The sequence below is a fragment of the Bradyrhizobium cytisi genome, from assembly GCF_008123515.1.
GTDB lineage: Bacteria > Pseudomonadota > Alphaproteobacteria > Rhizobiales > Xanthobacteraceae > Bradyrhizobium > Bradyrhizobium cytisi.
Genome location: NZ_VSSR01000042.1, coordinates 54,059 through 168,155, shown reverse-complemented (window position 1 = coordinate 168,155; position 114,097 = coordinate 54,059). Strand labels below are relative to the sequence as shown.

Below are 114,097 nucleotides of genomic sequence, written 5' to 3'. Positions count from 1 at the left end.
GCCATCAGGAGGTTCGCCAGCACCGCGCCGACGTCAAAACCCATCGGGCCGTAGAATGCGAATTCCGGGTCGATCACCCGCGTCTCGCCCTCGGTCACCATGATCGAGCCGGTGTGGAGATCGCCATGGAGCAGGCCTTCCGGGCTTGCCATGAACTTCAGCTTCAGCCGGGAGATCGCGACATGCAGCTCCATGTCGTCGCGCAAGGATGCGGCCAGGCCGTCGAGGTACGGCGCGGTCCAGCGGTTCTGCGCGGCCACGCGGTAGGGATCGGTAAAGATCAGATCCTCGGTGATCTTGCACAGCGCATGGTTGCCGGCGAAGGCCGCGATCGCGTCCTTCTTCTCGGCGGCTGTGAGCGCGAGGTCGGAGGTGAAGAACAGCGTCCGCGCCATGAAGGTGGTGATGTCCTCGACGAAGCGCGGGTAGCGCGTCCCAGCCACCAGCCCCTTGCGCATGATGACGTGGGGCTCGAGCAGCTCCATCACGGTGAGTGCCAGCGTCTCGTTGTGGTGCAGCAGCGCCGGCACGAGGCCGGGCGCGAGCTCGGCCTGCCGGGACAACGCGAGATATTCGTAATGGGCCCGCGACAGCGGCAGCGGCCAGCTCTCGCCGACCAGGCGGACGTAAGGCAGCGCCTGCTTCACGGCGATGCCGCCGCGGTTGCCCTTGACGATGAAGACGAGGTTGAGATTGCCGTCGCCGACCTCGGTGATGGCCCAGCCGGCCGGCGCGCCGCCGAGCAGTGCCGCGATCTCAGGCAAGCCTGCGAGATAGTCCCGCAAGGCCGCTTCCTGCAGAATCCGATAGTCCCCCACCCGGCTCCCGGTCATGACGATCCCATCCCATGCTTGGCAAGGCCGGATCGTTACTCCCGCTCCAGGAAGCTCGAGCCGATCTCGGCCTTTCTTTTGATGGGATCGTAATCACAATAAACGCTGTCCGCCACCAGCGTGTAGCTGGCGCTGACGGCGTATTTGTCCAGCTTGACCGAGTTCAGGCCGATGACCGAGGTGCTCTTGCCGCCGTTCCATTTGAACGGCGTCGAGCTCTTGGCCTGCTCGCAGGCCATCACGGCCTCGTTGAAGACGTAGCCCTCGACGAACGCCTTAAGGGTTCGCGCCTGCACGGCCGTCCTCCATTCAAGATAGCCGATGGCACTGATCCCGGCAACGATCAGCACCAGAAGCGCGACGACGATCCTCTGAAAAGTCATTCGTTATTCCCCAACTTATCGAACTATCTCGGGCGTCATTGCGAGCGAAGCGAAGCAATCCAGAATCTTTCCGCGGTGGGATACTGGATTGCTTCGCTGCGCTCGCAATGACGACCTTGGTTTGTCTCTCGTCGGCTCACCTCTAAAACGGCATTCCCATCAATTTGGAGAGGCGTTCGATCGAGAGATAGCCGGCCTCATAGGCGGCCATGCCGAGGCCATAGATGATCGCCGAGATGATCGTGGTCCAGATCAGCTTGCGCTTCATGCCGGTCAGGACCGGGGCGCCGGGGTCGGTGCCGGGCGCGCCGACGCCATCCTCGTGCTGACTGCGCACGCCGAACGGCAGGGTCAGAAACAGTGCGATCCACCAGATGACGAAGTAGATCGCGAGCGCGGTTGAGATCTGGGCGGCCATGATCCCGGCCTTACGCCTGCTCGATTTCGACCAGCGCCCCGGAAAAGTCCTTCGGGTGCAGGAACAGCACCGGCTTGCCGTGGGCGCCGATCTTCGGCACGCCGTCGCCGAGGATGCGCGCGCCCTCCTTCACCAGGGTGTCGCGCGAGGCGATGATGTCGACGACCTCGTAGCAGACGTGGTGGATGCCGCCATCGGCATTGCGCTCGAGAAACTTTGCGATCGGCGAGGTCTCGCCGAGCGGCTCGATGAACTCGATCTTGGTGTTGGGGAGCGTCGCGAACACGGTGGTGACGCCATGCTCGGGCAGCGCGACGGCCTCGGAAATCTGCGCCCCGAACGCCGCGCCGTAGATCCTGGCAGCCTTGATCGCGTCCTTTGTGGCGATCGCCACATGGTTGAGCCGGCCCAGCATGTGCTTCTCCCTTAGACTGTCAGGATGTGTACCAGACAGGGGGGCTTTTTGCCCCAATGTTCGTTGATGACCGCCCGGACTGCGCGCCGCACCGATTCAGCCAGCGCGTCCGGATCCCGGCGCCGCGCCTTCGGCAGGCCCTCGATCGTGGACATCACGGCATCGAAGACGATGTCATCGAACGGCTCGCCCGCCCGGTTCTTCTCGGGGATGCCGACCAGATCGACCTCGGGCTCGTCGGCGAGCTCGCCCTGTGCGGTCATGGCGATGGCGACGAAGGCACAGCCGGAGAACGCCATGCGGCGGCGCTCGACCACCGCGCGGGACTTGGAATCCTCCAGAATAGTCCCGTCCTTGTAGAGCCGGCCCGACGGCACCTCGCCGATGATGCCGGGATCGCCGGGACCGAGCTTGACGAGGTCGCCGTTGCGAATGACCAGCACACGCGGCACGCCGGCAGCGCGCGCGAGCTTGGCGTGCTCGTTCAGGTGCAGGGCCTCGCCATGGACGGGGATGAGGAGCTGCGGCTTCACCCAGGAGATCATGTCGCGCAGCTCGTCGCGGCGCGGATGGCCGGAGACGTGAACCAGATGGTCGCGGTCGGTGAGGACCTCGACGCCTTGCAGCACCAGATTGTTGATGATCGAGCCGACTGCCTTCTCGTTGCCCGGGATCGTGCGCGAGGAGAAGATCACGCTGTCGCCGCGGTTGAGCGTGATCTCGGGATGGTCGTCATTGGCGATGCGGGCCAATGCGGCGCGGGGCTCGCCCTGGCTGCCGGTGCAGAGCGCCAGCACCTTGTCCTGCGGCAGATGGCCGTAGACCTCGGGCGAACGGAAATTCTGGACGCCGTCGAGATAGCCGGTCTCGCGCGCGACCTGCACCACGCGCTCCATGGCGCGGCCCACCACGACGACCTCGCGGTCGGCGGCTTTCGCCGCGTCGGCGACGGCCTTGATGCGGGCGACGTTGGAGGCGAAGGTCGTGACCGCGACGCGGCCCTTGGCTGATTTGACGAGGTCGATGATGGTGCGGGCGACTTCGGCTTCGGAAGGCGAACGGCCGTCGCGCACGGCGTTGGTGGAATCGCCGATCAGGGCGAGCACGCCCTCCTCGCCGAGCTCGCGCAGCCGCTTCTCGTCGGTCGGACGTCCCAGCGTCGGGGTCGGGTCGATCTTCCAGTCGCCGGTGTGCAGCACCGTGCCGGCCTCGGTGTGGATCGCCAGCGCATGCGCTTCCGGAATCGAGTGCGCGACCGGGATGAACTCGACGTTGAAGGGGCCGACGTCGATACGGCCGCCGGAGGGGACCACGGTGACGGGAATTTTCGGCGCATTACGCTCGGCAGCGCATTTGGCCTCGAACAGCGCCGCGCTGAATTGCGTGGCGTAGATCGGGCATTTCAGCCTGGGCCAGAGGTCGATGATGGCGCCAAAATGGTCCTCATGGGCGTGGGTCAGCACCAGGCCCATCAGGTTCTTGCGCTCCTTCTCCAGGAAGCTGATGTCCGGCATGATCAGGTCGATGCCGGGCAGATGCTCCTCGTCGCCGAAGGAGACGCCGAGATCGACCGCCAGCCAGGACCGCTGCTGGCGGTTACCAAGGCCGTAGATCGACAGGTTCATGCCGATCTCGCCGACGCCGCCGAGCGGCGCAAATACCAGTTCGTCGGGCCTCGCCATCACGCAGCTCCTACCGAACGAACCGGGCCAAAGAACACCTCGCCCGCGGCCACCGGCACACGACGGCCCTCCGCGGTGCGGACGATCAGGCAGCCGGTGTCGTCGATCGTGTCAAAAATGCCTTCCAGCGTCGTCGTTCCCGTATTGATCGCGATCGGCTCGCCAAGGCGGGCGGCGCGCTCCAGCCAGAGTTTTCGGATCTCGGCAAAGCCGCGACCATTGTCCCAGATGCCGCGAAACTCGACCCAGGTATCCGTCAGCGCCGAGAACAGCTCCTCTGCGCTGATCTGGACGCCGAGAGCTGCGAGCGATACCGCCGGCGTCGGCGTGCCCTCGGGCGCCGACACGATATTGGTGCCGATGCCGACCACAATGGCGAGGCGATCGCCGACGGCTTCGGCCTCCAGCCCGATGCCGACCAGCTTCTTGCCATTGGCGAGGACGTCGTTCGGCCATTTCAGGGTGTAGCGCGGCCGGTCGGGCCCGAGCCGTAGCGCGGCTTCGATACTGACTTTCTCCAGGGCGGCTTCCTGCGCCAGCCCGGCGGCGAAACCTATCGTCGCGGCGACCGCAGGGGCCAAGTTCACGACTTCGAGGACACTGGCAGCGAGATTGCCCTTTGGCGAGACCCAGGCACGCTGGCGGCGACCGCGGCCCGCCGTCTGCTCCGCTGTCACGAACCAGATCGGGCCGCGTTCGCCGGAACGCGCGCTTTCGATCGCATCCGTGTTGGTCGAGCCGGTCCGCTCAGAAGCTGCGAGCCTGTAGCCCGCCGCGATCGCACGAGGACCGAGCGCGAAGCCCATCCTAGAACAGCGACTTGGCGGCTGCGGAGGCGACGCTCACCACCGGACCCGCGAACAACGCGAACAGGATATTGAACAGGCCCGCGACCGCCAGCACCGTCTTGACCTCGACGCGCACCGGATCGACCTGGCCGGCCGGCTCATCGAAATACATCGTCTTGACGATGGTGAGATAGTAGTAGGCGCCAACCACACTGGAGAGCACGCCGATCACGGCGAGCGTGAACAAATTCGCCTTGATGGCGGCCACGAAGACGTACCATTTGGCGAAGAAGCCGGCGAGCGGCGGAATGCCGGCGAGCGAGAATAGCAGCATCGCGAACATGAAGGCGAGCAGCGGGTTGGTGCGCGAGAGACCGGCGAAATCGCTGATCTGCTCGACGGCCTGGCCGTTACGCTTCATGGCAAGGATGATCGAGAACGAGCCGAGCGTCATCGCGACGTAGATCACGATGTACATCAGCACGCCCTGGGCGCCCTCGACGGTGCCGGCGGCAAGGCCGACCAGCGCAAAGCCCATATGGCCGATCGAGGAGTACGCCATCAGGCGCTTGATGTTGCTCTGGCCGATCGCGGCGAACGAACCCAGCGCCATCGAGGCGATCGCCACGAACACCAGGATCTGCTGCCACTGCGAGACGATGCCGGGGAATGCGGTGAGCGTGACGCGGGTGAAGACAGCGAGCGCGGCCACCTTCGGCGCAGACGCGAAGAACGCGGTGACCGGGGTCGGGGCGCCTTCGTACACGTCGGGCGTCCACATGTGGAACGGCACGGCCGAGACCTTGAAGCAGAGACCCGCGAGCAGGAACACCAGGCCGAACACGAGGCCGATATTCGCGGCGGTCGCAGCCGAGGCGATGCCGGCGAAGCTGACGGTGCCGGTGAAGCCGTAGATCAGCGAGGCGCCGTAGAGAAGCATGCCCGAGGACAATGCACCCAGCACGAAGTACTTCAGGCCGGCTTCGGTCGACTTGGCGTTGTCACGGTTCGAGGTCGCCACGACGTAGAGCGCGAGCGACATCAATTCGAGGCCGAGATAGAGCGAGATCAGGTCGCCGGCCGAGATCAGCACCATCATGCCGAGCGTCGAGAGCAGCACCAGGATCGCGTACTCGAAAATGCGCCGCGACGGGTCCGACAGGAACTCGGTCGACAGCACCAGCGTCACCGCCGAGCCGATCAGGGCCAGGATCTTCATGAAGCGGGCGAAATCGTCGACGATGAAGCTGCCGCCGAAGGTCACCTGCTTGCCTGCGGGCAGCATGTATTCGAGCACGCCGACCACGATCAGCAGCAGCACCGCAAGCGTGTTCACCGCGCCGGTGGTCCCCTGCCCGCGATAGGCGCCGAGCATCAGAAGCGCCATGGCGCCGACCGCGAGCACGAGCTCGGGCAGCACCGGCGCCAGTTGATAACCTGCAGTCGTAAAGCTCATGGCGATATCCTGACCTGCCCGATCAATGGAGCAGTGCGGCGGCCTTCACGGCCGTCACAGCGGTGTTGTAATTGTTGACGAGTTGCTGGACCGAGGCGGCCGAGATGTCGAGCACCGGCTTCGGATAGATTCCGAACAGGATCGTCAGCGCGATCAGCGGGAACAGAGTCACGCACTCACGCAAAGTGAGATCCTTCATGCTCGCCAGCGACGGCTTGACCAGCGCCCCGAACACGACCTTGCGGTAGAGCCACAGCGCGTAGCATGCCGACAAGATCACGCCGGTCGTCGCGAAGAACGCGGTCGGGATCGAGACCTTGAAGGTGCCGAGCAGCGTCATGAACTCGCCGACGAAGCCGGACGTGCCGGGCAGACCGACATTGGCCATGGTGAACACCATGAAGGTCAGCGCATAGAGCGGCATCCGGTTGACGAGGCCGCCATAGGCCGTGATCTCGCGGGTGTGCATGCGGTCATAGACGATGCCGACGCAGAGGAACAGCGCGCCGGAGACGATGCCGTGCGAGATCATCTGGAACACGCCGCCGGCGACGCCCTGCATGGTGCCGGCGAAGATGCCCATGGTGACGAAGCCCATATGCGCAACCGACGAGTACGCGATCAGCTTCTTCATGTCCTCCTGCATCAGGGCCACCAGCGAGGTGTAGATGATGGCAATCACGGACATGGTGAAGATCAGCGGCGCGAAGTCATGCGAGGCCAGCGGGAACATCGGCAGCGAGAAGCGTAGGAAGCCGTACCCGCCCATCTTCAGCAGGATCGCCGCCAGCACCACGGAGCCGGCGGTCGGTGCCTCGACGTGCGCGTCGGGGAGCCAGGTGTGCACCGGCCACATCGGCATCTTCACTGCAAACGAGGCGAAGAAGGCGAGCCACGCCCAGGTTTGCAGCGACCTCGGCACGGCGGTGTGCATCAGGGTCGGGATGTCGGTGGTGCTGGCGTTCCAGTACAGCGCCATAATGGCGAGCAGCATCAAGACCGAGCCGAGCAGCGTGTAGAGGAAGAACTTGAAGGACGCATAGACCCGGCGCGGGCCGCCCCAGACGCCGATGATCAGGAACATCGGGATCAGGCCGCCTTCGAAGAACAGGTAAAACAGCACGAGGTCGAGCGCCGAGAAGGTGCCGATCATCAGCGTTTCCAGGATCAGGAACGCCATCATGTATTCACGCACCCGGCTCGTGACCGACTTCCAGCTCGCAATGATGCAGAACGGCATCAAGGCGGTGGTCAGGATCACGAAGGGCAGCGAAATGCCGTCGACACCCATGTGGTAGGTGATGCCGGTGGCGAGCCAGTTCGCCTTCTCGACGAACTGGAAGTCCGCATTCGACGGGTCGAAGCGCATGACCAGCAGCACCGACACCGCGAAGGTGATCAGCGTGGTCCACAGCGCGATCCAGCGCGAATTGCGCCTGGCCGCCTCGTCATCGCCGCGGCTGAGATAGACGATCAGCGCGCCGACCACCGGCAGGAACGTCGTGACCGATAGGATGGGCCAGGTTGTCATTTACTGGCCTCCAAGGCCGAACATGAACCAGGTGATCAGGCCGGCGGCACCGATCAGCATGGCGAATGCGTAGTGATAGAGATAGCCGGTCTGGATCTTCACGACGTTGCGGGTGATGTCCAGCACGCGGGCCGAGATACCGTCGGGGCCGAGGCCGTCGATGATGGAGCCGTCGCCCTTCTTCCAGAGCTGGTAGCCGATCCACTTCGCCGGACGGACGAAGATGAAGTCGTAGAGCTCGTCGAAGTACCATTTGTTGAGCAAGAATTGGTACAGCATCGGCTGCGTGTTCGCGAGCTCGACCGGGAGGTAGGGCTTGCGGATATAGAAGGTGTAGGACACCAGGAAGCCGCCGACCATCATCACGAAGGGCAGCCAGCCGAGCAGCGGCGGCATGTGCTCCATATCCTCGAGGATATGCGGGTTCATCTTCACGGACTCACGGAAGAACTCTTCCACGCCGTGAGGCCCGGTGAACAGCTCCTTGAACGGGAAGCCGGCGAGGACCGAGCCAACCGCCAGCACGCCGATCGGGATCAGCATCCAGATCGGGCTCTCGTGCGCGGCCTCGTAGTGCTCCTGGTCGTGCGGCTCGCCGAAGAAGGTCTTGAACACCAGCCGCCAGGAGTAGAACGAGGTCAGGCCGGCGGCTGCGATCGTCAACAGATAGGCATATATCGAGAACGGATTGTGCGAGGCGTAGGCGGACTCGATGATCGCATCCTTGGAGAAGTAGCCGGCGAATAGCGGGAAGCCAGTCAGCGCCAGCGTGCCGACGGTCATCACCGCGAACGTGTACGGGATCTTCTTCCAGAGGCCGCCCATGTTGCGGATGTCCTGCTCGTGGTGCATCGCGTAAATCACCGAGCCGGAGCCCAAGAACAGCAGCGCCTTGAAGAAGGCGTGCGTGAACAGATGGAACATGCCGACCGAATAGGCCCCCGCTCCCATCGCCACGAACATGTAGCCGAGCTGCGAACAGGTCGAGTACGCGACGATGCGCTTGATGTCGTTCTGGACGAGACCGATGGTCGCCGCGAAAAACGCCGTGGTCGCACCAAAGAACATCACGACGGCCTGGGCGTTCGGGGCGAGCTCGAACAGCGGCGACAGGCGCGCCACCATGAACACACCGGCGGTGACCATGGTCGCGGCGTGGATCAGCGCCGACACTGGCGTCGGGCCTTCCATCGCGTCCGGCAACCAGGTGTGCAGCAGGAACTGGGCCGATTTGCCCATCGCGCCCATGAACAGCAGCACGCAGGTCAGCGTCAGGGCGTCGGCGTGCCAGCCGAGGAAGTCGATGGTCTTGCCAGTCAGGCCGGGCGCCGCATGGAAGATAGTCTCGAAATCGGTCGAGCTGGTGAGGTAGAAGATCGCGAAAATGCCAAGCGCGAAGCCGAAATCGCCGACGCGGTTGACCACGAAGGCCTTGATGGCGGCGGCGTTCGCCGACGGCTTCTGGTACCAGAAGCCGATCAGCAGATAGCTCGCCAGACCCACGCCTTCCCAGCCGAAGAACATCTGCACGAGGTTGTCCGCCGTCACCAGCATCAGCATGGCGAAGGTGAACAGCGAGAGATAGCCGAAGAAGCGCGGCCGGTACGGATCCTCGTCCATGTAGCCGATGGAATAGAGATGCACGAGCGAGGACACGGTCGTCACCACCACCAGCATCACGGCGGTGAGCGTATCGACACGCAGCGTCCACCAGACCTCGAGCTCGCCGGAGAATATCCAGGGCAGAAGCTGGATCCGGGCGTCGTGGCCATTGAAGCCGACATCGACCAGCGTCATCCAGGACAGCGCCGCCGCCACGAACAGCAGCGCCGTGGTGATCAGCTCGGCACCGCGCGAGCCGGCGGCCGCCGGCTCGACCGGGCCGTGGCCGTGGTCGTCGTGGCCGTCACCGAGCTCGTGATGGCTCTCGTGGATGACCGAGGCATCCTCGTTGATCGTATCGGAGGCATGGGCTTGCGCACCGTGCCCGTGGTCGTCGTGATGCTCGACCGTGTCACCTGAGGGGTTGCGGGCATGCGCGCCGAACAGCGCGATCACGCCGGCCAGAATGGCGCCCAGCAGCGGCAGAAAGACGATTGCCTGGACCATAGCCGGGTTAACCCTTCATCAGATTGACGTCCTCAACCGCGATCGAGCCGCGGTTGCGGAAATAGACCACCAGGATGGCGAGACCGATCGCGGCTTCGGCAGCCGCAACGGTCAAGACCAGCAGCGCGAAGACCTGGCCGACGATGTCGCCGAGGAAGGTCGAGAATGCCACCAAATTGATGTTGACCGAGAGCAGGATCAGCTCGATCGACATCAGGATGACGATGATGTTCTTGCGGTTCAGGAAGATGCCGAGGATTCCAAGGGTGAACAGGATCGCGCCGACCGCCAGATAGTGCCCGAGCCCGACCGTCATTTCACCCACTCCGCCGCGTCGCTGTCCTGGAGCCCCTGCCCCGGTACCACCTTGCGCATCGCCATCGCCATTTCGGGCGTGCGTGCGTTCTGAACATTGATGTCCTGCCGCTTCACGTTCGCCTTGTGGCGCAGCGTCAGCACGATGGCGCCGATCATGGCGACCAGCAGCACCATGCCCGAGAGCTGGAAGTAGTGGACGTACTTCGTATAGAGCACGAGGCCCAGCGCCTCGGTGTTCGAGACGTTGGTCGGGATCGGCGACGTGATGGTCTTGCTCACGGTCGGATTGATGACCCAGGCGCCGACGGTCAGGAGCAGCTCGAACAGGAAGATGCCGCCGATCACGACTCCGACCGGCAGGTACTGGATGAAGCCCTCGCGCAGCTCGAGGAAGTCGACATCGAGCATCATGATCACGAACAGGAACAGCACCGCGACGGCGCCGACATAGACGACGATCAGGATCATTGCGAGGAATTCGGCGCCCAGCAGCACGAACAGGCCGGAGGCGTTGACGAAGGCCAGGATCAGGTACAGCACGGAGTGGACGGGATTGCGCGACACAATCACCATCACCGCCGAGGCGACGCAGACGCCGGCGAAGAGATAGAAGAACAGCGCGGGAAGGATCATGCTCTCATCTCACCGGTACGGCGCGTCGAGCTCGATCGCTTTTGCGATCTCGCGTTCCCAGCGGTCGCCGTTGGCGAGCAGCTTGGCCTTGTCATAGAACAGTTCCTCGCGGGTCTCGGTCGCGAACTCGAAGTTCGGACCTTCGACGATGGCGTCGACCGGGCAGGCCTCCTGGCAGAGGCCGCAATAGATGCACTTCACCATGTCGATGTCGTAGCGCACGGTGCGGCGGGTGCCGTCGTTGCGGCGCGGTCCGGCCTCGATGGTGATGGCCTGCGCCGGGCAGATCGCTTCGCACAGCTTGCACGCGATGCAGCGCTCCTCGCCGTTGGGATAGCGGCGCAGCGCGTGCTCGCCGCGGAAGCGCGGCGAGATCGGGCCCTTCTCGAACGGATAGTTCAGCGTCGGCTTCGGCTGGAAGAAATAGCGCATGGCGAGGAAGAACGCCGAGACGAATTCCGACAGCAGAAGCGAGCGTGCAGTGGCGTTGATGTTGATACCCATGACAGCCCTCACTTCGGCGCGATGCCGGCGAATTGCAGCACGCCGGCCACCACGACCACCATCGCCAGCGACAGCGGCAGGAACACCTTCCAGCCGAGGCGCATCAGTTGGTCGTAGCGGTAGCGCGGCACGATCGCCTTTGCCATCGCGAACAGGAAGAACATGAAGAACACTTTGATCGAGAACCAAATGATCCCCGGCACCCAGTTGAAGGGCGGCAGATCCACCGGCGGCAGCCAGCCTCCCAGGAACAGGATCGTTGCCAGCGCGCACATCGTGACGATCGCGACATACTCGCCGAGCATGAACAGCAAATACGGCGTCGAGCCATATTCGACCATGAAGCCGGCGACGAGCTCGGATTCCGCTTCGACCAGGTCGAAGGGCGGACGGTTGGTTTCCGCCAGCGCCGAGACGTAAAACACCACGAACATCGGGAACAGCGGCCAGACGTACCAGTTCAGGACGGTGAGCTGCGGCAGCCCGATCAGGCTGGCGAGGCCCCGCGCATGCTGGGCCTCGACGACGGCCGAGAGGTTCAGCGTACCGGCGCAGAGCAGCACCGTGATGATGACGAAGCCGATCGAGACCTCATAGGACACCATCTGCGCCGCGGAGCGCAGCGCGGCCAGAAACGGATATTTCGAGTTCGACGACCAGCCGGCCATGATGATGCCGTAGATCGACAGCGACGAGATCGCGAAGATGAAAAGGACGCCGACATTGATGTCGGAGATCACCCAGCCGAGATTGGTCGGGATCACCGCCCAGGCCGCGAGCGCGAGCACGCAGGACACCAGCGGCGCCAGCAGGAAAACGCCCTTGTTGGCACCAGACGGAATGATCGGCTCCTTGAGCACGAACTTCAGCAGGTCGGCGAAGGACTGGAACAGGCCCCAGGGCCCGACCACGTTCGGGCCGCGGCGGATCTGCACCGCCGCCCAGATCTTGCGATCGGCGAGCAGGATGTAGGCGATCGCGACCAAGAGAACGACGAGCACCAGCACGCTCTCCGCGATCATGATGATCAGCGGCCAGAGGAAGCCGGTCCAGAATGCGCTTGCGAAAAATTCCATCGGCTCACTCCGCTGCGGTCAGCATCTGCCCGGAGGCAAGCCGCGAGCATTCCGCCATCACGTCGGACGCACGCGCGATCGGGTTGGTCAAATAGAAGTCCTCGACGACAGCCTTGAATGGCGCCTTCTCCATCGAGCCGCCCTTCCCCGCCAGCTTCTTGATCTGGTCGGCTGCACCCGCTTCGATCTGATCGAGACGGATCAGATGCGGCACGGCCTTGAACAGCGCCTGGCGCAGCGCGGCAAGCGAGTCGTAGCCGAGCTTCTTGCCGAGCGCTTCCGAGAGCGCGCGGACGATCGCCCAGTCCTCGCGGGCTTCACCCGGCGGGAACGCGGCGCGACCGGTCATCTGCACGCGGCCTTCGGTATTGACGTAGATCGCGGACTTCTCGGTGTAGGCGGCCGCCGGCAGGATCACGTCGGCGCGGTGCGCGCCGCGGTCGCCATGGGTGCCGATGTAGACCACAAAGGTGCCGTCCGGCGCCTTGATCTCGTCGGCGCCGAGCAGGAACAGCAGGTCGAGCGTGCCGAAGGTCGTCATCTGCGCGGCGTTCAGCCCGCCGGGACCGGCGACAAAGCCGATGTCGAGCGCGCCGACGCGCGAAGCGGTCTCGTGCAGCACGCCAAAGCCGTTCCAGCCGTCCTTCACCGCGCCGACATCGAGCGCGAGCTTGGCGGCGCCGGCCAGAATGGCGGCGCCGTCGTGACGCGAGGCTGCGCCCGCGCCGACCAGGATGATCGGGTTTTTGGCGTTCTTCAGCACGTCCATGAAGGAGTGCTTGCCGGCCGCGAGCTCGCCGAGCGTCTCAGTGCCCGCGCCGAGATGGTCGTAGTCGTAAGTGAGATCGGCCTTGGCGCCGATCACGCCGACCTTGAAGCCGCCGGCACGCCAGCGCTTGCGGATGCGGGCGTTGAACACGGCCGCTTCCTTGCGTGGATTGGCGCCGATGATGAGCAGCGCATCCGCCTGCTCGACGCCCGCGAGCGTCGGATTGAAGATGTAGGAGCCGCGGCCGAGTGCGGGATCGAAGGCGTCGCCGCCCTGCACCGCCAGATTGGCCGAACCGAATTTAGCAAGCAGATCCTTCATCGCGAACATCTCTTCGACGCCGGCGAGGTCGCCAGCGATCGCGCCGATGCGCTTGCCGTCGGTACGCGCCGCCTTCGCGGCGATCACCGCGAAGGCCTCGGGCCAGCTTGCCGCACGCAGCTTGCCGGCCTCGCGGATATAGGGCCGGTCGAGCCGCTGGGTGCGCAGGCCGTCGACGACGTGGCGGGTCTTGTCCGAGATCCACTCCTCGTTCACGGCCTCGTTGATGCGCGGCAGCACGCGCATCACCTCACGGCCGCGGGTATCGACGCGGATCGCGGAACCGACGCCGTCCATGACGTCGATCGACTGGGTCTTGCCGAGCTCCCACGGACGCGCCGCGAAGGCATAGGGTTTCGAGGTCAGCGCGCCGACCGGACAGATGTCGACGAGGTTGCCCTGCAATTCCGACGTCAGCGCGTGCTCGAGATAGGTCGTGATCTCCATGTCCTCGCCGCGCCCCGTCGCGCCCATCTCTGGGGCGCCTGCGACTTCCGCCGAGAAGCGGACGCAGCGCGTGCACTGGATGCAGCGGTTCATCGAGGTCTTGACCAGCGCGCCGAGATATTTGTCCTCGACCGCGCGCTTGTTCTCGGCGAAGCGGCTGGTGTCGACACCATAGCCCATCGCCTGGTCCTGCAGGTCGCACTCGCCGCCCTGGTCGCAGATCGGGCAATCCAGCGGATGGTTGATCAGAAGGAACTCCATCACGCCTTCGCGTGCCTTCTTCACCATCGGCGAACGCGTCGAGATTTCCGGCGGCTCGCCCTTCGGACCCGGACGGCAGTCGCGCACGCCCCAGGCGCAGCTTGCGACCGGCTTCGGGCCGCCCTTCACCTCGACGAGGCACATCCGGCAATTGCCGGCGATCGACAGCCGCTCGTGATAGCAGAAGCGTGGAATCTCGGCGCCGGCCGCCTCGCACGCCTGAAGCAGCGTGTACTCGGCGGGGACATCGATCTCTTTGCCGTCGATGATGAGTTTGGTCATTGCGGTCTCAAGTCTTTCCCAGCTTGCAATCTGGCGGTGTAATGCTGGCCGCCTTCAGCGAGGCCTTGATCCATTGCTGGGTCTCGGTGCCGTAGGTGGCCAGATAGGCCGGCTGCGCGGCGCTCTTCTCGCACAGGAACGGCAGATGCGGCTTCAGGTCATAGTCGCAGGACGCCAGCCACTCGCCCTTTCCGGAGAACGCGCTGATCGCTTCCTCGCAGGCGTAAAGCAAGTAAGTGACGAAGCTCTCGTACTGAACCTGCTCGTCGCGGTCGCTGGCCTTGATTTTCTCGTAGTCCGGTTGCGCAAACTTCGGATTCTTGAACGCCAGGTCGGTGTAACCAAGAAAAGCCTGACGCGCGCTGGCGGCGCGGTTGCCGGTGCGGATCTCGTTGATCTGGAACAGGATCGCAACGAAGCCGAGCAGCGCGACGCTCGCCTGCGCCATCTGCGCCAGCGTTCCGTATCTCTGCCACCAGGAGCTCGGTTGCGACATCGATATTACTCCGCCGCGACCATGTTCTCGGGATCGCGGACGCCGGCATCGTCGATGTCGGCCTTGTGCGAATACTGGTCGATGCGCGCTTCGATCTCATGACGGAAATGCGCGATCAGGCCCTGGATCGGCCAGGCGGCTGCGTCGCCGAGCGCGCAGATGGTGTGGCCTTCGACCTGCTTGGTCACCTCGAGCAGCATGTCGATCTCGCGCTTGTGGGCGCGGCCCTCGGCCATGCGGGTGAGCACGCGCCACATCCAGCCGGTGCCCTCGCGGCACGGCGTGCACTGGCCGCAGCTCTCGTGCTTGTAGAAATAGGAGATGCGGGCAATGGCGCGGATCAAATCAGTCGACTTGTCCATCACGATCACGGCCGCGGTGCCGAGGCCCGAGCGCAGCTTGCTTAAGGAATCGAAATCCATCGGCGTGTCGATGATCTGCTCCGCCGGCACCATGCGCACCGACGAGCCGCCGGGGATCACGGCCTTGAGGTTGTCCCAGCCGCCGCGAATGCCGCCGCAGTGCTTGTCGATCAGCTCACGGAACGGAATCCCCATGGCCTCTTCGACGTTGCAGGGCCGCTCGACATGACCGGAGATGCAGAACAGCTTGGTGCCGACATTGTTCGGACGGCCGATGCCGGCGAACCAGGCGGCGCCACGGCGCAGGATGTCGGGCGCGACAGCGATCGATTCGACGTTGTTGACGGTGGTCGGGCAGCCGAACAGGCCGACATTGGCCGGGAACGGCGGCTTCAGCCGCGGCTGGCCCTTCTTGCCCTCGAGGCTTTCGAGCAGTGCGGTCTCTTCGCCGCAGATGTAAGCACCGGCGCCGTGCGCGACATAGATGTCGAACGGCCAGCCGTTGATGTTGTCCTTGCCGACCAGCTTGGCCTCATAGGCCTGGTCGATCGCGGCCTGGAGATGCTCGCGCTCGCGGATGAACTCGCCGCGGACATAGATGTAGCAGGCATGCGCGTTCATCGCGCAGCTCGCGATTAGGCAGCCCTCGACCAGCAGATGCGGATCGTGCCGCATGATCTCGCGATCCTTGCAGGTGCCGGGCTCGGACTCGTCGGCGTTGACGACGAGGTAGCTGGGACGACCGTCGGTCGATTCCTTCGGCATGAAGGACCACTTCAGACCGGTCGGGAAGCCGGCGCCGCCGCGGCCGCGCAGGCCCGACGCCTTCATCTCGTTGATGATCCAGTCGCGGCCCTTGTCGATGATATTCTTCGTGCCATCCCAGGCGCCGCGGCGCCGCGCACCCTCGAGCCCCCAATCGTGGAGGCCGTAGAGGTTCTTGAAGATGCGGTCCTTGTCCTCGAGCATATCAGTGCTTTCCGATCAACGATTGGCCTGCTTGTAGGCAAGCCCGGCGGCGCAGACGGCGAAGGCCAGCGCCCAGAGCAGACTGGTTTCCTGCGTCGCGTTCATCACGAAGCGCTGCAGCAGGAACATGAAGGCGGCCGCAAGCGCGGCATGCATGGCGACGAAGCCCCATTTCTTCACGGCTTCGCTCCCCCGGTTCGCCTGAGACGGAAGATCCATCAGGTGGTCTCCTTCAGCGTGGTCGGCCCACCCGCCGGCGCGGAGAACTGGCGGCCGTTCTGCGGACCGGGCTTCGGCGGATTGCCCGAGGCGAAGCCGTCGAGCACCTTGCCGAAGGTTTCCTTGGTCAGGTCCTCATAGGTGTCTTTGCCGATCAGCACCATCGGCGCATTCACGCAGGCGCCCAGGCACTCCACCTCTTCCCAGCTGAAATTGCCGTCCTTGGAGAGATGGAAGGGATCGTGATGGATCCGGCTCTCGCAGACGTGGATCAGGTCTTCGGCGCCGCGCAGGCGGCACGGCGTGGTGCCGCAGACCTGGACGTGGGCCTTCTTGCCGACCGGAGCGAGCTGGAACATCGTGTAGAAGGTCGCGACCTCGAGCACGCGGATATAGGGCATGTCGAGCAGATCGGCGACGGCGCGGATCGCGGCTTCCGAGACCCAGCCCTCATGCTGCTCCTGGACGCGCCAGAGGATGGCGATGACGGCGGAGGCTTGCCGGCCGGCCGGATATTTCGCGATCTGCTGCTTGGCGAAGGCAAGGTTCTCGTCCGTGAACGCAAAGCTCGCGGGCTGGACTTCCTTCGGTGCTAATCGGCGAACGGACATCTCTTATCTCTCACTGCATGCGGCGCGCGGGTTTCGCATTCAGGACATTGATCCTGTCCTGCCAGAATGCGCTTGCGGTGCCGAAAACGTTGTAGCCGACGTGGGTCGAGACCTTGATGCGGTCGAGGATCGACAGATCGCTCACCGTCTCAAGCCGGTTGGTGCGCGGATCGAGCACGATCAGCTTCAGCGGGGTCTGCTCGAGGATGTAGCGCGACACCGCATGAGAGCGGTCGCTGCCGTGCTCCTCGCACATGATGACGCTGTCGGTCTGGAGCAGCCGCGCGCCGCCCCTGATCGCCTCGATCTCGACGCCCTCGACGTCGAGCTTGATCAGATATTTGCCGCTGGCTGCGACCTTGCCGTCGTCGATGAGATTGTCGAGCGCGAGAACGGGCACGTCCTCGCCGCCATCCGAGGGAGCGCCGGCGATGCTGAAGGCCTCGTGCTTGGTGCCCGACAGCCGCGCGGTGCCGCGTGTCGCGCCGATCGCGCATTTCATGGTCTCGAAGCGATTGCCGTTGATGCGGGCGTTATTCGCGAGCTTCGGGTAGTTCTGGCCCGACGGCTCGATCGCGATCGCCTTGTGCGAGCCGAACGGCTTGCTCGAGACCAGAACCGACCAGTAGCCGTAATTGGCGCCGCAATCGAGCAGCGTGTAGTCGACGTCGATGGAGTCGGCGAACAACAGCTCCAGCTCGTCCTCGTAGCAATAGGAGCGGTTGAGCAGCTTGCTCCAGTAGCCGTCGCCGTAAGGGAACTCGAACACGGCGTCCGGGTTGAGCTTGATCGCGATGTTGCGCTCGGGCAGCGTTTTCCGCAGCAGATTGGCGCAGGCGATGTAGCCCATATGGGAGAAGTGCGACGAGATCTTCGATCCCGTCACCAGCGCCAAGGCAGCCGTCCGCTCCCACAGGTTGGCCCCTTCAAGGGCCCCCGAGGCACGGTCATACTGGATTGGCGCCTGCGCCATCACCGATCGACCTCTCCGAACACGATGTCGAGCGAACCGAGAATGGCCGAGACGTCGGCGAGCAGATGGCCGCGGCAGATGTGATCCATCGCTTGCAGATGCGCAAAGCCCGGTGCGCGGATCTTGCACTTGTAGGGCTTGTTGCTACCGTCGGAGACCAGATAGACGCCGAACTCGCCCTTGGGCGCCTCGACCGCGGCGTAGACTTCGCCTTCCGGCACGCGAACGCCTTCGGTGTAGAGCTTGAAGTGGTGGATCAGCGCTTCCATCGAGCGCTTCATCTCGCCACGGCGCGGCGGCGCGACCTTGTTGTCTTCGACGACGACGGGGCCCTGCCCGTCGGCTGCATTCAGCTTCTGGATGCACTGCTTCATGATGCGCACCGACTGGCGCATCTCTTCCATGCGGATCAGATAGCGGTCGTAGCAGTCGCCGTTTTTGCCGATCGGAATGTCGAAATCCATCTCGGCATAGCACTCATAGGGCTGCGACTTGCGCAGGTCCCAGGCCGCGCCCGAGCCGCGCACCATGACGCCCGAAAAGCCCCACTCCCAGGCTTCCTTCAGCGACACCACGCCGATGTCGACGTTGCGCTGCTTGAAGATGCGGTTGGCGGTGAGCAGGCGGTCGAGGTCCTCGACCACTTTCAGGAACGGATCGCACCAGGCCTCGATATCGTCGACCAGCTTCTGGGGCAGGTCCTGATGCACGCCGCCGACGCGGAAGAAGGCTGCGTGCATACGGCTGCCCGAGGCGCGCTCGTAGAACACCATCAGCTTCTCGCGCTCTTCAAAGCCCCACAGCGGCGGGGTCAGCGCGCCGACGTCCATCGCCTGCGTAGTGACGTTGAGCAGATGCGACAGGATGCGGCCGATCTCGCAATAGAGCACTCGGATCAGCTGGCCGCGGCGCGGCACCTCGATGCCAAGCAGCTTTTCGGCCGCCATGCAGAAGGCGTGCTCCTGGTTCATCGGCGCGACGTAATCGAGCCGGTCGAAATACGGGATCGCCTGGAGATAGGTCTTCTGCTCGATCAGCTTTTCGGTGCCGCGGTGAAGCAGGCCGATATGGGGATCGACGCGGGCGACGACTTCGCCGTCGAGCTCCAGCACCAGACGCAACACGCCGTGCGCCGCCGGATGCTGCGGACCAAAATTAATGGTGAAGTTGCGAAGGACTTCTGGTTGCTCGTTCATGATCAGCTCTTCGGCCCCGCCTTCTCATCCCCCGGAAGGACCGGATAGTCGCCCCCTTCCCACGGCGACAAAAAGTCGAACTTGCGGAATTCCTGGTTGAGGCGCACCGGCTCGTACACCACGCGCTTCTCCTGGTCGTCGTAGCGGACCTCGAGGAAGCCGGTCAGCGGGAAATCCTTGCGCAGCGGATGGCCCTCGAAACCGTAATCGGTAAGCAGCCGGCGCATGTCAGGATGGCCGACGAAGAACACGCCGTAGAGGTCATAGGCCTCGCGCTCGAACCAGTCGGCACCGGGGAACACCTCGATCAGCGACGGCACCTGCGTGGTCTCGTCGGCCTGGGCCTTGAGGCGGATCCGCGTATTCAGGGTCGGTGACAGGAAGTGATAAATCACGTCGAAACGTTTCTCGCGATCCGGATAGTCCGCCGCCGTGATGTCGGTGAAGTTGACGAAACGGCAGTTCGGATCGTCGCGGAGGTACGTGACCACCTCGACGATCTTGCTGGCCTCGACATCAACCGTGAGCTGGTTGAACGCGACCGAGTGACCGAGCGCGGCGCCCGGAAGCGCGCTCACGATCGTCTGCCCCAGGGCGTCGAGCTTGGCGTCGTCCATGATGTAAAACCTTAGCGTTCGATGGTGCCGGTGCGGCGGATCTTCTTCTGCAGCAGCAGCACGCCGTAGAGCAGCGCTTCCGCCGTGGGCGGGCAGCCCGGCACGTAGATGTCGATCGGCACGATGCGGTCGCAGCCGCGCACGACCGAGTAGGAATAGTGATAATAGCCGCCGCCATTGGCGCAGGAGCCCATCGAGATGACGTAGCGCGGCTCGGGCATCTGGTCGTAGACCTTGCGCAGCGCCGGCGCCATCTTGTTGGTCAGCGTGCCGGCGACGATCATCACGTCGGACTGGCGCGGCGAGGCACGCGGGGCGAAGCCGAAACGCTCGACGTCGTAGCGCGGCATCGACACCTGCATCATCTCGACCGCGCAGCAGGCGAGACCGAAGGTCATCCACATCAGCGAGCCGGTACGGGCCCAGGTGATGAGGTCGTCGGTCGCGGCCACGAAGAAGCCTTTGTCGGACAGCTCGTGATTGACCTCGAGGAAGAACGGATCATTGGCCCCGACCGGCTTGCCGGTCGACGGATCCAGGATGCCCTTGGGGGCCGGCGTCACGATCGGGCCAGCTGATGGTGCAGGGTTCAATCCCATTCGAGTGCGCCTTTCTTCCATTCATAGGCGAAGCCGACCGTCAGCACGGCGAGGAACACCAGCATGGACCAGAAGCCGGTCGCACCAAGCTTGCCGAACGCCACCGCCCAGGGAAACAGAAACGCCACCTCGAGGTCGAAGATGATGAAGAGGATCGCGACCAGATAGAAGCGGACGTCGAACTTCATGCGGGCGTCGTCGAAGGCGTTGAAACCGCACTCATACGCCGACAGCTTTTCCGGGTCCGGCTGCTGGAACGCCACGATGAAGGGCGCGATCAGCAGCACCAGGCCGATGACAGCAGCTACCCCTATAAAGACGACGAGTGGAAGATAGTTCTGTAGAATGCCGCTCATGGCGAGCCCTTTTTCCCGCAGCCTCGGGACAGCCACGGATTCGTCCGATTTGGAATTGTTCTGAGCCTTAGCGCAGTGCACCAATTGGCGCAAGACACGCTCTTTTCAGGCCCTTTGCCGCCCCCGGCACGGTAGAAATCCCGGAATCACCCCACGCTGGTATGGAGCAGATCGGCAAACCCAGCAAGGGCGGCCACAGTTTTGCAGGGCAGCCGTTCTAAGATTGCGGCGCACAGGCGGCGCCGGCTATTTGCCGCGCATCGTCGGCGAAAATGGCCCGGTTTTTTGGGGCCGCCGGCGCACCCAAACCCAGGCAACGACCGCGACCGGCGCTCCGACTGTCACCCAGGCGACATACTGGCCGACCGTTCCCCACAGCAATGCAGCCAGGAGACCGGTGATGGTCGCGGCCGCGAGCAGGCCAGGTGCAGCAAGGACACGTGTCCACAGGCGCGCGCGGTCAGAGAAGCCATGCATCACGACGGGACCCGGGCTCGTCTGGCGAATGTTTCGGCTTTGGCAGGGGCACGCTTGCGCCGCCGTGCCACCCAGAGATAGAGGCCGCTGCCGATCACAACGATGGTGAGCGCGTCGAGCGCGGCCCAGATCACCTTGAGCGGCATCCCGCCATAATCGCCGAAATGCAGCGGCTGGGAGATCAGCAGCGCCTGAAGGTAAAGTGGCAGCGCCCTGATATCCGCGACCTCCCCGGTTTCGCCGTCGAGCAGCACCGGCTTGAGCAGGCGCGCGGTCAAAGCGGTGTCGCCACGCATAAAAGCGGCGAAATGGTGCGAGGACGTGAACGGCGCGCCCGGGAAGGCGATGAAGGCGACCTCCATGCCGGGCGCAGCCTGCCTGGCGCGCACGACGACATCATCGAGCGAGGCGAGACGTACCGGCGGCGGCTTGCCGGCATAGGGCGCGACCATGCTGGCGAGCTCGGTCGCCTTCCACTGGTTGAGCATCAGCTCGGCCCAGGTGTTGACGACGCCGGTCAAGCCCACGACCAGCGCCCAGGCCACCGTCACCACGCCGATCAGATTGTGCCAGTCGAGCCAGCGGACGCGGCGCGCGGCGCTGTCACGGATGGTGGCAAAGCGCAGGCGGCGGGTGAACGGCCAGTACAGCACCACGCCGGAGACAATCGCCACAGCGAACAGCAGCCCCATCGCGCCGAGGAACAACTTTCCGGCCTGGCCGGCGAACATGTCGGTGTGCAGCTTGAGCACGATCAGCATCGGCCCGACGCCGACCGGCCCGAGCAGCTTGGTCGAGACCGCGTCGAAGGCACGCACGGTCGCGTTGTCAGGCGCACCATCGGGCGCGCTGTTGGTGAAGGCCGTTACGATCCCGGGCTCGTCCTTGTCCCAGGAAACATATTGCAGGACGCGGCCGGGATCGGCGGCGAGCGCGGCGTCGGCGACGACTTGGGGCGTCGCGCGCGCCGCGCTCGCATGAGCTTCGGGCTGGGGGGCGTAGCCCAGGAGCTCATCGATCTCGTGATGGAAGATCAGCGGCAGGCCGGTCAGGCAGAGCAAAAGCAGGAACAGGGTCGAGATCAGGCTGGTCCAGGTGTGAACCATGGACCAGAGCCGGACCGTGCGCGCCTTCACGATGCCCTCCCCTCGCCTACGCTCACCATTTGTAGGCGAGGCTCGCGGTGATGCGGCGACGGTCACCGTAGAAGCAGGACGATGCCGACGCGCAGCTGGCGACGTAAATCTTGTCGGTCAGGTTGACCACGTTGATGGCCGTACGCCAGTTCTGCCATTCGTAATGGACCGCGAGATCTCCAAGCACCACCGCGGGAACTTCCAGAGTGTTGGCGGTGTCGGCCCAGGACGCGCCGACATAACGCACACCGCCGCCGAAACCAAATCCCTCGAGCGGTCCGTCCTTGAAGGTGTAGTCCGCCCAGCCCGAGATCAGCATCTCCGGCGTGTTGGTCGGCGTCTTGCCGATCAGGGTCGGATCGAGGTCCTTGCTGGTGAAGAGATGATAGGCGGTGAACGCGCCGATGAACTTCAGTTCCTTGGTGGCGTTGGCCACCGCTTCGAGCTCGATGCCGCGCGACGTCACCTCACCGGTCTGGTTTTGCAGCAGGACATTCGACGGATCGGTGGTCGCTACATTCTGGCGCTTCAGGTCGAACAGCGACGCGGTGAAATAGCCGTCAAATCCCTTGGGCGCGACCTTCACGCCGATCTCGGCCTGCTTGGCGGTCTCCGGCAGAAACAGCTGGTTCTGCGCGTTGAGCCCGATGATCGGATTGTAGCTCGTCGAATAGGAGACGTAGGGCGCGATGCCGTTGTCGAAGTTGTAGATCAGCCCGGCGCGCCCGCTGAACCTGCTGTCGTCGCGTTGGGCAATGTTTGCGCCGGTGTCGCGGGCGGCCTGCGTCGTCTCGACCCAGTCATTGCGGCCGCTCAGCACCAGCGCGAAATTGCCGAGCTTCATCTGGTCCTGGACGTAGGTGCCGGCCTGCTTCTGCGTCAACAGGAAGTTGCGGAACGGCGCGCCCGTGAGCGGAATGTCGAGACCATAGGAGGGACTGAAGACGTTGATGGACGGCACCGTGCCGAAGTTGAACGCCTGGTAGTCGTCGATCTGATAGCCCTTCAGATCGACCCCGAACAGCATCGTGTGCTTCACCGGGCCGGTGTTGAAGCGGTACTCGAGCTGATTGTCGAGATCGGCCTGGTTGGCGGTGTTCTTCGCAAACCAATTGTAACGGGCCATTGTGGCCGTGTTGATATTGTCCCAGCCATTGCCGACGAAGCCGCGATAGGTCAAGTCGATATGCGCAAACCGCGCGTTCTGCCGGAACGTCAGATCGTCGGTGAGATTGCGCTCGAACTGGTAGCCGAGCATCTCCTGCTCGCGCGTGAACTTGTCGACGTTGGGATCGCCCGCGAAGAAGCTGGTCGGAATCTTGCCGAACGGCGCGTTGGTCACCGTGCCCTGATAGGGCAGGAAGTTGATGCCGCGGGTGTCCTGCTTCGAGGCCGAGGCCAGCACCGTGAAGGTGGTGTCGCCATCCGGCTTCCAGGTGAAGGACGGCGCGATGAAGTAGTTGTTGTCGGGCGTGAAGTTGACCTGCGTATTGCCGTTCTGGACCTGGCCGACGACGCGGTAGAACAGCTTGCCGTCCTGCTGCGTCGCAACGGGACCACCGACATCGAAGCCGACATAGGCGTTGCCGAAATTGTTGACGCCGGTCTCGATGTAGCGAACCGGCTCGGCCGGCGGCATCTTGCTGACGACGTTGACGATGCCGCTCGGGCTCGATCCACCATAGAGCACGGCCGACGGGCCGCGCAGCACCTCGACGCGCTCCATGTTCGGCGGCTGCAGCTTCCAGCTCGCATAGGACGTGTAGAACAGCTGCATGCCGTCTAGGAACAGCCCGACGTCGTCGGATTTGAAGCCGCGGATCAGCCACCAGTCGTTGCGGGTGTCGGCGCCAAAGGTGCCGGCGCGCACGCCGGCGGTGTAGCGCAGGACTTCGTCGAGCTTGTTCGGCTTCTGGTCGCGGATCTGCTCGGCGCCGATCACCGAAACCGACTGCGGCGTCTCCATGATCGGCGTGTTGGTCTTGGTGCCGGATGAGCTGCGATGAGCAACGTAACCTTGCACCGGTCCACGTGGCGTCTCGGCGATTCCGACGTTGCGCTGCGGCTGCGGTTTCCGGCTGTCGGCCGTCTGCACCGGGCCTTGGGTCCGGCGCGGTGCGCGGACGGCAGCGCGGCGGCGCTGCTCCGGTGCAGCCACGTTCACCGGCGGCAGGCTCTGCGCGCCACTCTGCGCCGGCGATTGTGCAAGCGATACCTGCGGCATCAAAACCCAAACGGACGCGGTCGCCAATACGGCCGACCGCAGCATTCCAAGACTGTTCAACGCGCCACCCCAATGTGCATCTGATGCGTCATGCCGCCTGTCCCGGGACGGCATGCGATTGGGTGACGCTTAGGAGAGCGCGCGCGATATCGCTAATTGAAAGGCTCTTAGAACGACTCTTAGAGAGTCTCTTAGAAGCACTCGAATATTTCCGGAGATTGCTGCGCGATCAACGCGAAACCTTCTCGGCTTCGAGCATCGCTTCCGCCGTCGCGGTGAGACGATCGATTTGCGCAAGCAACGTCTCCAACTCGTCATTGCTCAATTGCGCGAGCAGCATCCGGTTGCGTTCCTGTGCGCCTTGGACGATCGCGTCATGCGCGGCGAGCCCGGCCGGCGTCAGCGACACCAGCACCTCGCGGCTGTCTTTGGGATTCTCGGACTTCGCGATCAGCTTGCGCGAGACCAGCTCGGCCAGCGCACGGCTGATCTGGCCCTTGTCCTGACCGACGGCCTCGGCGAGCCGCGCCACGCTCATCGGCGGCCGCCGGCCGAGCGAGGCAACCAGACCGAACTCGACCGAGGACAATCCGGCGAGACGCTTGTAGCGCAGGATCGCACCGCGCTTGAGCAGGTTGGCCAGCACCATCAGCCGTGATGACAGCATCACGGTGATCGGCGCCGGCGAGTGATTGTCGTCCGTATCGGACGATGCGCGTCCGTCCCTGCTCGATGTCTGGCTCATGGTCCACCTCTGCCAAGAAAGCCGGGACGTGCCAAGCCTTGGTAGCGCAACCTCCCCAGCCTGATCCAAATGCAATTAAGAGGCATCCAGGAATATCGTTGACATTATCATCGAATTATTTTTCACTGGGGTCAACAAACAAAAACGACCCCGGCCACCAAGGCCTGCGGCGGGAGGAACAAGCATGACGATGACCCAGCAGGATCGCGATCTCGGCACCGCCTATGCGATGAAGCCGGCGCAGACGCGCACCGAGCTCACCTCGGTCGTGCGCGGCACGCCGATGGGCGAATTGCTTCGCCGCTACTGGCATCCGGTCGGGCTCACCAGCGACGCCACCGACACGCCGAAGAAGGTGCGCGCGCTCGGCGAGGATCTGATCCTGTTTCGCGACAAGCACGACCGCGTCGGCCTCCTCCATGCCCGCTGCTGCCATCGCGGCACCACGCTCTATTACGGCAAGGTCGAAGAGGACGGCATCCGCTGCTGCTATCACGGCTGGAAGTTCGACACCGAGGGCCATTGCCTGGAGCAGCCCTGTGAGCCCGACGGCGGCCAGTTCAAGGACAAGGTGCGCCAGCCCTGGTACCCGGTCGAGGAGCGCTACGGGTTGATCTTTGCTTATATGGGCCCGGCCGAGAAACGCCCGGTGCTGCCGCGCTACGAGTGCCTCGAAAACATGGACGACGGAGAGTTCGTCGAGGCCGACGATACCTCGATCGGCGGCGGGGGGCCTGCGGTCATCCCCTGCAACTGGCTGCAGCATTTCGAGAACGTGGTCGATCCCTACCACGTGCCGGTGCTGCACGGCTCGTTCTCGGGGCCGCAATTCACCACCATGATGGCCTCGATGCCGGAGGTGAAGTTCGACAAGACACCGCGCGGCATCGCCGTGCGCTCGATCCGCAAGCAGGACGACGGCCGTGTGTTTTACCGCGTCACCGAAGCCGCCCTCCCGACCTTGCGCGTCGTGCCGAACCCGCGCGTGGCGCAATTCGCCCGCGTGGAATCGATCGGCTGGACGCTGCCGATCGACGACACCTCGTTCCGCATCTACGTCGCCGGCCGCGTCAAAACTTCCGGCGACATCGGCCGCATGCGCTCGAAGTTCAACGGAAAATTCTGGTGGGACATGACGGAGCAAGAGCACCAGCAATTCCCCGGCGATTACGAGGCGCAGGTCGGCCAGGGCCCGGTGACGGTGCATTCCGACGAGCATTCCGGCCAGAGCGACCGCGGCATTCTGATGATCCGGCGCATGCTGGGCGACCAGCTCGAGGCGATGGAAGCGGGCCGCGACCCCGTCGGTGTCTCATTCGACGCAAGCGCGCCGCTGGTCGAGTTCGAAGCGGGGAACTACATTCGCGAAGGGTAGAGCCCCGTCCGATACGATCGGACGAGGCTCTGTTTCTTGTTTGACGCGTTTTCTTCACGCGAACCGGTAGCCACTTCGCTCGAAAACGCTCTCACGCAACCAGCTCCAATAAGGGCTGGACCCATAAAGATAACAAAGACAAATTGGGGGGAAGCGATGGTCGATGTCACGTCACAGGTGCCGGTGCAAACGGCCGCCGCGGCAACGCCGTCGGCGCGGCGCTACTATGTGCTGGGGCTGCTTACCGTCATCTACGCGCTGAACTTTCTCGACCGCACGATCTTCAACGTCCTGATCGAGCCGATCAAGAAAGAGTTTCAGCTCAGCGACACCATGATGGGCTTGCTCGCAGGCTTCGGCTTCGCGCTGTTCTACTCCCTGCTCGGAATCCCCATCGCGCGCGTCGCCGACCGGCTCAACCGCCGCAACATCGTGGCGCTGGCGCTCGCGTTCTGGAGCGCGATGACGGCGCTGTGCGGCATGGCCTCGAGCGTGACCGCGCTGGCCTTTGCCAGGATCGGCGTCGGCATCGGCGAATCCGCCGGCTCCCCCGCCTCGCAATCGATCGTCGCCGATCTCTTTGCCAAGAACGAGCGCCCGCGCGCGCTCGGCATCTACGCCATCGGCACCTATCTCGGCGTCTTCCTCGGTTATTTCATCGGCGGCTATGTCAACCAGCACTATGGCTGGCGGATGGCCTTCTATGTCGCGGGCGTGCCGGGCATGCTGCTCGCATTGATCCTGTGGCTGACGGTCTCGGAGCCGAAGCGTGGCGCGATGCAGGAAAGCTTCGTGCCCGAGCCGCTCGGGCCGACGCTGCGCTTCCTCGTCTCCCAGCAAAGCTTCATCATCGTGCTGATCGGCTTCTGTCTCACCACCTACACGAACTATGCGACAGCGGCCTGGATCCCGCCGTTCCTGGCGCGCGTGCATCATCTGTCGAGCGCCGAGATCGGCACCTATGCCGGCACGTTCAAGGGGCTCGCCGGCATGGCCGGCACCCTGCTCGGCGGCTTCGTCGTGGCGCAAGTGAGCCGCCGCGACGACCGCTGGAAGCTGTGGGCGCCGGCGATCACCTCAGGCCTCGCCGGCCCCGTCTTTGCGCTGTGCATGCTGACGCAGGATTTTGCGATGATGGTGGCGATGCTGGCGCTGACCTCGTTCCTGGTCGGCTTCCATCTCGGGCCGATCTTCGCGATCGCGCAGACGGTGGCGAAGCCAAGCATGCGCGCGCTCGCCTCTGCCCTGATCGCGCTCACCGCGACCTGCTTCGGCCAGGGCGTCGGCCCGCTCGCGGTCGGCGTGGTCAACGACGCGCTGAAAGGCAGCTACGGCGCCGACGCGGTGCGCTATTCCCTGCTCTCGGCGGCGGTCACGACCACTCTCGGCGCCCTGCTGTTCGTCTGGGCGGCGCGGACCATCCGCGCCGACATCGAGCGGGCGAGCTGAGCGCGCTTACGCGCTCATGAAAGCGAGCATGTCCGCCATCAGCCGCTCGCTGTGCGTCAGCGGCAGCGGATGCGGCGCGTCCTCATAGACAATCAGCTTGCTGCCCTTGATCAGCTTTGCGGTCTTGGCGCCCGTCAATGGCAGCGGCGCGCTGGCGTCCTTGTCGCCATGGAGGATCAGCGTCGGCCGATCGATCCTGGCGGCAGCCGCGCGCAGATCGGCGAACGCGGTGGTCTTGCGGCACGCCAGCGCCACCGGGAGCGGCACGCTCAGCATCATCTCGCGGATCCAGGTCCGCGTGATCTCGGGCGTGTCAGGGGTGAAGAACGGCGCTTCGTTCGCCGCGATCCATTTCGCGAAGTCCCGCGCGACCGCCGCGTTGTCCGCCTCGATCATCGCCTTCGGGACCGCATCCGGATTGTCCTCGGTCTTGACCAGGAACGGCGTCGTCGGCGCGACCAGCACCAGCCTTGCGATGCGGTCCGATCCGAAACGGCCGAGATAGTTCACCGCCTCGTCCGTCCCCATCGAGAAGCCCACCAGCGTCACGTCGCGCAGGTCGCGGGCCTCGATCACCGCGGCGACGTCATCGGTCAGCGTCTCCAAATCATAGCCCGAAGACGGCATCTCGGACCGGCCATGCCCGCGCCGGTCGGGCGCAACGCAGCGGAAGCCCTTCTCGTTCAGGGCCGCAATCTGGCTGCCCCAGCTACTGGCGTCGAAGGTCCAGGCCGAGAGCAGCAGCACCGGTGGCCCGCCGCCCCAATCCTGCACGAACAGCTTTGTGCCGTCCCTGGCCGTTACATAGGACGGCCGCGCATTCTCCCGGGCTGAGGCCACTGGCGCGCTGGCGCCCGACGCCGCAAAGGCGGTCCCAAGCAACGTGGCCTCAAGGATGGTTCGACGGTTCATGGTGCTTCTCCCTTGCCGGATCGCTCGCGGCCGACGGAAACGATCATGGCGAAGGGAATTGGCCCCCGCGATTACGCGGCAGGTAAAACCACTTAAGCCGTCCTGAAATGGCCGGATGAAACCATTTTGCCGAACCGGCGAAACGATGCGGAAACAGATGCTCCTTAAGACATCGACCTACAGACGGCGCCAAAGCCCGTCGGGAGGCTCGGATGAACCACTCAATTCACTCTGCAGATCGGGGTACCCACCTGAAGATCGTGGTGGTGGCGCTGGTGGCCGGCATCGCAGTGGCCGCCTTCGGGATCGCAGCCCGCACCAACGCCGATTACAGCCAGACCGCCCAGTCCACCCACGTGATCAAGGCCGGCAAGCCGGTGGCGGTCACGAGCTCGGGCGCCTCGACAATCCGCTGATGGCGAAAAAGGTCCGTTTTGAGACAAAACGGCCGCCCTTCAGGGCGGCCTTTGCTTTTGGCCTATCTCTGAAGAATTGAGGCCAAAAACTCCGAGCCGACTGCCGCCGGAGTGTTGCGGAATCCTGGCGCCGACGTTGTCCCATCAGTATTTGCGCGCGGCCAGCAACATCGCGAAATCCGCGCCGGCCTGGAAGACGCGCGAGCCGACGGTCAGCCAATTGTCCTCGGAAATAGCCGGTGGAGCTTGCATCACCGTTGATTGATTCGGCGCCCGGAGCCAGCGGTTCAGACCGTAGCGATACGGTCCCGCCCCGCTCCAGCAGGCGTTTGCTCCCTGTGAACGCAACGTCCTTGACTTCACTATGTCCCCCCTTTAAGTCCCCCCTCGTTCCGCGCGGACACATACGCGTCACGCGGGAGTAGCTCAGTTGGTTAGAGCGCCGGCCTGTCACGCCGGAGGTCGCGGGTTCGAGCCCCGTCTCTCGCGCCATTTTATGGCGGAATATCAATCATTTAGAGTGACGCCTTAACGGAGCCTGGTACGGCGTATCCTGGGTATGCCGAGGACCTCTGACTTGCCGGCCCTGTTCGTTCGCGAGCGCCGCGGCTTCAGGTTGGCCAGTTTGGTCTGCAAACTAAATTCGAGCCCACCGAGCCCGGGCCGGTGGGGCTCTTGCGTTTCAGCGTCGGAGCGCGCCGCGCGCCCATGCGTGGCTTAGCGATGTGTTCACGGTGGCCGATGTCGCAAGACTGTTCGTGAACGTCTGGATACCTCGATCGGAAAGGAGCCGATGCAGCCCATCAGGCGACATTTGCTTCGTCGCCAACATCTCGTCGATTTTGAAGTCGTCGACGACGAACGGCTTGCCGGCCTCCCGGCAGACCACCTTCACCGTACATGCGACGTCGCCGCTGGTCTGAGAGACAATTTCAGCTTCGCGCTTGACCGCGAGCTCGCTGAGCAAGAACTGATGCTCGAAGTCCCGGTCGAACATCACAAGAAGCGGTTCCTGGCGATCGCTGGCAACGAAGCGAAGGAGCAGAACCAAGACCAGCACGGCGCGTGTGCCGGTCTCGCCGATCAGGCGAACAAGCGGCGAGGTCTTGATCTCTTCGAAGGCGACGCCCACGCCAATCGCAAGCGCGATGATGAGATCGAATTCGGCATTGCCATAGATCTTGTCGCCGAGCCATTGCAGCAAGCATGCCCCGAGACCGATGGGTACGTGCAGCGCCGTAAATCTTGCAGCCTGGCTTCTCGAGAACAGAACCCATGTCAGCCAAGAGAGGAACGCAGGAGCTGACCATTGGAGATGACCTACGTTCGAAAGCAAGTGCGAGAGGCCATAATGCCTGCTGACGAAGAGGTTTCTGAAGAAGTCGAGACCGAACAGAATTCCGCAGAGCGCCAGGCCTGCGGCCGCGACGGCTGCGCTGACCGCGATGTCGGGGAAAGCAGAGCGGCCGCGCCTGATAAGAAGCCACGCGATCGCCGCCAGCGGGATGGCGATCATGTTGTGCTTCCAGAAACCGGCCAGCACCATCAAGAGCAAAGGACCGAGCACCGAGCGGCCGGACTGCTGGCGCGACAGGAACAAGACCAATCCGAGGCCCATGATCGCCTCGCCGGCGAGTTGGGGATCGTTCGCACCCGCATATGCGGTGAAGTTGTGCGACGTGATCGCGACGTACCAGAAGGCCGCCAACAGGCCTCCAGCCAGTCCTCCCGATAGAAGCCTGACACAGGCGAATATCTCGACGGCGATCGCGATCACCGCGGTCAGCGAGAGTGCACGGCCGATGAACAGATTGTCGGCGCCAAGCATCCTGCCGAGTGCGCCGACCGCATAGAAGGACAATGGCGGGTAGTTGTTGACGATCAGCGCATCAGACGGGGGATAGAGCGCTCGACCGGCGCCGGCCGCGTCCTGAAAATAGGCGTTCCATCCCTCGGTGAACCAGATCTCCACCAGGAATTGCGATCGCCAGACAGGGTAGACGAGGAAATAGACCGCAGCAAAAGCCATCGCGCCAAGTAACACCGCGCAAACGCGGCCTTGGGCGAAATCAATTGCGATCCGAACGGCCCCCGCCGCCCCTGCTGCCGTGCTATCGGCCGCATTTGGGTTCACGCGGGCACTTGAACATTAACCGCGACGTGCATGCAATCCGATTGGCTACGGGGACACGGCACTGATCGTCTCGATGTGGATGCGCCCAAGCCGGAGCCTGCGGGGGTCGAGCGCTGTCTTCCTCTCGACATTGTGACAACATCTTCAAAGGCTTAGTATCGGCTCTTCATTCCGATTAGCAGTATCGTGCCGCATCTCGACCTATCAGCCGGCAGGAACGCGCGGATTCGATTGAGAAATCACGCGAAAATCCCACGCCCGCTGACCGGCATAGTCAGTCTCATCCCGAATCGTCTAGGCCTGTGGAACTTGGCAGTTTGGGAGCCCCGGCAAGCTTCCGCGCGACACCCGAGGAGGCCAGATATGGCGAAGAAGGCAGCTGCTCCGGCCACGATCACGCTCAAGCACCTCGCGGCCGAGATCGCGGAAAGCCAGGACCTCTCGAAGAAGCACGCCGAGGCCGTCCTCACCGACCTCGTCGAGCTGATCACCAGGCATCTGAAGAAGGGCGACCGCGTCCGCATCGTCGGGCTTGGCATCCTCCAGGTCCGCAAGCGGGCCGCCCGCACCGGCCGCAATCCCGCCACCGGCGAGGCGATCCACATCAAAGCCAGCAAGAAGGTCGCGTTCCGCCCGGTTAAGGAACTGAAAGAGGCGATCTGATGCTATCTTTCGTTAAGCCTGATCCGCCTTCGTCCGGCCGCAACGCCGCCCGTTTTTCTGGTATAGCGGTTGCTTCCCAAGACCCTGCTTCCAAAAGACCTGCTCCCAAAAGACCCGGCGGTTTGACCAGACATGTTCCTGACCTTCGCCCATACCGTGACCGAGCGCTTCCTGCGCTACGTCACCATCGACACCCAATCCGATCCGAATTCCCCGGCCTCGCCATCGACCGAGAAGCAGAAGGACCTCGGCCGCGTCCTCGTCACCGAGCTGAAGGCCATTGGTATCGCCGATGCCCATCTCGACGATTACGGTTATGTCTACGCAACGATTCCCGCCAACACCGACAAGAAGGTGCCGGTGATCTGCTTCTGCTCGCACATGGACACCTCGCCCGACGTCACGGGCAAGGATGTGAAGCCGCAAGTCGTGAAGAACTATCGCGGCGGCGACATCACCTTGCCGGGCGATACGACCCAGGTGATCCGCTTTGCCGAGCACCCCGCGCTGAAGAACCAGATCGGCAACGACATCATCACCACCGACGGCACCACGCTGCTCGGGGCCGACAACAAGGCCGGCGTCGCCGAGATCATGGATGCCGCGCATTTCTTCATCAACAACCCGGATGTGAAGCACGGCACCATCAAGATCCTGTTCACGCCGGATGAAGAGATCGGCCGCGGTGTCGACAATGTCGACATCAAGAAGTTGGGGTCCGATTTCGGCTACACCATGGACGGCGAAAGCGCGGGCAGTGTCGAGGACGAGACGTTCTCTGCCGACGGCGCCACCATTACCATCACCGGCGTCAGCGCCCATCCCGGCTATGCCAAGGGCAAGATGGAGCACGCGATTAAGATTGCGGCGGCCATCGTCGAGCGGCTGCCCAAGGAAGGCTGCTCGCCGGAGACGACGTCGGGCAAGCAGGGTTTCCTGCATCCGGTCGGCATCGAAGGCGCGCTGGAACAGGCGACCCTCTCCTTCATCGTGCGCGACTTCACCGAGGAAGGATTGAAGGAGAAGGAGATCCTGCTCGAGACCATCGTCAAGGATGTGATGAAGGATTATCCGCGCTCGACCTACAAGTTCGAGGTCCGCGAGCAGTACCGCAACATGAAACAGGTGATCGACCGTCACCCGCACATCCTCGAATACGCGATCGAGGCGATCCGCTGCGCCGGCTTGCGTCCGATGCGGACCGCGATCCGCGGCGGCACCGACGGCTCGCGCCTCTCCTTCATGGGCCTGCCCTGCCCCAACATCTTTGCCGGCGAGCACGCCTTTCATTCGCGTCTGGAATGGGTCAGCCGGCAGGACATGGAGAAGGCGGTCCAGACCATCGTGCATCTGGCGATGATCTGGGAGGAGAAGGCGTAAGGCGTGACATCGCGTTCCCCCACGTAACAATGTTGCGGGTCGACATTGTTGCAGTAGCCATGGTACCCGCAGTCAGACTGGGGAACTTGAGTCATCTCGTGATCGCGACCTACCGAGTCTATCGCTTCAGCCACCTGCGCAACTGGCGCGGGCTCGTGGCTGTGCTCGTTGCGGTGATGCACCTGCTGTCGGGTGCGCTGCATGGCGTGCACGATATCGACGTGACCAGCCCCGCAGGCGGCTCGGAGATCGCCTCGATCGTCGACAACGGTTCCATCGGCCATGGCGATCACAAGGCACTCGGCGGCCATCACTGCCACGGCTGCTTCTCCGTCGCCGTGGCGCAGCTGATGCAGGCGGAAGCAGCAGCCGACTTCGTTGCCGCACCGGTTCCGCAGCGCGCGCCTGCGCTTATCGGCATTGCGCCTGACACCGAATCCCCGCCCCCCAAACATCTGACCTGAACTGACCAGCCGGGCGCCGCGTGCGCCCACGATGCTTTTGTTCACAGGTCACCTTCATGTCTTGCAGACGGACTGCTGCGCACCTTTCGTGCGCGATGGCGATTTTCGTCAGCCCCTGGCTGACGCAGCACGCCCACGCCCAGACCCTGACGATGCGCGCGGCGCTGACGCGCGCGCTGGCCGCGAGCCCGCGCCTGACGGCGGCGGAGCGCGACATCGGCGTCGCCACGGGCCAGCGCACCCAGGCGGGCGCCCTGCTCAATCCCGAATTGTCCTATGAGCAGGACAATTCGTTCGGCTCGGGCATCTATCGCGGCACCAGATCGGCCGAGACCACGCTCCAGATCAGCCAGGCTTTTGAGCTGTTCGGCAAGCGCGACGCGCGGATCGCAGCGGGCGCGGCCGGCATCGAGGTCGCCGCAATCCAGCGCAAAGCAATCAGGCTCGAGGTACTGTCGGAGACCGCGATCGCCTTCCTCAGCGTGCTCGGCGCGCAGCGCCGCATCCAGATCCTCGACGAGCAGATTGCCGCGATCGATCGCCTGACGCCGCTGCTCCGCCGCCGTGTCGAGGCCGGCGCCTCTTCGCCGGCAGAGACCGGCCGCGCCGAGGTCGCCTCGGCGCTGGTGAAGGCCGATCGCGAGCGCTTCAAGGCGACGCTGGCGAGCGCCCGGCGCGAGCTCGCGGTGCTGATGGGCGATCCCGTGGCGAAATTCGGCGAGGTCTCCGGCCGGCTCGACACCATGGGACGGCCGCCAACGTTCCAGTCTGTCGTCGCCGCCATCGACGCCAATCCGCAGCTGGTGCGCTGGACCGCAGTGTATGCGCAGCGCAATGCCGAGCTGCTGATGGCGCGGCTCAGGCCCTATCCCGACGTGCGGATCGCGGCCGGCTGGCGCCATTTCAACGAGACCAATGACGATGCGGCGCGCCTCACCGTCTCGGTGCCGATCCCCGTGTTCGACCAGAACCAGGGCAACATCCTCTCCGCCCAGGAAAGCCTGGCCAAGACCAAGGCCGAGCGCGAGGCCAACCGCAACACGCTGATCGTGATCGCCGGCCGCGCCTACGACTCGCTCCAGGGCTCCTTGCGCGAGCTCGCGGTGCTGCGCGAGACTGCGATCCCCAAGGCCACCGAGGCCTCGGAAGCGATCTCGCAGGGCTACGGCCAGGGCCGCTTCACCCTGCTGGAGGTGCTCGATGCCCAAGCCAGCGTCGCCCAGGCGCGGCTTCGCGAGCAGGAGGCGCTGCAGAACTTCCATGCCGGCGTTGCCACCATCGAAGGCCTCGTCGGCAATCCGTTTGCGCTGGCGCGGGAGAGCGCGCGATGAAGACGTCCTCCACCGTCCTCATCGCCATCCTTGCCGCCACGCTCGGCGCCTACGGCTATTCCCTGCTCGCCCCGGCCAGGGTCGCGCCCGCCGCGCATACCGAAGAGAAGAAGCCGGAGAGGCAGAACGATCATGTCGAGCAGGATGAGCATGGCGCCGACCGCATCCGCATCTCCGACGTCAAGCTCGCCGCTGCCGGCGTGACGCTCGCGGAAGCCGCGAGCGCCACGCTGACCGATACGCTGTCCTTCAACGGCATCTTGCGCGCCAACCAGGAGGCCGTGGTGCAGGTCACCCCGCGCTTTCCGGGCCTCGCCAAATCGATCCAGAAGCGGATCGGCGACAAGGTCGGCAAGGACGATCTGCTCGCCAGCATCGAGAGCAACCAGAGCCTGACCGTCTACGAGCTCAAGGCGCCGATCGCCGGCACCGTCATCGAGCGGCAGATTTCGCTCGGCGAATACGTCTCCGAGCAGAAGCCGGCCTTCGTCGTCGCCGACCTCGCGACCATCTGGGTCGATCTGTCGATCTACCGGCAGGACCTCCGGCGCGTCCGCCTCAACGACGAGGTGCTGATCGATCCCGACGACGCCCGCGGCGAGATCAAGGGCAGTATCTCCTACATGGCGCCGATCGGAAGCAGCGAGACCCAGACCGCGCTGGCGCGCGTGGTGCTGCCGAACCCGGAGGGCCGGCTTCGCCCCGGCCTGTTCGTCACGGCGCGGCTGATCCTCGCCGCCCGCAATGTCGCGGTTGCCGTGCGCCGCAGTGCGATCCAGACGCTGGAGAACCGAACCATCGTGTTCGTCCGCGAGGACAGCGACAAGATCGAGGCGCGCCCGGTGGAGCTTGGAGATTCCGATCTGCAATTCGTGGAAATCCGCGCCGGCCTCATACCCGGCGAGCACTACGTCGCCGAAAACAGCTTCGTCGTGAAGGCGGAGATGGGCAAGGGAGACGCCGATCATGATTGACGCCTTCCTCGGCTTCTCCATTCGTCAACGATGGCTCGTGGTCCTGTTCGCGCTGGCAGTCGGCGCCTTCGGCGCCTGGAATTTCACGCGCCTGCCGATCGACGCCGTCCCTGACGTCACCAACGTCCAGGTCCAGATCAACACGCGCGCGCCGGGCCTGTCGCCGCTCGAAGCCGAGCAGCGCATCACCTTCCCGATCGAGACCGCGATGGGCGGGCTGCCCAAGCTCGATTACACCCGCTCGATCTCGCGCTATGGCCTGAGCCAGGTCACCGTCGTATTCCAGGACGGCACCGACATCTATTTCGCCCGGCAGCTCGTCAACGAACGCATCCAGCAGGCGAAGGACCAGCTTCCTGTAGGCACCGAGCTCGCGATGGGGCCGATCTCGACCGGCCTTGGCGAGATCTACGTCTACTCCGTCGAGGCAAAGGCCGGCGCAAAATCGCCCACTGGCGCCGAGTTCACGCCGACCGAGCTGCGCACCATCCAGGACTGGATCATCAAGCCGCAGCTGCGCACCATTCCCGGCGTGATCGAGGTCAACTCGATCGGCGGCTATGAGCGGCAATTCCACGTGCTGCCGATCCCCGGCCGGCTGATGGCCTACAAGCTCGGCTTCCGCGACATCATGACGGCGCTGGCCGCCAACAATGCCAATGTCGGCGCTGGCTATATCGAGCGCAATGGCGAGCAATATCTCGTCCGCGCGCCCGGCCAGGTCGCCGATATCGAAGACATCAGCGACATCGTGATCGGCTCGCGCGGCGGCGTACCGGTCCGCATCCGCGACGTCGCCGACGTCCAGGAAGGCCAGGACCTGCGCAGTGGCGCGGCCTCGGCCAACGGCACGGAGACGGTGCTCGGCACAGCCATGCTGCTGATCGGCGAGAACAGCCGCACGGTGGCGCAACGCGTGAAGGCCCGGCTCGCGGAGATCGCGAAATCGCTGCCCGATGGCGTGATTGCGCGCGCCGTCTATGACCGCACACATCTGGTCGAAGCGACCATCCAGACCGTCGAGAAGAATCTCGTCGAGGGCGCGGCGCTGGTGATCGCGGTGCTGTTCCTGATCCTCGGCAACATCCGCGCTGCGCTGGTCACCGCCTGCGTCATCCCGCTCTCGATGCTGTTCACGATCACGGGAATGGTCGAGAGCAAGGTCAGCGCCAATCTGATGAGTCTGGGCGCAATCGACTTCGGCATCATCGTCGACGGCGCGGTCATCATCGTCGAGAACTGCCTGCGGTTGCTCGCCGCCGGGCAGCACCGGCGCGGACGGCTGCTGACGCTGGACGAACGCCTCCAGACCATCCGCGACGGCAGCAGCGAGGTCATCAAGCCAAGCCTGTTCGGCACGCTGATCATCGCCGTGGTTTATTTGCCGGTCCTGACCCTGACGGGGACCGAGGGCAAGATGTTCACGCCGATGGCGCTGACCGTGCTGATGGCGCTCGCGGGTGCGGCGCTGCTGTCGGTCACCTTCGTCCCGGCTGCGGTGGCGATTGTCGTCACCGGCAAGGTCTCGGAGAAGGAGAACGTCTTCATGCGGGCGGCCACGCGGATCTATGTGCCGCTGCTCGAGCGCGCCATCCGTTACCGCGGCAGCGTCGCGTTCGCTGCCGTGCTGATCGTCGCCGGCAGCATCCTTGCCGCGACACGCATGGGCGGCGAGTTCATTCCGAGCCTGGATGAAGGCGACATCACCATCGAGACCATCCGGATTCCCGGCACCAGCCTGACCCAGAGCGTCGACATGCAGCTCCGGCTTGAGAAGGCAGTCAAGCAGGTTCCGGAGGTCGCGACCATCTTCTCCAAGGTCGGCACCGCCGAGATCGCCAACGATCCGATGCCGCCGAACGTCGCCGACACCTATGTCACGCTGAGGCCGCGCGAGGAATGGCCCGATCCCGCCAAGCCGAAGAATGAGGTGATCGAAGAGATCGAGCGCGCCGCCAACACCCTGCCCGGTAGCGCCTATGGCATGACCCAGCCGATCCAGATGCGCTTCAACGAGCTCATCGCCGGCATCCGCAGCGACGTCGGCGTGAAAATCTTCGGCGACGATCTCGACGTGCTCGCCGGTATCGCCCAGCAGGTCAACGGCGTGGTCCGCGCCATTGAGGGCGCCGCCGACGTGAAGACCGAGCAGGTCGCGGGTCTGCCAATCCTCACTGTCAGGCTCGACCGCCAGGCGCTGTCGCGCTACGGCCTCAGTCTCGGCGAGGTGCAGAACCTGGTCGAGATCGCGATCGGCGGCAAGCCGGTGGGCAAGCTGTTCGAGGGCGATCGCCGCTTCGACATCGTGGTGCGGCTGCCGGAAAGCCTGCGGGCCAACCCCGACACGATCAGGTCGCTGCCGATCCCGCTGCCGCCCGGCGAGGATGCAGCCGCGGTCACGAAGACCGCGTGGCCGGGGGCATCGGGCACGACACCCCGCTACGTCCCCCTGTCCTCGGTTGCGACAATCGAGATCGCGCCCGGCCCCAACCAGATCAGCCGCGAGAACGGCAAGCGCCGCGTGGTGGTCATGGCCAACGTTCGCGGGCGCGACCTGCGCTCCTTCGTCGCCGAGACCCAGGAGGCGGTGACCGAGAAGGTCAAGCTGCCGCCCGGCTACTGGATCGGCTGGGGCGGACAGTTCGAGCAGCTGGTCTCGGCGACCAAGCGGCTGACCATCGTCGTGCCAGTGGCGCTGCTGCTGGTGTTCCTGCTGCTGTTCATGGGCATGGGATCGGCGGCGGATGCAGCGCTTGTGTTCTCCGGCGTGCCGCTGGCACTGACGGGCGGCGTCGCCGCACTGTTGCTGCGCGGTATTCCCTTATCCATCAGCGCCGGCGTCGGCTTTATCGCGCTGTCGGGCGTCGCTGTGCTCAACGGCCTCGTCATCATCACCTTCATCGAGCGTCTGCGCAGCGAAGGACGCCCTATTGCGGACGCTGTCCGCGAGGGCGCGCTGACGCGGCTCCGCCCGGTGCTGATGACCGCGCTGGTCGCCTCCCTCGGCTTCGTGCCGATGGCGCTCGCCACCGGCGCCGGCGCCGAGGTGCAGCGGCCGCTCGCGACCGTCGTGATCGGCGGCATCATCTCCTCGACGGTGCTGACATTGCTCGTGCTGCCGGCACTCTATGTACTGTTCCGGCGTGACGGCGCGGGCGAAACGCCTACAATGGCGCCTGATTTGGCGGTTTCCGGGGAGCGCTAGGTTTGAGCAGTCACGACCATCACGGTCATCGCCACCACGGCCACGCTCATGATCATGGCCATGACCACGGCCATTCGCACGGTCACGGGCATGTCCATGCGCCCGCCGATTTCGGCAAGGCGTTCGCGATCGGCATTACGCTCAACACCGCGCTGGTCGTGGCCGAAGCGGTTTACGGCTATCTCGGCAATTCCACCGCGCTGCTCGCGGACGCCGGCCATAATCTGTCCGACGTGCTCGGCCTGGTCGTGGCCTGGGGCGCCTCGATCGCGGCGCGGCGCGCGCCGAGCGGCCGCTTCACTTATGGCTTTCGTGCCTCCACCATTCTGGCGGCGCTGGCGAATGCGGTGTTCCTGCTGGTCGCAACCGGCGCGATCGGCTGGGAGGCGATCTTGCGGCTGCGCGAGCCCGAGCCGGTCGCGGGCGTCACCGTGATGGTGGTCGCCGGCATCGGCATCCTCATCAACGGCTTTACCGCCATGCTGTTCGCACGCGGACGCAAGGACGACATCAACATCGAAGGTGCATACTTGCACATGGCGGCCGACGCCGCAGTCTCGCTTGGTGTCGTCGTCTCGGCGGCGCTGATCATCTGGACGGGCTGGCTCTGGCTCGATCCCCTCACCAGCCTCGTCATCTGCGCCAGCATCCTCTGGGGCACGACCAACCTGCTCCGCGGCTCCATCGACATGTCGATGGCGGCAGCGCCCAGGGGCACCGACCTCGTCGCTATCAAGGCGTTCCTGCTGGCGCGGCCCGGCGTCTCAGGGATCCACGACCTCCACGTCTGGCCGATCTCCACCACCGAGACCGCGCTGACCTGCCATCTCGTGATGCCCGCAGGCAGCGCCGACGCGTTCCTGATGGAGACCGCGCAGCAGCTGAAGACCACCTTCCGCATCGGCCACACCACGCTCCAGGTCGAGACGCATCCGGACAATGGCTGCGCGCTGGCGCCGGATGATGTGGTGTGAGGGGAGTGCGGCCGCTCCAATCTACCCCGCCTTCGCCGTCACGATCCAGATCGCACCCTGCAGCGCCACGCTCTGCCCTTTCCGGAACGGCGCGAGCGTCTCGCGGATCGACACCTTGGCCGCAGCGTACGTCTCCGGCGGTTGGCCCTGCAATGCGCGGCTGGCGGGGCCGATCTGGAGCGCGCCGTCGACGGCGGCGTCGAGCCCACCGCCGATGGCGATGTCCATGGGAAGATTATGCGGCTCCATCGCCACGTCGATGAAGCCAGCACCTTTCAGGATGCGCGTCACGCGCTCCTCCGAGGCGAAGGCGAACGGGCCCGGCTCTTCCGGCCCGACCGGCGGCATCTTCGGCACGTGCTTGTAGACCGCCATCAGCGGCGCCATCATCCACGGATTTTCCTTCGGCTCGCGCCAGCAGGCAAATGCCAGCCGCCCCGACGGCTTCAGCCCACGGTGAAGGTTGGTGAAGGACGCAATTGGATCGGCAAAGAACATCACGCCGAAGCGCGATGCGAGCAGGTCAAAGCTCGCCGGCTGGAATGGATGCACCGTCGCATCGGCCAGCACGAAATCGAGCGGCAGCCCCTTCGGCGCAAACGCGCGCGCCTGCGACAGCATCGGTTCGGAGACATCGAGACCGAGCGCAAAGCCGTTTGGCGCCACAGCCTTCGCGAACGCAAAAGTCGTCGCACCCGAGCCGCAGCCGACATCGAGAACGCGCTCGCCCGGCTGCGGCTTGGCGCGGTCGATCAGCACGTCGGCAATGGGTCCAAGCACGCTCTCCTGCGCCGCGTGGCGATCGGCCCAGCGCTGGCCGCTCGGGCCGTTCCAATAGGCGATCTGGTCGGCGTTTTGCTCGTGTCCGCTTGGTTGCTGCATCGGAGCCTCTGTCACTCAGGTCAGGCGACATCTATCGCCCACCTGCCAAATCCAGTCTACTCCCTGAGCCGGCGCACCATATGCGATTGCCCTGCCTGAACCGGGGAGCACTTTCCGGCCTCTGCTCGCAGCAGCGCCCTCGTGTCGAGCTCAGGGCACGAGCCGGCGTTTGCGGCAGACATCACCGGCCCCGGCACAGCGCGTCTGTGCGCATTGCGGCCGCATTGGTTTCACCGAACGGCCACATCGGAATCAGATGCCAACCAGATTTCCTCGGTAGATTCGCAGCTCCTCAAACCAGAAAGGCAGACCATGCGCAGCTTCACGGCATCCGTCATCGTTGCAGTTCTCTCCCTCGGAACTCCGGCTCTGGTGCAGGCGCAGGGCGCGTCGTCGCAACCCGGCGCGGAACAGCCGTCCACTCAGTCCAGCACGGTGATCCGGAGCATACAGGTGGTGGACGTCAAGGAATTGCAGCCGGCGGTGCGCGCAAAGGTCGATGAACTCGTGGCGCAGACAAGCGAAAAAGACATTCAGTCGCTTCGGCAGTCCATCGACGCCACACCGCAGGCAGCCTCTGTCCTCAAGGCGAAGGGCTTGAGTTCGTCGCAAGTCGTCGCGATCAACATCGCCGACGGCGTCCTGACGATGTTCACCAAGACGGCCTGATGTCGGGCGGGAATTGCGCGGCGGCGGCACGCACGGTCGCCGCCTCTTCCGCCGGATGACGGATTCGCGCTGCGAAAGCGGATTGCCCTCCAGCAAGCCTTGCTGCAGGGCTGCTCGTGTCCAGCATGAACCCTGACTAGGTCGCAAATTGGAGCCAGTTTGCGGCGCGTTCGGCTCTTGCCTCGACACCGGCCGGGGCGCTAAAGAGGCCCACCCGGGCGGTTAGCTCAGCTGGTTAGAGCATCTCGTTTACACCGAGAGGGTCCGCGGTTCGAATCCGTGACCGCCCACCAGCCTTCGCCTGCTTCGCTGGCTATGGCTTGGCGAGCCAGCCGAGGCGCTCATTGGTGTGAGGCCGGCGCAGGCGGGCTTGTCGCAACCACAGCTCAATCTTTCGGCCTCCCCGGCAGCAGCGGCACCGCGCCGATCCAGACCACGGCCGACTGACACCAGATCTGCCTGACGGGCCGCAATTGGTCGCGCTGGCGGATCGAGCCCCAGCGGATGCCCCAATCGTCGGCCTGGTCGCCCTCGCCGCTGGTGAACAGCGGGGAACCGCAGTCGCCACAGAAGTGCTGGAGGCGCATCCGGCCGTTGTCGCCGCGCTTGCCGTAGATCTTTGGCGAGCCGCCGGTGAGCTTGACGTCGGCGGCGGCGCAGATCGCAGTCACCCGGAACGGCGATCCCGTTAGCGTCTGGCAGTCGCGGCAGTGACAGACCGAGACCGCCTCAGGGTCGATCTCGGCCTCATAGGTGATCTTGCCGCAATGGCATTGCCCATCGACCTGCATTGCATCCCTTCCCCAAAAACAAAAACGGCGCCCGAAGGCGCCGTTTTATCATCTTTTCGAATTGCGATCTCAGTGAGCGGTCAGGCCGCCGGCGGCCTCGTCGCCGTCGGGCTTCACCGTCACCTTGGTGTCCTCTTCCCAGACGATCGGCATCGGCTTCTTCACCAGCGCCTTGGCGACGACGTCGTCCAGACGCGAGACCGGGATGATCTCCATGCCGCCCTTGATCGCATCGGAAATCTCCGTGAGATCCTTGGCGTTGTCCTCGGGGATCAACACCGTCTTGATGCCGCCGCGGGCAGCGGCGAGCAGCTTCTCCTTCAGACCGCCGATCGGCAGCACGCGGCCGCGCAGCGTGATCTCGCCGGTCATCGCGACATCGTGGCGGACCGGAATGCCGGTCATGACCGAGATGATCGCGGTCGCCATCGCCACGCCCGCCGACGGACCGTCCTTCGGCGTCGCGCCTTCCGGCACGTGCACGTGGATGTCGCGCCGGTCGAACAGCGGCGGCTCGATGCCGTAAACGATCGCGCGAGAGCGGACGTAGGACGCCGCCGCCGAGATCGATTCCTTCATGACGTCGCGCAGATTGCCCGTCACCGTCATCTTGCCCTTGCCGGGCATCATGACGCCTTCGATGGTCAAGAGCTCGCCGCCGACATCGGTCCAGGCAAGGCCGGTGACGATACCGACCTGCGGCTCGCTCTCGATCTCGCCGAAGCGGTATTTCGGCACACCCAGAAGCTCTTCGAGAGTCTTCTCGGTGACCTTGACCGACTTCTTCTTGGAGATCATCAGCTCCTTCACCGCCTTGCGGGCGAGTGTGGAGAGCTCACGCTCCAGGTTACGCACGCCCGCTTCGCGGGTGTAGCGGCGGATCAGAAGCAGCAGCGCCTCGTCGTCGATCGAGAACTCCTTGGAGTCCAGGCCGTGCTTGGACACCGCGGTCGGGATCAGGTGCTTGCGCGCGATCTCGACCTTCTCGTTCTCGGTGTAGCCGGCGATCCGGATGATCTCCATGCGGTCCATCAGCGGGCCCGGAATATTGAGCGTATTCGCGGTCGTGATGAACATGACGTTCGACAGATCGTAGTCGACCTCGAGATAGTGGTCGTTGAAGGTCGCGTTCTGCTCGGGATCGAGGACCTCGAGCAGCGCCGAGGACGGATCGCCGCGGAAATCGGCGCCCATCTTGTCGATCTCGTCCAGCAGGAACAGCGGATTGGACGACTTCGCCTTCCGCATCGACTGGATGATCTTGCCGGGCATCGAGCCGATATAGGTGCGGCGGTGACCGCGGATCTCGGCCTCGTCGCGCACGCCGCCGAGCGAGACGCGCACGAACTCGCGCCCTGTCGCCTTCGCGATCGACTTGCCGAGCGAAGTCTTGCCGACGCCGGGAGGTCCGACGAGGCACAGGATCGGGCCCGTCAGCTTGTTGGCGCGCGACTGCACCGCGAGATACTCGACGATACGGTCCTTGACCTTTTCGAGCCCGTAGTGATCGGCGTCCAGAACCGTCTGCGCGGCTTCCAGATCCTTCTTCACCTTGGACTTCTTGTTCCACGGGATCGACAGCAGCCAATCCAGATAGTTGCGCACGACAGTCGCTTCCGCGGACATCGGCGACATCTGGCGCAGCTTCTTCAACTCATGCTGCGCCTTCTCACGCGCTTCCTTGGAGAGCTTGGTCTTGGATATCTTCTCTTCGAGGTCGGCGAGCTCGTCGCGACCGTCGTCGTCGCCGAGCTCCTTCTGGATCGCCTTCATCTGCTCGTTGAGATAATACTCGCGCTGGGTTTTCTCCATCTGGCGCTTGACGCGCGAGCGGATGCGTTTCTCGACCTGCAGCACCGAGATCTCGCTCTCCATCAGGCCCAGCACCTTCTCCAGGCGCGTGGTGACGGACAGCGTCTCCAGGATGCCCTGGCGATCTGCGATCTTGACCGCGAGATGCGAGGCAACTGTGTCGGCGAGCTTGGCGAAATCGGTGATCGCCTGCACGACGCCGACGACCTCGGCCGAGATCTTCTTGTTGAGCTTCACATAGCTCTCGAAGTCGGACACGACCGAGCGCGAGAGAGCTTCGGCTTCGACCGACTTCGCGTCGGTGTCGGCGAGCGCAATTGCGGTGGCCTCATAATAATCGGCGCGATCGGTGTACTTCTGCACGCGTGCACGCTCGAGCCCTTCGACCAGCACCTTCACGGTGCCGTCCGGAAGCTTCAAGAGCTGCAGCACGCTTGCAAGCGTACCGGTCTCGTAAATGGCATCGGGCGCCGGATCATCGTCGGACGCGTTCTTCTGCGTCGCGAGCATGATCAGCGCGTCGTTCTTCATCACCTCTTCGAGTGCGCGGATCGACTTCTCGCGACCGACGAAGAGCGGAACGATCATGTGCGGGAAGACCACGATATCGCGCAGCGGCAACACGGGATAAGCGTGCGTCTCGCCATGGATGATGGTTGGCCGGGGTTTTGGATTGGTCATGGCCTTTTCCTTTTGCTTTGCCCCCTTGCACGCAGCCCGCTTCTCTCATGCGCAACCGCCACAAGGTGCCGAGGTGATCCACAAACCGGTCTACCATTTGAAGGTTGGACCGGGCTTGCCGGATCGGAACTGAGGCGAATCTTGAACAGAATTTTCGCTCGCCGCCGACATAAGGTGGCTATCGACCGGGGGGGTGTCAAGTCATCGAAAAACGCGCGCCATCAGGCGCTTACGCACGCAGGTAAGCGACGCAATTCCGGCTGCGGAGTACATTTCCGCAGCCGTTAGCATGAAAGACGTTTGGAGCGTTCCAGCGCCGCAAAATCAGGCGCTGGCGTTCTCGACGGCGCGATCGGACCGATCGGCGTAGATGTAGAGCGGACGCGCCGTTCCTTCCACGACTTCGCGGGAAATCACGACTTCTTCCACACCTTCCAGGCCCGGCAGGTCGAACATGGTCTCGAGCAGGATCGCTTCGAGGATCGAACGCAGACCACGCGCGCCGGTCTTGCGCTCGATCGCCCTACGGGCAACCGCGCCAAGCGCCTCGTCGGCGAAGGTCAGCTCGATATTCTCCATCTCGAACAGCCGCTGGTACTGCTTCACGAGCGCGTTCTTCGGCTCGGTCAGGATCTTCTTCAGCGAAACCTCGTCCAGATCCTCCAGCGTCGCGACGACCGGCAGACGGCCGACGAACTCGGGGATGAGGCCGTACTTCAGGAGATCCTCAGGCTCGACGTGACGGAATATCTCGCCGGTCCGGCGGTCTTCCGGCGCCATCACCTGGGCAGCGAAACCGATCGAAGTCGACCGTCCCCGCGCCGAGATGATCTTCTCGAGGCCGGCGAACGCACCGCCGCAGATGAACAGGATGTTGGTGGTATCCACCTGTAGGAATTCCTGCTGGGGATGCTTGCGGCCGCCCTGCGGCGGAACCGAAGCGACCGTGCCTTCCATGATCTTCAACAGCGCCTGCTGCACGCCCTCACCCGACACGTCGCGCGTGATCGAGGGATTGTCGGACTTGCGGCTGATCTTGTCGATTTCGTCGATGTAGACGATGCCGCGCTGGGCACGCTCGACGTTGTAGTCGGCGGACTGGAGCAGCTTCAGGATGATGTTCTCAACGTCCTCACCGACATAGCCGGCTTCGGTCAGCGTCGTCGCGTCCGCCATCGTGAACGGCACGTCCAGAATGCGGGCGAGCGTCTGCGCAAGCAGCGTCTTGCCCGAACCGGTCGGACCGATCAGCAGGATGTTCGACTTCGCGAGCTCGACGTCGTTGTGCTTGGTCTGGTGGTTGAGGCGCTTGTAGTGGTTGTGCACCGCGACCGACAGGACCTTCTTCGCATGGCTCTGGCCGATGACGTAATCGTCCAGGACCTTGCAGATTTCCTTCGGCGTCGGAATGCCGTCCCGCGACTTGACCAGCGAGGACTTGTTCTCCTCGCGGATGATGTCCATGCAAAGCTCGACGCACTCGTCGCAAATGAAGACCGTGGGACCCGCGATCAGTTTGCGGACTTCGTGCTGGCTCTTGCCGCAGAACGAGCAATATAGCGTGTTCTTGGAGTCGCTCGTGCCGACCTTACTCATTCATGTCTCCGTCCGCGGTTCGATCCCGTCCGCTCGATCGTCCCATCCCGAAACGTTCGCGGGTAAGGGACTCAAATAGAGCAAATTCCGTACCAAAAAAGACCCTACGCGTTACATACCGTGCGAATCACGGTCAATCGATTCTCCGCGATCATAGCCGATCATTCGTAGCCAACCATGCTGTCACCCGACTATCAAGAATTCGCTAATCGAGGGGTCGCCGACAACCCGTGACAATACCGTGATTTCACGTCTTGGCACGGGCGAAGTGACCGAAATCACCCCGGCGTTGCTGGATTACCACGAAAAACAAGCACGAAAGCGGAACTTTCTGCCTGTCGCAGGGCGCAGAACTGCGTTTTTTGCGCCCTCGCGAAGTGCGCCGTTAACGTGAACGTTGCCCTGACGATCCCCGGGGAATCCCCCAAGGAATCCGCAAGAGGAATTCCAGGGATCGATATTGCCGCCTCGCTCGCGTTACTGAGGCTTCGCCGCCGGTTCCTCGGCGCGCTTGTCAATCACCCTGTCGACCAGCCCGAACTCCTTGGCATCGGTCGCCGTCAGGAACTTGTCGCGCTCCAGCGCGTCCTCGATCGACTTGTAGGTCTGGCCGGTGTGCTTCACGTAGATCTCGTTGAGCCGCTTCTTCAGGTTCAGGATCTCCTGAGCATGCAGCATGATGTCGGTGGCCTGGCCCTGGAAGCCGCCGGAGGGCTGATGCACCATGATGCGCGCGTTCGGCAGCGAGAAGCGCATGTCCTTCTCGCCAGCGGCAAGCAGCAGCGAGCCCATCGAGGCGGCCTGCCCCGTGCACAGCGTCGAGACCGGCGGGCGGATGAACTGCATGGTGTCGTAGATCGCGAGGCCCGACGTCACCACGCCGCCCGGCGAGTTGATGTACATCGAGATTTCCTTCTTCGGATTTTCCGCCTCAAGGAACAGCAACTGCGCGACGACCAGCGTCGACATGCCGTCCTCGACCGGCCCGGTCAGGAAGATGATGCGCTCCTTCAGAAGGCGCGAGAAAATGTCATAGGCGCGCTCGCCACGGTTGGTCTGCTCGACCACCATGGGCACGAGGTTCATGTAGGTTTCAACCGGATCGCGCATGAGTCACCTAGGTTTTCGGAGGACGTCGCCACTTTTGCCGGAAGGCCGATGGACGTCCCGTGATGCAGGAAGTTGGTAGAAGAACGCTTGCAAGTGGAACGCGTAGATACAGGCTCCACCGACAGATATAGCCCAATTCGCGCCAGACAAGTACGGAACGAGTTAAGGCTTAATCCACCGGGCACTTGAAGCTGATTCTCGCAAAAAGGCCCAGCCGGCCATCTGGCTAGCTGGGCCGGTTCGCTGATCATCCTTAATAGAAGACTGTCTCAAAGCCTTCAGGCTGCAGTCTTTTCCTCGTCGTCCTTGTACAGGTCCTCGCGCGAGACCTTCTTCTCGGTCACGTTGGCGAGCTCGAGGATGAAGTCGACGACCTTGTCCTCGTAGATCGGTGCACGAAGCTGGGCCAGCGCCTGGGCATTGCTGCGGTAATAGTCCCAGACTTCCTTCTCGCGGCCGGGCATCGAGCGGGCACGCTCGATCACGGCGCGGCCGACCTCGTCGTCGGTCACGGTGATCTTGTTTTTCTCGCCGATCTCGGAGAGCACGAGGCCGAGACGCACGCGGCGGTCGGCGATCTTGCGGTACTCTTCCTTCGCCTTGTCCTCAGTGGTGTCCTCGTCGGCAAAGGTCTTGCCGGCGGAATCCATCTCGGCCTTGACCGAGTTCCACATCAGGTTGAACTCCTCGTCGACGAGCGAGGGCGGCGCCTCGAAGCGATGCGCCTCGTCGAGACGGTCGAGCAGCGCGCGCTTGACGCGCTGGCGCGTCGCACCGGCGTATTCGGCAACCAGCCGCTCGCGCGCGGCTTCCTTGAGCTTGTCCAGCGATTCGAGGCCAAGCGTCTTGGCGAACTCGTCGTCGATGGTGAGATCCTGCGGCGCCTCGATCAGCGTCGCGGTGGTCTCGAACTCGGCCGCCTGGCCGGCGAGCTTCTCGCTCATGTAGTTCTTGGGGAACGACACTTTCAGCGTGCGCGTCTCGTTCGCGCCGATGCCGATGAGCTGCTCCTCGAAGCCCGGGATGAAGGTGTTGGAGCCGATCACGACCTGGATGCCTTCGCCGGCGCCGCCCTCGAAGGCTTCGCCGTTGATGGTGCCCTTGAAGCTGATGGTGACGCGGTCGCCGGATTCAGCCTTCGCGCCCTCCCCCTTGGCGGCATAGCCGCGGTTGGTGTCGGCGATGCGCTTGATCGCCTCGTCGACGTCCGAATCGGAGACGTCGGCGACGGGCTTCTCGACCTGGAAGGACTTGAAGTCGGCGAGCGCGATGGCGGGCACCACTTCGATCGCGACCGTGTAGGTCAGGTCGGACTTGCCCAAGAGCAGTTCCTCGACCTCGGCCTTCTCGGTCGGCATGGTGATCTTCGGCTCCGTCGCGAGCTTGAAGCCGCGCTCGGAGAACAGCTGGGTGTTGGTGTCGCGGATGGTCTGGTCGATGGTCTCGGCCATCACCGAGCGGCCATAGACCTTCTTCAGGTGGCCAACCGGCACCTTGCCGGGACGGAAGCCATTGAGGCGCACCTTGTCCTTGAGGTCGACGAGCTTGGCGCCAGCCTTGGCGTCGAGGTCAGAGGCGGGAACGCTGATCTTGAACTCGTGCTTCAAGCCTTCCGAGATGGTTTCTGTGACCTGCATGGCGTCCAATCTTCTTCTCGTTCGGTCCCGGCACGCTCGCGCGTCGGAACGCTGTCATTAATCGATCCGGCGCGAGGCAAACGCCTCAACGCCGGTGGTTCATCGAGCCCGGCTCCAGGCGGAAAAACGTCCGCGCGGAGCGAGGCCCCCCAGTAATCCGTGCAAACGCTGAAAGCGCTTGGTGCGGGCGGAGGGACTCGAACCCCCACAACTTTCGTCACTGGAACCTAAATCCAGCGCGTCTACCAGTTCCGCCACGCCCGCGTGAATTTGCATCAAGACCGGCCGCGATGCCGCGGGCGGCGGGCTTATAGCATGCGCCCGCCTGTTCGCAGCAAAAAAATGGCTTGATCGAGACACCCTTCAAGTAAGCACGATGGCTGGACTTATCCAGCGCGGCGTGGTCCGGATCGCGCCTATGAAACCGCGGATTTTCGCCCCATCCAGACGCGAGGTCCTGGCCGGCCTTGGGGCCTCCGCCGCGGGCTTGCTCGGCGGTGGCGCAGCGCCTGTTACCACCACCCAGCTTGCGCTCCAGGCCCGCCCTGCGACCCTCGCTCTGAGGCCGGATCGGCCCCCTGCACCGATCTGGGAGCTGGCCGCCGTAAGCCATCTCGGCAACATCCATCTCAGGCGCGGCGACCGCTGTGAGGTGACCTTCCGCAATACCCTGCCGGTCCCGCTTGCGCCGGTCTGGTACGGCCTCAATGGGGCGGCGCAGGCTGATCCGTTGCGGGGGCGCGCGCCCACCGCCCCGGACGCAACCGAAATATCAATTGTTTCAATACCAAACGCCGGGACCCTGGTAGCCGACTTTCGCCTCTTTGAAGACCGCCTGAAGCAACCTGCGCGCCCGCTTCCGGTAATTGCCGAGGAGACCAGCCGCATCGCCGTCGATCGCGACGAGGTTCTGCTGATCGAGGAATGGCGCGTGAGGCAGGACGGCACCGCACTGCCGCCGGGCCAGGATCCCAAAGATACGATACCGCTCTACACACTCAACGGGCTAACTTCATTCGAACTCTCAGCCTCCGCCGGCGAGCGGCTGCGGCTGCGCTTCATCAACGGCTCGCAACGTTCTGTTCTGGCAATCAAATTGGAAAGCCATGAGGTCCAGGTGATGGCGCTGGACGGACAGCCGGCGGAGCCGTTCCCGGCCCGCAACGGCGCCCTGGTGCTGGCCCCCGGAGCCCGCGCCGATGCCTTTGTGGATGCGGCCATGGCGGCCGCGTTGGTGCTGCATGACGGCAAGGAGGCGCACCCGATCGGGCGCCTCGCCGTCTCCGGCCAACTGGAGCGGCGCACGCCGCTGCCGCCGCCTCAGCCGCTCCCGTCGAACGGCCTTCCCGAAAAACTCGACCTGAGGGGCGCCCTGCGGTTCGATGTCGCGCCCGGCTCACCCGGCGCCGGCTGGACCCGGACAGCCAATTTCTCCACCATCTCCGCCCCCGCATTCACCGCCAAGGCCGGCCGGACCGTCGTGCTGGCGGTGAAGAACCCCGCCCCCATCACCACCATCTTCCATTTGCACGGCCATCATTTCCGCCTGCTCGACCGGCTCGACGATGGCTGGAAGCCCTACTGGCTCGACACGCTCGCCATCGAGCCCGGCCAGACCCAGCGCATCGCCTTCGCCGCGACCTCGCCGGGACGATGGCTGATCGAATCCGTGGTGACCGATTGGGCCGCGCCACGGCTGGTGCGGTGGTACGGGGTGGAGTGAAGCATCGGCCCTAGCGTGTCCAAACGTACCGGACGTCCGGCTCCTTCTCCTCGTTCCGCGTTCCGTCGGTCTCCTCGGCCAGCCTGAACCCGCGCGCTTCATAGAAGCGCCGGCCCGGTGTGTTGCGCTGGAAGGTCCAGAGCTCGAGCCGCTCGCTGGCGGCTTTGGCGATGTCGAGCAGTGCCGTGCCGAAGCCGCGGCCCTGCACGCCGGGACGAACGTAGAGCTGCTCGATCCAGCCGTCACGAAACGCGATGATTCCGCCCAGCTCATCGCCGTCGAAGCGTCCCCAGACGCGGCAGGTCGGAAAGACACGCTCGCGGTAGAACCAGCGGTCCTCGTCCGGCGTGTGCAGCCCGGTGAGCCACGGCATCGCCTGGTCGAACGCGATCCGGTGGACCTGCGCAGCCGCGCCCATGTCGGCGAGCGCGAGCGGCCGGAGCATCAGTATTCGATCCCGAGCGCGTTGTAGATCCGCCGGTGCACGGCCGGCAGCGTCTCGGTGAGATCTTCTGCGATCAGCCCGGGCCCCGCTTCGCTCGCGGCCTCGCCGTGCATCCAGACGCCGATGCTGGCGGCCTCGAACGCCGGCACGCCCTGCGCCAGCAGCCCTGCGATGATGCCGGCGAGCACGTCGCCGGCGCCGGCGGTGGCGAGCCATGGCGGGGCGTTGGCGGCGATGGTGGCGCGGCCGTCAGGCGCGGCGATCGTGGTGTCAGGGCCCTTCAAGAGCACGACGGCGCCGGAGCGTTCGGCAGCGGCGCGGACGCGCTCGAGCTTCGAGCGGCCCGGAGTCTTGTTGCTGAGGTCGGAGAACAGCCGCGGAAACTCGCCCTCGTGCGGCGTCAGGACCACCTGGGCCTCTGGCGAAGACTTGATCGTTTCAAACAGTCGCTCGGGATTGGCGGCAAAGCTCGTCAGCGCATCCGCGTCGAGCACGACATGGCGCTGTGCCGAGATGGCGGTATGAACGATATCGCAGGTTTGCTCACCGACGCCGGCGCCGGGACCGATCATGCAGGTGTTGTAGCGCTTGTCGCCGAGCAACTCACCGAACTCGACCACGGTGTCGACGGGGCGAACCATCACGGCGGTCAGCGCGGCTGCATTGATCGCCAGCGCATCGCGCGGGGTCGCGAGCGTCACGAGGCCGGCGCCCGCACGCAAGGCGGCCCGGGCGGCGAGCCGCGCAGCACCGGTCGCGGCCGCATCGCCGGAGATCGCCAGCACATGACCGCGTGCGTATTTATGGCCGTCGATGCGCGGCACCGGAAAGGCGGTGCCCCAGAAATCCGGATCGTTCTCAAAGGTCTGCGGCGCGATCTCGTCGAGCACCTGCGCGTCGATGCCGATGTCGGCGACGCGCACGCGGCCGCAATGCATGCGACCCGGCAGCAGCAAATGCGCGGCCTTCTTGCGAAAGAACGTGACGGTCTCGGCGGCGTTCACCGCCACGCCCAGCACGGCCGCGCTGGTGCCGTTGATGCCGCTTGGGAGATCGACCGCCAGCACCGGCGCGCCATTGGCATTGATCGCCTCGATCATCGCCCGCGCCTCGCCGTCGACGGGACGGCTCAAACCCGCACCGAACAGCGCGTCGATGATCAGCGCCGGCTTTCCAATCGCCTGCGGATTGAACGGCAGCACCGGGTGCTTCCAGCCGCGCGCGGCGGAGGCTGCGTCGCCCTGGAGCTGATCCCGCTCGCACATCAGGATGACCGAGACCTCGCGCCCTTGTGCGGCGAGCTCGGCGGCTGCGACAAAACCGTCACCGCCATTGTTGCCGGGGCCAGCCACGATCAGGATCGGCCCCGCCTCCACCAGTGCTCTGGCGGCGCCCGCTACCGCCTGGCCCGCGCTCAGCATCAGCTTGAAGCCGGGCGTGCCGGCCGTGATGCTGAGTTGATCAGCCCGCTGCATTTCGGCGGTGGTTAGAACTTCCATGCCACTTCCCTGGTCCAAACGCCTTTTCAACAGGCACGTTCCGTGCCGATCCAGACAACGGGACAACGAACTGCATAGATATTGAACCGTTTGCCTATTTCGTAGTCTGCGGTATTTTGAGCGGTCGGCTCCACCTATCAGAGATGCTCGTTAAAAGGCTGATAACGCTCCAATAATCAGGGCATTTGCAACTTGGCATAGACCCTGCTTTCGAGGAAGCCGCTTCGGTTCGTCGTGCTCACTGCAATATCTGGGTGTGGCCGGCCGTTGTTGCCGGGCTGGTCAGGTCCCGGCATAGCGAAGACAAGATCGTGCGTGAGATAAAGCGCATCCTGACGAAGACGTTGCTATTTGATCGACCAGGCCGGGAGGCGCGCAGTGAAGAAAATCGAAGCCATCATCAAGCCGTTCAAGCTCGACGAGGTGAAGGAAGCGCTTCAGGAAGTTGGCCTGCAAGGCATCACCGTGACCGAAGCCAAGGGCTTTGGCCGGCAGAAGGGCCATGCCGAGCTCTACCGGGGCGCAGAATACATCGTCGACTTCCTGCCCAAGGTGAAGATCGAGATCGTGATCGGCGACGACCTGGTCGAGCGCGCGATCGACGCGATCCGCCGCGCCGCGCAAACCGGGCGCATCGGCGACGGCAAGATTTTCGTCTCCAATATCGAGGAGGCGATCCGCATCCGAACCGGCGAATCCGGGCTGGACGCTATCTGAGCCGGGTGCTATCCCGAATCTTGCGACACTCTGAAAGAAAAAAGGCTGCTTCGGCGGCCTGATTTCGTTTGTGCGGTTGCGCCAACTCGCCGAAAGCGAGAACGAATCTGCTCACCTGGAAACCGACCCGCAGAGCCAAAAGGGGTATGCATGAAGACCGCCAAAGACGTCCTGAAATCGATCAAGGACAACGACGTCAAGTACGTCGACCTGCGCTTCACCGATCCGCGCGGCAAGTGGCAGCACGTGACGTTCGACGTCAGCATGATCGATGAGGACATTTTCGCCGAAGGAACGATGTTCGACGGCTCCTCGATCGCCGGCTGGAAGGCGATCAACGAGTCCGACATGTGCCTGATGCCCGATCCGGTGACCGCGACGATCGATCCGTTCTTCGCCGAGACCACCATGGTCATCACCTGCGACGTGCTCGAGCCGACCACCGGCGAGCCCTACAACCGCGACCCCCGCGGCATCGCCAAGAAGGCCGAAGCCATGGTGAAGTCGATGGGCGTGGGCGACACCGTCTTCGTCGGCCCCGAGGCCGAGTTCTTCGTGTTCGACGACGTGCGCTTCTCCTCCGGTCCCTACAACACCGGTTTCAGGCTTGACTCCTCGGAGCTGCCGACCAACACCGACACCGAATATGAGGGCGGCAATCTCGGCCACCGTATCCGCACCAAGAGCGGCTACTTCCCTGTCCCGCCGCAGGACTCCGTGCAGGACATGCGCTCCGAGATGCTCGGCGCCATGGCCAAGATGGGCGTCAAGGTCGAGAAGCATCACCACGAGGTCGCATCAGCCCAGCACGAGCTCGGCATGAAGTTCGACACGCTGACGCTGATGGCCGACCATCTGCAGATCTACAAATACTGCATCCACCAGGTCGCGCACATCTACGGCAAGACCGCCACCTTCATGCCGAAGCCGGTCTTTGGCGACAATGGCTCGGGCATGCACGTGCACCAGTCGATCTGGAAGGACGGCAAGCCGGTGTTCGCCGGCAACAAATATGCCGACCTGTCGGAGACCTGCCTCCACTATATCGGCGGCATCATCAAGCACGCCAAGGCCATCAACGCCTTCACCAACCCGTCGACCAACTCCTACAAGCGTCTGGTCCCGGGCTATGAGGCGCCGGTGCTGCTCGCCTACTCTGCGCGCAACCGATCGGCCTCCTGCCGCATCCCCTACACCGCTTCGCCGAAGGCCAAGCGCGTCGAGGTGCGCTTTCCCGATCCGCTCGCCAATCCCTATCTCGGCTTCGCGGCGATGCTGATGGCCGGCCTCGACGGCATCAAGAACAAGATCGATCCGGGTCCGGCAATGGACAAGGATCTCTACGACCTGCCGAAGGAAGAGCTGAAGCAGATCCCGACGGTGTGCGGCTCGCTCCGCGAGGCGCTCGAAAGCCTCGACAAGGACCGCGGCTTCCTCAAGGCCGGCGGCGTGTTCGACGACGACTTCATCGACAGCTACATCGAGCTGAAAATGACGGAAGTCGAGCGCTTCGAAATGACACCGCACCCGGTCGAGTTCGACATGTACTATTCGGGCTGATCTGGCCCGACTGTATGCGATCAAGCAAAAAGGCGCTCCGCGAGGGGCGCCTTTTCGTTTGCGAACGTAGAAACTTGCCAGCTACGGGTTATCCCGTCGCGGAATGAGATGATCGAGCAGGCCTGCCGGCAGCGGGAAGACGATGGTTGACGACCGCTCGCCGGCGATGTCGTGCAGAGCCGCGAAATAGCGCAGCTGCATTGCCTGCGGCTCCTGCGCGAGGATCCGGCCAGCCTCCACAAGCTTCTCCGCGGCCTGCTGCTCGCCCATCGCGTTGATCACCTTGGCGCGCCGCAACCGTTCAGCCTCGGCCTGCTTGGCGATCGCGCGCACCATGTTTTCGTTGAGATCGACATCCTTGATCTCTATGCCGGTGACCTTGATGCCCCAGATGTCGGTCTGCTTGTCGAGTATCTCCTGGATATCGGCGTTCAACCGGTCGCGCTCGGCGAGCATCTCGTCGAGCTCATGCTTGCCAAGCACCGAACGCAGCGTGGTCTGGGCGAGCTGACTGGTCGCGGCCATGTAGTCGCCGACCTTGATGATGGCGCGCTCGGGGTCGACAATGCGGAAGTAGAGAACGGCATTGACCTTGACCGGGACGTTGTCGCGCGAAATCACGTCCTGGGGCGGCACGACCTGCACCATCACCCTGAGATCGAGCTTGACGAGTTGCTGCACGACCGGAATGAGGATGATCAGCCCCGGCCCCCTCACGCCGGTGAAGCGGCCGAGCGTGAAGATAACGCCGCGCTCGTATTCCCTGAGGATGCGAACGGCCTGGGTGAGAAACATGACAACGATTAGCGCAAGCACTGCGTAAATCGAATATTCAATCATCAGATTGGCCTCCCTTGCCGCTCGCAGGGTTCGGACGCCGGACCACTAGCGTCAAGCCGGCGATATTGGCGACCTCGACCCTCTCGCCGGGCTTGAAGCTGTCGGCGCCGCGCGCTTGCCAGCGCTCGCCATGCGTAAAGACATGTCCCTCGTTCTCGTTCCAGTCGAGGACCTCGGCGGCCAAGCCTCGCATGGCTTGCGCGCCAACCCTTGGCGGGCCGCGGCGGGCGCGCCGAAGCGCGCCAAGCACGACCAGAACGAGACCGGTGAGCATCGCCGCGACAACGGCGATGACCGACCATGACAGCCGGTAGCCCGGCGCTTCGACCCTGAGCAGCATGATGGCGCCCAGCACAAAGGCGGCGACGCCACCAAGTCCGATCACGACGGTCGGATTAAACGCTTCGATGGCAAGGAGCGCGATCCCGACCAGCATCAAGCCCAGTCCGGCATAATTGATCGGCAGCAGATTGAGGGCGTAGAGGCCGAGCAGCAGGCAGATCGTCCCGACTACCCCCGGAGCGACTGCACCGGGCGACATGAACTCGAAGATCAAGCCGTAGATGCCGACCATCAGGAGAATGAGCGAGACGTTCGGATCGGTGATGACCGCCAGGAATCGGGATATCCACCCGGGGTCGACGGCTTCGATGACCGCGTTCTGCGTTGCCAGGCGTTGCGTCGCGCCGCCCGCGACCTCGACGACGCGACCATCGATTTGCCTGAGCAGGTCAGCCGGATCGCGCGCGACGAGGTCGATGGCGTGCGCCTGCAACGCGCCGTCGGCGGACAGGGTGGCGGCTTCACGGACCGCCTTCTCGGCCCAATCGGCATTGCGGCCGCGCAGTTCGGCGAGGCTGCGGATAAAGGCAACGGCATCGTTCGTCACCTTCGCCGTCATCGGGTCCTTCGGCTCATCCTTCTTGTCCTTGCTGTCCTTGTCGGGTGCACCGCTCGGCAGGCCGGGAAGCGGTCCGCCAATCTGCACCGGCGTCGCGGCCCCAATATTGGTGCCTGGCGCCATCGCTGCTATATGTGCCGCATAAAGGATATACGTCCCGGCACTTGCCGCATGGGCGCCGGAGGGAGCGACGTAGCCGACGACGGGAACGGACGAGCCGAGCACATCCGCGATGATCTCGCGCATGCTGGAGTTGAGACCGCCGGGAGTGTTCATTGTCAGAAGCACGACCTCGGCGCGCCGTTCGCTCGCCTTGGCCAGTGCCTCCTTCACGTAGCTGGCCGACGCCGGCCCAATGGCTCCATCGATTGTGACGGTGAGTGCAAGACGGCGATTCTCCTCCGCCAGGCCGGGACGGAGACAGGACAGAAAAGCGACGATGCCGATCGTCGCAACGAGGGCCGCCTTCATGGTCTGCACGGCAAGGGCTCCCTTGCCGAAGATATGGCGTCCAGTTCCGGAACCTCAATGCCCGAATTAGGAATAAAGGGAATCATGAGCACCGTTGTGCGATGCGATTGATCTGGGCAACCAAAGGACTTTTGGTGCGAGCGCGTTGCCGACAGCGTTCACGACATCTGCTCAAGATCCGACTTGAGTGCGACCATGAAGCGGGCAGCTTCACCACCGGTCACGACGCGATGATCAAAGGTAAGCGACAGCGGCAGCGTGCGTCTCACAGCAGGCTGCCCCCGGTGCGGGACGACACCCGGCGAAATCCGTCCAGCACCGATGATGGCAGTCTGGGGCGGCACGACGATCAGATTTGCGAACCGGCCGCCGATCATCCCGAAGTTCGATAGGGTGATCGTCGCGCCACGCAGCTCTTCAGGCGGTATCGAGCGCGCGATGGCATCGGCCCGCAGCCGGTCAAGCCCCGTCCGCAAATCCGATACGCTGCGCTCCGCGACGTTGCGCAACACAGGAACAATCAGGCCGCCCTCGGTATCCACGGCAATGCCGAGATCGACACGCGCCATGAGACGCCGTTCTCCTGCGCTGGGATTGTACCAGGCATTAAGCGCGGGCTCCGCCGTGCAGGCGGCAGCAATGGCCCGCACCAGACGGATCGTCACGTCCTCGCCCGTCGGCCAATCGTCGATGTCGGCTTCATCGGTCACAGTGGCGGGAACAACTTGCGCATGGGCTGTTGCCATGCGCTGTGCCATGGCACGCCGCGTGCCTCGGAGCGGCTCGGCGCTGCCGGCTTGGGACACAATCTTCGCGGCCCGCTCGACATCGGCCCGCGTGACGGTGCCGCCGGGACCCGTGGGCTCCACGCTCTCAAGATCGACGTCGAGCTTGCGCGCGAGTGCCCGCACAGCCGGAAACACCTGCGGTCCGGTCAGGGGCTCGGCAGGCGTTCCTGGAGCGGGCCGACGTTCGCCGCTGCCGAGGTCGCCAACGATGGTGCCGGTGTCCTGTTCGGCGCCCTCGGCAAATTCGACGAGCGGCGCGCCGACCTTGACGATATCGCCCTTGGCGCCAAAGACGCGTGCGATGCGCCCGCTCGACGGAGATGGTATCTCAACCACCGCCTTGTCGGTCTCGACCGACACGAGCGGCTGATCAGTGACGACGTGATCGCCCTCGCCGACATACCAGCTCACGATCTCCGCCTCCTCGAGGCCTTCTCCAAGATCCGGCAATGTGAACTGGCGCATGGGCCCAAGTCCGTGAAAATCCGGTCCGTTGAAATCCGCTCCGTTGACATCTAGCTGAACTGGCAGACCTTGCGGGCGGCAGTCATGATGCGTTCGACCGACGGCATGTAATATTGCTCCAGTCGCGCCATCGGAACGATGGTGTCGTAGCCGGTGACGCGGGTCACAGGCGCGAGCAGCGAGGAGAGGCGGCGCTCAGCAATTGTAGCGGCGATCTCGGCACCAAATCCGCCGGTCCGTGCGGCCTCATGCACGATCACGCAACGGCCGGTCTTGGCGACCGAACCGAGCACGGTGTCTTCGTCGTAGGGCTTGAGCGTGGCAAGATCGATGACCTCCGCGGCGATGCCTTCGACGGAAAGTGCCTCCGCCGCAGCCATGGTTTCCTTCAGCATGGCCCCCCAGCTGATCAGCGTGAGATCGCGGCCTTCCCTCAAGACAAAGGCGGCATCCAACGGCAAGGCTTCGCCATTGTCCTCCACCTCGCCTTTGGCCGCACGGTACAGGCGCGTCGACTCGAGAAACACGACGGGATCGGGATCGCGGATAGCGGCGAGCAACAATCCATAGGCACGTTCCGGCGAGGAAGGCATGACGACGCGCAAGCCGGGAATATGGGCGAGCATTGCCTCGGTGCTTTCGGAATGATGCTCGGGCGCGCGGATGCCGGCACCGTGCGGCGTGCGCAGAACCATGGGACAGGTGAGCCGTCCCTGGGTCCGGTTGCGCAATCGGGATGCATGGTTCACGAGCTGATCCAGGCAGGGATAGATGAACCCCATGAACTGGATCTCGCCGACCGGTTTCAGTCCCTGCGCGGCCATGCCGACGCAGAGCCCAGAGATCAAGAGCTCGGCAAGCGGCGTATCGAGGACCCGCTCCGTCCCAAACCGTTTCTGCAAACCTGCGGTGGCGCGGAAGACGCCGCCGTTGACGCCAACATCCTCACCAAGCACGACCACGTCAGGATCATCCTCCATGGCGCGAGCGAGCGCCAAGTTGATGGCTTCGACCAACGTTGCCTCAGGCATCGTGCTCTCCCGCAAGTTCGCGGCGTTGCGCGGCATAGGCTGCCGGCAGATCGGCATAAAGGTGATCGAACATGGTTTCGGGACGGCGCGGCGCTGTCGCCAGATAGCGTTCGGCCGCCGCCTCGACGCGCGCATGGCATTCGGCGGCGAGCTGCTCCTCATCCGCCTTGCTCCACATCTTCTGCGCGACGAGATAAGCCCTCAGCCGCGCAATCGGCTCTTCCTTCCAGTGCGCCTGGACCTCCTCGGCGGGGCGATAGCGCGCAGCGTCATCGGATGTGGTGTGGTCGCCGAGCCGGTACGTGACCGCCTCGATGAACCGGGGTCCATTGCCGTCGCGGGCGGCGGCAATGGCCTCCTCGCTGGCGGCCCGGATCGCCACCACGTCACCGCCGTCGACCTGCTCACCGATAAAGCCTGCGGCGATCGCCTTCTGCGCCAGCGTTTCGCACGCGGTCTGCTGTCGCAACGGTACCGATATGGCCCATTGATTGTTGGCGACGACAAAGACGAGTGGTAATCTGTGCACGCCGGCAAAATTCATCGCCTCATAGACGTCGCCTTTCGAGGTGGCACCATCGCCGAACAAGCACACCGCGACACGCGGTTGCTTGCGCAGCTTGAGGGCGTAGGCGACACCGGCGGCATGCGGCGCCTGGGACCCGACCGGAACACAGAATGGGAAATCGTGAACCGGCCCTGAAAACCGGTTGCCGCGTTCGTCGCCGCCCCAGAACAGGAGGATCTCCTCCAGCTTGACGCCGCGCCAGAGCAGAGCCCCATTGTCGCGATACGACGGCAACAGCACGTCCTCCTTCCGCATCGCACTGGCGATCCCAACCGATACGGCCTCCTGGCCAAGCGAAACGGCGTAAGTCCCAAGCCTGCCTGTGCGCTGCAATGCAACAGCCTTCCGGTCAAACAGCCGCAGCAGTACCATCGACCGGTAAAGCTCAGTCAGCAGCTTGGAATCGGAGGCGAAAGAAGGAAGCGGTCGCTGGATCGAGCCATCTGGCGCGAGGTAATTGCGGTGGCGCACCTCGAAGCGCGCGATGACGGGGAGATCCTGGTTTACCCTTCGGCTGGCCACGCTCTCACTCCCGGAGCGATTGTGCCTTCTACAACTCATTCAGGTGGTGTTTGTGCCAGACGATGCAATACCGCCGAAGGACTACTCCGCAGGGCTCGCAGTCCTTGCTGCACCGCCGCTTGCGGCGATCGATTCGCACCATCACAGGTCGCGTCATTGAGAAGGATCAACGAATCGACGCCAGTTTTCTGATGGGGTCTTGGAAGGGTTAGCCCGCGCCACCTTGTGGCACGGCATGAACCATGAGCGGTTGGTCAATCCGAAACTATGTCGTCGCGCGCTGTCGCTCCGCCATCGCTTCGCCAAACGCCTCGAACAGCTTGCGGTTGATGGGATTGCGCTGCGGGTCGTATTCGGCGTGCCATTGCACACCGAGTGCGAAGGTCGAGGCTTCCGCGATCTGGATCGCCTCGATGGTGCCGTCCTCGGCGATGCCTTCGATCAGCACGCGCTTGCCGGGATCGAGGATGCCCTGCCCGTGCAGCGAATTGACCCGGATCTTCTCGCAGCCGAGCAGCGTTGCGAACGCACCGCCCGGCGTGAGGTCGACGTCGTGACGGTCGGCGAACACGACGGTCGGATCGGGATGGATCTCGCCATTCTCGAGTCTGGGCATGCGATGGTTCATGCGGCCCGGGATTTCGCGGATCTCCGGGTGCAGCGAGCCGCCGAAGGCGACGTTCATCTCCTGCAAGCCGCGACAGATGCCGAACAGCGGTATGCCGCGCGCGACGCAGGCGACCGAGAGCGCGAGCGCGACCTCGTCGCGATGGATGTCGTAAGGCTCGTGCTTCTCACAGGGGTCGACGTTGAAGCGGGTCGGGTGCACGTTGGCGCGCGCCCCGGTGAGCACGATGCCGTCGACGGTATCGAGCAGAGCGGCGATATCGGTGATGTCGGGCGAGCCCGCGAACATCACCGGCAAGCCGCCGGAGACCTCGGCCACGGCGCGCAAATTGCGCTCGCCGACCATCTGGACCTGAAATCGATTTTCGACGCGATGGGCGTTCCCGATCACGCCGACGACCGGCTTTCTCATCTCCCGTTCCGACCTCCCCGCCGAAGAAGATTCTCCCAAGATGCCCCTCTGAGGGAACAAATTCAACAGAAGGGATCGCGGGACGGCAATGCTATTTCGCGCAAATGCCCATCAGGTGACGGCCATGGCACTCCTTCAATGGGCCGGCGTTGGCTCTCAGGAGGTCGCGGACGCGTCAAGCCGGCGCGGCCGCAGCCTTTTGCTCCCTGGCGGGATTTCACGAATGAGTGGCCCTGCCGCGCCTTCCGAAAGGAAACGATGTGACCAATCCTGTTGATGAACGGTCCCGGACCCGCACCGACCTGGCCTGGGCCATTTCGGCTGGGGGCATCGGCGTCGTGCTGTTTACCGTCCTGCTGGCCTTCACCTGGTACTTTGCCGCCACCCTGCTCCTGATCTTCGCCGGGATGCTGCTGGGCCTCGGGCTCAACGCGCTGACCAACGCGCTCGGGCGACGCGTGCACCTGCCGCATCCGCTGCGGCTCGCGATCGTCTGCGCTGCACTGGTCCTGATGCTCGCGGGTGTGGCCCATCTCGGCGGCGCCACCATCGCCGAGCAGGCTTCACTGCTCAGCAACACCATCAAATCGCAGATTGCACACGTCAAATCCTTCCTCGACAATCGCGGCATCGACACCAGTTTCTTCGATCTCGGCAGCGCCGCGCCCGCCTCTTCCACCAGCGACACCGCCTCGGCGCCTGCCCCGAGCTCGAATGCACACGGCCCATTGCCGGGCGCAGGCGCGCTTGCCTCCAGCGGCGGGGCGATCGTGAGCCGGACCTTCAAGCTGCTGTTCGGGGCGATCAGCGCCGTCGGCAACATCTTCATCGTGCTGTTCCTCGGGCTGGCCTTCGCGGCGCAGCCCAGCGTCTATCACGACGGCCTGCTGGTTCTCGCACCGGCGAAATATCGCATCCGCACGACCCTTATCATCGACCGCATCGGCGAGACGCTGGAGCGTTGGCTGATCGCGCAGATCATCGTCATGCTGGCGGTCGGCGTGGTGACCTGGATCGGGCTTGCCATCATCGGCATTCCGGGCTCGTTCATCCTGGGAATCCAGGCCGGCCTGCTCGCCTTCATCCCGACCGTCGGCGCCATCATCGCCGGCGTGGTGGTGGTGCTGGCGAGCCTCGCCTCGGGCTGGATTCCCGCGTTATCGGCGCTGATCCTGTTCCTCGGCGTCCACGCGATGGAGAGCTACGTGCTGACGCCGCTACTCCAGCGCCAGGCGCTGGACATTCCGCCGGCCACGCTGTTCGCGTTCCAGATCCTGCTCGGCGTCGTCTTCGGAATCTGGGGCCTGGCGCTGGCGCTGCCCCTCGTCGCCATTGCCAAGGTCATGATCGACCATTTCAAGACGTATGAGACGCCGCCCCTCGCAGAGGTGGCCTGACCTCGCTCAGGTCGTCAGCACGGTCTCGGTGTGCTCGACCTCCGGGGGCGAGGCAAAATACTGACCGACGAGTCCGCGCCATTCCGTGAAATTCTCGGAGCTGCGGAAGTCGACGGTATGGTTCTCCAGCGTCGCCCATTTCACCATCAGCCGATAGCGCTGCGGCTTCTCGATCGATTTGTGCAGCTCAAACCCGTGAAAGCCCGTGGAGCGGCCGAAGGCGGCCTTGGCCTTGGCGACGGCGGCCTCAAAATCCTTCTCGCTGCCCGGCTTGACGTCGATTTGCGCGATCTCGGTGATCATCGGTTTCACCCTTTTGCTTGGTGACCGTATCTACCGCAGCCGGCACCAAAGAAAAAGGCGCCGAAACGGCGCCCTGCCCGGCCGAAAATGCGGCGCTCTCAGGCGAATAGCAGCACGGTGCCTGCAACGATGAGCGCGCAACCGAGAAACAGCGCGATCGGCCAATAGCTGCGGCTCGGCGTGTAACGTCCCTGGGCGCGGCGCTCGGCAATCAGGGCGGTCTCGTATTCGTCCGCTGTCGAGAACAGACAGGCAAAGCCGCCGCGCGTCGAGGCCGCGGCGGCTTCGAGCGACATCAGGGCGGCCTGCGGGTTCTGTCGACGGATCGATTCCATGACCGCAATGGTAGGAACCGAATGGTAAACAGAGGATTACCGCGAAGCCCTTTCGTCTCAGGCCGTCGCCGGCTGTGTCTTGGACTCTGGCTTCGCTGCACCGATCCGCGCGGCGCTCTGGCGGCGCCAGTTCTCCAGCGACAACGGCAGCTCCTCCGCGGCCTCGACACGATTACGGCCGCCGCGCTTGGCCTGGTAGAGCGCGGTGTCGGCCGAGGCCAGCAGCACCTCGAGCTCGGTGCCGGCGGGGCCGCCGGCCACACCGATGCTGACGGTGGTGTCGACCGGTCCTTCGTCGACCACGACGCCCGAGGTCTCGAACGCCTCGCGTACGCGCTCGGCGACCAGCACACCCTCCTCCAGCGCGCAGGGCAGCAGTGCGGCGAACTCCTCGCCGCCGATGCGGCCCGACAGGTCCGAGATGCGCAGATTATTGACGACCACGGTCGAGAACAGCTTCAGCATCTCGTCGCCGGCGGGATGGCCGAAGCGGTCGTTGATCGACTTGAAATGGTCGATGTCGAAGATCATCACGGTGACGGGCCGGCCGCCCTTGGCCTCGCGCTCGATCGTCCGCGCACAAGCTTCCGAGAAGCCACGGCGGTTGAGCATGCCAGTCAGCGGATCGGTCGACGCGGCAGTGCGGTGCGCGGTGACGGTGCGCTCGGACACCAGCATGAAGATCACGAACACGGTGCCGACGGCATAGAGCACGAGCTCGACCGCGAACACGGTGACCCAGACGCTGTGGGAGAAGCCGGCATCGTTCGGGCGCAGGAAGCTGCCGAGCAGGATCGGCAGCATCAGCACGCAGCCGTGCATCACCGGCACCACGAAGGCCGGCCAGCGCCGTTGCAGGCTCTTGCGCCGCTCGACCCAGAGCTCGCTCGCGGTCAGCGCCGCATAGACCGAGACGATGCCGGCGCCGATGATCATGCGCAGCATCGACGCGGTGGGATCGAGCAGTGTTACGGTCGCGACCCAGGCGAGTGCACCAAGCACGAGACCGGGCCAGTTCGGCTTGCGGCCGTGGAAGACGCGCGCCGCATTCCACACCATGCCGCAGGCGACGAAACCGACCGCGTTCAATGCGAGATAGAGGTGCGAGCCGAGCTTGTCGCCGGTCGCCGTCCACAGCGCGACGGAAGCTGCGCCGAGCAGATAAGCGGTGCCCCACCATTTCAGCGCGGGGCTGTTCTCCTGTCTGCCGAAAAACACCATCATGGCGCCGAGCAATGCGGCGACCATCGTGGCAACCAAATAGAGCGTCATGCTATCGAGCGACATCATGTCGGCCCCCTCTTGAACATAGCAGTTACGCGATCGGCACATCCGATTTGCGCGCCCTTCCAGATGCGACGCTATGTCCCGCGAGTTCCATTCAGGTTTTCACGCGGCCCCAAGTTTTCGGGAAACTCGTCTTCAATTTGCGTACAAACGAATGACAAAAAGGGCGCTGAAATCAGCGCCCTTTTGCTTCTCATTGAAGCCGCTTTCGCGGCGAATGTGACCGAAGCGATTAACGCTTCGAGAACTGGAAGGACCGGCGGGCCTTGGCCTTGCCGTACTTCTTGCGCTCGACCACGCGCGAGTCGCGGGTGAGGAAGCCGCCCTTCTTGAGCACGGTGCGCAGCTCGGGCTCGAAATAGGTGAGCGCCTTGGAGATGCCGTGACGAACAGCACCAGCCTGACCGGACAGGCCGCCGCCGGCGACGGTGCAGATCACATCATACTGGCCGGAACGGGCGGCCACGGAGAACGGCTGCTCGATCATCATGCGCAGCACGGGACGGGCGAAATAGACCTCGACCTCGCGCGAGTTGACGGTGACCTTGCCGGCGCCCGGCTTGATCCAGACCCGGGCGACCGCGTCCTTGCGCTTGCCGGTGGCGTAGGCGCGGTTGAATTTGTCGACCTTCTTCTCGTGCTTGGGCGCATCGGGCGCCGCCGCGGTCTTGAGCTGCGAGAGTTGGTCGAGCGACTGAATGGATTCGGCCATGATTATGCGGCCCTCGTGTTCTTGCGGTTCAACTTGGCGATGTCGATCTTCTCGGGCGTCTGGGCCTCGTGCGGATGATCAGCACCACCATAGACGCGGAGGTTGCCCATCTGGACGCGACCGAGCGGACCACGCGGGATCATGCGCTCGACGGCCTTCTCGAGCACGCGCTCGGGATGCTTGCCTTCAAGGATCTGGCGCGCGGTGCGCTCCTTGATGTGGCCGACATAGCCGGTGTGCTTGTAGTAGGTCTTCTGCTCGCGCTTGCGGCCGGTGAGGACTGCATGCTGGGCGTTGATGATGATGACGTTGTCGCCGCAGTCAACGTGCGGGGTGTAGGTCGGGAGATGCTTGCCGCGCAGACGCATGGCAACGATGGTGGCGAGACGGCCGACGACCAGACCCTTGGCGTCGATCAGCACCCACTTCTTCGTCACCTCGGCCGGCTTTGCCGAAAAGGTTTTCATGTCAGAGTTTCCGTGGACGGGGAATAGCGGCGCGAACACCGCACCGGACTGCGCGGGTTTCTAGAGAAGAGACGCGCAACGGTCAATGCCTGGACACGGAAATTATGCCAATAAAATCAGTGCCTTATAAATATGGTGCTATAATACCTGCAAAAAGATCAAACATTTGGAATGGAATAGGTCGATGTGACATGGGCGATCGGATCGGGCGAGGTCCCCGACAACAAGTTCACCTCCCCGACCGCCAGGCGCTTGCCGAGCTTCAGCAGCCGGGCCTCCGCCAGCACATCCTGCCCCGGCTGGCCCTTGCGCAGGAAATTGATGTTGAGATTGGTGGTCACCGCCAGCCCGATCGGCCCGATGGCCGACAGCAGCACCACGTACATGGCGAAATCCGCCAGAGCCATCAGCGTGGGGCCGGACACCGTTCCGCCCGGCCGCAGCATCCGTTCGCTGTAACGCTGGCGCAAAAGGCAGGTCTGGCCGTCCGCGCTCTCGATCATGATGTCGTCGCCGCTGAAGGCTTGGGGAAATTCGTCGCGGAGAAACTGCTCGAGCTCCGCCACGCTCATTTTCGCTAACGCCATGCCCCCTCACCCTCGCTTCACGTCGCTTGTTACATTAAGTTATCTGCGTCATCCAACTGCAATAACCCAAGCGGAATCTTCAATGTCCGTCCAGCCCGCCCGACCCCCCTCCCCGGAACCGCCGATCTTGCTGCGGGAGATCGTCGGCAGTGTCGCCGTGCTGACACTGAACCGCCCCGCCGCGCGCAACAGCCTGTCGGAGGCGATGATCGGCCAGCTGCATGCAAGCTTCAACGCGATTGCCGAGGACAAGCGCATTCGCGCCGCCGTCATCGCCGCCAACGGCCCGGCCTTTTCCGCCGGCCACGACATGAAGGAGCTGACCGCACGCCGCACCGATCCCGATCGCGGCCGCGCCTATTTCGCCGAGCTCATGAACGCCTGCAGCGCGATGATGCAGGCGATCGTGCACCTGCCGAAGCCGGTGGTCGCAGCAGTCCAGGGCATCGCGACCGCCGCCGGCTGCCAGCTCGTGGCGAGCTGCGATCTTGCGATCGCGTCGGAGGCGGCGAGCTTCGCCACACCCGGCGTCGACATCGGCCTGTTCTGCTCGACGCCGATGGTGGCACTATCGCGCAACGTGCCGCGCAAGCAGGCGATGGAGATGCTGCTCACCGGCGAGCCGGTCCCGGCCCAGCGCGCCCGTGAGATCGGCCTCGTCAACCGCGTGGTCGCAGCCGGCACCGAGCGCGACGTCGCGATCGCGCTGGCGCAGCAGGTCGCGCTGAAATCCGCCTACACCGTCAAGCTCGGCAAGGAGGCGTTCTACCGCCAGGCCGAGATGAGCCTTGCGGACGCCTATCGCTATGCGGCAGAGGTGATGACCGAGAACATGATGGCGCGCGACGCCGAGGAAGGCATCGGCGCCTTCATCGAGAAGCGCGCGCCAACATGGCGGGATGAGTGACAACAAGAAAAGACGCCAGATGAACCACGACGCCTATCCCGACAATTACATCCGCGCCATCCTCAACAGCGTGAAGTCGATTGCGATGGTCGGCGCCTCGCCGGTCAATGTGCGGCCGAGCTATTTCGCGTTCAAATATCTGGCGCAGCGCGGCTACGACATGATCCCGGTCAATCCCGGTCATGTCGGCAAGGACCTGCTTGGAAAGCCTTTCGTCGCCTCGCTGCGCGACATCGGAGGTCCCGTCGACATGATCGACATTTTTCGCAACTCCAGCCACATCATGCCTGTCGTCGACGAGGCCCTCACACTCGATCCGCTGCCGAAGGTGATCTGGATGCAGCTTGGCGCGCGTGACGATGCGGCGGCGGAAAAGGCCGAGGCCGCAGGCATCAAGGTCGTGATGAACCGCTGCCCAAAAATCGAATATGGCAGGCTGTCGTCGGAAATTTCCTGGATGGGCGTCAACTCGCGCACGCTCAGCTCCAAGCGCCCGCCTGCGCCGACGCAGGGCATGCGGCTGTCCCTCAATCGGATGAGTGTCGGGGGCGGCGAGACCGCGGCCTCGGATCGCGCCGCCAAAAACAAGACCGAACAAAACTGACGCAATAAATTTCCATTGCGCGAACGTGACAATGCGTAGCGCCGAGCTGTGAAGCGGCGGCTTGACGGCAGCCGTGACGCCGATCAGCATGCCGCGCGATTTCAGACCATAAGAACAGGACGCCCCCCAAATGAGCGATCGCCTTCCGGGATTTTCGACCCTCGCCGTGCATGCCGGTGCACAGCCCGATCCCACCACCGGTGCGCGCGCGACTCCGATTTATCAGACGACATCGTTCGTGTTCAACGACGCCGACCACGCGGCCTCGCTGTTCGGCCTGCAGGCGTTCGGCAACATCTATACCCGCATCGGCAATCCCACCAATGCTGTGCTGGAGGAGCGCGTGGCCGCGCTCGAGGGCGGCACCGCCGCGCTTGCGGTGGCCTCGGGCCATGCCGCGCAGGTCGTGGTGCTGCAGCAATTGCTCCAGCCCGGCGACGAATTCATCGCCGCGCGAAAACTCTATGGCGGCTCGATCAACCAGTTCTCGCATGCGTTCAAGAGTTTTGGCTGGAACGTTGTGTGGGCCGATCCCGATGACGTCGCAAGCTTCGAGCGCGCGGTGACGCCGCGCACGAAAGCGATCTTCATCGAGTCTATCGCCAATCCCGCCGGCAGCATCACCGATATCGAGGCGATCTCGACGGTGGCGCGCAAGGCGGGCGTGCCCTTGATCGTCGACAACACGCTGGCCTCGCCCTATCTGATCCGCCCGATCGACCACGGCGCCGACATCGTCGTGCACTCGCTGACGAAATTTCTCGGCGGCCACGGCAATTCGCTCGGCGGCATCATCGTCGATGCCGGCACCTTCGATTGGTCCACCGGCGGAAAATATCCGATGCTGTCGGAGCCGCGGCCGGAATATCACGGCATCCGTCTCCAAGAGACGTTTGGCAATTTCGCCTTTGCCATCGCCTGCCGCGTGCTCGGCCTGCGCGACCTCGGGCCCGCCCTGTCACCGTTCAATGCCTTCATGATCCTCACCGGCATCGAGACGCTGCCGCTGCGCATGCAGAAGCACTGCGACAACGCCAAGGCGGTCGCCGAATTCCTCGCCGGCCACTCCGCGGTGTCCGCGGTGAACTATGCCGGCTTGGCAACCGACAAGTACAACCAGCTCGCGCGCAAATATGCCCCGAAGGGTGCGGGCGCCGTGTTCACCTTCAGCCTGAAGGGTGGCTATGACGCCGGCGTCAATCTGGTGTCGAAACTGCAGCTGTTCTCGCATCTGGCCAATGTCGGCGACACCCGTTCGCTCGTCATCCACCCGGCCTCAACCACGCACAGCCAGCTCGACGACGCCGCCAAGATCAAGTCCGGCGCCGGCCCCGACGTGGTCCGGCTCTCGATCGGCATCGAGGACAAGGAAGACCTGATCGCAGACCTGGAGCAGGCGCTGAGCGCGTAGAGCCTCAACGCTGTCCATCCGCACCGGGATCTGGCGCTGCGCCATGCCGAAGGCTCCGCGCCAGCTTCCGTCGCTACGGTCGCTCAACGCCCCCACGACTCAACCGGGCATCATGATCACGACTGCACAAGGATGGCCATGAATATCGCCGTGCCGGATATCGGAACGCTTTTCCCAATTCCCTCGCAAACAAGCGCTCACGATAAAAGGTTCCTGTTGCAGACCATAGCTCTCACCAAGAGAGTGCTGGGATCGTTTTCTTACGTCGAGATCGGCTCTTATCTCGGCGGGAGCCTGACCCCGTTTCTGCTGGACCCCGCATGCAAGGCGGTGCTCTCAATTGATGAAAGAGGGCGGCAACAGCCAGACGAGAGGGGCGCCAAGTACGACTATTCCGGAATTACGCACCAGACCATGATTGATAATCTGGTGTCGCGTGGCGTTCCGACGTCCAAGCTGACAACGTTCGATGGCTCGGTAGATTCGGTCCAAGGGGCGGAAAACAGCTTCGATGTCGCCTTCATCGATGGCGAGCACACCGATATCGCCTGCTTCAGGGACTTCCTGTGGACGCTTCCGCTGGTGAAGAGCGATGCGGTCGTTCTCTTTCACGACAGCACGCTGGTCTACAAGGCTCTCCGCATGATCAGCCTGTACATGAAGAAGTCGGGACAAAAACATTTGATCGCGAAGAACAATGAATCTGACGTCACGGCCCTCTTCCTTGGAAGGTTCGCCGAGATCGATTTCGCCAGAGAGTTCGGTCAAGCCGCGAACTGGGATGAGTTTTTCGACAAGTCGGAAACGGAGGTCATCCAGCACGTTCTGAAGAACAGGGTGAGCATTCAATTCGACGCGGTCGTCACCCCGGTCAGGACGTTCCCTGCCTGATCAACGCAGCCCGTGAAAGCGCGCCCGCGTGCGACGGTTAACAGTCATTAACCATATCTGCCGCATACATGGACTTTGGATCGCGCCTTTGATTCGGAGCCGAAAATGCTGCGCTGGATGGTACCTGCCCTGGCAGCGATGCTGATGGTTTCAGCCGCTGTTGCCGCCGATCTGCCGGCGACGCCGAAGCGACGGGCCGCCGCTCCGCCGCAGGAACCGCCAAAGGTCTATGTCGAGACCGATCCGGATGCGCTGATCTCGCCGGCCTACGGTGTCGGCAGCTATATCCGCAACCTGCCGGGCACGCCGCTGCTGCCGGGCTCGCATACGCTGCCGGGTTACTACGGCCGCCCCTGGGACTACGACTATCAGGGCTCGTATTACGGCGGGAAGCAGGTCGATTATTTCTGGCGCCTGCCCTACTCGTGCGGCATCTACGGTTATTGCTGATCAGCCGGGATCAGCCGGCCTGGCCGACCGGCACCACGCGCGGCTGCATCTCGGCCGATCGCCGAGAAGCGAGCCGCTCCGCCTGCATCACCGCAAGCGTGAGCACCACGATCGCAACCGTCTGGTGCGAGAGAGCGAGATCGATCGGCACCTGGTTGAGCAGCGTAAGGATGCCGAGCACCGCCTGCACGCTCACGGCCGCGAACAACCAGAGCGCACCGCCCGCCGCCGAGCCGGCGCGTGAACGCACCGCGTCGAACGCGTGCAGCGCCGCCAGTGCGAACAGCAGATAAGCCGTCATGCGGTGCTCGAACTGCACCGTCAGCACATTGTCGAACATGTTGCGCCACCACGGCGTCTCGAACCACAGCCGCTCTGCAGACGGAATGAAGGCGCCATCGATCTGCGGCCAGGTGTTGTAGGCGCGTCCGGCGCGCAGGCCCGCGACCAGCGCACCGAAATAGATCTGGATGAAGGTCACGATCACCAGCACCGCGCTCGTGAACCGCAGCCGCGCGGGAACGGCAAGCTGCGGCCGATCGGCGAGCCGCCGCACCGTCCAGACGATGCCGGCGAAGATCAGCAGCGCCAGCGCCAGATGCGTCGCCAGCCGATATTGCGACACCTCGACCCGCTCGGACAGACCTGATGCCACCATCCACCAGCCGACCGCGCCCTGGAGGCCGCCGAGCCCGAACAGCAGCCACAGCCGCCGCTTCAATTCGCCGGAGAGACCGCCGCGCCACAGGAAGAACAGGAACGGCAGCAGATAGGCAACCCCGATGAAGCGGCCGAGCAGCCGGTGGCTCCATTCCCACCAGAAAATCTGCTTGAACTCGGAGAGCGACATCCCGGCGTTGAGCTCGCGATATTGCGGGATCTTCTTGTAGGCCTCGAACGCGTCGGTCCATTGTGTCTCCGACAGCGGCGGCACGCTGCCGGTGACGGGCTTCCACTCGACGATCGACAGGCCGGATTCCGTCAGCCGCGTCGCGCCGCCGACCAGCACCATCAGCGCGATCAGGGCGGCCACGGAGATCAGCCACCAGCGCACGGCGCGCGGGTTTTTCGGGGCGGAATTCGTCGTCATTTCAGGGGCAAGACCAAGCCTTGTATCTAAGCTACTTGAACTGGACTGCGTGCCCCTTATAGTCCCCCGCTCCCGCAGCGCAAGTTACGCGAAAGCCGCAATATTCCGCCATGACGATCCGCACCCGCAAGTTCCTCGGCGCCATCCTGCTCCTCGTGCTGGCCACCGTCTGGGCCCTGCTCGGCATGGCGGCGGCGCAGATGCCGTGGATCGCCGAGTCCGGCTGGCGACAGGCGATCTACTATGTGGTGGTCGGCATGGGCTGGGTGCTGCCGGCGATGCCGATCGTGAGCTGGATGCAGCGGCCCGATCGCGCCTAACCCCGCAAACGCGCTTGCGCGCTTGTCGGATTTGAAGGCTCTAACCATCGTTGAGTCGGCTCGCAACGCTGCCCGTCGGTTTCACCGGCGCAAACGCCACACCGGACACCAGCACGCGCATCATGCGCAGCGAGCGCATCCTCCCGTCCCAGAAAATCCGCGGCAGCGCACGCAGATTGGTGCGGCCTTCCGCATCTACGATTCCCGAAATGGTCGACACCGCGCTGGCAAAACCGGCCTCCTCCGCCATCACGACGTGGCTGCGCCGAAACGAGGCGCGATCGCCGAACGGAAACGCCAGATGCCGAATCTCGCGGCGGAAGGCCGCTTCCGCCACCGCCCTGCCCATCGTCATCTCGCGCAACGCGGCGACGTCCTTTATGTTGGCGAGAACGGGATAGTTCACGGTCGCGCTGCCGATCGTGACACTCGGGTCGGCAGCTAACTTGGCCAGATCCTCCCAGTCCATCGACGCCTCGCGCGAGAGTGCGGCAAGATCGATCCGGTAGCGCGTGCAGAGATCGGCGATCGCCACCGACAAATCTGCCGGCGGCAGCGAGCGCAGCCAGCTCTCGAGGAACGAAAACAGCGCCTGCTTCTCGGCATTATCAGTAACGGTAAAGCGCTGCTCCCTGTCGCCCATCATCAGGTTGATCCGGCTCTCGCGCGCGATCACCTGCTCGAGCCCGAGCCACCACGCCTCGCCGACGCCATCAGGAAAGGCGGTGGGAACGTAGAGCGTGAACGGCACGGCGTGGCGCGCCAGCACCGGATAGGCGAAGCTGATGAGGTCCTTGGCAGCACCGTCGAAGGTGAGCGCCACGAAGCGCCGCTTCTCCGGCAGCGTCACCGCGCGCCGGCAGACCTCGTCCATGCCGAGAAAATCATAATTCCAGCGCTTCAGCGCGCGAATAGCACGATCGAGAAATTGCGGCGTGATCTCGTTTTGGCGCAGTGGCTGGAACGCACCGCTCCGCCGCGGCCGCACGCGCTCGAAGCGCAAGATTGCGCCGGCGCCACGGCTGCGCAGCAGCGGCTGGCCGGTGAACCAGGCCAGCTCGAGCCGCAACCGCTCCAGCCATCTGTCGTCGGATGCCAATATCCCACCTTCGCGTTCGCCGGCGGCCCGTTCCCTCAGCTATTGTCATTACCCTTTGTTGACATTTATTTGCAAAGGTCGGCCACAGGCCGAACTACGCATTTTTCGTTTTCTCGACAGGTTTCGCGGATGACCATGGCTGCGGCGATGCAAAGCCGGACGGCAGAATCGCCAGCGCGGTCGAAAGCGAGCCGTATCGCGCATGTCGACCTCATCAGCGATATTGCAGAGGCTGAGGCGGTCTGGCGCGCCCTCGAGGAGCCCGGTCATCTCTTCACGCCCTATCAGCGGTTCGATCTCCTGGGCTCGTGGCAACGATCGGTCGGGGAACGCGAAGGCGCCCGTCCCTTCGTCGTGATCGCCCGCGACGCCGGGCAGACACCGCTCGCGCTGCTCCCCCTCGCGCTGCGCCAGGGCCACGGTGTGCGCACGGCCTGCTTCATGGGCGGCAAGCACACGACCTTCAACATGGCGCTGTGGAACGCTGAGTTCGCAGCACAGGCTGTCACCGCCGATCTCGACGTACTGTTCGCGCCTTTGCATGACCAGGTCGACGTGCTCGCGCTGAGACAGCAGCCGAAGCGCTGGCACGACCAGCAAAACCCGTTTGCCATGCTGCCGCAGCAGAGCGCGATCAATGGCTGCCCGCTGCTGGCGATGGAGCCGGGCGGCCCGCCGGCATCCCGGATCAGCAACTCCTTCCGCCGCCGGCTGAAGAGCAAGGAGAAGAAACTACAGGCGCTCGCCGGCTATCGCTACCACCTTGCGACGACGGACGCGGACGTCACCCGCCTGCTCGACTGGTTCTTCCGGCTCAAGCCGGTACGGATGGCCGAGCAGAAGCTGCCGAACGTCTTTGCCGAGCCGGGCGTCGAACAGTTCATCCGCAGCGCCTGCCTCGCGCCGCGCGGCGAAGGCCGTGTCATCGACATCCATGCGCTCGAATGCGACGACGAGGTGATCGCGATCTTCGCCGGCGTCGCCGACGGCCAGCGCTTCTCGATGATGTTCAACACCTACACGATGTCGGAGCACGCCCGCTACAGCCCGGGTCTGATCCTGATGCGCTACATCATCGACCGCTACGCCGAGCGCGGCTATCGCTCGCTCGACCTCGGTATCGGCACGGACGAGTACAAGCGCATGTTCTGCAAGGACGACGAGGACATTTTTGACAGCTTCGTGCCCTTGACCTCGCGCGGCAAGCTCGCGGCGATGGCGATGTCCTCACTCAACCACGGTAAGCGCCTGGTCAAGCAGAACCAGATGCTGTTCGACCTGGCGCGACGGCTGCGGCAAGCGTTCGGTTAAGCACCGAGGCGCTCCCTCTCCTTACGCCGCCACCACGCGCGGTCCTTCCATCCCTTCCGACGGCTGCACCGGCCGGCTCAGCATCGTCACTTCGCTGAAGCCGACGGCCTTGAGCTGCTCGCACATCAGCACGCGTGCATCCGCCTCCATCGAGACATCGGGCACCACGACGGCGCGAGCATTCGCCGTCAGCAGCTCTGCAGGCAAGTCTTCGGCACTGCCGGCGTCAACGAGCACGTGGTCGTAGGCGCGCAGCAGGGCATCGATCGCGAGCGTCACCCGCGGCGACTGAAGCAGGCTGCGATCGAAGCCGGGACGGCCAGCCATGACCAGGTGCAGCCGCGAGAGCTTGTCGCGCGTGATGACCTGCGCAAACGAGACCTGCCCTTGCATCAATTCCGCAAGACCGGGCGCCGTCGGATCGACCGACACCGCAGCAATCGTCGGCGAGGACGCGGCGAGATCGACCACGACGACGCGCGCGCTGCGTGCGAGATGGCGGGCGAGCGTCAGGGTCGACAGCGTGATGGCATCGCCCGAGGCGGTGCCGAGCACGGTGATCTTCTTCGCACCCGCCCCTGCAGCAATCAGGCTTTCGGCCAGTTGCCCGATCTCTGCAAACTCGCTGACATCGGCATTGGCCGTCATCGTTGGCTGAAGCGGGGCCGGCTCGATCTCGACCGCATCGACAACCGGCGCATCGACGACCGGCTCCTGGCGAGCCACAGACCGCGGGAGCGCAGCAAGGGCGCGCGGCGCGGTCTGGCGCAGAAGCTCACCGGTGACCACGAGACCTGACGAGAGCAGCAGTGTCGCCAGCGTCGCGATCAGCACGATCGGCAGCTTCTTCGGATAGGCGGGCGTGTTTGAGACGATGGCGCGCGAGATGATGCGGCCTTCCGCCGGCGCGGAATCGATGCTCTCGCGAGTGCTGGCCTCGCGGTATTTTCCAAGATAGGTCTCGAGCAGGTCGCGTTGCGCCTTGGCTTCACGCTCGAGCGCACGCAGCTGAACATCCTGACCGTTGGTCGAGGTCGCCTGCTTCTTGAGCTGCTCGAGGCTCGCGGTCAGGCCGTCGACCCGGCCGCCGGCGATCCGCGCGTCGCTTTCGAGCGAGCGCGAGATCTTGGCCGCCTCGTCACGGATCTGATTGTCGAGGTCGCCGAGCTGCGCCTTCAATTCCTTGATCCGCGGGTGATTGCCTAGCAGCGTAGACGACTGTTCGGCGAGCTGAGCACGCAGCGTCACCCGCTGCTCCGACAACCGCCGCATCAGCTCGGAGTTCACCACCTCGGAGGCCTCGATCGGCTTGCCGCTCTGCAGCATCTCCTTGATCAGCCGAGCCCTGGACTCTGCGTCAGCCCTCATCGAGCGTGCATTGTTGAGCTGGGTGTTGACCTCGCCCATCTGCTGGTTCGACAGCGTGGTGTTGTTGGTGCCGACGAACAGCGACGATTTGGAGCGGAAGTCCTCGACCTTGGCTTCGGCGTCGGAGACCTTCTTGCGCAGGTTCTCGATCTCGCCCGAAAGCCACTGGCTGGCGTTGCGGGCCTGATCCTGGCGCGCATTTTGCTGGAGCACGAGATAGCCATCCGCGATCGAATTGGCGACGCGCACCGCCAGCTCGGGATCCTGCGACTGGAATTCGACCACGATGACGCGCGACTTGTCGACGGAGTAGGCCTGGAGGCGATCGTAATAGGCGTCGAGCACGCGCTCTTCCGGCGTCATCGAGAATGGATCGCGGCCGATCCCGACCAGCGCCGCGAGCGACTTCAGCGGAGAGACGCCTTGCAGCACCGGGTCGAACTCGGGGCGCTCCGCAAGCTTGTTCTTCTTGATGATCTCACGCGCGAGGTCGCGCGACAGCACGAGCTGCACCTGGCTGGTGACGGCCTCGGGGTCGAGCGCCTGCCGCTCCTCGGTGCTGCGGTCGCTGCTCGGGCGCAGGAACACGTTCTCGCGGCCGTCGATCAGGATGCGCGACTCGGATTTGTAGCGCGGCGTGATGAGATTGACGATCGCGACGGAGGCGACGAGAGCCAGCATCGTCGGCACGATGATCCAGCCGCGCTTGCGCGCAAGCGCGGCGCCAAGCGCGTGCAGATCGATGTCACCAGATTCGGCTGATGCCGGCTGCGCAACGGCCGGCGCGGGCCGAGCTTCAACTCTGGGCTTGGTCTCAGGCTTGGCTTCATGCTTGGCCTTCGAAACGGCCCGCTCGATGACGGCCTTGTCCTTGCCGGCACGCCAGAACGCTAAACGCATCGAACACTCCCGCAGGGCAACGCCACACATGTACCTCAATGGGGCCGATTACACTCCATTAAGGTTGCCGCTGGGTTAATCGCCACGTCTCGCGAGCAACGCACGCGCGCTCGTCACCGTTTGTTAACCACGAGGCCCCTTAATCCATCTCGATATTTCGAGAACATTGTTCGGCATTCGCCGTCGAGCGCTGGCTTTGATCATGCCCCCCTCTCCCGACCAGCCGCTTCGCATCCTTCACGCCGTACGTGCGCCCGTCGGCGGTATCTTCCGGCACATCCTCGACCTCGCCAACGGCCAGGTCGATCGCGGTCATCTTGTCGGGATTCTCGCCGACGGCCTGACCGGCGGCGAACGTGCGGACAAGGCGCTGGCCGAACTCGCGCCGCGGCTGAAGCTCGGCGTGCACCGGCTGGCGATCCGCCGCGAACCTTCGCCGGAGGATTTCCTGGTGTGGCTGCGCATGCGCCGCCTGATCGCCACGCTCAAGCCGGACGTCCTGCACGGCCACGGTGCCAAGGCCGGCGCCTTCGTGCGCATGCGGCGCCGCGCGGACGACACCATCCGCATCTACACCCCGCATGGCGGCTCGCTGCACTATCCGCTCAATACCCTGAAGGGCGAGTTCTACGCGCGGCTCGAGCGTACGCTGATGGATGCGACGGATTTGTTCCTGTTCGAAAGCGCCTTTGCCCGCGACACCTACCAGCGCATCGTCGGCACGCCCAAGGGCGTCGTGCATTGCGTCTTCAACGGCGTGACGCCAGAGGAGTTCGAGCCCGTCGTTATCGCCGACGATGCCACCGACCTCGCCTATGTCGGCGAATTCAGGCACATCAAGGGCGCCGACCTCCTGGTCGACGCAGTGGCGCGGCTGCACGAGAACGGCAAAAGGGTCACGCTGACGCTCGGCGGCGACGGCGAGGAGACGGCGACGTTGAAAGCGCAGGTCGGGCGGCTCGGCCTGGCGGACGCGATCCGCTTCACCGGCCACGTCAAGGCGCGCTACGGCTTTTCCAAGGGGCGCCTGTTGGTCGTTCCCTCGCGCGGCGATTCCATGCCTTATGTCGTGATCGAGGCGGGCGCGGCCGGCGTCCCCATGATCGCAGCGCGCGTCGGCGGCATCCCCGAGATCTTCGGGCCGGAGAGCCCGGCCCTGTTCGCGACGAGCAACGCCGAAGCCATGGCCGAGGCGATCGCGACCGCGCTCGATAATCCGCAGGGAACCGCCCAACGCGCAGTGTCGCTCCGCGAGCGGATCTCGACGCATTTCTCCCAGCAGGCGATGGTTGACGGCGTGATCGCAGGTTACCGCGACGCATTTGCAAATCATTAACCATCATTAAGGCCGCTTTAGAGAATCTTCCGATTTGTCCGATAATCGAGGTGCCAGGGGATGCTTGCCCGGGGATGCAAAGCCGCGCCCGCGGGTCGTTGGAATGGACGTGGACGCCCGTGGAACCGCTCAACGCACGCTCGATGCTCGATGCCGCGACCAGCGCCGCGGCCAAGCCGGCTGACCAGCCGTTTGTCGAGCGACGCCGCCGCCTGACGCCGGCCGCACTCGACGTCGTGAACCAGAAGGTCGCACGCGCCTATTCGCCGATCGTGATCACCGGCTTTGCGCGCGCCATCGATTTCGCGCTGCTGAGCGTGATCGGCATCGCCGTGTATGTCGCATACGTCATGCCGCTCGTCGGCTTCAGCTGGGTCTATCCCGCAGAGATCATAGCCGTCGCGCTCGCCGCCGTGGTCTGCTTCCAGGCCGCCGACATCTATCAGGTGCAGCTGTTCCGCGGCCAGCTTCGACAGATGACGCGGATGATCTCGTCCTGGTCGTTCGTCTTCCTGCTGTTCATCGGTATCTCCTTTTTCGCCAAGTTCGGCAGCGACATGTCGCGGCTGTGGCTTGCCGCGTTCTACTTCCTCGGCCTTGCGGCGCTGGTTGCCGAACGCCTGGCGCTGCGTTCGCTGGTGCGCAGCTGGGCGCGCCAGGGCCGGCTCGATCGCCGCACCATCATCGTCGGCTCCGACAGCAACGGCGAGCAGCTGGTCGAGGCGCTGAAGGCGCAAGAGGATTCCGACATCCACGTGCTCGGCGTGTTCGACGACCGCAACGACAGCCGCGCGCTCGATACCTGCGCCGGCGCGCACAAGCTCGGCAAGGTCGACGACATCGTCGAATTCGCCCGCCGTACCCGGGTCGATCTGGTGCTGTTCGCGCTGCCGATCTCCGCCGAGACGCGCATCCTGGAGATGCTGAAGAAGCTCTGGGTGTTGCCGGTCGACATCCGCCTCTCCGCGCACACCAACAAGCTGCGCTTCCGACCCCGCTCCTATTCCTATCTCGGCGAGGTGCCGACGCTCGACGTGTTCGAGGCGCCGATCACCGACTGGGATCTGGTGATGAAGTGGCTGTTCGACCGCATCGTCGGCAGCCTCGCGCTGCTCGCCGCACTTCCCGTGATGGCGCTGGTGGCGTTGGCCGTGAGGCTCGATAGCCCCGGCCCGGTCCTGTTCCGCCAGAAGCGGTTCGGCTTCAACAACGAGCGCATCGACGTCTACAAGTTCCGCTCGATGTATCACCACCAGGCCGACCCGACCGCATCGAAGGTCGTGACCAAGAACGACCCGCGCGTCACCCGCGTCGGCCGCTTCATTCGCAAGACCAGCCTCGACGAGCTGCCGCAGCTCTTCAACGTGGTGTTCTCCGGCAATCTCTCCCTGGTCGGCCCGCGTCCGCATGCGGTACAGGGCAAGCTGCAGAGCCGCCTGTTCGACGAAGCCGTCGACGGCTATTTCGCCCGCCATCGCGTCAAGCCCGGCATCACCGGCTGGGCCCAGATCAATGGCTGGCGCGGCGAGATCGACAACGAAGAGAAGATCCAGAAGCGCGTCGAGTTCGACCTCTATTACATCGAGAACTGGTCGGTGCTGTTCGACCTCGTCATTCTCCTGAAGACGCCGCTCTCGCTGCTGACCAAGAACGAGAACGCGTATTGAGTTGTGGTCCCCCAGCCCCACTGTCGTCGCCCGGCTTGACCGGGCGATCCAGTAATCGCCGGCAGCGGAAACTGCCACGAACAGCTCGGAGTACTGGATGCCCCGCCCCAGTGCGCAAGTGCGCACAAGGCGGGGCATGACGACGGAAGTATTGTGTTTCCAGTAGCGTGAGCGTGTGATGGTGTATGCGGCAACAGCCGGGGAAATGAATGCAGCGGTTCGCGCTGCGCCCGGCGTGCTGGCCCTGCAGCGCGCGCTGGTGTGGCTGGTCGGCGCGTCCGGCGCGATCGTCTTCATAGAGCCGAGCCCCTACGAGATCGCGACGCTGCTCGCCACCGTCGCCTTCTTCGCCACCGGCCTGCGGCTCAAGCTCGTGCTGATGCCGCTGGTGCTGGCTCTGGTCCTGCTCAATGTCGGCTACACCATCAGCGCGATCCCGCTGCTCGACCAGTCCGAGGTCGCAAGCTGGATCGCGACCTCGTGGTACATGGCGGTGACCGTGGTGTTCTTCGCCATGGTGACCTCCGAGGACACGGCGGCGCGCCTGGACATGCTGCGCCGCGGCCTCGTGGTCGGCGCGATGATCGCATCGCTTTCGGCGATCGCCGGCTACTTCAACCTCGTTCCGGGCGGCCACGATCTCCTGACGCTGTACGAGCGCGCACGCGGCACCTTCAAGGACCCGAACGTGCTCGGCGCCTTCCTGATCCTGCCGGCTCTGTTCGCGCTCCAGAGCGTGGTCTCGGACAAGCTGGCCAAGGCCTTCCGCAACGTCATCGCCTTCGGCATCATGTCGCTGGCGATCCTGCTCGCCTTCTCCCGCGCCGCCTGGGGCGGGCTGGTCCTGACCTCGGCCTTCATGCTGGCGCTGATGGTGCTGACCAGCCGCACCAATGCGCAGCGCTCGCGCATCATCATCATGGCCATTGTCGCCGTGGTGCTGGGCCTTGCGCTGGTTGCGGTGCTGCTGTCGTTCGATTCCATTGCCGAGATGTTCAAGCAGCGCGCGAGCTTCGACCAGAGCTATGACGAAGGCCGCTTCGGCCGATTCGGCCGGCACATTCTCGGCGCGGAGATGGCGCTCGACCTGCCGTTCGGCATCGGTCCCTTACAATTCCACCGGTTCTTTCCCGAGGACACCCACAATTCCTATCTGAACGCCTTCATGTCCGGCGGCTGGCTCTCCGGCGTGTGCTATCCCGCGCTGGTCTTCACCACCGTCATCACGGGCCTCCGCCAGGTCTTCGTCCGCGTGCCCTGGCAGCGCGCTTATCTCGCGGTGTTCGCGGCCTTCGTCGGCACCGTCGGCGAAAGTTTCGTGATCGACACCGACCACTGGCGGCACTTCTGGATGATGCTCGGCGCGATGTGGGGCATGATCGCGGCCGCACAGGCCTACAAGATCAAGTCTGGCGAGGATGCTTCTTCAGCTTGAGCGCGGGCCGCTTCTCCGGCGGCGTGTCGAGCAGGCCCTTCAGTGCAGCGGTCGCCGCAAGCACGCCCTTGTAGCCCTCGTTGGCGAAACGCAGCAGCAGGCGCAGTTCCTCGTCGGAATAGGCGTTCCAGACCTTCTCCATCGCCTGTTGCATCGGCACATAGAGCTCGCCGATCTTCATGGCGGTCTCCGGCACGACGGCGATGTAAACCTTACGGCGATCGGCCTCGTCCCGCTCGCGGCGCACGAGGCCTGCCTTCTCGAGCCGGTCGACTACGCCGGTGATGGCGCCGGTCGTGAGCCCCGTGACCTCGGCAAGCCGACCCGCGGTCACGCGTCCCTCGAGATAGAGGATGTCCATGCATTCGAGGTCGGAATTGGCAATTCCGGCCACGTTCGCAACGGCTTGCCCATAGAGCACGCCCTGCGCGGACGACCGCCGCATCGCCTCTTCCAATTCTCCCAGTAGTGCCGTGCGCGCCTTCGCCCTTGACAAGGCTCACCTCATCTCTTAGTCGATATATATCTTAGCCACTAAGAGATTTAGTGACCGTAATTTTTCCTAGCATCACGGAAACGTCGGGAGCAAGCCAATGCCTCATCGTCCCCGCAAGGCCCTGATCATCGGCGCCGGCATCGCCGGGCCCGTAGCCGCGATCCTGCTGCGCCGCGCCGGCATCGAATCCGCGATCTACGAGGCCTGGCCCTACTCAAAGGGCATTGGTGGCGGTCTCCAGATCGCGCCGAATGGCATGCAAATCATGGACGAGATCGGGCTCGCTGGCGAATTGATCAGCCGCGGTTCGATCGCAGAGTCCTTTGACTTCTATTCGCAAGAAGGCCGAAGGCTCGGCTCGATCAACCGCGACATGGCTCGGCGCTTCGGCCAGCCGGCGGTCAATGTCTGCCGCGCCACGCTGAACGAGATGCTGATCGACAAGGCCTGGTGCGCCTGTGTCTCGCTCTATTTCGACAAGCGCCTGATCAAGATCGAGGATCGCGGCGACCAGCCGATCATCGCCTATTTCGCCGACGGCACCACTGCCGAGGGCGACCTCCTGATCGGCGCCGATGGCGTGCATTCGATCACGCGGCGTCAGGTGGTGCCGGACGGGCCAACGCCGTTCAACACCGGCCTGATCGGGTTCGGCGGCTTCGTGCCCCATGCCGTGCTCGACGGCCGCGCGATCGGCCGGCATGTCGAGACCACCTTCGGGCAGAGCGGCTTCTTCGGCTACGGCTATTGCAGCCCGGATCCGAGCGACGGCGTGATGTGGTGGAGCACGCAGCCGGCGCACGGCATGGATGCCGCGATGTTCCGTGCGCTCGACGCGGCGACGCTGAAGCAGCATCTGCGCGGCTTCCATCACGGCTGGCACGATCCGATCCCCGCCATCATCGAGGCAGCCGAGAACATCGTGGTCACCGACACGCTCGACGTCGCAACCTTGCCGACCTGGTCACGCAAGCGCTCGCTGCTGATCGGCGATGCCGCGCATGCAACCAGCCCCCATGCCGGCCAGGGCGCTTCGCTCGCGCTGGAAGATGCGATGCGGCTCGCCCGTCTGATGCAGGAGGGTCAGGAGCTAACCGCCACCTTTCAGGCCTTCGAAGCCGAGCGGCGCCCCCGCGCGGAAAAGATCGTTGTTCTGGCGCGCCGCAACGGCAACAGCAAGCGCGAATTCAGCGCCACCGGCGCTTGGATGAGAAATCAGATGATGAAATGGCTGTTGCCGTTGGGATCGAAGAGCATGGAGTTCATGTACGCGTACGACGCGCGGGCGGTTTAGGAGTCCTCCTCCCTCTCCCCGTTCTTACGGGGAGAGGGTCGGGGTGAGGGGCTGCCTCCGCGAAAACGGTGAAAGTTGCACTCGCGGAGACTCCCCCTCACCCGCCGCGCGTTCCGCGCGTCGGCCTCTCCCCGCAAGCGGGGCGAGGCGAAGAAGGCACCTACTTCTCCACCGCGAACGTCAGCCCCGCATGCTCCCGCAAGCGCTTGATCAGCTTGTGCTGCATCGCTGCGCCTGGGGTCCAGAGCCCGGCCGGAACATCCGGCGTGTCGCGCAGCAGGCAGATCGCACATTCGGAAACCATCTTCGCCGTTGAGGCATAGCCCGGATCGAGATCGCCCTTCACGGCCGCGCGGACCTGACGGCCGTCGGGCGCAATCGCGACATAAAGCAGGTCGTAATGGCCGTTGTCGCGCTCTTCCTTCGACGGTCCCTCACCGGGCTTGAGCGCCTCGGGGCCGGTCTTTTCGCTGTTGGCGGCCATGACGCGCCTGGCGTTGACCTGTCCTTCGTCCCCCGCTCCCGTCAGCACCATCTCGTCGTAGACGAAATCCCTGCCATACGGGAATCCCATCAGCATGTTGGAGCGATGGACGTTGCGCGTGTTGAGCGTCGCCATCGCGAACGGGGCGGACCAGGATTGCAGGTCCTCCTCGAAAACCGGCTTGTTGCCACGCGGCTGCTTGGGTCCTTCGAAGCCGGGCGTCAATGCAAACGGGTCCTTGAGGATCGAGACCAGGCTGAGGTCCTGCGCAACCGCCTCGAAGGTGACCCTCGCGCTCGCCGAGGTGCCGCCGGAGAACTTCCAGCTGAGGTCGCGGACGCGCCCTTTGACGCGCGGCGCCGGCGCTCCGAACACGCGCCTGGCTTCCTCTTGCACGAAGAACGTACCGAGCTCAAAGGGGATTGAGTCGAAGCCGCAGGAGAATATGACGCGCGCGCCACTCGTCCTGGCGGCCGCTTCATGCCTGTCGATCATCTGCTTCAGCCAGATCGGCTCGCCGCAGAGATCCATGTAGTCGGTACCCGACGCAACGCAGGCGGCAAGCAGGTCGGACCCATAAAGCTGGTACGGACCGACCGTGGTGACGACCAGCTTCGCCTGACCGACCATCGCCCGCAGCGACGCAGGATCGGCGGCATCCGCAACGATGAGCGGTGTGTCCGCGGGTGCGCCGATCGCGTCGCGAACGGATTCGAGCTTGTCTCTGCTGCGCCCCGCCATCGCCCATGCCGGCGCCCCCTCACCGAGGTAGTGCGTGGCGAGATATTCGGCGACGAGCTGGCCGGTATATCCCGTTGCGCCATAGACGACGATGTCGAACTTCGCGGACACGGATCACGCCTCCTTGGGGATCGCAGACCCTATGCTTCCACTGCGAACGTCAGCCCCGCATTGTCCCGCAGCCGCTTGATCAGCTTGTCCTGCATCGCTGCGCCCGGGGTCCAGAAGCCGGCGGCGACATCGGTCACGTCGCGCAGCATGCAGATGGCGCATTCGGAGATCATCTTCGAGGTCGAGCCGTAGCCGGGATCGCGGTCGCCGGTGACACCGGCGCGGACCATGCGGCCGTCGGGCGCGATCGCGACATAAAGCAGATTGAAGAGCCCGTTCTCGCGCTCTTCCTTCGACGGTCCCTCACCCGGCTTCGGCGCGCTCGGGCCAGTCTTCTCGGCGTTGGCCGCCATCACGCGCTTGGCGTTGGCCTCGCCCTTCTCGCCGGGACCTGTCAGAACCATCTCGTCGTAGACGAAGTCCTGACCGTAGGGAAAGCCCATCAGCATGTTGGAGCGATGGACGTTGCGGGTGTTGATCAGCGCCATCATGAACGGCGCGGCCCAGGATTGCAGATCCTCCTCGAGCAGCGACCTGTTGCCCTTCGGCTGCTTCGGACCGGAGAAGCCCGGCGTCAGCGCGAACGGGTCGTTCAGGATTGCAATGAGGCTGATGTCCTTGGCGACCGCATCGAAGGTCGCCTTGGCGCTCGCCGCGGTGCCGCCCGACAGCGTGCCGCGCATGTCGCGCACGCGGCCTTTTACACGCGACGCCGGTGCACCGAACACGCGTTTGGCCTCTTCCTGCACGAAGAACGTACCGAGCTCGAACGGCACGGAGTCGAAGCCGCAGGAAAATACGATGCGCGCGCCGCTTTCCTTTGCAGCCGCCTCATACTTGTCGATCATCTGCCGCATCCAGATCGGCTCACCGCAGAGATCGAAATAATCCGTGCCGGTGGCGACGCAGGCCGCGAGCAGTTCCTCGCCGTAGAGCTGATACGGACCGACCGTCGTGATCACCGACATCGTCTGCTCTGCCATCGCCTTCAGCGAGGCGGCATCCGATGCATCCGCGACAATGAGCTGCGTATTGCCAGGCGCGCCGATCGCATCGCGCACCGATTTCAGCTTCCCAAGGCTGCGCCCCGCCATCGCCCATTTGAGTGTCTTGTCGCTCTTATAATGCCGAGTCAGATATTCAGCGACGAGCTGACCGGTGAAACCGGTCGCACCGTAGACGACGATGTCGAATTTCGCAGAGCTCATGGTCGACCTTTATTTCTTGGCGTAACTCACGCCCATGCCGGCGCGGACGTCGCTTTGAATCCCATAGGGCGGAATCGGATAGCGCAGGCCGTTCCTGGCCAGCGCCTTCATGCCCTCGATCGCCTTGGCGAGATGCGCAGGCTTCAAGGCCATCAGCATCTCCTCGTCCGGCACGCCGCCATAGCGCCGTTCGGCATAGCATGGCAAGGACAGGCTGGGCTCGCCGCTCTTGAGCGCCCGCCCCCAGGAATCCGCACAAGCGGTCTCGCCGACCACACCCCATTCGAACTTCTTGTAGCCGGTATATTGCAGCCCGTTGATCAGGATGATCATCTGCCCGGGCGTCGCGTAAACGAGGCAGATGTCGGGCGGATCGAGCCGCCCGCTCGCAAGCGGACTGACCGCGAGCGCCTGATATTGCCCGAACGGAACCACGTCCAGTGCCTCCTGGCGCTTGCGCGCATCCTCCGCGGTGCCGTGCCAGACGCCGACATAATTTTCGCCGGCAAGCCATTTCTCGTCCTGCGGGCTGAGCCCGATCACAGCGCGGCACTGCGCGCCGACGAGATCGTCGCCGGTAATGCCGACGGTCCACCCCAGGCGCGAGGCCATGCTGACGATCTGGTCGGTGGTGTGGACCGCATTCGGCCGCCTGATCTTCGGGATCGCCTCCATGTCCGCGGCATGCGCGAACAGCTTCATGCCGATCACCGTTGTCTTCAGCCGCAGCAGGCTGTTGAGATCGGCCACCAGGCCGGCAAGATCGATCGTATCAGCGGCTTGCTGCTGCATGGCATCCTCCCGGCGCGCCGATTCCGGCGCCTCTTGTTGGGCCTCTCGGGCCTGTTCTAGTCCTTGGCCGGCCCGGGAAGCAACTCGCTGGTCCGGCCCACGAGGCGGGAGGCCACAAGCCCGATCCATTCGCGCATAGCCGTATCGGTCCGGCCGAGACCGTCCGCGCCCACATTGGTGAAAGAGAACAGATCGTCACGTCCGCCCATCCGCCAGTCCACGGGATAGGCTTCGACGTCAAATTCAGCCTTGCGGAAAATTCCGATCGAACGCGGCATGTGATAGGCCGAGGTAACCAGCAGCCAGCGCTCGCCCGGCTTCGGCGCCACCAACCGCTTCGTGAAGATCGCATTCTCGTACGTGTTGCGTGACTCGCGCTCCAGGATCAGGCGTTCTCTGGGTATGCCGGTATTTTCCAGGATGGGTGCAGAATAGTCGGCTTCCCTGGCGCCCGTTGCGACCAGGTTGCCAGAGCCCCCTGTAAAGACGATGCGCGCATTCGGGTAGCGGCGCGCAAGCTCGGCGGGCGCAAGCAGGCGATCGGCCGCGTGCGAGACCACCGGCGTGTGATGTGCTGCCGACAGATCGGTATCGACTGAGCCGCCCAGCACGACGATGCCGTCGGGGACACCGCGCGACGGATCCCACGCGGGAAAGCGCGACTCCAGCGGATAGAGCAGCAAATTGCCGAGCGGAGAAAACGCGGCGAGCGCGAGCAGAACCAGCGTGGTCGCGGCCAGTTTCCGGCCGAGCCCGGCAAAGCGCGTTGCCATCAGCACGACCGAGATGATCCCGAGTTCGACCAGAAGATTGATCGGCACCACTGCGGCACCAAACGTCTTGGAAAGAATGAAATACAGGAGAAACCTCGCTGAAATGATCGTGGTGCGCGGGCTTGACCCGTCCGCCCATTCAGAAATCTTCTTGGGAGAGGATCGATTGCCGGGTCAAGCCGGGGCATAACAGGATCTGCATAACAGGATCTCACGACAAGTTCTGATGAAACCGATTGGACGCGGCAAATGACCCATCATCACCTGCATTCAAGTCCCGAAACCTGCCATTGGGGCTTCTTTGAAGCCGCGCTCAAGCCCGCCCTCACCATCGCCAGCGGCGATGAGGTGACCGTCGATACCATCAGCGGCGGCCCGGACATGCTGCCGGACCGCAGCAAGTTTCACATTCCGCCGGAGATGTTCGAGGTTCATGCCAAAAACGAGCGCATGCTTCCCGGCCACATCCTGACCGGCCCGATCGCGGTCGAAGGCGCCGAGCCCGGCGATGTGCTCGCAGTCGAGATCCTCGACGTCCAGCTCCGCCAGGACTGGGGCTGGAACATGATCAAGCCGCTGTCCGGCACCCTGCCCGACGACTTCCACGAGACACGAATCCTCAACATCCCGCTGGACCGGTCGCGGATGGTCGGCCGGATGCCGTGGGGCCTCGACCTGCCGCTAAAACCATTCTTCGGCGTGATGGGCGTCTCGCCGCCGCCGGCCTGGGGCCGCATCTCCTCGCTCGTTCCCCGCGCCATGGGCGGCAATCTCGACAACAAGGAGCTCGGCGCCGGCGCGACGTTGTATCTGCCGGTGTTCGTCCCGGGCGCGATGTTCTCCTGCGGTGACGGTCATGGCGTGCAGGGCGACGGCGAGGTCTGCGTCACCGCGATCGAAACGGCGTTGCAGGGCCGCTTCCGGCTGACGCTGCGCAAGGATTTGCGGTTCGACTATCCGCGCGCGGAGACGACGACCCACTACATGACCATGGCGATGGACCCCGACCTCGACCAATGCGCGGTGCGGGCGCTGCGCGACATGATCGTGCTGCTTGGCGAGACGCGAAACCTGTCGCGCGAGGACGCATATACACTGTGCAGTCTCGCGGCCGATCTGCGGGTGACCCAGACCGTCAACGGCTCCAAGGGCATCCATTGCATGATCGAAAAGGCGATCGTGCACGGCTGACCGCGCCGGCACTTCCTGACCACTCCACGCGCGCCCACCGCCTGGACATGCCGGCGGCGCGCTGAATCACGTCTGATTTCGTTCGCGATTCCAACGGGCTAAGCGATGGGCTCAGCCTGCATTTGACTTCTGCCCCTGAACCTAAATAGAGTCTTAATCGTTACTTTTATGTACCCGAGTAAGAGGCTAGCGTTCGGGCCATGGCCACCGAAAAAGCCGAGACTGACCGCATTCCCGTAACCTTGGCGCTCTCGACCATCACCTACCTGGAGAAGTTGGTGAGACAGGGCACCCACGGCACCAGCGTTCCCGGCGTCGCGCGGACATTGATCGAGGAAGGCATCCGTCTCGCCATCAAGGACGGGCTTTTGTCGATTCGCGACAATGGCAGGACGTGAGCGCACGCCGAACGTGAAGCGGACGGATCTCGAGCTGCGGTTGGTCGATTGTCGCAACCTGGGACCGTTACAATGCCTGTTCTCTCACCAACCTGGACCAACGAACGCATCGAACTTCTGAAGCAGCACTTCGAGGCTGGCCTGTCCTGCCGCGAGATCGCCGCCGACATCGGCGTCAGCCGCAACGCCGTGATCGGCAAGCTGTCACGCCTCAATCTCACGCGTGGCCGCTCGGTCGACGAACGCAGGCTCCAGGATAGGAATCAAGACAGGAATCAAAACAGGCCTAGCGCCCCACGCGCGCCAAAAGCGGTGCCCCGGCTGCAATTTGAGATGCTCGCCACGATCTACGGCGAAGCGGATGGGCCTGTCGCGACCGGGCCGATCGACGAGGCCAATCGCTGCTCGCTGATGGAGCTCGGCGAAAACCGTTGCCGCTGGCCGATCTCGACGCCCGGCGCCGAGGATTTCTGCTTCTGCGGCAACGCCGCGCACGACGGACAGTCCTATTGCGCCGGCCACAGCCGCCTCGCCTACCGGCCGAACTCGCGTGGGCGTGTCATGCGCGGCTGAAGCCCGCCGTCCCCCTGCCCCACAACGAAAAAACCTCCGGCAGGGCACTACCGGAGGTTTCTGGAGGCTTAGCGTGAAGCTAAGAGCCGTGATTTCTTCGAAACGGCTGACAGCTATATAGCTGAGCAACTCAGGTAAGTAAATAAGTTTGGTGGCGATGGATTCGCATAGCTCGTCTTCGCCGTCTGTGCAGGGGAGTTCGGTTTCTCGAAATCACCACCGCTCCAGAAAAAAGCCCCGGCGGTTTCCCGCCGGGGTTCTCCGATCGATTTGCGCGATCGATATCAGAAGTTGCGCTGAGCGCGCAGCATCATGGTCACCGAGTTCTGGTCCTTCAGCTCATACACCGCAGCCGGCTTGGCGGCAGTCGAAATGGCCGGGGCAGTGATAGAGCCAGAGTACTTCTGGTCCAGACGCGACCAGCTCAGGTCGGCAGTGAACGCCAGGTTCTTGACCGGGGTCCACACGGTGTTGACACCGATGACGCCGAAGTTGAAGTCCGGGTTACAAGTCGCCCCGGCGTTCGCAATGGCGGCGAAGTTGGCGCAGATCAGGGCCTTGCCCGTGGTACCGTACTTCAGCTGGGCATAACCGCCGTAGACGGCGCTCGCCCAGTTCGGGCTCCAGTTGTGGGTATAGCCACCACGGAGGCCCCAGGTCTTGACGGTATCGATGCTGCCGCCAGCGCCGAAGACGCCATCAGCAAGACCGGCAAAGCCGACGCTCTGATACGCTGTGCTGCTACCGCTGAACATGAGGAAGCTCTGCGGAAACAGGCTCTGGAAGTTATAACGCGTTGCACCGTCCGTGTAGACGGCCTGCAAGTTGATAACGTCGCCAGCACCAGTCGGGATGTTCTTGATCGACAACGACCCCTGCACAGCCCAACCCCACTTGTCCGACGGATGACCGGTCGGTTCAGTCGTGCCGTAGTAGCCAGGATGGAGGTCATGCGCGGCAACCGAGAACTGGGCAAGACCCCAAGCCTGGTCAACACGGACCGCGCCGGTGATATCCGGGACGCGCGTTCCACCCCAATCGCTGGAGCCGTAAGAACTACCCGTAATCAACGCAGTGGCAGCAGCGGCCGGTGAAGCGAAGCCGGAGGTGTTCCAGAGGTTCGACTGGCCGTTCGACGCCGTCGTCTCCTCCTCCAACGCGATCGAACCGGTGATGCCCTGGCCGAAGTCAGCGGTATAGGCGAACTGGTTGATACCGTTGGTGTGATTGCTGCCGCCCGGAATGGAATCGGGACCGCCAGCCGGATAGCTCTGCCACGGGGCATCGAAGATCGAGACCGTGCGGCCCATGGTGAAGCCAGCGAACTGGATGAACGCATGGAAGAGACCGAGCGCAGGCGCACTGGGCGAGATCGCCGACGGGCTGCTGCCGGTGACGTTGGACGTGTCGTAAGTGAAGACCATATCAGCGTAGGTGCGGACAACGCCATATTCGGTCGCCGTGCGGGTATCGACGTTGAGGTCCATACGAGCGCGGCTGTAATAGTAGTTGGTCAGACGGTTGTTTGAGCCACCGTTCACCGCGGCGGTGCTGTTGTTGAAACCGTAGTCGCCGGCGCCGCCGAGGATAGCGTCGGCGCGCACATAACCACCCAGCTTGATGCAGGTGTCGGTGCCCGGCATGTAGTAGAAACCCGCACCGTACAGCGAGCAGATCTTCACGTATTCGACCGCCTTGGCCTTGACCGGAAGATCAGCCGCCTGAGCTCCACCGACGGCGATAAGACCCGCCGCAGTGCCGAGCAAAAGGCTCTTCACCATTCTCATTTAAAACCTCCAAGTTGCACATTTTGCGGAGACCGGACCGTGAGGCCCCCCATATCCCCGTCTCTTCATATCCGCTCGGCCGCTTTGCGCTTTCGGACACACCCGCATTCGACGCGAGGGACGTGAGCGAACCACCTGCAACGGGACGATCGAGAACCCCCACCGTCACGGATCAATATGCCTGCGCCGTTCCCTTAATCAAAATAGTTTATTAGCTCAGCTTTGTGGTTTCGCTAACTCTGTGTCCGTGGCGCAACACCGGGCCTGAGTTAACGGGCCTGAGCTAAAAAGGCTGACCGGATCATATTTGTAGTTTCCGTGACACAATTACCCTGCTCTGCACTTGCATCAGGGCAGACTTGCGTGGACTATGGCCGCCACGAACCACCAGCCGGAAAGAAATCCGCTCGCGGGAGTGACGCTGTGTCAGCGACAAGGAAAGAAGGGGCGCGCCTCCGCTCCACCGGCAATCTCGATATCATCAGGCGATTCACCTGGGAAATATCGTCGATCAACATGTATCTGGAGGAGCTGCGTCAGTTCTGGGCCAGGACGCTCGGCATCAGCGGACCGCAATGGCTGATCCTGATGGCGATTTCCGACCTCGACAAGGACGACGGCGTGCCCGTCAACGTGGTCTCGAAGCTGCTTCATGTCGACCCGTCCTTCGTCACCACCCAGTCCAAGCTGCTGGAGAAGAAAGGCCTGCTGCGCCGCCGCCCCTCACCGACCGACGCCCGCGTAGTGCGGCTGTCGCTGGTCGAAAAGACCCAGAAGCACATCGCGAGCCTCAACGAGCAGTACAAGACGATTCGCGAATTCGTCTTCCAGGAGTTCGACGAGAACGAGCTGACGGAGTTCACCGCCAAGCTCGCGACGTTGAAGGGCCGGCTCGAAAAGGCCTGCGTCAGAATCTCCCTCGACTTCTGAGGCGCGCATCCGTTTTTGAGCCAGGAGGCCCCGCGCTCAGACCCGCTTGCCGACGGCACCGAGTCGCGATTCGAGCCAGTCGAAGATGTATTCGTTGGCAAGGCTCGGATTGTCGGCGTGAGCCTGGGCAGCGCCGGTCTCCGCCGCGGTGAACACTTTCAGCACGATATCCGAGCTGCCGAGTTGGGATCTTTGCAGGATCTGACGCGCCCGATCGGCCTTGAGCCAGCCGTCCTCGCCGAGCGTGATCAACACCGGACATTCGGCGCCGGACGCCATCAGCGGCGCATGCGGCACCGGGACGACGCTGAGGTTGCTCATTGCAAAACGGCTGGCAAAGAAGGACCGCTCGTGCAGGTCCCACAGGCCGCCGTCGCAGACGGCCGCGGCGAGACGCGGCTCCTGCAGCACCGCACGCGCCACGAACGAAGAGCCCCACCCGTCCGCCACGATCGCAACGCGATCGAAATCGACGTCCTTGCGCTGCTCCAGATAATCCATCGCGCTGGCAACCGAGCTTTCGAGATCCCGGCGCTGCATAAGCGTGTCGGCGTAATCGTCACGCTGGTCGCCGAGCAGGTCCAGCGCGAGCATCGACAACCCGCGCTCGCGCGCATGTGGCGCGAGCTTGAACAGGAACTCTTCCTTGCGGTGACCGGGCTCACCGATGCAGATCACCGTCGGAGCGCGACCGTTCGCCGCAGGCGCAGGCAGGAAATAGCCCTGCAACGAATGTCCTTCGATCCACGGGATTGTCACGACTTCGCCGGCCGGCCCGCGCGCCGTGAGGAAACGGCGGGCGCATTCCTGCATCGCGAGCACTGCGACCCAGCGGCGCTCGTCGGCGGGATCGAGAGGCATCGCGGCCGCACCGTAGTAGTTCATCGCGCGCAGCCAGTTGCGCTGTGCCGTCGCCATATGGCCTTCCGCGAACGCCGCCTCGGCACGATGCCGGTTGGCCTGTGCCAGCTTCTTCCACTCGCGATGCCAGGACCGCTCGTCGCCGCGCTTCAGCTGCCGCGCGATCATCAGGCATTCGGCGATGGTGGCGCCGCCCTCTTGCGCCGCCGTAAGCAGCCGCGTGAACTCAGCGGAGATATCCTCTCCCTCCGGGCAGAGGATAAAGTCGTCGGAGAGGCATGCCGGTATCATCGGAGCTACGCTTTGTCGTGGCGCTATCCCGATTCACTAAACTATTTCAGTTCGCCAACCAAGCTGCCGCGCGCCGAATGGGACCCGTTCGAGATCACCATCGCTTGAACGCGTGTCATATGTCGCATGCGCGACATTCCGTATCGTCATAAGAGCATGCACGCGCGTGGCGCAGGTAAAATTTCCAAGTAAAATTTCCAAATAATTGCCCGAGTAAAATTACCTGAACAAATCACCTGCGCACCTCTTGCGATGATGCTCATCATCCCTACATCTGCGCGCGCTCGCTGACAGTCCCCGCCAAAGAGAGTCAGCCGAGTCGCCAGCCGGCTTCCTGGGTGAAACTTTCGTAGAATGCGCGATCATACGCCTGCTCGGGCGCCGCGCGCACGCGTTCGTCGAGCAGCTTGGCATCCTCGCCGACCAGGATGCGCCAGCGCTCCGCCTTCACGCCGTCAAGGATGATCCTGGCGGCCTGCGCCGCCGTCGTTGGCGCCTCCTCGAGGAAGGTGCGGGCGCGTTCGGCGAACGCCGCCTGGATCTCCTCGTCCGACTTTTTGTCAGCATCTGGCACACCGGCCGCAACCATGCGCTTGCGCGTCAGCACGACCTCCTCGGCGTTGAGACGCTCCGATCCGTCGCCGCTCTGCACCTTGCGTGAGTTGGAGACGATCGAGGTGCCGATATGGCCGGGCATCACCACCGAGCATTTGACGTGCGGCGCGTGCAAGCGGAGGTCGTTGATCAGCGCCTCGCTAAAACCCTTCACCGCGAACTTGGCCGAGCTGTAGGCGGTGTGCGCCTGGTTCATGCCGATCGAGGCCCAGAAGCCGTTGACGCTGGCGGTGTTGATGATGTGGGCTTCGTCGGCCTTGACCAGCATCGGCAGGAAGGTGCGGACGCCGAGATAGACGCCGCCCCAGCAGATGTTGAAGGTGCGCTCCCACTGCTCGCGCGTATTGGTGAACAGGCTGCCGCCACCGCCGATACCGGCGTTGTTGAACAGCAGATGGATCTTGTCCGTCTTCTGCTGCTCGGCGAGCTCGTCGCGGAAGCGCTTGAGGTGATCCTCGATCGAGACGTCGGCGACATGGGTCGTGACGCGCAGGCCCTGCGGCAGCTTCTCGACCTCGCAGAGCCGCCTGGTCTCCGCCATCGTGGCCTCCGAGACGTCGCACATCGCGACGTTACAGCCCTCGGCAACAAGCTGCCGGGCGAGCTCGCGCCCCATGCCCGTGCCACCACCGGTGATGACGGCGATCTTTCCAGCAAACTCTTTCATGGGACTTCGGCCCCTCCCCTTATCGGCATGTTTCTTCGTCGTTGGCGCGCCGCAGGCGACGCGCGTGAAATGTAGCAGCGCCGCCGCCGCAGGTAAAAGCGGATCGGCGATGCTGCTCGACATCAGTTATTTCGGGGTGCGGGCTATTCGGCCGCCTCGACTTGCGGTCCCTTCAACGCGCCGATGGCTTCCAGCGCCTTACGGGTCGCAGCCTGCTGTGCTGGCGAGGGCTCCGGCATCGGCGCACGCGGATAGGTTCTGGGCAGGCCCTGGAGGGTCTGCGCGTAGCGGGTGCAGGCCGGCAGATTATCGGCGATGACGGCGTTCCACAGCGTCAGCAGCTTCTTGTGCAGGTCGAGCGCACGCGGATGATCGCCTGCCTTCACCGCATCCCACAGCGCGACGGAGGCGTGCGGCGCCGCGGTCAGGATCGCGGCTATCGAGCCGTGCGCTCCCAACGTGTAAGACGGATACATCAGGGCGTCGACTGCGCTGTAGATCAGCTTGTCCGGCGCCATCATCATGAGGTCTGCGAACAGCTTGAGGTCGCCCGCGCTCTGCTTGACACCGACGACCAGCGGCACCTCGGTCATGATTCGCGTCAGCAAGGCCGGCGACAGGTACGACCACGGCACGACGTTGTAGATGATGATGGGCATGCCGGTCTCATCCGCTATGGCGCGAAAATGCGCCACCATTGCCTCGTCATCAGGCTTGAACAGGTAGTGCACCGGGGTCACCTGGAGCGCTGCGACATTCATGTCGCGCACGAGCCTGCCGCGGCGGATCGCATCGCGCGTGGAGTCCACGATGACGCCGGCGATCACGGGAATGCGTCCCTTCACCGCATCCACGGTCGCTTCCATCAAGTCGCGATATTCCTCGTGGTCGAGCGTGTGCCCCTCGCCGGTCGAGCCTCCGGCCGCAACGCCATGCGCGCCGGCGCCGATCATCCAGTCGACCTGGGGCGCCACGAGCTTGGTGTCGATCTCGCCGTCCTTCCGGAACGGCGTCGTCATCGGCGGGATCACGCCGGTCGGTCGCACCTTCATGTTCTGCCCTCGCGTTTCCTTGGTCCCGTGGCGGCCCCGCTCTTTTGACGAGTATCCGCACGGCTGCCGACCGTATCGGCTGCGCCGGCCTTGTGAAGGGCGGATCGCGCGGCGCTGCCCCCACAATCGCTCATTCCTGCGCCTTGTCCCTGTTGGTTCCCCGTATTTGTCCGGCTTCGGTTTATGGGCAATCTTTTTACAATCCGAATCATCAAATGGGGAACGCTGGGGCGAGCAGGCCCAGCTGGCGTGTCGTTTCCGACACAGGTTGTGGCACTCGGCTTGCATCCTCCTCGTGGTCGAAACTACCGAAGAGGTGACTGGAATGTTTATTACCGTCGTTGCCGTGCTCTGCCGGCTTAGCGCTGCTGCCTCGGGCAGCTGTGTCGAGGAGATCGTGACCGACAGCAACATGACGCCCGATATGTCGATGATGGCGTGTGCGGTCGGTGCGCAGGCACCGCTTGCCAAGTGGATGGGCGAGCACCCGATCTATCACGCCAACTGGCGCCTCGACCGCTACAAATGCGTACCGGGTCACTACGAGATCAAGGGCCACGCCTAAGGCCCCCGCAAAACGACGCCTATCGAGGAAACGCCTGGGGCCGCTTTTCCCCGCGCGAGCACAGCTAGCGCCAGACCCGTTGCGGCGGCGCGCTTTGTGACAATCGTCACGCACCCACCCTCAAGCAATCGCACGCAAGATGATCGCCCGGGCCTGCCGCCCCTCCGGCGTCGGCATCAGCGCGTAATTGTGCGGCTGGTCACGGAGCAGATGCAGCTCGACCGGCACGCCCGCGGCCCTCGCCCGCGCGGCAAGATCGACGCTATCAGGATACAGCAGATCGCGCGTGCCCGAAAAGATCGTCATCGGCGCCAGCGAACGGAAGGCACCGTTGAGAGGGCTGACGAAGGGATGGCCGACTTCGAGCTCGCCTGCATAGAGCCGCCCCGCTTCGACGATTCCCGGAATGTCCTGTATCGGATCGCGCACAGCGATTTCAACCTGCTCCGGACGCCTCACGGCGGCATCGGCTGCGGGCGAGATCAGGATCTGCCGGTTCGGCTGCCGATGCCCGCGATCGCGCAGCCACTGGCAGGCGGCGAGCGCGAGGCCGGCGCCGGCCGAATTGCCGACCACCGTGACCTTTGCGGACCCCGCATCCTCCAGCAGCATCCGTACCAGCTCGGCCGTCTTCGGCACGACATCCTTCGCGGTCGCGCGCGGCGCAAGCGGGTAGATCGGCACGACGCAGACGACGCCCGCCTTGCGCGTCATGTGGCCGACGAAGCGCCAATGCGCCGGCACGATCTCGTTGATGTAGCCGCCGCCATGCAGGAACATCACGTGGTTGCAGCCTTCGTGCCCCGACGACGGCGCCGTATAATAGACCGGCCATCCGCCCATCTTCGTCAGCGTGGCCTCGACGCTGCGGCCAAGCCCCGTCGGCTCATGCGAGGCCGGCGCCAGCGCGAGCTTCCGTACATGCGCCTGCACGGCCTCGGCCGAGGCAAGCTGCTGCTTGTACGGAAGCTGCCGCAGCAGCAAGTTGAAGGCGCGGCTCTGCAAGCTCGGCGCGGGATCGTTTGAAGGCTTCGCCTGCGCGAAATTGCATTCGCAAAGCCGCCCGATCGACAGCATCTTCGCAACGCTCATGCTCCTACCCTCACCTGCCGCGCTTGGCCGGCACCAACTTGACTCTATTCATCGGCGACCGATCTCGCCTATAATGCGAGCATTCACTCGCTTTTCCTACTCGCATTCGGAATGCAGGATCATGGCGCGCAAACCTCCGACAAAACCCCGGAAAAATGCCTTGCAGGAGCGATCCCGCGCCACCGTCGACGCGCTCGTCGAGGCAACTGCTCGCATTCTGGTCCGCGAAGGCTTTGAGAAGACGAGCACCAACCGGATCGCCGAAATCGCCGGCGTCAGTGTCGGCTCGCTCTATCAGTATTTCCCGAGCAAGGAGGCGCTCGTCGCCGCCGTGATCAATCGTCACAACGAGGAGATCATGGGCATCGTCCGTTCAGCGCTGATCGAAATCACCGACATGCCGCTCGACAAAGCCGTGCGCCGCCTCGTCACCGTCGCGATCGAGGCGCACCGCATCAACCCCGAACTGCATCGCGTCCTCGCCGAGCAGATCCCGCGCGCCGGAAAGCTCGACGTCGAAGCCTTCAACCGCGAGATCCACACTCTCGTCCGCGCCTATTTCGACGGCCACCGCAAGGAAATCCGCAAGATCGACCTCGATGTCGCAACCTTCATCTGCGTCAGCACAATCGAAGCGATCGCGCACAACACGGTGCTGAACCAGGCCGCGATGCTGTCGGACAAGATGGTGCGGACGCTGGTGGACGAGACGACACGGATGGTGGTGGGGTTTTTGAGGTGACAGAGATCAAGCGGACGCGGGGCGGGACCAGTTCCACGCCGACGGCCGATCCGCCCGAAAGACGATTTAAAAAAATGGTCGGAGCGAGAGGATTTGAACCTCCGACCCCTAGTCTCCCAGTGATGCAAATTCGGTTTCTCGCGGATGCTCAGTAAGTCTCAATACTTCTCAGAAGTGCTTGCACTACAAAGAGTTTTGGCGTCTCGCCTTGTATCGGAACATCCCGTCGGATATCTTGGTATCCGATGCAAAAGTTTCCCAGGGTTTCCCGCCAGGCGCTGACGGACCGCTTCGTGAAGGCGCTTAAGGCGCCCGACGGGCGTATTGAGATCGGAGATGCCAGGTGCCGGGGGCTATCCATCCGCTGCACACCCGCCGGCATCAAAACCTGGACGTTTGCCTATAAGCTTAGCGGCCGGATGCGCCGGATCCTCCTCGTCGCACTCGGCGACTCCGAGGTGGAGGCGACCGAAACCGTCCGACTGGCACTCAAAGGCGTCCTTCTGACTGCTCAGCGCCCCGGCGAGGTGGCAGGGATGATGCTGTCAGAACTCCACGACCTCGACGGCCCTACTCCCCACTGGATCATCCCCAGGCTTCGGACGAAGAACAAGAAGACCGAGCACACGGTGCCCTTGTCGCCGGCGGCGGTCGACCTGATCCGGCAAGCGCTCAAGCTGAGCGGCAAATATACGAAGGGCGTGAACGACAAGCCGGTCTTCGCGAGCCGATTCGAAAAGGTTATCCGTTGGCAGCTAACACCGACGAACCTGCTTTTCCCGAGGCCGACACTGCGGCTACTACTGACGAAAAGCAGATACGAGAATGGTGGGCCCTCTGGCCAGACGCTAACATCGGAATCGCCACCGACAATTTGCTCGCAATTCGGATTGATCCTCGATGCACTGACGAGGTGTTCCGCGACACGCTCGGCACACTATTCCAGCAGCATGGTGGGCGGACCGGCAGCCTCGTGCTCGTGGGAGAGCTCGTCGGCAGCTACGTCATGTTCGAGCTGCCAGTTGGCGCGTCAGTGCAAGGCCGGCCGGACTTTCTGTGCGATCGCATGAGCATATTGTCGTCGGTTGACGACGTGCTGATCGGGCCCGGGTCCACCATCGACGGCGTCTCCCCTTATAGCTTCCACAATAACAGATCGCTGTCGCCGGCGCCCTCCTGGCTGATGGATTTGTGCGGCGTCGAGCTGCTGCAGCGGTTCACGCCCATCACCATTCATCGCTCCGGAAACGGCGCCGACATCGCCCCCGATACCGTAACCGGCAAGCGCCTGGCGAACGCTGCCAATGCGATCGCAGACGCGGCCAACGGCACGCTGTTTCGCTTCTCACCGGAGGCGGATGCGGAATTGCACGCCGTCGAAGCGTTCAAGGCCAAAGAGATCGCCCGGCCTGATGCGTCCCCCACGCTGCGCCAGTGGCTCGACAAGATGCCCAACGAGTTCGGCAGGCTTTCCCTCGTTTTCCACTTCATCGAGCACCACGGGGCAGCTGGCGGCTTTGGGGGCACCATTCCCGCCATGATCGGCCGCGACACCGCGGCGCGGGCGCGCCGGTATCTGACAGAGTTTGTCTATTCGCACGCGTTGACGTTCTACTTGAAGGACCTGGGCGCATCGACGATGGACGAGCACGCCCTCTGGATCGCCGGCTACGTGCTGGCGCGCGGGCTGCCTGCCATCTCGAGCCGGGACATTTATCGCGCCTATCCCGCCCTGAAGTCGCCGGAGAAGCGAAGCCTAGAGGACTCGCGACTAGTTAGGTTGGCAGATGACTGCGAAAGCGAGCACCGACCATGCAGATCACTCGCTACCGCAGTTTGGACGACGTGCAATCGTCCATTCTCCAATCTAGCGCGTCCGGCGGCCCAAACGGAGCGGCCGCCCGTTGCTTCGACACAATCTGGACCAGACAGGGTTCGCTCTTGTTATCGCCAACCTACGAGCGGAGGCAACAGAGCGCCCAGACTCAATGAAGCGAACGTCTCCTGCCTTGACAACTGTTGCGAGCGACAGCAGCCTGCATTTTTTGGGATCAAGACGCAGTCCATTGTCCGCCGAGCGCACCACCTACCCCCATTTCAATTTCATCCGGCTTGCGGCGGCGAGCTCTGTGATCTTCTCGCACGCCTTCCTGATCGGCGACGGCAGCGAAGCGCGCGAGCCGTTCGTACGGCTGCTAGGCGAGGGACATATTCTTGGAATATTCGGCGTCTTCGTCTTCTTTATTGTTAGTGGCTTTCTGGTCTCGCAGAGCCTCCTAACTGCACCATCGACGATCAATTACCTGTGGCGCCGCATTTTGCGAATTTACCCAGCCTTGCTGGTCTGTCTTGTGCTATCGGCCTTCATCGTGGGCCCACTCTATCACGACGACGGCCCGCTGCACTTCTTGACGTCAATTCACGACATCAAGCAAGCGGTCAAGTACGTGCTGGGCAACCTGTTTTGGCCTGGTCGCACTCACGAAATTGAGGCGGTGACGTTCTATGGCGAGCCGACAGGCTGGCTCGGAAGTCTGATCAACGGTTCACTGTGGACGATCTCTTACGAAGTCTGCTGTTACGTCGCGCTCGCCCTCCTGAAAATAGCCCGTATGTTCAACGTGTGGACCGTCGGCGGAATTTCCCTCGCCATGTGTCTTGTGAATGCTCTCGGGTTTTATCCGTCAAGATTGGCTGATTTCCTGTTCGTGGCGCCGGCGTTCTTTGCCGGCGCTGCCTGCTATCTCATTTCGCTCCAGACGCAACGACCAGCAATTCTCGTCGCTGTGGTGATGTTAGCGACTGTCGTGCTCCTCATTGCGGCTTACGAGGAGATGCTGCTGCAAATCTTCCCGCTTGCGGGCGCGCCGCTAGTGTTGTTGCTCGCGACCACGCACGCGATCCGCCTTCCAGACCTTCACAGGCTGGGTGACATCTCCTATGGAGTCTACCTCTACGGCTGGCCGGTCGAACAAGTCGTCCGATCGTTCGTCGGCCCCACCCCGCTTGTCGTGTTCGCGCTGTCGCTGCCCCTCGCGTGCGCGCTCGGTTACGTGTCTTGGTGGGTCATCGAGAAACCGATGCTACGCTACAAGCGTTTGATCCGGTCTTTTCACACGCTCGCGAGAGAAGGCTCGGAGACGTAAGCGCTCACAACCAGCAACAAACGTTCCCTACGCCCTGCTCTGCTCGATCAGCTCTTGGATGCCGGCGCCGGTGAAGGCGGCGAATGTCTCGCGCAGCCAGGCGCGGACATAAGGGAGCAATTCAAAGCAATGCTCCGATCACACGAGGGGCAGGCGACAGACCGCGCGAATGCAGTTGCGGCCACCCGCGACGCAGAGGTGCCGCGTTAAGCCCGTTGCCGCCTGCAGGTCGCTTCGGCTTGCTGCCGGCGGCAGGCTTGAAGGGAGTAAACAGCCCCCCAGACGGAGTGGCCGGGTTTGAACGGAGCGGATGCAAGTCTCGGGAACGATTGGACGGGCAGCTCACTGGCTAGTAGCCTAGCTTGCGATGGACCGTTCCGAAACCCAAGGACTTTTGCAAGAATGACGATCGAGAGAGAAGTTCTGCTGCTTTCCAAAGTGCAAGCCGACAAGCTTCGAGAACTGGTTCCGAATGCCAATCCGAGACAAGTGAGTGACGATCGGTACATCACCGGTATTGAGGCCCTCGATGGTCCGACAACCGATGAAGTGATGCATTTGATGAGTGCCCTGCCTAGGTGCCTCGTTTTGATCCATGATCCTGTGACGGAGCTCGGGCCATCGGAAATCGAAATCGTCGAGTCTTCCATCACCATCGAAGACCGAAAACCTCGAGTTTACCAGCCGACCGGCCAGCCGCACGTGCGTCCACCCCTCCCGGAAAAGGGCGACTGGTCCGAACGGGCATTGTATGAAAGCGTTGGACGAGCGCTCAGTGCATGGGAGACTTTGGAAAGTGCTTACGCTTCGCTGTTCGGGGCCTTCCTGAGCCCTTCCTGGTACTTCCTGCCCCCCATGAGGGCTTACGGATCAATCACGGGATTTCGCGCGAGAGCCGGCATGGTGAAGGCCGCGGCCGATGCATTCTTTCTCGAGAGCGAACCGACTGCAGATACGCCCAGACAGCGGGAAGAGTTTCGCCGGCTGAACGACCTCGTGGAGAGGTTTTCTGATCGTCGAAACGATATTGCCCACGCGATCGTTGGTCCCTACACGAGCCCGTTGGGTTATATACGCGGCCTTGCACTACTGCCGCCAACCCATGCAACAAAAAAGCAAAAATTTCGAGAAGATTTGCCACCCCACGCGGCGCCTCACCTCAGACCGATCTATGCCTACACTTCAGCAGAAATAGCGTTCTTCGCGAATGAATTTCTGGCTTTGAGGAAGCTAGTCTATTCGCTGTCGCTAGACGTCACCACTGTACTCGTGAGACACGGCGAGCAGGGTTAAATGGTCACCGCCCGCGCTGGGTACGCACTACCGACTTATTGTGAGTTGCTTGCGCCTTGACCGCTGATCTCAATCATCGCAGCCAGCCCCGCTGCCAAAGCTCGATTTGACGCTGCGCTTAGATGCGTGCTGTCTGTCCACTTGGACGGAACGTCCTTGATCAGACCCGCGGTCTCAACAATTCGCGTATTCTCTTGTTTCGCCACTTCCCTGACGATACGCCGATAATCTTCCAACCCTATGTCGAGATCTCGGTCCTCCAAAGGCGGTGGCGTCAACAAAACGATTTGGGACCCAGCTTTTTTGCGTCGGAGCACCAGTTCACGCAGGTTTGCTTTGAACGAATGCGGATCGATACTTCCTTCCGCTCGGTGACCAAAGTTCCCAAAATCATTGGTGCCATACATGATGAAGACGATCGATGCGGGGGGCACCTCGGCCCATCTCTTAATCCCATCAACGCTACGGTCACCAGGGTAGCCGCGGTTTAGAATTTCGACACGGCCGGAAAGCAGCCTTGCTACCTCTTCAGGAAATGGAACAAGGCTCCGAGGTTGTACGGACCCATTTATTCGTGGCTTTCCGTGAGTTTCGGAGAAATCGATACCGTAGGTTAGGCTATCGCCTTCGAAAGCCACAATCGAGCCGGGCGGCACAAGAAGTTCGGCGGCACAAGCAATCGAGGGAAAAAGCCACAGGATGATCGATATTACGCGGGCGTATCTCATTCAATATCATCGGGAGTTGCACTGCTATCAGACGTTCCCACAGTGTCCGCTTCTTCAGGCGCCGCGAGAGGAGCGCGCTACAATGCCTCTCGGCATTTCACACCATTCCGGCGCACTATAACGGCGGGGTTGCCTACCACAACGCAGTCAGGCGGCACACTCCTGATGACGACAGCGCCGGCTCCGATCACCGAATTGTCACCTATCGTGACATCGCCCAAGATCTTTGCCCCGGCCCTGATGCTCACATTGTCTCCAATGTGCGGCGCTTTGTCGAAGCCGCGATAACCGATCGTCACCTGCTGGTTAATGAGGCAATTCCTCCCGATCGATTTGGCGGTCACGACGGTCGCAAATCCATGTTGGAGGTACAGGCCGGGACCGATGTTGGGCGTGTTGAGGTACAGCGCTGGCGCACCGCGCCCCATCAGCCAGGCGAATGCTCGGCACGCCGGCATGCGATAGTAAAGAACGCTACGGAACTCTTCTTTTTTTGTCAGCGCAAAGAAGGCCGCCCCGAGGCCGTGCTTGTCGGTTTCGCCGACCTTCTGCCAACGCGCAATATCCGCGTCGACGATCGTCCTGGCCGTCGACATCCGATAGATGGCGAACGCCGGGAGGCTTCTGAAGACGCGGAACAATTTCGTGATGTTTCCGAACATGACAAATCATTGCCACGATCGAGCATGGGTTGGCAACCGTGGCCGTTACACCACCCCCGCCGTCTTGTAAGCGAAGCGCACTGCGCCTTGCGCACCGGGACCGCCATTACGACCGCCGCCGCCGCCGCCATAGTTACCTGCAACAATTGATTGGGTCGTGATACCCACACCAGCGCCGGAGCCGCCGCCTGCGCCGCCGTTGCTCCCCCACTCAACACCAGCGCCACCATTTCCGCCCGGTTCTGCTGTTCCGGCACCAAGACCACCAGCGCCGCCGCCCCCAATTGCACCTGCATTACCCGGCGCAGTCGCGCCAGAGCCTACACCGCCGCCATTTGAGTACGGACCATTGCCGCCATTGCCGCCATTGACGGTGACTGGTGTGGCTGGCGTCGTGCCGCCACCGGCACCACCGCCGCCACCGCCGCCAAATCCAGCATTACCGCCGATACCGCCGCTGGCGCCCGCGCCGAACGGTCCACCCGCACCGCCGCCGCCGCCATTGGCGTTCCCGCCCTTGTTGCCACCGCTGCCACCGTTGAATGTCGTGGTACCGACACTGTTGGCCGCACGGCCTCCGACGCCGCCCGTGCTCGTGGCCGTCGTCAGACCAAGATCAGCTGCGCAGCAAACGGCAGACCCGAGAGACTGAGCGTTAGAAAGCGACGTTGCATTCCACCAACTGGCTTCACCGTTGTTTGCGGAGCTGGCAGTGCCGCCCGCCCCGCCCGCGCCAACATGGCCGCTGATCTGCGTGACGCCCGCGACAAGCGGCGTTGTCGTGGCATTGATCCGCGCGTAGGCGCCAGCCCCGGCGCCCGTTTGAGCGGCAGCATTGCCGGCGCCGCCGCCTATCGCCTCAACTGAATAGAGCGAAACGATATCTGCCGGAATCGTCTGCGTGAAGTCTCCCGGCGTCGCGAACATGACGATCGAAAGTGCAGAACCAGCCCAACTGCATCCTGGCGTGTAGGCGCCTGCCGCAGACACGGACCCACCGAAGAAATCCCTCGTACCCGGATCGATGCCGTATTGCGTCGATAGATTTACACCGGCATTGAGGAGGGTCGAATTCTTCGTGATGCGAGCAAACTCTTTGTTACCACTGCTAAGATTGGAGCCAGGAAGAAGATACAGTTCGGGGTTTGCGCTGAAGCCAACGTTCGCCGCCGAAATCTTCTCTTGTCCGGTCGCGGTCTGCCACGCAGCAAAGGTCGTGTAGTTCGTTCCGTTCCAATTGATCGAGAACGTCCCAAGAGCATAGTAGTCATTCCCGGTTAGCGTGCCGAGTCCGGTGACAGAGCCGGTCGTCTTGACGACGCCGCAGTTGCTGCGGGTGCTGACGATGATGTTGTTGGCGATGGTGCCGGTGAGGCTTGCGCCTGCGGTAACAGAGGCGAGGGCTGACGAGCCAACCGTGTTCGAATTACCGATAATCGTGTTGTGGTAGACGAGATTGCCGGTGTTGACGTTGCTGGACTGCGCCTCGATCGAGATGCCGCCACGCGCGGCGGCCAAGGAGTCGTTGGCGCTGATATTGAAGCGAATGACGTTCTGCCGATTGCCGATGAAGTTGGCGCTGTCATAGCAGAAGCACATGATGCCCGGACCGACATTGTCGTGGCTATAACAGTATTCAACGCGGCAGAGATCGCAGCCGCCGTCGATATCGAAGCCACCGCCGTCGATGTTGCCGGTCTTGTTGGACGCGCTTTCACAGCCAGAGAAGACGACGCCGCGCGATTGAGATGTCCACATTCCGGTCGGGCCCGAGGTGGCATTGCAGTTCGCGCCGTTGTTGGAGGCGAGGCTGCCGCTGATCAGGCCTGTATTGCAACCGTTGATGTAAATGCCAGAACCGCAGTGGTTCGGGGTACCAGCAACGCCAGTGTTGTTGCTGGCCGTGCATCCAGAAATCAGAAGGTTGGTGTGCGCCCACACAGAGCTGATCTGCGGCGTCCCGGTAGCGGACCCGACGATGGTAATACCAGCCGTCTGATTTGCCCCACCAAGCGCGAGCGCGTTGCCGTTTGCTGTACAATTGAGGATCTGCGTTCCGTCGTAACCAGTGAAGGTCGGGTTGTCGACGCCGAAGCGGATGCCGCTGCCCGCAAAGCCGGTGACAGCGCAGCCCGACACAATGTTATTGCTGTAGAGTGTGCTTGCGGTGGTGTTGTGGAAGAATATGCCATGCCCGGTAGTGCCGCCACCGCCCGTCACGGCGAGGTTTTGGACCGTTAGATAGCCCATGTTGACGGCATCGATACCGTCGTTCCCGCTGGCTGGCGCAATGATGGGGGCCGCACCCAGGCCGTAAGATCCGATGATGATGTTAGAAAGAACAGAGCCGCCGCCCGGAATTGTCATCGTCCCGGCGAACGTGTCGCCTTGCCGGAACACGACGTAATCGGTCGCCACCAGCGCCAACGCATTGAATGCCGCAATCGTCTGCTTGGGCGTGGCGAGGGTCTTGCCGTCGTTGGAGTCGCTGCCGGCCGCCGAGAAGTAGTAGGTCGGCTGGCGGCCTGTCGTGCCCACCCTCCCAAAGAGAGTGGCGCGCGACACCGTCGTTGCTAGCACCGGGCTCATGACACCACCAAAAAATGCTCGGCGCGATAGCATGACATTACATCGCCACGCCTCGCCCGAATTGTAAAGGCCACCAGCATCAATCCCGCAGGGCTTCCAGAGCGACTGTGAATACCTCGGCGCTCGCCGGCGTATAGGCCGCCCTCGCCTCGATCAGCGCATAGATGTTCTGAGAGCCGGCTGCTGTATCGAACGCCTTGGCATTGATGGAGGCAAAGCCCTTCGCGCCGTCCGAATAGGCCTGGTCCATGGTGATATCGACATAACCGAGTGCGACTGCGGCCACTCCGCTAACGCCCGCGGCAAACGTCGCGGCGTCTGCGGGCAGCGTGGCTGGCGCGGTCTTGAAGAGATGCACGCGGAAGCTCGCGTTGGTGAGCGACGCACTCGATTTGCTCAGGCGCACGCCAGTGATCACGCCCGTGCCGGCATTCTTGCGCGCGACCGCGCAAGGAATTGCCGCTGGCGTCGCGGCCGCGATGTGCTGGCCGAGAGCATAGGCCGCCGTGTTAGCTTGCCGCGTGACGGTGCCACCGGCGACGGCCGTATTGCCGCCGACCTCGCCGAGGTGGTTCTCACCAGCCTGCGGCTCGGTCTTGAGGCCGCCAGACGTGCCGAGGGCGGCCGGCAGCAACGCAATGAGCGACGTAATCCTCTGCGCGACACGTTGCAGGCGGCCATTGAGGCCGCTGGAAGCGGTGTCCGACGCCGGGGCGGTTTCGGTCAGGCCGCCAATTGACGTGTTGCCGGTATCCTGCTTCGCGCCGGTCGCGACGACGCTCACAAGATCATCGATCGTGCTGATGGTCTGCGGCGCACCGTTTCCGTCCTTGACGACAATGCTCATTTGATCAGGCTCCGATTGCGGCGAGCAGGCCGCTGTTACGTGCATCGCTAAAGTCGAGCCGCGGTACAAACACCAGCGGTAGCGGCGGCCGCTTGCGCGCCGTGAGATGAAAGATCGTGCGCTTGACGCCGTCAGGCATCGGACGCGACACTTCGAATACTTCGCCGGTCTTCTGCCTGGTGCAGCGATCGCCCGTCACGACCGGCCAGCGCAGATTGGCATTGTCGATCGACACCAGCGGCTGAGAGGCCGCCGTCTTCTGTACATGATCGTCGGCAATCGACCCGCGGGCGTGCGGATAGAGCGACGACGTCGCCGCCAGATAGGCGCCGATCGCATCGAAGTCTGGCCGGTCGGGATCCACAACGCGCTTGGCATCGACGTCGCCATTCTCCTTCATCGCCGTGAAGGTGAAGAGCTCGCCGAAGATGGAGTCGACCGCAGCCGAGGTTTGGGCCGCGGCCTGCTCGAAAGGACTGGGCATCGGATCGGGCAAACCTCGGGAGAAAATGCGCGGCCTTCCTGCCACCGGCGCCGCGCGCTTGCCGGCCGAATCCCCGCTCGCCGACCGGGACGGCGAGCGGGTGCAGCTCAGTTGGAGGTGCGAACTTCGACGAGCGCCTCGGGCCGCTTGCACAGCGCCAGGCAGTTCGACTGCGACTTCAGCTCGACGCCCTCGCCGTGGTCGAGGATCTTCGGCGAGATCCAGATCTCCTGGCCCGGCTGGTTGACGACGCGGATGTCGTCAGCCGGCGCGTTCCAGGTCTCGAACATGTTCTGGGTGCCGGCGGGATAGGCATAGCCGTAATCGATCGGCACGAACGGCGTCGAGGTCGGCGGCTTGCCGACCGGCGCGACGCCGTAATATTCGCGGAACAAGATCTGCTGGAATTCGAAGGTGCGGCCGAGCTGGCCGCCCATCGGATCGAACTTGGCCCGGGCGAGCTCGCTGGCCGCCTGCCAGTTCAGCCAGAACTTCTCCACCTTCGGATGCTGGGTGAACTTGTTGAAGAACGAGGTCGAGACCAGCACCTCGGGGCGGGTCATGGTTTCGCCCTTCAGGTTGGTGGCGATCGACTGCCGCAGCTGGGCGCACAGGCTGATGATGTCGGTGGTCGAGGTGCCGAGCAGGAAGTCGATGGTGGTCTTGGTGATGCCGAAGAAATTGTAGACGTCGAGCAGCGTATCGCCGTTGCCGTCGGTGATCAGCCCCTTCAGCGCGCCCATGCGCACCCATTCCAGGGTGATGGCGTGCTTGGCGCGGATCGCGAACAGGCGCTTGGCCATCTCGTCGTCGAGCGTGCGTGGCGTCTTGGACTGCGCCACGATGGTCAGCATGTTCTGCAGGTCGCGCGGCGTGATCAGATCTTCCATGGGGAAATGCGGCACCTCGACCCAGAACGACTTGCGGCTGCCGCGGTCGTTCGCCGTGCCCGGCGCGCCGCGCTCCTTGGCCGCCAGCACGCGGATGGTGCCGTCCTCGAGCGTGATCTCGACGATGGTCGACATCGAGCCTGACGACGGAAACAGGCCGAGCGCATTGAGCAGGCCGTAATTGTTGGGAATGCGGTTCACCGCGCTCGAGAGCTGAATCGCGGTGAACGGGAAGTTGACGGTATCGAGCTCAGACATTGCCGGAGATCCTCATGCGTAAGGTGCCTCCGGCAATGCCGGGGCCAGGGTGGACGGGAAAGGAAGGTTTTTGGAGACGGCGCCCTAGCTGGGACGCTGAATGATATGGTTGAGCTCGAGCTGGGCGAGCGCCGCATTCATCTGGTTGGTCGTCGCACCAGCCGGCCAGATCAGATAGTTCGGATCGATGCAGGCCAGGCGCCGCACCGTCAGGATGTTCTGGTCGCTGCCGCCATTCGGCGCGATCTTCTTCTGCAGCGCGATGGCATAAGCATTCTGGCTGCCGTCGGTCGCCGCGAAGTTGATTGGCACCAGCTTGCGGGTCGCGACGGCCGCCGCAGTAACCGTGACGTCGGCGGCATCGCCAACCACGGCGGGGGTGCCGCCGGCGGTGATGGTGAACTTGAGCTGGTTGGTGAAGGCGACGCCAGTCGTGCCTTCGCCGAGCTCGATGCCGTCGGGGTCTTCAACCCGGAACCGGGTCGCCGCCAGGAAGGTGACGGTATAGACACCGAGCTTCGAGCCAGGCGCGACCGCCGGGTTGGCGAAGGCGTTGGTGAAGTTGCCGGTGTTGCCGGCGCGCGCGGCATAGGCCGCGCTCAGCGCGCCGACGGTGATGGCGCCGAGCACGGTGCCGACGTCGGCGACGTTGTCGGAGCCGGAGCCGGCCTGCAGGACCTCCTGCGCCTTGGAGATGAAATCGTCGACGACGTACTTCAGCACATTGCTTTCAATGCGCGGCTCGGTCAGCGAGAGAGTCTTGAGAACCATGGAAGCAATCCCTTGTTCGGTTGAAGGATGGTTGCGGGGGCTGGATTCGAACCAGCGACCTTCGGATTATGAGTCCGACGCTCTACCGGCCTGAGCTACCCCGCCGGGTGAGAAAGTCAGGCGACGCGCTTGGCACGCTCGGCGACCTGTCGGTCGATCGCCGCATTGAGGCCCTCGCCCGGCTTGGGCGCCTCGGTGCTGGTCTCGACCTTCGGGTCCGGCACGTTGCCGTCCAGGCGCGACGTCTTGACCTCGGCGGCCTTCGGCGCCTTGCCGAGCATCGCGGTCGCGGCCTCGGCGCTCATATCGGTCTCGAAGGCGAGATGGTGAGCGAGATCCTCGCGGCCCTTGGCGTCGGCATGGCCGAGGATCGACCTGGCGCGGGTGCGCTCCTGGGTGACGGCCTCGGCCGAGATCTCGCTGGCGTCGGTGCCGGCCTTGATGATGCCGGCCTTCTCGCCCTCGGCAAGCGCGGCGTTGATCGCGCTGTCGAGCGCGGCGCGCGGCACTGAATCCTTCGACTCTGCGCTCAAACCGACGGCCGCGAGCACAGCGGCAATTCCGGACAAACCAGACATTGGCAACTCCTGTTGTGGCCCGCCGCTTGCGAAGCCGTGGGTGGTGGAAGGCCGCTGGGTTCAGCGGATCAGGGAAACGAACTGGCTGAAGGCCTCCGACGGCCGCGCCACGGCGTCCGCCAGGCCGGCCTTGACGGCATCCTCGCCGTAGAACACGTCGGCCTCGGTCGCGAGCGCAGCCGCCTTGGACAGCCGCGGTCCGCGAAATTCGCTGACCATGGCCGCGAACTGGTCGCGCATGGCATCGACGCGATTCTGGATCTTGGTGGCGACCTCCGGCGGCAGCTCGCCGAACGGATGGCCGTCGGCCTTGTGCTTGCCGGAATGAATCACCGTCACCTTGGTGCCGGCGCGCTCGAGGCGCTTGGAATGATCGAGATGCATGGTGACGACGCCGATCGAGCCGACGCCACCGGCGCTCGACAGCACAATCTGGCGCGCGGCCGAGGCCAGCGCGTAGCCGGCCGAGTAGGCGAAGTCGTTGACGATCGCGAGCGTCGGCTTCTCTCTGCTGAGCTCGGCAATCATGTGCGCCGTGTCGAACAGGCCGGCGCCCTCGCCGCCGAAGGTATCGACCTCGAAGGCGACGCCGCGCACGCTCGAGTCCCGCCGCACCGCGTTGATGCGGGTCTGCAGGCCCTCATAGGAGGTCTCTCCGGACGACTGGCCCAGGAAGGCGCCCTTGTGGATCAGCGTACCCTCGATCGGGATCACCGCGACCGGCCCGAGGCGGTCGAAGATGCGGTTGCCGGCGCCGGCCTGCTCATAGGCGCGGCCCAGGCGATCGCCGAGCCGGCCGAACGACTCCGACGGCCGCCCGTTGGCGAACGGCGCGTGCTCGACCGCGGCGATATCGCCGAACTCGACGCCGCCGTCGACGATGCGGGCGCCGAGGCCGGTGAGGATCGCCGCCAGCTTGCCGGCGTCGATCATCAGCGGCGTGTTGAACATTCGCGAGGCGATATGCGGCATCAGCAGCGTCATGCGTTGGCCTTCTTGTCGCTTGCCTTCTCGCTCGGATCCTCGTCATTGCCGGCGTCCGACGGATCCGGCTGCAGCCCGCTGCCCGCGGAGATGACGCGCGTCAGGCTGCGCTCCTTCAGCATCTCCTCCTCGTTCGCGATCTGGTCGAGCGTGTCCTCGAGATCGCGGCCGAGATCGGCGCATTCGTCTTCCAAGGTCGAGATCATCGCGCCCATGCGCAACGAGGCGCCTTGCGCCTCCTTGACCGGATCGACATAGCCGCGGCCGGGGCCGATCCAGCGCGAGCGCAGGTAAGCGCCCGGCATGTCCCAGAAATCGGGGCAGCCCACGGGCGGCTTGATGTAGCCGCGGTCGAAGGCCTCCTCGAGCTGGCAGTAGTGGATCGGCAGCACCACCTGGTCGACGAAGGCGGCGAACAGCATCTGGATGTGCCGCCAGACCTCGTTGAGCGCGGCGCGCGCGCTGGAATAATTGATGCTCTCCCAATCGCCGGAGAGCTGCTGGTAGGAGATGCCAAGCGCAGCCGCGATCGACTGCAGGAACGCCTTCTGGAAGTCCGGGAACGCCGTGGTCTGCCGCGGCGAGGAATTGATCTGGATCTCGTCGCCGATCGGCATCACCGGGATGCGCACGCCGCCGATCCGCGCCGGGTTCTCGGCCCAGTAGTTCAGCCGCTTGCCCTCCAGCGTCTGCACCGTCTGGGGCGTGAAGGCGGCGGTTGCCTCGCCGACCGGCAGCGACGACTTGACGAAGGCGGCAAACAGCGCGTTGACGGTCGCCGAGGCGAGCTCGGTGTCGGAGAACTTGCCGACCATGTGCAGCCGCTTCACCAGCGCCGCGAACGGCGTCATGGCGCGGGCCTGGTCCTCGCGCTCGGGCTCGAAGCCGTGGATGAAGACGGGCCGGCCGGTCGCGGTGCGCGCCGGGATCCGGGTCCAGGTCAGCGGCGGCGGCACGATGTACCAGTCGGCAGGATGGCCATTGCGCAGGTGGTAGCCGAGCGGCACGCCGTCGTCGTCGAACTCGATGCCGCCGCGCAGGGCTTGCGTGGTCGGCTGACTATACGGGTTCGACAGCCGGTCGGGGTCGACGGCGCGGACGCAGGTGGCATAGCGGCCGCCGCGCGCCGGCTTCCACTTCATCACCGCGGTGGTCTCGTTCATGGTCGCGAAGGTGCGCGCCAGCAAACGGAAGATGCCGTTGATCGAAAGCCGCTGCTGCGCATCGCAGCGCCGCTGCGGATCGTTGCCGAACTGGTACCATTCGGACTCGATGGCGCCGGAGAGATCGCGCAGGATCTTGCGATGGCCCTTGTCGGTTGCATCCAGGCCGAGCGCGCGGGCATCGGGCTTGCTCGACAGCGTCAGCTTGGCGCCGACCAGCATCTCGACCAAGCGGGCGACGCCGGAGGCCGCGGTCGGATCGTTGCGCACGACGTCGCGGGTGCGCGCCACCGAGAGGTCGCGATACGGCAGCACCGCGGAATCGGCCGAGGTCGGCGGCGGCGCCCAGGCCGCGAACTCCTGGCCGCGGAAACCGCCCGAACGATAGGCCGGCTCCGGCACGTCACCGTACCCGGACCGGATCGCGGCGATGCGATCCGCCGAGACTGGCCGGCCGGCGTCATCGTAGATGGCGAGGGTCATCTCAGAAAACAAATCCCATGGCGCCGCGGAATGGCTGACCGGCGATGCGCGCCTCGAGCTCGGCGATGTAGGCCTTCAGCCGATCGGCGTTGGCGACCGAGAACTTGGTGCGTTGACCCTGCCATTCGCACTCGACGACAGCGACGCCCATCATCAGCTGATGTAGCGCGGCCTTGGCCTGGTCGAGCATCTCCTGGTCGGACATCAAATTCCCCGGTTCATCTCAGCGAGCCTTGCCCACGGATCATCAGCCTTCGGCGTCTCGATAGGCACTTCACCCGTCACCATGTCGGCGCCGCGCTGGAACGCGCGCGGCGAGAACAGGTCCGGCTTGCGCAGATCCTCAGGAATCCCGCGCTCGGAGGCGAGCAGCGCCCAATCGTCGGCGGTGAAGCTCGCGAAATACGCATCGAGCGCCGCCATGTTGTAGATCCGGCAATCGAGGTAGTGA

The 114,097-nt window shown here is 63.9% G+C and carries 108 protein-coding genes and 4 tRNA genes (2 of these 112 cut by a window edge); 37 read left to right on the top strand and 75 right to left on the bottom strand.

Annotated features, from left to right (window positions below; translation table 11 throughout):
* The 26 genes from mtnK to FXB38_RS25095 form a co-directional block, all read right to left on the bottom strand.
* Positions 1-833: the 5' portion of an S-methyl-5-thioribose kinase gene (gene mtnK / locus FXB38_RS25220; RefSeq protein WP_148753644.1), read on the bottom strand. Its footprint begins 457 nt before the window's first position; the window shows 833 of its 1,290 coding nt (coding positions 1-833); the start codon lies at positions 831-833; its stop codon lies beyond the left edge, outside the window.
* 35 nt (positions 834-868) lie between these two features.
* The gene (locus tag FXB38_RS25215; RefSeq protein WP_148753643.1) at positions 869-1,216 is read right to left on the bottom strand and encodes a hypothetical protein; all 348 of its coding nucleotides are present in this window, start codon (positions 1,214-1,216) and stop codon (positions 869-871) included.
* 142 nt (positions 1,217-1,358) lie between these two features.
* Positions 1,359-1,634, bottom strand: a complete 276-nt coding sequence (locus tag FXB38_RS25210; RefSeq protein ID WP_148753642.1) for a DUF1467 family protein — start codon at positions 1,632-1,634, stop codon at positions 1,359-1,361.
* A gap of 10 nt (positions 1,635-1,644) precedes the next feature.
* Complete coding sequence (gene mce, locus FXB38_RS25205) at positions 1,645-2,049, bottom strand: methylmalonyl-CoA epimerase (protein WP_148753641.1); 405 nt, start codon at positions 2,047-2,049, stop codon at positions 1,645-1,647.
* Between the two features lie 11 nt (positions 2,050-2,060).
* Positions 2,061-3,731, bottom strand: coding sequence for a ribonuclease J (locus FXB38_RS25200; protein WP_148753640.1), 1,671 nt, complete (start codon positions 3,729-3,731; stop codon positions 2,061-2,063).
* Entirely contained in the window at positions 3,731-4,537 is an 807-nt protein-coding gene (locus FXB38_RS25195; protein WP_148753639.1) for a biotin--[acetyl-CoA-carboxylase] ligase, read from the bottom strand. Before FXB38_RS25195 ends, FXB38_RS25200 begins: the two co-directional genes overlap by 1 nt.
* A 1-nt stretch (position 4,538) precedes the next feature.
* A complete protein-coding gene (nuoN, locus tag FXB38_RS25190) occupies positions 4,539-5,975 on the bottom strand; it encodes an NADH-quinone oxidoreductase subunit NuoN (protein WP_148753638.1) in 1,437 nt (478 codons plus the stop codon).
* Between the two features lie 22 nt (positions 5,976-5,997).
* On the bottom strand, positions 5,998-7,506 hold the full coding sequence (locus FXB38_RS25185; RefSeq protein ID WP_148753637.1) for an NADH-quinone oxidoreductase subunit M: 1,509 nt from the start codon (positions 7,504-7,506) through the stop codon (positions 5,998-6,000).
* Positions 7,507-9,615, bottom strand: coding sequence for an NADH-quinone oxidoreductase subunit L (gene nuoL, locus FXB38_RS25180; RefSeq protein ID WP_148753636.1), 2,109 nt, complete (start codon positions 9,613-9,615; stop codon positions 7,507-7,509).
* Between the two features lie 7 nt (positions 9,616-9,622).
* Positions 9,623-9,931 carry an NADH-quinone oxidoreductase subunit NuoK gene (nuoK, locus tag FXB38_RS25175; RefSeq protein ID WP_092028826.1) on the bottom strand — a complete coding sequence of 103 codons (309 nt, stop codon included), beginning with the start codon at positions 9,929-9,931 and terminating at the stop codon, positions 9,623-9,625.
* Positions 9,928-10,566, bottom strand: coding sequence for an NADH-quinone oxidoreductase subunit J (locus FXB38_RS25170; RefSeq protein WP_148753635.1), 639 nt, complete (start codon positions 10,564-10,566; stop codon positions 9,928-9,930). The genes nuoK and FXB38_RS25170 overlap by 4 nt, the downstream gene beginning before the upstream one ends.
* 9 nt (positions 10,567-10,575) lie before the next feature.
* Positions 10,576-11,064 carry an NADH-quinone oxidoreductase subunit NuoI gene (nuoI, locus tag FXB38_RS25165; RefSeq protein WP_027529879.1) on the bottom strand — a complete coding sequence of 163 codons (489 nt, stop codon included), beginning with the start codon at positions 11,062-11,064 and terminating at the stop codon, positions 10,576-10,578.
* 14 nt (positions 11,065-11,078) lie between these two features.
* The gene (nuoH, locus tag FXB38_RS25160; protein ID WP_148753634.1) at positions 11,079-12,146 is read right to left on the bottom strand and encodes an NADH-quinone oxidoreductase subunit NuoH; all 1,068 of its coding nucleotides are present in this window, start codon (positions 12,144-12,146) and stop codon (positions 11,079-11,081) included.
* A gap of 4 nt (positions 12,147-12,150) precedes the next feature.
* A complete protein-coding gene (nuoG, locus tag FXB38_RS25155; protein ID WP_148753633.1) occupies positions 12,151-14,226 on the bottom strand; it encodes an NADH-quinone oxidoreductase subunit NuoG in 2,076 nt (691 codons plus the stop codon).
* Between the two features lie 7 nt (positions 14,227-14,233).
* Positions 14,234-14,722 carry a hypothetical protein gene (locus FXB38_RS25150; protein WP_148753632.1) on the bottom strand — a complete coding sequence of 163 codons (489 nt, stop codon included), beginning with the start codon at positions 14,720-14,722 and terminating at the stop codon, positions 14,234-14,236.
* Positions 14,723-14,727: 5 nt separating this feature from the next.
* On the bottom strand, positions 14,728-16,053 hold the full coding sequence (nuoF, locus tag FXB38_RS25145) for an NADH-quinone oxidoreductase subunit NuoF (RefSeq protein WP_148753631.1): 1,326 nt from the start codon (positions 16,051-16,053) through the stop codon (positions 14,728-14,730).
* A 15-nt stretch (positions 16,054-16,068) separates the two neighbouring features.
* Positions 16,069-16,272 carry a hypothetical protein gene (locus FXB38_RS25140; protein ID WP_148753630.1) on the bottom strand — a complete coding sequence of 68 codons (204 nt, stop codon included), beginning with the start codon at positions 16,270-16,272 and terminating at the stop codon, positions 16,069-16,071.
* Complete coding sequence (gene nuoE, locus FXB38_RS25135) at positions 16,272-16,883, bottom strand: NADH-quinone oxidoreductase subunit NuoE (RefSeq protein WP_148753629.1); 612 nt, start codon at positions 16,881-16,883, stop codon at positions 16,272-16,274. The genes FXB38_RS25140 and nuoE overlap by 1 nt, the downstream gene beginning before the upstream one ends.
* A 10-nt stretch (positions 16,884-16,893) precedes the next feature.
* A complete protein-coding gene (locus FXB38_RS25130; protein ID WP_187435130.1) occupies positions 16,894-17,856 on the bottom strand; it encodes an FkbM family methyltransferase in 963 nt (320 codons plus the stop codon).
* Complete coding sequence (locus FXB38_RS25125; protein WP_148753627.1) at positions 17,856-19,052, bottom strand: NADH-quinone oxidoreductase subunit D; 1,197 nt, start codon at positions 19,050-19,052, stop codon at positions 17,856-17,858. Before FXB38_RS25125 ends, FXB38_RS25130 begins: the two co-directional genes overlap by 1 nt.
* A gap of 2 nt (positions 19,053-19,054) precedes the next feature.
* Positions 19,055-19,669, bottom strand: coding sequence for an NADH-quinone oxidoreductase subunit C (locus FXB38_RS25120; RefSeq protein WP_148753626.1), 615 nt, complete (start codon positions 19,667-19,669; stop codon positions 19,055-19,057).
* A gap of 11 nt (positions 19,670-19,680) precedes the next feature.
* Positions 19,681-20,262: a NuoB/complex I 20 kDa subunit family protein gene (locus FXB38_RS25115; RefSeq protein ID WP_430640188.1), complete on the bottom strand. Its 582-nt coding sequence runs from the start codon at positions 20,260-20,262 to the stop codon at positions 19,681-19,683.
* The gene (locus FXB38_RS25110; RefSeq protein WP_148753624.1) at positions 20,259-20,624 is read right to left on the bottom strand and encodes an NADH-quinone oxidoreductase subunit A; all 366 of its coding nucleotides are present in this window, start codon (positions 20,622-20,624) and stop codon (positions 20,259-20,261) included. Before FXB38_RS25110 ends, FXB38_RS25115 begins: the two co-directional genes overlap by 4 nt.
* A gap of 476 nt (positions 20,625-21,100) precedes the next feature.
* Positions 21,101-22,237, bottom strand: coding sequence for a PepSY-associated TM helix domain-containing protein (locus FXB38_RS25105; RefSeq protein WP_148753623.1), 1,137 nt, complete (start codon positions 22,235-22,237; stop codon positions 21,101-21,103).
* A gap of 22 nt (positions 22,238-22,259) precedes the next feature.
* Positions 22,260-24,506, bottom strand: a complete 2,247-nt coding sequence (locus FXB38_RS25100) for a TonB-dependent siderophore receptor (protein WP_187435153.1) — start codon at positions 24,504-24,506, stop codon at positions 22,260-22,262.
* A 184-nt stretch (positions 24,507-24,690) separates the two neighbouring features.
* The gene (locus FXB38_RS25095; protein ID WP_148753621.1) at positions 24,691-25,206 is read right to left on the bottom strand and encodes a MarR family winged helix-turn-helix transcriptional regulator; all 516 of its coding nucleotides are present in this window, start codon (positions 25,204-25,206) and stop codon (positions 24,691-24,693) included.
* Positions 25,207-25,390: 184 nt separating this feature from the next.
* Here FXB38_RS25095 and FXB38_RS25090 point away from each other — a divergent pair, with 184 nt between their 5' ends.
* The gene (locus FXB38_RS25090; RefSeq protein ID WP_148753620.1) at positions 25,391-26,581 is read left to right on the top strand and encodes an aromatic ring-hydroxylating dioxygenase subunit alpha; all 1,191 of its coding nucleotides are present in this window, start codon (positions 25,391-25,393) and stop codon (positions 26,579-26,581) included.
* Between the two features lie 156 nt (positions 26,582-26,737).
* Entirely contained in the window at positions 26,738-28,030 is a 1,293-nt protein-coding gene (locus tag FXB38_RS25085; protein WP_148753619.1) for a spinster family MFS transporter, read from the top strand.
* 6 nt (positions 28,031-28,036) lie between these two features.
* Here FXB38_RS25085 and FXB38_RS25080 read toward each other — a convergent pair whose 3' ends face one another.
* Positions 28,037-28,942, bottom strand: coding sequence for an alpha/beta fold hydrolase (locus FXB38_RS25080; protein WP_148753618.1), 906 nt, complete (start codon positions 28,940-28,942; stop codon positions 28,037-28,039).
* A gap of 212 nt (positions 28,943-29,154) precedes the next feature.
* Between FXB38_RS25080 and FXB38_RS25075 the strand changes: the two genes are divergently transcribed.
* On the top strand, positions 29,155-29,358 hold the full coding sequence (locus FXB38_RS25075) for a hypothetical protein (RefSeq protein ID WP_148753617.1): 204 nt from the start codon (positions 29,155-29,157) through the stop codon (positions 29,356-29,358).
* A gap of 415 nt (positions 29,359-29,773) precedes the next feature.
* A tRNA-Asp gene (locus FXB38_RS25070) sits at positions 29,774-29,850 on the top strand.
* A gap of 190 nt (positions 29,851-30,040) precedes the next feature.
* Here the strand turns inward: FXB38_RS25070 and FXB38_RS25065 are convergent.
* Positions 30,041-31,387 carry a hypothetical protein gene (locus FXB38_RS25065; RefSeq protein WP_148753616.1) on the bottom strand — a complete coding sequence of 449 codons (1,347 nt, stop codon included), beginning with the start codon at positions 31,385-31,387 and terminating at the stop codon, positions 30,041-30,043.
* Between the two features lie 468 nt (positions 31,388-31,855).
* On the opposite strand from FXB38_RS25065, the gene FXB38_RS25060 reads away from it, so the two are divergent.
* From FXB38_RS25060 to FXB38_RS25025, 7 genes are all read left to right on the top strand, one after another.
* A complete protein-coding gene (locus tag FXB38_RS25060; RefSeq protein WP_148753615.1) occupies positions 31,856-32,155 on the top strand; it encodes an HU family DNA-binding protein in 300 nt (99 codons plus the stop codon).
* Positions 32,156-32,287: 132 nt separating this feature from the next.
* Positions 32,288-33,535: a peptidase T gene (gene pepT, locus FXB38_RS25055; RefSeq protein ID WP_148753614.1), complete on the top strand. Its 1,248-nt coding sequence runs from the start codon at positions 32,288-32,290 to the stop codon at positions 33,533-33,535.
* A 176-nt stretch (positions 33,536-33,711) separates the two neighbouring features.
* Positions 33,712-33,999 (top strand): hypothetical protein, encoded by a 288-nt coding sequence (locus FXB38_RS25050; RefSeq protein ID WP_246230147.1) that lies wholly within the window; start codon positions 33,712-33,714, stop codon positions 33,997-33,999.
* Between the two features lie 56 nt (positions 34,000-34,055).
* Entirely contained in the window at positions 34,056-35,330 is a 1,275-nt protein-coding gene (gene ihpA / locus FXB38_RS25045; protein WP_148753612.1) for a divalent metal ion exporter subunit IhpA, read from the top strand.
* Positions 35,327-36,304: a divalent metal ion exporter adaptor subunit IhpB gene (gene ihpB / locus FXB38_RS25040; protein ID WP_148753611.1), complete on the top strand. Its 978-nt coding sequence runs from the start codon at positions 35,327-35,329 to the stop codon at positions 36,302-36,304. Before ihpA ends, ihpB begins: the two co-directional genes overlap by 4 nt.
* Complete coding sequence (ihpC, locus tag FXB38_RS25035; protein WP_148753610.1) at positions 36,297-39,509, top strand: divalent metal ion exporter subunit IhpC; 3,213 nt, start codon at positions 36,297-36,299, stop codon at positions 39,507-39,509. Before ihpB ends, ihpC begins: the two co-directional genes overlap by 8 nt.
* Positions 39,510-39,511: 2 nt before the next feature.
* Entirely contained in the window at positions 39,512-40,483 is a 972-nt protein-coding gene (locus FXB38_RS25025) for a cation diffusion facilitator family transporter (protein ID WP_187435128.1), read from the top strand.
* Positions 40,484-40,504: 21 nt separating this feature from the next.
* Here the strand turns inward: FXB38_RS25025 and FXB38_RS25020 are convergent, their stop codons facing one another.
* Complete coding sequence (locus FXB38_RS25020) at positions 40,505-41,365, bottom strand: class I SAM-dependent methyltransferase (protein WP_148753609.1); 861 nt, start codon at positions 41,363-41,365, stop codon at positions 40,505-40,507.
* A 312-nt stretch (positions 41,366-41,677) separates the two neighbouring features.
* On the opposite strand from FXB38_RS25020, the gene FXB38_RS25015 reads away from it, so the two are divergent.
* A complete protein-coding gene (locus FXB38_RS25015) occupies positions 41,678-42,034 on the top strand; it encodes a hypothetical protein (protein ID WP_148753608.1) in 357 nt (118 codons plus the stop codon).
* 216 nt (positions 42,035-42,250) lie between these two features.
* Positions 42,251-42,327 (top strand) — tRNA-Val (locus tag FXB38_RS25010).
* 93 nt (positions 42,328-42,420) lie between these two features.
* Here FXB38_RS25010 and FXB38_RS25005 read toward each other — a convergent pair.
* The 6 genes from FXB38_RS25005 to FXB38_RS24980 form a co-directional block, all read right to left on the bottom strand.
* The gene (locus FXB38_RS25005; protein ID WP_148753607.1) at positions 42,421-42,825 is read right to left on the bottom strand and encodes a GFA family protein; all 405 of its coding nucleotides are present in this window, start codon (positions 42,823-42,825) and stop codon (positions 42,421-42,423) included.
* 69 nt (positions 42,826-42,894) lie between these two features.
* Positions 42,895-45,318 (bottom strand): endopeptidase La, encoded by a 2,424-nt coding sequence (gene lon / locus FXB38_RS25000; protein WP_148753606.1) that lies wholly within the window; start codon positions 45,316-45,318, stop codon positions 42,895-42,897.
* Between the two features lie 324 nt (positions 45,319-45,642).
* Positions 45,643-46,914 carry an ATP-dependent Clp protease ATP-binding subunit ClpX gene (clpX, locus tag FXB38_RS24995; RefSeq protein ID WP_148753605.1) on the bottom strand — a complete coding sequence of 424 codons (1,272 nt, stop codon included), beginning with the start codon at positions 46,912-46,914 and terminating at the stop codon, positions 45,643-45,645.
* 477 nt (positions 46,915-47,391) lie between these two features.
* Positions 47,392-48,024, bottom strand: a complete 633-nt coding sequence (locus FXB38_RS24990) for an ATP-dependent Clp protease proteolytic subunit (protein ID WP_148753604.1) — start codon at positions 48,022-48,024, stop codon at positions 47,392-47,394.
* 278 nt (positions 48,025-48,302) lie between these two features.
* Positions 48,303-49,661 (bottom strand): trigger factor, encoded by a 1,359-nt coding sequence (tig, locus tag FXB38_RS24985; protein WP_148753603.1) that lies wholly within the window; start codon positions 49,659-49,661, stop codon positions 48,303-48,305.
* Between the two features lie 179 nt (positions 49,662-49,840).
* Positions 49,841-49,925, bottom strand: a tRNA-Leu gene (locus tag FXB38_RS24980).
* Between the two features lie 154 nt (positions 49,926-50,079).
* On the opposite strand from FXB38_RS24980, the gene FXB38_RS24975 reads away from it, so the two are divergent.
* Positions 50,080-51,384 carry a multicopper oxidase family protein gene (locus tag FXB38_RS24975; RefSeq protein ID WP_148753602.1) on the top strand — a complete coding sequence of 435 codons (1,305 nt, stop codon included), beginning with the start codon at positions 50,080-50,082 and terminating at the stop codon, positions 51,382-51,384.
* 10 nt (positions 51,385-51,394) lie between these two features.
* Here FXB38_RS24975 and FXB38_RS24970 read toward each other — a convergent pair whose 3' ends face one another.
* Together FXB38_RS24970 and FXB38_RS24965 are read right to left on the bottom strand one after the other, a co-directional pair.
* A complete protein-coding gene (locus FXB38_RS24970; RefSeq protein ID WP_148753601.1) occupies positions 51,395-51,829 on the bottom strand; it encodes a GNAT family N-acetyltransferase in 435 nt (144 codons plus the stop codon).
* Entirely contained in the window at positions 51,829-53,328 is a 1,500-nt protein-coding gene (locus tag FXB38_RS24965) for an NAD(P)H-hydrate dehydratase (RefSeq protein ID WP_148753600.1), read from the bottom strand. Before FXB38_RS24965 ends, FXB38_RS24970 begins: the two co-directional genes overlap by 1 nt.
* 378 nt (positions 53,329-53,706) lie before the next feature.
* Here FXB38_RS24965 and FXB38_RS24960 point away from each other — a divergent pair, with 378 nt between their 5' ends.
* Both FXB38_RS24960 and glnA read left to right on the top strand, forming a co-directional pair.
* Positions 53,707-54,045, top strand: coding sequence for a P-II family nitrogen regulator (locus FXB38_RS24960; RefSeq protein WP_007603495.1), 339 nt, complete (start codon positions 53,707-53,709; stop codon positions 54,043-54,045).
* Positions 54,046-54,195: 150 nt separating this feature from the next.
* Positions 54,196-55,605, top strand: a complete 1,410-nt coding sequence (gene glnA, locus FXB38_RS24955) for a type I glutamate--ammonia ligase (protein WP_148753599.1) — start codon at positions 54,196-54,198, stop codon at positions 55,603-55,605.
* 81 nt (positions 55,606-55,686) lie between these two features.
* Here glnA and FXB38_RS24950 read toward each other — a convergent pair whose 3' ends face one another.
* The 6 genes from FXB38_RS24950 to FXB38_RS24925 form a co-directional block, all read right to left on the bottom strand.
* Positions 55,687-56,448 carry a slipin family protein gene (locus tag FXB38_RS24950; protein WP_148753598.1) on the bottom strand — a complete coding sequence of 254 codons (762 nt, stop codon included), beginning with the start codon at positions 56,446-56,448 and terminating at the stop codon, positions 55,687-55,689.
* Positions 56,438-57,826, bottom strand: a complete 1,389-nt coding sequence (locus FXB38_RS24945) for an NfeD family protein (protein ID WP_148753597.1) — start codon at positions 57,824-57,826, stop codon at positions 56,438-56,440. Before FXB38_RS24945 ends, FXB38_RS24950 begins: the two co-directional genes overlap by 11 nt.
* 149 nt (positions 57,827-57,975) lie before the next feature.
* Positions 57,976-59,070 carry a dihydrolipoamide acetyltransferase family protein gene (locus FXB38_RS24940; RefSeq protein WP_148753596.1) on the bottom strand — a complete coding sequence of 365 codons (1,095 nt, stop codon included), beginning with the start codon at positions 59,068-59,070 and terminating at the stop codon, positions 57,976-57,978.
* Positions 59,071-59,120: 50 nt separating this feature from the next.
* The gene (locus tag FXB38_RS24935) at positions 59,121-60,101 is read right to left on the bottom strand and encodes an alpha-ketoacid dehydrogenase subunit beta (RefSeq protein WP_148753595.1); all 981 of its coding nucleotides are present in this window, start codon (positions 60,099-60,101) and stop codon (positions 59,121-59,123) included.
* Positions 60,094-61,191, bottom strand: coding sequence for a pyruvate dehydrogenase (acetyl-transferring) E1 component subunit alpha (gene pdhA, locus FXB38_RS24930; RefSeq protein ID WP_246230107.1), 1,098 nt, complete (start codon positions 61,189-61,191; stop codon positions 60,094-60,096). Before pdhA ends, FXB38_RS24935 begins: the two co-directional genes overlap by 8 nt.
* Positions 61,192-61,456: 265 nt before the next feature.
* On the bottom strand, positions 61,457-62,230 hold the full coding sequence (locus FXB38_RS24925) for a gamma-glutamyl-gamma-aminobutyrate hydrolase family protein (RefSeq protein ID WP_187435127.1): 774 nt from the start codon (positions 62,228-62,230) through the stop codon (positions 61,457-61,459).
* A 260-nt stretch (positions 62,231-62,490) separates the two neighbouring features.
* On the opposite strand from FXB38_RS24925, the gene FXB38_RS24920 reads away from it, so the two are divergent.
* Positions 62,491-63,627: an AI-2E family transporter gene (locus tag FXB38_RS24920; protein WP_148753593.1), complete on the top strand. Its 1,137-nt coding sequence runs from the start codon at positions 62,491-62,493 to the stop codon at positions 63,625-63,627.
* Between the two features lie 6 nt (positions 63,628-63,633).
* On the opposite strand, the gene FXB38_RS24915 is transcribed toward FXB38_RS24920, so the two are convergent.
* The 6 genes from FXB38_RS24915 to FXB38_RS24890 form a co-directional block, all read right to left on the bottom strand.
* Positions 63,634-63,930, bottom strand: coding sequence for an antibiotic biosynthesis monooxygenase family protein (locus FXB38_RS24915; RefSeq protein ID WP_148753592.1), 297 nt, complete (start codon positions 63,928-63,930; stop codon positions 63,634-63,636).
* Positions 63,931-64,028: 98 nt separating this feature from the next.
* Positions 64,029-64,265: a hypothetical protein gene (locus FXB38_RS24910; RefSeq protein WP_148753591.1), complete on the bottom strand. Its 237-nt coding sequence runs from the start codon at positions 64,263-64,265 to the stop codon at positions 64,029-64,031.
* 57 nt (positions 64,266-64,322) lie between these two features.
* Positions 64,323-65,555 (bottom strand): GGDEF domain-containing protein, encoded by a 1,233-nt coding sequence (locus tag FXB38_RS24905; RefSeq protein ID WP_148753590.1) that lies wholly within the window; start codon positions 65,553-65,555, stop codon positions 64,323-64,325.
* 229 nt (positions 65,556-65,784) lie between these two features.
* Positions 65,785-66,264, bottom strand: coding sequence for a 30S ribosomal protein S9 (rpsI, locus tag FXB38_RS24900; protein WP_007611021.1), 480 nt, complete (start codon positions 66,262-66,264; stop codon positions 65,785-65,787).
* A gap of 2 nt (positions 66,265-66,266) precedes the next feature.
* The gene (gene rplM / locus FXB38_RS24895; protein ID WP_091965253.1) at positions 66,267-66,731 is read right to left on the bottom strand and encodes a 50S ribosomal protein L13; all 465 of its coding nucleotides are present in this window, start codon (positions 66,729-66,731) and stop codon (positions 66,267-66,269) included.
* 158 nt (positions 66,732-66,889) lie between these two features.
* Positions 66,890-67,318: a PaaI family thioesterase gene (locus FXB38_RS24890; RefSeq protein WP_148753589.1), complete on the bottom strand. Its 429-nt coding sequence runs from the start codon at positions 67,316-67,318 to the stop codon at positions 66,890-66,892.
* Between the two features lie 82 nt (positions 67,319-67,400).
* Between FXB38_RS24890 and FXB38_RS24885 the strand changes: the two genes are divergently transcribed.
* The 5 genes from FXB38_RS24885 (at position 67,401) to FXB38_RS24865 (ending at position 71,581) form a co-directional block, all read left to right on the top strand.
* Positions 67,401-68,225 carry an enoyl-CoA hydratase gene (locus FXB38_RS24885; RefSeq protein WP_148753588.1) on the top strand — a complete coding sequence of 275 codons (825 nt, stop codon included), beginning with the start codon at positions 67,401-67,403 and terminating at the stop codon, positions 68,223-68,225.
* A 19-nt stretch (positions 68,226-68,244) separates the two neighbouring features.
* Complete coding sequence (locus FXB38_RS24880) at positions 68,245-68,829, top strand: CoA-binding protein (RefSeq protein WP_148753587.1); 585 nt, start codon at positions 68,245-68,247, stop codon at positions 68,827-68,829.
* Between the two features lie 130 nt (positions 68,830-68,959).
* Entirely contained in the window at positions 68,960-70,240 is a 1,281-nt protein-coding gene (locus FXB38_RS24875) for an O-acetylhomoserine aminocarboxypropyltransferase (protein WP_148753586.1), read from the top strand.
* Between the two features lie 138 nt (positions 70,241-70,378).
* Positions 70,379-71,131 (top strand): class I SAM-dependent methyltransferase, encoded by a 753-nt coding sequence (locus FXB38_RS24870; RefSeq protein ID WP_187435126.1) that lies wholly within the window; start codon positions 70,379-70,381, stop codon positions 71,129-71,131.
* A gap of 105 nt (positions 71,132-71,236) precedes the next feature.
* Entirely contained in the window at positions 71,237-71,581 is a 345-nt protein-coding gene (locus FXB38_RS24865) for a hypothetical protein (RefSeq protein WP_148753584.1), read from the top strand.
* A gap of 10 nt (positions 71,582-71,591) precedes the next feature.
* On the opposite strand, the gene FXB38_RS24860 is transcribed toward FXB38_RS24865, so the two are convergent.
* Positions 71,592-72,671 (bottom strand): COX15/CtaA family protein, encoded by a 1,080-nt coding sequence (locus FXB38_RS24860; protein WP_148753583.1) that lies wholly within the window; start codon positions 72,669-72,671, stop codon positions 71,592-71,594.
* A gap of 110 nt (positions 72,672-72,781) precedes the next feature.
* Between FXB38_RS24860 and FXB38_RS24855 the strand changes: the two genes are divergently transcribed.
* Positions 72,782-72,991, top strand: a complete 210-nt coding sequence (locus FXB38_RS24855; protein WP_148753582.1) for a DUF2842 domain-containing protein — start codon at positions 72,782-72,784, stop codon at positions 72,989-72,991.
* A 40-nt stretch (positions 72,992-73,031) separates the two neighbouring features.
* On the opposite strand, the gene FXB38_RS24850 is transcribed toward FXB38_RS24855, so the two are convergent.
* Entirely contained in the window at positions 73,032-74,090 is a 1,059-nt protein-coding gene (locus tag FXB38_RS24850; RefSeq protein WP_148753581.1) for a polysaccharide deacetylase family protein, read from the bottom strand.
* Between the two features lie 129 nt (positions 74,091-74,219).
* Between FXB38_RS24850 and FXB38_RS24845 the strand changes: the two genes are divergently transcribed.
* Entirely contained in the window at positions 74,220-75,401 is a 1,182-nt protein-coding gene (locus FXB38_RS24845) for a GNAT family N-acetyltransferase (RefSeq protein WP_148753580.1), read from the top strand.
* Between the two features lie 21 nt (positions 75,402-75,422).
* Here FXB38_RS24845 and FXB38_RS24840 read toward each other — a convergent pair whose 3' ends face one another.
* Positions 75,423-77,669: a GumC family protein gene (locus FXB38_RS24840; RefSeq protein WP_148753579.1), complete on the bottom strand. Its 2,247-nt coding sequence runs from the start codon at positions 77,667-77,669 to the stop codon at positions 75,423-75,425.
* A 202-nt stretch (positions 77,670-77,871) separates the two neighbouring features.
* Here FXB38_RS24840 and FXB38_RS24835 point away from each other — a divergent pair, with 202 nt between their 5' ends.
* From FXB38_RS24835 to FXB38_RS24825, 3 genes are all read left to right on the top strand, one after another.
* Positions 77,872-79,005, top strand: coding sequence for a glycosyltransferase family 4 protein (locus FXB38_RS24835; protein WP_148753578.1), 1,134 nt, complete (start codon positions 77,872-77,874; stop codon positions 79,003-79,005).
* Positions 79,006-79,124: 119 nt separating this feature from the next.
* Entirely contained in the window at positions 79,125-80,672 is a 1,548-nt protein-coding gene (locus FXB38_RS24830; RefSeq protein WP_187435125.1) for an undecaprenyl-phosphate glucose phosphotransferase, read from the top strand.
* Positions 80,673-80,850: 178 nt separating this feature from the next.
* Entirely contained in the window at positions 80,851-82,107 is a 1,257-nt protein-coding gene (locus FXB38_RS24825; protein WP_187435124.1) for an O-antigen ligase family protein, read from the top strand.
* On the opposite strand, the gene FXB38_RS24820 is transcribed toward FXB38_RS24825, so the two are convergent.
* Positions 82,076-82,552 (bottom strand): MarR family winged helix-turn-helix transcriptional regulator, encoded by a 477-nt coding sequence (locus FXB38_RS24820; protein ID WP_148753575.1) that lies wholly within the window; start codon positions 82,550-82,552, stop codon positions 82,076-82,078. The genes FXB38_RS24825 and FXB38_RS24820 overlap by 32 nt on opposite strands.
* Before the next feature lie 148 nt (positions 82,553-82,700).
* Here FXB38_RS24820 and FXB38_RS24815 point away from each other — a divergent pair, with 148 nt between their 5' ends.
* Positions 82,701-83,897, top strand: a complete 1,197-nt coding sequence (locus tag FXB38_RS24815) for an FAD-dependent monooxygenase (RefSeq protein ID WP_148753574.1) — start codon at positions 82,701-82,703, stop codon at positions 83,895-83,897.
* A 160-nt stretch (positions 83,898-84,057) separates the two neighbouring features.
* On the opposite strand, the gene FXB38_RS24810 is transcribed toward FXB38_RS24815, so the two are convergent.
* The 4 genes from FXB38_RS24810 to FXB38_RS24795 are packed head-to-tail and all read right to left on the bottom strand — an operon-like array spanning position 84,058 to position 88,057.
* Positions 84,058-85,233: a saccharopine dehydrogenase family protein gene (locus FXB38_RS24810; RefSeq protein WP_148753573.1), complete on the bottom strand. Its 1,176-nt coding sequence runs from the start codon at positions 85,231-85,233 to the stop codon at positions 84,058-84,060.
* A gap of 29 nt (positions 85,234-85,262) precedes the next feature.
* Positions 85,263-86,441, bottom strand: coding sequence for a saccharopine dehydrogenase family protein (locus FXB38_RS24805; RefSeq protein ID WP_148753572.1), 1,179 nt, complete (start codon positions 86,439-86,441; stop codon positions 85,263-85,265).
* A 9-nt stretch (positions 86,442-86,450) separates the two neighbouring features.
* Positions 86,451-87,233 carry a DUF169 domain-containing protein gene (locus tag FXB38_RS24800; protein WP_148753571.1) on the bottom strand — a complete coding sequence of 261 codons (783 nt, stop codon included), beginning with the start codon at positions 87,231-87,233 and terminating at the stop codon, positions 86,451-86,453.
* A gap of 56 nt (positions 87,234-87,289) precedes the next feature.
* A complete protein-coding gene (locus tag FXB38_RS24795; RefSeq protein WP_148753570.1) occupies positions 87,290-88,057 on the bottom strand; it encodes a YdcF family protein in 768 nt (255 codons plus the stop codon).
* Positions 88,058-88,255: 198 nt separating this feature from the next.
* Here FXB38_RS24795 and FXB38_RS24790 point away from each other — a divergent pair, with 198 nt between their 5' ends.
* The 3 genes from FXB38_RS24790 (at position 88,256) to FXB38_RS24780 (ending at position 90,168) form a co-directional block, all read left to right on the top strand.
* Complete coding sequence (locus tag FXB38_RS24790) at positions 88,256-89,197, top strand: acetamidase/formamidase family protein (protein ID WP_148753569.1); 942 nt, start codon at positions 88,256-88,258, stop codon at positions 89,195-89,197.
* Between the two features lie 200 nt (positions 89,198-89,397).
* Entirely contained in the window at positions 89,398-89,595 is a 198-nt protein-coding gene (locus tag FXB38_RS24785; protein ID WP_007603456.1) for a hypothetical protein, read from the top strand.
* Between the two features lie 72 nt (positions 89,596-89,667).
* Entirely contained in the window at positions 89,668-90,168 is a 501-nt protein-coding gene (locus tag FXB38_RS24780) for a GcrA family cell cycle regulator (RefSeq protein WP_148753568.1), read from the top strand.
* Positions 90,169-90,452: 284 nt separating this feature from the next.
* On the opposite strand, the gene FXB38_RS24775 is transcribed toward FXB38_RS24780, so the two are convergent.
* Positions 90,453-91,955 carry a porin gene (locus tag FXB38_RS24775; protein ID WP_148753567.1) on the bottom strand — a complete coding sequence of 501 codons (1,503 nt, stop codon included), beginning with the start codon at positions 91,953-91,955 and terminating at the stop codon, positions 90,453-90,455.
* A gap of 423 nt (positions 91,956-92,378) precedes the next feature.
* Here FXB38_RS24775 and FXB38_RS24770 point away from each other — a divergent pair, with 423 nt between their 5' ends.
* Positions 92,379-92,885, top strand: a complete 507-nt coding sequence (locus FXB38_RS24770; protein ID WP_187435123.1) for a MarR family winged helix-turn-helix transcriptional regulator — start codon at positions 92,379-92,381, stop codon at positions 92,883-92,885.
* Between the two features lie 36 nt (positions 92,886-92,921).
* Here the strand turns inward: FXB38_RS24770 and FXB38_RS24765 are convergent, their stop codons facing one another.
* The 3 genes from FXB38_RS24765 to FXB38_RS24755 all read right to left on the bottom strand — a co-directional run bounded on the left by FXB38_RS24765 (position 92,922) and on the right by FXB38_RS24755 (position 96,371).
* Positions 92,922-94,037: an alpha/beta hydrolase family protein gene (locus FXB38_RS24765; protein WP_148753565.1), complete on the bottom strand. Its 1,116-nt coding sequence runs from the start codon at positions 94,035-94,037 to the stop codon at positions 92,922-92,924.
* Positions 94,038-94,347: 310 nt separating this feature from the next.
* On the bottom strand, positions 94,348-95,319 hold the full coding sequence (locus tag FXB38_RS24760) for an SDR family NAD(P)-dependent oxidoreductase (protein ID WP_148753564.1): 972 nt from the start codon (positions 95,317-95,319) through the stop codon (positions 94,348-94,350).
* 143 nt (positions 95,320-95,462) lie between these two features.
* On the bottom strand, positions 95,463-96,371 hold the full coding sequence (locus FXB38_RS24755; protein WP_148753563.1) for a dihydrodipicolinate synthase family protein: 909 nt from the start codon (positions 96,369-96,371) through the stop codon (positions 95,463-95,465).
* A gap of 325 nt (positions 96,372-96,696) precedes the next feature.
* Between FXB38_RS24755 and FXB38_RS24750 the strand changes: the two genes are divergently transcribed.
* Complete coding sequence (locus tag FXB38_RS24750) at positions 96,697-96,936, top strand: hypothetical protein (RefSeq protein WP_148753562.1); 240 nt, start codon at positions 96,697-96,699, stop codon at positions 96,934-96,936.
* A 120-nt stretch (positions 96,937-97,056) separates the two neighbouring features.
* On the opposite strand, the gene FXB38_RS24745 is transcribed toward FXB38_RS24750, so the two are convergent.
* Positions 97,057-98,028, bottom strand: coding sequence for an alpha/beta hydrolase fold domain-containing protein (locus FXB38_RS24745; protein ID WP_148753561.1), 972 nt, complete (start codon positions 98,026-98,028; stop codon positions 97,057-97,059).
* A gap of 160 nt (positions 98,029-98,188) precedes the next feature.
* Between FXB38_RS24745 and FXB38_RS24740 the strand changes: the two genes are divergently transcribed.
* The 4 genes from FXB38_RS24740 to FXB38_RS24725 all read left to right on the top strand — a co-directional run bounded on the left by FXB38_RS24740 (position 98,189) and on the right by FXB38_RS24725 (position 103,209).
* Positions 98,189-98,770, top strand: a complete 582-nt coding sequence (locus tag FXB38_RS24740; RefSeq protein ID WP_246230104.1) for a TetR/AcrR family transcriptional regulator — start codon at positions 98,189-98,191, stop codon at positions 98,768-98,770.
* Between the two features lie 748 nt (positions 98,771-99,518).
* Positions 99,519-101,021 (top strand): bifunctional DNA primase/polymerase, encoded by a 1,503-nt coding sequence (locus tag FXB38_RS24735; RefSeq protein WP_148753559.1) that lies wholly within the window; start codon positions 99,519-99,521, stop codon positions 101,019-101,021.
* Positions 100,903-101,916: an acyltransferase family protein gene (locus FXB38_RS43980; RefSeq protein WP_246230145.1), complete on the top strand. Its 1,014-nt coding sequence runs from the start codon at positions 100,903-100,905 to the stop codon at positions 101,914-101,916. Before FXB38_RS24735 ends, FXB38_RS43980 begins: the two co-directional genes overlap by 119 nt.
* Positions 101,917-102,318: 402 nt before the next feature.
* Entirely contained in the window at positions 102,319-103,209 is an 891-nt protein-coding gene (locus FXB38_RS24725) for a hypothetical protein (RefSeq protein WP_148753557.1), read from the top strand.
* A gap of 35 nt (positions 103,210-103,244) precedes the next feature.
* Here FXB38_RS24725 and FXB38_RS24720 read toward each other — a convergent pair whose 3' ends face one another.
* From FXB38_RS24720 to FXB38_RS24660, 13 genes are all read right to left on the bottom strand, one after another.
* On the bottom strand, positions 103,245-103,937 hold the full coding sequence (locus FXB38_RS24720) for an SGNH/GDSL hydrolase family protein (protein ID WP_148753556.1): 693 nt from the start codon (positions 103,935-103,937) through the stop codon (positions 103,245-103,247).
* 77 nt (positions 103,938-104,014) lie between these two features.
* On the bottom strand, positions 104,015-104,599 hold the full coding sequence (locus tag FXB38_RS24715; RefSeq protein WP_246230102.1) for a serine O-acetyltransferase: 585 nt from the start codon (positions 104,597-104,599) through the stop codon (positions 104,015-104,017).
* 45 nt (positions 104,600-104,644) lie between these two features.
* Entirely contained in the window at positions 104,645-107,188 is a 2,544-nt protein-coding gene (locus FXB38_RS24710) for a hypothetical protein (RefSeq protein WP_148753555.1), read from the bottom strand.
* Positions 107,189-107,267: 79 nt separating this feature from the next.
* On the bottom strand, positions 107,268-108,035 hold the full coding sequence (locus tag FXB38_RS24705) for a hypothetical protein (RefSeq protein WP_148753554.1): 768 nt from the start codon (positions 108,033-108,035) through the stop codon (positions 107,268-107,270).
* A 4-nt stretch (positions 108,036-108,039) separates the two neighbouring features.
* Positions 108,040-108,519, bottom strand: coding sequence for a hypothetical protein (locus tag FXB38_RS24700; RefSeq protein WP_148753553.1), 480 nt, complete (start codon positions 108,517-108,519; stop codon positions 108,040-108,042).
* A 107-nt stretch (positions 108,520-108,626) separates the two neighbouring features.
* A complete protein-coding gene (locus FXB38_RS24695) occupies positions 108,627-109,667 on the bottom strand; it encodes a major capsid protein (RefSeq protein ID WP_148753552.1) in 1,041 nt (346 codons plus the stop codon).
* Between the two features lie 84 nt (positions 109,668-109,751).
* Complete coding sequence (locus FXB38_RS24690) at positions 109,752-110,438, bottom strand: head decoration protein (RefSeq protein WP_148753551.1); 687 nt, start codon at positions 110,436-110,438, stop codon at positions 109,752-109,754.
* 28 nt (positions 110,439-110,466) lie between these two features.
* Positions 110,467-110,543, bottom strand: a tRNA-Met gene (locus FXB38_RS24685).
* Positions 110,544-110,554: 11 nt separating this feature from the next.
* A complete protein-coding gene (locus FXB38_RS24680) occupies positions 110,555-111,016 on the bottom strand; it encodes a hypothetical protein (RefSeq protein ID WP_148753550.1) in 462 nt (153 codons plus the stop codon).
* Positions 111,017-111,076: 60 nt separating this feature from the next.
* Complete coding sequence (locus FXB38_RS24675; RefSeq protein ID WP_148753549.1) at positions 111,077-112,000, bottom strand: S49 family peptidase; 924 nt, start codon at positions 111,998-112,000, stop codon at positions 111,077-111,079.
* Positions 111,997-113,646 (bottom strand): phage portal protein, encoded by a 1,650-nt coding sequence (locus tag FXB38_RS24670; protein ID WP_148753548.1) that lies wholly within the window; start codon positions 113,644-113,646, stop codon positions 111,997-111,999. The genes FXB38_RS24675 and FXB38_RS24670 overlap by 4 nt, the downstream gene beginning before the upstream one ends.
* A gap of 1 nt (position 113,647) precedes the next feature.
* Positions 113,648-113,851: a gpW family head-tail joining protein gene (gene gpW / locus FXB38_RS24665; RefSeq protein ID WP_148753547.1), complete on the bottom strand. Its 204-nt coding sequence runs from the start codon at positions 113,849-113,851 to the stop codon at positions 113,648-113,650.
* Positions 113,851-114,097 carry the 3' end of a terminase gpA endonuclease subunit gene (locus tag FXB38_RS24660; RefSeq protein WP_148753546.1) on the bottom strand. 1,796 nt of this gene lie beyond the right edge of the window, so only the last 247 of its 2,043 coding nucleotides appear in the window; the start codon falls outside the window, past its right edge; it ends in the stop codon at positions 113,851-113,853. The genes gpW and FXB38_RS24660 overlap by 1 nt, the downstream gene beginning before the upstream one ends.

Excerpts from the sequence above, each read along its gene's own strand:
- FXB38_RS25215 (WP_148753643.1), bottom strand. The coding sequence starts at position 1,216 with ATGACTTTTCAGAGGATCGTCGTCGCGCTTCTGGTGCTGATCGTTGCC.
- FXB38_RS25210 (WP_148753642.1), bottom strand. The coding sequence starts at position 1,634 with ATGGCCGCCCAGATCTCAACCGCGCTCGCGATCTACTTCGTCATCTGG.
- mce (WP_148753641.1), bottom strand. The coding sequence starts at position 2,049 with ATGCTGGGCCGGCTCAACCATGTGGCGATCGCCACAAAGGACGCGATC.
- FXB38_RS25200 (WP_148753640.1), bottom strand. The coding sequence starts at position 3,731 with ATGGCGAGGCCCGACGAACTGGTATTTGCGCCGCTCGGCGGCGTCGGC.
- FXB38_RS25195 (WP_148753639.1), bottom strand. The coding sequence starts at position 4,537 with ATGGGCTTCGCGCTCGGTCCTCGTGCGATCGCGGCGGGCTACAGGCTC.
- nuoN (WP_148753638.1), bottom strand. The coding sequence starts at position 5,975 with ATGAGCTTTACGACTGCAGGTTATCAACTGGCGCCGGTGCTGCCCGAG.
- FXB38_RS25185 (WP_148753637.1), bottom strand. The coding sequence starts at position 7,506 with ATGACAACCTGGCCCATCCTATCGGTCACGACGTTCCTGCCGGTGGTC.
- nuoL (WP_148753636.1), bottom strand. The coding sequence starts at position 9,615 with ATGGTCCAGGCAATCGTCTTTCTGCCGCTGCTGGGCGCCATTCTGGCC.
- nuoK (WP_092028826.1), bottom strand. The coding sequence starts at position 9,931 with ATGACGGTCGGGCTCGGGCACTATCTGGCGGTCGGCGCGATCCTGTTC.
- FXB38_RS25170 (WP_148753635.1), bottom strand. The coding sequence starts at position 10,566 with ATGATCCTTCCCGCGCTGTTCTTCTATCTCTTCGCCGGCGTCTGCGTC.
- nuoH (WP_148753634.1), bottom strand. The coding sequence starts at position 12,146 with ATGGAATTTTTCGCAAGCGCATTCTGGACCGGCTTCCTCTGGCCGCTG.
- nuoG (WP_148753633.1), bottom strand. The coding sequence starts at position 14,226 with ATGACCAAACTCATCATCGACGGCAAAGAGATCGATGTCCCCGCCGAG.
- FXB38_RS25150 (WP_148753632.1), bottom strand. The coding sequence starts at position 14,722 with ATGTCGCAACCGAGCTCCTGGTGGCAGAGATACGGAACGCTGGCGCAG.
- nuoF (WP_148753631.1), bottom strand. The coding sequence starts at position 16,053 with ATGCTCGAGGACAAGGACCGCATCTTCAAGAACCTCTACGGCCTCCAC.
- FXB38_RS25140 (WP_148753630.1), bottom strand. The coding sequence starts at position 16,272 with ATGGATCTTCCGTCTCAGGCGAACCGGGGGAGCGAAGCCGTGAAGAAA.
- nuoE (WP_148753629.1), bottom strand. The coding sequence starts at position 16,883 with ATGTCCGTTCGCCGATTAGCACCGAAGGAAGTCCAGCCCGCGAGCTTT.
- FXB38_RS25130 (WP_187435130.1), bottom strand. The coding sequence starts at position 17,856 with ATGGCGCAGGCGCCAATCCAGTATGACCGTGCCTCGGGGGCCCTTGAA.
- FXB38_RS25125 (WP_148753627.1), bottom strand. The coding sequence starts at position 19,052 with ATGAACGAGCAACCAGAAGTCCTTCGCAACTTCACCATTAATTTTGGT.
- FXB38_RS25120 (WP_148753626.1), bottom strand. The coding sequence starts at position 19,669 with ATGGACGACGCCAAGCTCGACGCCCTGGGGCAGACGATCGTGAGCGCG.
- FXB38_RS25110 (WP_148753624.1), bottom strand. The coding sequence starts at position 20,624 with ATGAGCGGCATTCTACAGAACTATCTTCCACTCGTCGTCTTTATAGGG.
- FXB38_RS25100 (WP_187435153.1), bottom strand. The coding sequence starts at position 24,506 with ATGCTGCGGTCGGCCGTATTGGCGACCGCGTCCGTTTGGGTTTTGATG.
- FXB38_RS25095 (WP_148753621.1), bottom strand. The coding sequence starts at position 25,206 with ATGAGCCAGACATCGAGCAGGGACGGACGCGCATCGTCCGATACGGAC.
- FXB38_RS25090 (WP_148753620.1), top strand. The coding sequence starts at position 25,391 with ATGACGATGACCCAGCAGGATCGCGATCTCGGCACCGCCTATGCGATG.
- FXB38_RS25085 (WP_148753619.1), top strand. The coding sequence starts at position 26,738 with ATGGTCGATGTCACGTCACAGGTGCCGGTGCAAACGGCCGCCGCGGCA.
- FXB38_RS25080 (WP_148753618.1), bottom strand. The coding sequence starts at position 28,942 with ATGAACCGTCGAACCATCCTTGAGGCCACGTTGCTTGGGACCGCCTTT.
- FXB38_RS25075 (WP_148753617.1), top strand. The coding sequence starts at position 29,155 with ATGAACCACTCAATTCACTCTGCAGATCGGGGTACCCACCTGAAGATC.
- FXB38_RS25065 (WP_148753616.1), bottom strand. The coding sequence starts at position 31,387 with ATGGCTTTTGCTGCGGTCTATTTCCTCGTCTACCCTGTCTGGCGATCG.
- FXB38_RS25060 (WP_148753615.1), top strand. The coding sequence starts at position 31,856 with ATGGCGAAGAAGGCAGCTGCTCCGGCCACGATCACGCTCAAGCACCTC.
- pepT (WP_148753614.1), top strand. The coding sequence starts at position 32,288 with ATGTTCCTGACCTTCGCCCATACCGTGACCGAGCGCTTCCTGCGCTAC.
- FXB38_RS25050 (WP_246230147.1), top strand. The coding sequence starts at position 33,712 with ATGCACCTGCTGTCGGGTGCGCTGCATGGCGTGCACGATATCGACGTG.
- ihpA (WP_148753612.1), top strand. The coding sequence starts at position 34,056 with ATGTCTTGCAGACGGACTGCTGCGCACCTTTCGTGCGCGATGGCGATT.
- ihpB (WP_148753611.1), top strand. The coding sequence starts at position 35,327 with ATGAAGACGTCCTCCACCGTCCTCATCGCCATCCTTGCCGCCACGCTC.
- ihpC (WP_148753610.1), top strand. The coding sequence starts at position 36,297 with ATGATTGACGCCTTCCTCGGCTTCTCCATTCGTCAACGATGGCTCGTG.
- FXB38_RS25020 (WP_148753609.1), bottom strand. The coding sequence starts at position 41,365 with ATGCAGCAACCAAGCGGACACGAGCAAAACGCCGACCAGATCGCCTAT.
- FXB38_RS25015 (WP_148753608.1), top strand. The coding sequence starts at position 41,678 with ATGCGCAGCTTCACGGCATCCGTCATCGTTGCAGTTCTCTCCCTCGGA.
- FXB38_RS25005 (WP_148753607.1), bottom strand. The coding sequence starts at position 42,825 with ATGCAGGTCGATGGGCAATGCCATTGCGGCAAGATCACCTATGAGGCC.
- lon (WP_148753606.1), bottom strand. The coding sequence starts at position 45,318 with ATGACCAATCCAAAACCCCGGCCAACCATCATCCATGGCGAGACGCAC.
- clpX (WP_148753605.1), bottom strand. The coding sequence starts at position 46,914 with ATGAGTAAGGTCGGCACGAGCGACTCCAAGAACACGCTATATTGCTCG.
- FXB38_RS24990 (WP_148753604.1), bottom strand. The coding sequence starts at position 48,024 with ATGCGCGATCCGGTTGAAACCTACATGAACCTCGTGCCCATGGTGGTC.
- tig (WP_148753603.1), bottom strand. The coding sequence starts at position 49,661 with ATGCAGGTCACAGAAACCATCTCGGAAGGCTTGAAGCACGAGTTCAAG.
- FXB38_RS24975 (WP_148753602.1), top strand. The coding sequence starts at position 50,080 with ATGAAACCGCGGATTTTCGCCCCATCCAGACGCGAGGTCCTGGCCGGC.
- FXB38_RS24970 (WP_148753601.1), bottom strand. The coding sequence starts at position 51,829 with ATGCTCCGGCCGCTCGCGCTCGCCGACATGGGCGCGGCTGCGCAGGTC.
- FXB38_RS24965 (WP_148753600.1), bottom strand. The coding sequence starts at position 53,328 with ATGGAAGTTCTAACCACCGCCGAAATGCAGCGGGCTGATCAACTCAGC.
- glnA (WP_148753599.1), top strand. The coding sequence starts at position 54,196 with ATGAAGACCGCCAAAGACGTCCTGAAATCGATCAAGGACAACGACGTC.
- FXB38_RS24940 (WP_148753596.1), bottom strand. The coding sequence starts at position 59,070 with ATGCGCCAGTTCACATTGCCGGATCTTGGAGAAGGCCTCGAGGAGGCG.
- FXB38_RS24935 (WP_148753595.1), bottom strand. The coding sequence starts at position 60,101 with ATGCCTGAGGCAACGTTGGTCGAAGCCATCAACTTGGCGCTCGCTCGC.
- FXB38_RS24925 (WP_187435127.1), bottom strand. The coding sequence starts at position 62,230 with ATGAGAAAGCCGGTCGTCGGCGTGATCGGGAACGCCCATCGCGTCGAA.
- FXB38_RS24915 (WP_148753592.1), bottom strand. The coding sequence starts at position 63,930 with ATGATCACCGAGATCGCGCAAATCGACGTCAAGCCGGGCAGCGAGAAG.
- FXB38_RS24910 (WP_148753591.1), bottom strand. The coding sequence starts at position 64,265 with ATGGAATCGATCCGTCGACAGAACCCGCAGGCCGCCCTGATGTCGCTC.
- FXB38_RS24905 (WP_148753590.1), bottom strand. The coding sequence starts at position 65,555 with ATGATGTCGCTCGATAGCATGACGCTCTATTTGGTTGCCACGATGGTC.
- rpsI (WP_007611021.1), bottom strand. The coding sequence starts at position 66,264 with ATGGCCGAATCCATTCAGTCGCTCGACCAACTCTCGCAGCTCAAGACC.
- rplM (WP_091965253.1), bottom strand. The coding sequence starts at position 66,731 with ATGAAAACCTTTTCGGCAAAGCCGGCCGAGGTGACGAAGAAGTGGGTG.
- FXB38_RS24890 (WP_148753589.1), bottom strand. The coding sequence starts at position 67,318 with ATGGCGTTAGCGAAAATGAGCGTGGCGGAGCTCGAGCAGTTTCTCCGC.
- FXB38_RS24885 (WP_148753588.1), top strand. The coding sequence starts at position 67,401 with ATGTCCGTCCAGCCCGCCCGACCCCCCTCCCCGGAACCGCCGATCTTG.
- FXB38_RS24880 (WP_148753587.1), top strand. The coding sequence starts at position 68,245 with ATGAACCACGACGCCTATCCCGACAATTACATCCGCGCCATCCTCAAC.
- FXB38_RS24875 (WP_148753586.1), top strand. The coding sequence starts at position 68,960 with ATGAGCGATCGCCTTCCGGGATTTTCGACCCTCGCCGTGCATGCCGGT.
- FXB38_RS24870 (WP_187435126.1), top strand. The coding sequence starts at position 70,379 with ATGAATATCGCCGTGCCGGATATCGGAACGCTTTTCCCAATTCCCTCG.
- FXB38_RS24865 (WP_148753584.1), top strand. The coding sequence starts at position 71,237 with ATGCTGCGCTGGATGGTACCTGCCCTGGCAGCGATGCTGATGGTTTCA.
- FXB38_RS24860 (WP_148753583.1), bottom strand. The coding sequence starts at position 72,671 with ATGACGACGAATTCCGCCCCGAAAAACCCGCGCGCCGTGCGCTGGTGG.
- FXB38_RS24855 (WP_148753582.1), top strand. The coding sequence starts at position 72,782 with ATGACGATCCGCACCCGCAAGTTCCTCGGCGCCATCCTGCTCCTCGTG.
- FXB38_RS24845 (WP_148753580.1), top strand. The coding sequence starts at position 74,220 with ATGACCATGGCTGCGGCGATGCAAAGCCGGACGGCAGAATCGCCAGCG.
- FXB38_RS24840 (WP_148753579.1), bottom strand. The coding sequence starts at position 77,669 with ATGCGTTTAGCGTTCTGGCGTGCCGGCAAGGACAAGGCCGTCATCGAG.
- FXB38_RS24835 (WP_148753578.1), top strand. The coding sequence starts at position 77,872 with ATGCCCCCCTCTCCCGACCAGCCGCTTCGCATCCTTCACGCCGTACGT.
- FXB38_RS24825 (WP_187435124.1), top strand. The coding sequence starts at position 80,851 with ATGGTGTATGCGGCAACAGCCGGGGAAATGAATGCAGCGGTTCGCGCT.
- FXB38_RS24820 (WP_148753575.1), bottom strand. The coding sequence starts at position 82,552 with ATGCGGCGGTCGTCCGCGCAGGGCGTGCTCTATGGGCAAGCCGTTGCG.
- FXB38_RS24815 (WP_148753574.1), top strand. The coding sequence starts at position 82,701 with ATGCCTCATCGTCCCCGCAAGGCCCTGATCATCGGCGCCGGCATCGCC.
- FXB38_RS24805 (WP_148753572.1), bottom strand. The coding sequence starts at position 86,441 with ATGAGCTCTGCGAAATTCGACATCGTCGTCTACGGTGCGACCGGTTTC.
- FXB38_RS24800 (WP_148753571.1), bottom strand. The coding sequence starts at position 87,233 with ATGCAGCAGCAAGCCGCTGATACGATCGATCTTGCCGGCCTGGTGGCC.
- FXB38_RS24790 (WP_148753569.1), top strand. The coding sequence starts at position 88,256 with ATGACCCATCATCACCTGCATTCAAGTCCCGAAACCTGCCATTGGGGC.
- FXB38_RS24785 (WP_007603456.1), top strand. The coding sequence starts at position 89,398 with ATGGCCACCGAAAAAGCCGAGACTGACCGCATTCCCGTAACCTTGGCG.
- FXB38_RS24780 (WP_148753568.1), top strand. The coding sequence starts at position 89,668 with ATGCCTGTTCTCTCACCAACCTGGACCAACGAACGCATCGAACTTCTG.
- FXB38_RS24775 (WP_148753567.1), bottom strand. The coding sequence starts at position 91,955 with ATGAGAATGGTGAAGAGCCTTTTGCTCGGCACTGCGGCGGGTCTTATC.
- FXB38_RS24765 (WP_148753565.1), bottom strand. The coding sequence starts at position 94,037 with ATGATACCGGCATGCCTCTCCGACGACTTTATCCTCTGCCCGGAGGGA.
- FXB38_RS24760 (WP_148753564.1), bottom strand. The coding sequence starts at position 95,319 with ATGAAAGAGTTTGCTGGAAAGATCGCCGTCATCACCGGTGGTGGCACG.
- FXB38_RS24755 (WP_148753563.1), bottom strand. The coding sequence starts at position 96,371 with ATGAAGGTGCGACCGACCGGCGTGATCCCGCCGATGACGACGCCGTTC.
- FXB38_RS24750 (WP_148753562.1), top strand. The coding sequence starts at position 96,697 with ATGTTTATTACCGTCGTTGCCGTGCTCTGCCGGCTTAGCGCTGCTGCC.
- FXB38_RS24745 (WP_148753561.1), bottom strand. The coding sequence starts at position 98,028 with ATGAGCGTTGCGAAGATGCTGTCGATCGGGCGGCTTTGCGAATGCAAT.
- FXB38_RS24725 (WP_148753557.1), top strand. The coding sequence starts at position 102,319 with ATGACGATCGAGAGAGAAGTTCTGCTGCTTTCCAAAGTGCAAGCCGAC.
- FXB38_RS24720 (WP_148753556.1), bottom strand. The coding sequence starts at position 103,937 with ATGAGATACGCCCGCGTAATATCGATCATCCTGTGGCTTTTTCCCTCG.
- FXB38_RS24715 (WP_246230102.1), bottom strand. The coding sequence starts at position 104,599 with ATGTTCGGAAACATCACGAAATTGTTCCGCGTCTTCAGAAGCCTCCCG.
- FXB38_RS24710 (WP_148753555.1), bottom strand. The coding sequence starts at position 107,188 with ATGAGCCCGGTGCTAGCAACGACGGTGTCGCGCGCCACTCTCTTTGGG.
- FXB38_RS24705 (WP_148753554.1), bottom strand. The coding sequence starts at position 108,035 with ATGAGCATTGTCGTCAAGGACGGAAACGGTGCGCCGCAGACCATCAGC.
- FXB38_RS24700 (WP_148753553.1), bottom strand. The coding sequence starts at position 108,519 with ATGCCCAGTCCTTTCGAGCAGGCCGCGGCCCAAACCTCGGCTGCGGTC.
- FXB38_RS24695 (WP_148753552.1), bottom strand. The coding sequence starts at position 109,667 with ATGTCTGAGCTCGATACCGTCAACTTCCCGTTCACCGCGATTCAGCTC.
- FXB38_RS24690 (WP_148753551.1), bottom strand. The coding sequence starts at position 110,438 with ATGGTTCTCAAGACTCTCTCGCTGACCGAGCCGCGCATTGAAAGCAAT.
- FXB38_RS24680 (WP_148753550.1), bottom strand. The coding sequence starts at position 111,016 with ATGTCTGGTTTGTCCGGAATTGCCGCTGTGCTCGCGGCCGTCGGTTTG.
- FXB38_RS24675 (WP_148753549.1), bottom strand. The coding sequence starts at position 112,000 with ATGACGCTGCTGATGCCGCATATCGCCTCGCGAATGTTCAACACGCCG.
- FXB38_RS24670 (WP_148753548.1), bottom strand. The coding sequence starts at position 113,646 with ATGACCCTCGCCATCTACGATGACGCCGGCCGGCCAGTCTCGGCGGAT.
- gpW (WP_148753547.1), bottom strand. The coding sequence starts at position 113,851 with ATGTCCGACCAGGAGATGCTCGACCAGGCCAAGGCCGCGCTACATCAG.